We start from the raw sequence: 114,986 nt of genomic DNA, 5'->3' as shown, positions 1-114,986 counted from the left end.
AGGGGAGCGGGGCGTGCTTGTCACGGAGCAACGGCCCGGTGGAGACGAATATTTGTCGCAGAACTCAGATAGAAAAGACGAATCGTGAGTAAATCTCACTCACTGGCCATCGGTAGGGGTGGACTGGAAAAATTCGCCGCGAATGTCCCTTTCAACGCTTGTGACGAACACATAGTCTGGCTGGTAGAGCTCGACAAGTGCGACCAGAGTTTCGGGTGTGAGTGTCGGATAGTAGACATGCAAGGTGTCGGTAAAAGTGGCTGTCATGAGCGGCGCCATGGCAGAGCCAAACGAATCACGTAACCAGAGCACCTTCTTTCGGTTCAATGCATGTTTGGATTTCACCAACAGCGGGACTGCCGGGGACGCGATGCCGGTATTCTTACCCGAGAATACAATTGCCCCGGAGTTGAAGTCGTGATGCTCCACTGGCATTGCGTACTCTGCATGAAGATTCAGTGCGACCTCACGGTCGGTGATCAGGTCCTGAATCCGCAGAAAATGTGCGAGGTCGCCTCCGCCACGCATATGGCTTTCCATAATCATCGGGTCTCGTGCCTGAGGCCAGAGCAATGCAGCCTGACTGTTCGAGAGGCTTTTGCGCAACTCATCAAACGCAACCCATGCGCCGAGATTGTTCCAGTGCGTGTCCGTCGTGTAGTACAGCGGAGCGGAGTAATCTGATTTGGCCTGTATGAGTGCCCGGGTGGGGTCGACGTAGATATTCTCGCGGGCCCGAGTCACAAGTGAGTCGGTCAGTCTGGCAGTGGAGTGTGCTGACCAGTCGGGAAGATATTCCGGATAGACAGAGTCCTTATCCGGCCCTATCACAATACGAAATGCCGCAACGCCCATGTCGCTTAACCATTGATTCCAGGCCCTCGCGGATCCCGCGACCGTCTCAAGTGTTTGGGAATCCTCGGCGCTAATGGCCATGCGTTTCGAAGTGATTGAATGGGCGTAGTCATCCCCCAGAAATAACCAGCCTTGCTTGCCAATAACCACGCGCGTCGGATCAATCGAAACTCCGTACAGGTAAGTCAGTTGGCCAATCCCGGAGAAGATGAAATCCATGTTGTACAACACTTTTCGCTTCCACCATTTAACGTTGCTTTGTGTGGTGAATACACGATGCAGATTTACAGTGGGGACAATGGACATGCATAAAATTGAAATGATGAGTGCTGTGTATAGATTTTTCTTCATGAGTAACACCATCAAAAATTGAAATAAAGGAAAACCGTACTGCTGCTTTGGATGCTGGAGTGCAGAGCAACGCAAAACAGCGTTGACATTCCAATTATTTTTTTGATTCCGAAACTTGATTGCGTCGTTAATTCGAACGCGTTTTTCTGGCGAATGATCAGCAGCGCGAAGCCAATCATCACCGTCGGCGCAATGTTTGCGACAAGGCCCGCTGGAAGTATTTCAAGCAAATAATCGGTAAGTGTTCCTCCCCAAGCGAGCTTTGCTGTTGGAATTGTGCTCACCAAAGTGCCGGGGATTGAGTCCAGGTTCACCATGCCACGTAATATCACCATAGCGTCATCGACTGACGTGGCTCTGAAGAATACCCATGTAACATTGACGAACATGAAGGTGATAAACCATCCAACTACGTCCGGCAAAGTCATGCCGAACTGCGTCCATATCCGATGCAGGACGATAGCCGCGCCATGCAGGGCGCCCCAGATGATGAACATCCAACTGGCGCCATGCCAGAGGCCGCCGAGTATGAAGGTCAGCATCAAATTGAAGTACAAACGGTGGCGTGTGCATCGGTTGCCGCCCAGTGGAACGTATAAATAATCACGAAGATACCGGCTCAGGGTCATGTGCCAGCGACGCCAGAAATCCTGGATGTCCAGCGATTTGTAAGGTGAATTGAAGTTCACCGGCAGCCAGATGTTGAACAATAACGCTGCCCCGATGGCCATGTCGCAATAGCCGCTAAAGTCGAAGTACAGTTGAAAGGTGTATGACAGGCTGGTGGTCCATGCGCTGAAAAAGTCATGGTCGACCCCGCTGGTGAATCCCGCATCAGCCCAAATGGCGAAGGTGTCGGCGAGCAGGACTTTCTTGAACAGACCGATGCTGAATATGAACAACCCCATCAGTATGTTGCGGTAGCGAATGACCAGGGTCCACCGTGACTGAAACTGGCTCATCATTTCCTGGTGATGAAGGATCGGGCCGGCGATCAAGTGTGGGAAGAAAGTTACGAACAGAGCATAGTTTACGAAATTGTACTCTCTGGCCAGGTTTCGGTGGCAGTCCACCAGAAACGCGATTTGCGTAAACGTATAGAAGCTGATGCCCAGCGGCAGAACTATTTGGTGGAAGAATAGATCGGTGCCAAGAGTTGAATTGATATTGTCCACAAGGAAGTTTGTATATTTGAAATAGCCCAGAAGTATCAGGTTGAATCCGATGCCAATACAGAGAACTGTTTTTCTGGAGACTCTTGAAAAGATAGCCATGTTCGTGCAGGCGAGAGTCTTTCCAATGGCGAAGTTGAAAGTGATCGAGAGTGCAAGCAGCGGAATGTAAATTGCACTCCAGTATCCATAAAATATCAGGCTGGCGATGACGAGCCAGAACTTACCGGCGGTGACCAATCGTTGGCGATTCAGAAAGAAATACACGAGAAACACAATCGGTAAATAAATAAGGATGAATTTTGGGGAGCTGAAGGTCATAAGGTGCCTTGCTGCATTTGACGTCCTGGGGGCAGCGGATTGTATTCAGGCACAGGAAGATAGTTGTTTCGAAAACAGCGATAACGACGTTTCCTACAGAGATCTCGGAGATAGAGTTCAGATGCGCTTGGTGGGCGCCCGACCAGAGATGCAAAGACGCCACTTGTTTTTTCGACGATGAAAACGCGAGCTACTGCAGTCGCCTGCGCTCCATTGCGATCACCGACGTTTCGAATCCCAGGCTGGAGAAAAACGCTTCGGCGCCCTCACGCCCTGCACGTAGTACCCAAGTGATATCCGGTTTATCGCCCATCACATGTTCGACCATTGCAAGACCAATCCCGGCCCGCCGCTGCTGCCCGTCGACCACCACCATCGACAGGTAACCGTTGGATAAACCATCACTGATTCCGCGGGCGAAACCGACGATCCGCCCACCTTTCAGCGCAACAGCTGTGCGTTGGGAGTTTTGGATAAGTTGCGCGAAATGTTCTGCCGAGCCGGTGCGGTGCGCCCAGCCATGTTCAGCGAGAAACTGCCTGACCTGTTCCACTTCGCTGGGCAACAGGTCGCGTATTGAAAAGTCCTTGTTCATCCTTTGATCAAATCCTTGAAGTAGGTTTTCGAGCGTTCGAAAAGAGTAGACGGTCAGGACTTGCCCCACGTCTGCACTGCAAACTCGACGAACCGCCGCAATTTCGGCAAACGGTAGCGATCCTGAGCGTAGAGCAGGTGCATCGGCCGGCTCGGCGGTTGGTAGTCGGGGATTACCGTCACCAGTTTGCCGTCGCGCAGATCCTGTTCCACCAGCGCATCGGGCAGCATGACGATGCCCATGCCGGTGCGCGCGGCCTGATGCAACCCGGCGGAGCTGTTGAGTAGCATCGGCCCTTTGACATCGACCATCACTTCGCCGTCCGGCCCACTTAGGCGCCATTCTTTCTCGACCGACTGCCAGTCATCGCCGGCAGGGTAGGCGAAGGACAGGCAGTCATGCTGACGCAAGTCGTCGGGTGTGAGCGGCATACCGCGTCGCGCCACGTAATCCGGGGAGGCGCACACGGTCAGGGTGTAGTCGATGAGCGGCCGGGCGATCAGATTGGTCGCTTCGAAATTGCCCAGTCGAAATGCCACATCGAGGCCATTTTCCAGCAACTCCGGACGCCGGTTGGTCAGTGCTACATCGAGTTTGAGCTGCGGGTATTGCAGTGAGAATTCGCTGAGTGCCGGGGCCAGACGTTCGACGCCGAAGGTCAACGGCGCGGTGATACGCAGAGTGCCGCGCGGCTCATCGAGGGTCTGTTCGGCCAGACGTTCGGAGTCGGCCACCAAGCCCAAGACTTCCAGGCAACGCTGGTAGTAAACGCTGCCGAACTCGGTCAAACGTTGGCGGCGAGTTGTGCGCTGGAGCAGTTGCACGCCGAGTCGTTGTTCCAGTGACCGCAGGTGATTTCCTACCATGGTCGTGGACATTTCGCACTGCAACGCGGCCGCCGTCATGCTGCCAGCCTCCACGACTTTGACGTAAACGCTCATCGACTGGAACAGATCCATTATCAAGCTCTGCTTTTAAATGATTGAGGTTTTGCCGAGTTTATCCAGTTCAGGTGGATAACCATACTGCCAGCACACCGAACCTGTGCTGGAGTACACCGAGATGACCGCCGCCCTGATGAATACCTATCAACCACTGGCCCTGAGCTTCACCAAGGGCCTGGGCACACGACTGTGGGATCAGGCCGGTCGCGAGTTTCTGGATGCGGTGGCCGGTGTGGCGGTGACCAATGTCGGCCACTCACACCCGCGCATCGTCTCGGCCATCAGCGAGCAGGCCGGACTGTTGCTGCACACCTCCAATCTTTACTGCATCGACTGGCAGCAGCAACTGGCGCAGAAACTCACACAACTGTCGGGGATGCAGCGCGCGTTCTTCAACAACTCCGGCGCCGAGGCCAATGAAACCGCGCTGAAACTGGCACGCTTATACGGCTGGCGCAAAGGCATCGAACAGCCGCTGGTGGTGGTGATGGCCAACGCTTTTCATGGCCGCACCTTGGGCACCTTGTCCGCCAGTGATGGGCCGGCGGTGCGCCTGGGTTTCAACGAACTGCCGGGAGATTTCGTCAAAGTCCCGTTCGGCGATCTGGCCGCGCTGGAGCAGGTGCAGCAACGGCATGGCGCGCGCATCGTGGCGATTCTGGTCGAGCCGATTCAGGGTGAAAGCGGCGTGCAACTGCCGCCGCCGGGCTACCTCAAAGCCTTGCGGGACCTGTGTAGCCGTCACGCCTGGCTGCTGATGCTCGACGAAATCCAGACTGGCATTGGCCGCACCGGTCGGTGGTTCGCATTCCAGCACGAAGGTATCGTCCCGGATGTCATGACCCTCGCCAAAGGCCTGGGCAACGGCGTGCCGATCGGCGCTTGCTTGGCGCGGGGCAGAGCGGCGGACCTGTTCACGCCGGGCAGTCACGGCAGCACCTTCGGCGGCAATCCGCTGGCCTGCCGGGTAGGCTGCACCGTACTCGAGATCATCGAAGAACAAGGCTTGCTGGAAAATGCCCGGATTCAAGGTGAACGCCTGATCACTCGGCTGCGCGCAGAACTGACGGACAACCCGAACGTGCAGGCGATTCGTGGCCAAGGCCTGATGATCGGCATCGAGCTGAAACAACCGATCCGTGATCTGACCCTGATCACGGCGCGCGATCATGGGCTGCTGATCAACGTCACCCGCGGCAAAACCATCCGGCTGCTGCCGCCACTGACGATTGATGAGCGCGAGGTGGAGATGATTGTCAGAGGTGTGGCGCGGGCGCTGGATGGGGTGTGATCGTCCGCTCATTCTTCAGACACATGCCTGACGACGGTATTACCTGCACGCAATTGGGCAATTGATCTGATCAGTCGCTGCGCATTGGCTGGAGAGCGAAGCAGATATGCGGTCTCATCCAGTTCGTGGTTCTGATCAGCCCTCGGCATAGGGGGCGTGTCTTTTTCGACACGATCTACTGTTCCGGTCAAATGCATGTGGGCAAGGGTGCCAGTTACGGTTGGCTTGCTGGAGTCCATGAAAAGGCGATACCTAGCGTGATTGATGCGCAAACGGGTCATCTGCGCTGCACTGAGTATCGCCGAACTCTGTTCGAGACGTTTCTGAGACTTCTGTAATCCCGTTCCCAGGAAACTGACGTCCGAGGGGCCGCTTGCAAACATTCTGCAGGAGGCGTCCTACTTCGGATAATCCGACAAATCCGGCGCGAGCATCCGGGTCCTCGGGGCGCCGTTCGAGTTGTGCTGATAGATCTCGCGCGGCTGCCCTTGCTCATTGAAAAACACCTGGCCAATCCCCGCTGAGTTCCACAGTCGCTCACCCGCTTCAGCATGTTCCGGCACATACGGCACGATGCGCATGAGCCTGCGTTTGGTCAGCCAGTTGAGCGGTGAACGTGGCGAGTAGAGCCAGCGGTTGAGGCGGTCGAACCATTCGAGCAGGGTCTTGGGGAATTCGTTCTTGATGCCGCTGCTAGTGACTTGCCAGATGCGCGGGCCGGCCTTGCGGTGTCGGATAAGGACTTCGTAGACGAAGGAATAATGCACATCGCCGGACAGCACCACGTAATTCCCCGGTGTACGCGTGTGTCGGAAAATGTTCAGGATCACCTGCGCTGCGCCGCGATGGGCCATCCAGTTTTCCGCGTCGACCAGCAGTGGATAGCCACACCAACTGAATATCCGCTGCACGGTTTCGATCAGCTTCACGCCGAAGATCGGCGCCGGGGACACGATGATTGCTGACGGATGATCGAGCAGTTCCTGTTGCAGTTCGCTCAGGGCTTCCCAGTCCAGCAAGCCTGACGGCTGCTTGAGCGCCATCTCGCTGCGCCAGCGTCGGGTGCGCGTGTCGATCACCACCAGCGCCGGGCTGGTTGGCAACACGAAGTGCCAGTGCTGGAAGCGCAACAACTCGTCGATCAGAGCGTCCTGCACCGGGCTGTCGAGATAACGGTCGTCGCCGCTGGCGCTGAGGCTTCGGGTTTTCTCCAACAGAGCGTCGAAGGCATCAGGATTATTGCCCCAGCCCTGGCACAACATGTAGGCAATCAGCGCATTGCCGATGATGCGTTTGGAGAAGGGATGGCCGTAGGCCGTTTCCTCCCATTGCGCGGAAAGATTCCAGTCATCGGTAATGTCGTGGTCGTCGAAAATCATCAGGCTTGGCAGATGCGCCAAGGCGCGCGCGACGTTGCCCAAGCCTGCGGTGAAGGCATTGATCCGAGTCTGTTCGAGGGCATAACGCTTGGCGCGCTCGGGCGTCAGCACCGGCGGCTGCGGCTCGATCAGCGTCCACGGCGTCGGCGACCACACCAGCATGTACATCGCCATCACTTCGGCAAATGTCACCAGGTGATTGTCGGCACTGCTGCTGGTGAAAATCGGCTTTCGCGCACCGCCGAAAAATCGCTCGCGCAATGTCTCGTTGCTCTCAAGCGCCGGTAACAAATCCGCACGGTGGTAGTAGCTGGCCGGGTGTTCATAGAGTTTCGCGCTGTCACTGACAACCGCACCTTCGAGGTGCTCTTCGAACAGACCAAGGCGTTCGATCAGCGCATGAATCGCGCGCAGCATCGGCCCGGCGACATCGTCGGCGTAGACCTGATCGCCGCTCATCATCAACAGGGCGGGGCGTTGTTGCGGATCGGTTTCAGCCGACAACAGTTGATCGACGCACAGCAAACCATCGGCTGCCGGGTGATGCGGCTTACGGCAGGAGCCGTGCAGCAGCTGATCGATGCGCGAGCGAATCACGAAATTCGGGCAGATGGCATCGGCATAGAGCAGGTGCGCAGCCCAATCGGCGATCCCGGTTTTGCCTTCGATCAGCAAGTCATAGTCGATGCGCGTGTCGCAGGGCAGGGCGCTTTCGAGAACGACATCAATCAGATGCACGAACGCGCGGGCGCCTACAGGGATGACTGTGCATTTCGTCTCGTCGAGAGGAATATCTCCCACACCTTGCAGACGCAAAGTCAGCGACAGCGGGCGAGTGCCCACCAGCCACATCACGCAGCGCGCAGGTTCCAGCCGCCGCAACAGCGGGCCGGCCAAAACCGGTGGCAACGGGTTCAATTCATCAAGCGGTCGGGACATTCAGGGTCAAGGCTCTGGGCGCGCAGGCCGGCGATGATAGCGCAGCCGGCGCCCATTGCCCTTAAGCGAGGCTTAAGATTCGCTTTTCTTCAACTTCAGATCGAGCCGGTTGAAGGCCTCCAGCGAAAGTGGACAGCCAGATATCAAAATAGTAGCTTCGCGCCACTTTCTTCATCTGCGTAACGGACTACACATGCCTACCGTTTCTTCTGTCTCACGCCTGCTCGGCGCGTTCCTCCTCGCCATCGTAATGACCCCGGCGCTTGCCGACCGGGATGAAACCCCGGAGGTCGCCTGGAAGGGATACCTCTCCGATTGTGAGCGTTTTCAGCAAGTAGTGAACAACGTTCAAAACGGGACCATGACTGCCAGGGAAGCGATGGTCCGCGTCGATAACTTGAATCAAACTGTTTTCGCCCATCACGAGCAACTCGCCCAGGCAAGCCTTGCCTCTCCAGAGTATGCCCGTTGCAAAAACGTCATTGCCCAAGCGACCGAGATCTGGCACAACGAACATTACGTCCAGGACAAAGAGATTCTACAGCAAGCCTTCGCGTCACAGGCCGAGCATTTGGAGTCCCCGCAGTACAAGCGCGCCCGCGCTCTGGGCTTTAGCGACGTCGGCGAACTCGGCAAGCTCAAGGAACTCGCCCGGGATTCGGAAACGGATGGTGAAGCATATCTGAAGACGTTGATGATTACGGTCGACTGGGGCTGCGGCCGACATTTCCGCGCTGTGCGCTACGTCAAACCCTATGTGATCTACACCGCCCATCCCGATGAGGGCAGCTGCGCAATCTATAGAGAGGTCGCGGTGCTGGGTGGAGAACTGGTGGAGAGGGGCGAGACCATCGATCAGGAAGCGGTTTTTCAATACGTGGGATGGAAGAAGCTGGAAGGCCCAGGTGGGTTTCCCATCGACATTCGAGTGGTAAAAGTGCGGGAGTAATCCGGAGGGCAGTTTCTTCAGATCGCGTGTCTGATTACAGAATGTCCTTCAAATAACCTTTGAGCGCGAGGAGCGGCGCATCGAGCTGCTCCATCGTCTGCGCGTGGCTGAGCTCGGCGGTCAATCGTTGCAGCTCACGCCCCAGCGGCTTGTCCACACCCCCCAAGGCGCTCAGCGCCAGACTCAGGCATTCATTCAGCTTGAGCTGAATTGTCTCGACATCGCCACGGCGCACCAGCAACTCGAAAACGTCGCGGTCGTAATCACCCATCACCAGATCATCGCGCAGAATGGGGCTGACGCCTTCTTCCTCGTAAGCGAGTTTCAGGCAGAACAGGGCGACGGCTTCCAGTGACAATTGCATGGTGCAAATCCTTCGGGAGTTAGGGTTTGGAGCACGGGATCAAAAGATTCGGGCCGCGATTGTAGGAACGTGGCTGGGCTTTTTCCAACCCGATGTTTCAAAGCCCGTTTTTTGAGAAGTATCGACTCGGCGCATCGCCCAGCACACGCCTGAAAACACTGGTGAACGCGCTGGGGCTGCTGTAACCCAGATCGGTCGCGACGCGCGTGATTGACTCGCCGTTGCCCAGCCGTACGACGGCCATCAACAGGCACGCCTGCTGACGCCATTCGACGAAACTGATACCGGTTTGCTGGCGGAACAGCCGGGTGAATGTACGGCGGCTCATGCCGACCTGCTGGCTCATATGATCAATGCCGATTTCCAGCGACGGTTGTTCGAGCAATCTGCTGCGACAGGCCTGAATCAGCCGTGGCTCGCTCGGCAGCGGTGCATTCAGCGACAGCGGCGGCATGTCGGCGATTTCATGCAGCAACAAGCTCATCAGGTGACCGTCACGCTGCTGCTCGGCATACAGCGCCGGCACGTCAATCGCGCGGATCAGCAACTGCCGCAGCAATGTCGACACGCCAAACACCTGACAATGCGCCGGCAGACCAACCCGTTCTACGGCGCTGCTGCGGATGTAAGTGTTAAGCATCGTCACCGGCCCATTCATGCTCATCTCATGCGGCACGCCCGCCGGCACCCAGATCGCCCGCTGTGGTGGCACCACCCAATTGCCCTGATCGGTGAACACGGTAATCACCCCGCAAGCCGCATAGGCAAACTGCCCGCGTTGATGCGTATGCAGCACAAAGTGCTGACCGTCTCGATAGTCATTGGCCGTGACCACCGCATCGCGGGGGATATTTTCGTGAAGATCCAGTTCAGTTTCGCGCATGGCCCGAATTTAATGATGTGTGACCTGATAGTGCAAGCGAGCCAACGCACTGATTCCTCATAGTGACGCTTTGGTTGGCGCACACAGCCGCCGACCCTCACGTCTGGAATCCTCGCGCGATGCAAAAGAAACACTTGGCCCTGGCCATATTGGTGACAGCTGTCTGGGGGCTAAACTTTCCAATCACCAAACTGGGACTGGCCGCAGTTGATCCACTGTTGCTGACGGCGCTGCGCTTTACCTTGGCGGCATTACCTTGGGTGTTTTTTGTGCAGCGTCCAGCAATCGCCATCGGTTGGTTGGCTGCATATGGACTCATCTTCGGCGTCGCAATGTGGGCGCTGATCAACCTCGGCATCGAAATGGGCGTGCCGCCAGGAACCGCCGCGCTGTTAATCCAGTTCAGTGCTTTTTTCACTTTGGGTTGGGGCGTCTTGCTGTTTCGCGAGCGCCTGAGCCTGGGACAAATTGCCGGCGTAATACTTGCCGCCCTTGGCTTGATCAGCATCATCGTCGCCAGCCCCGGACACGCGGCAACGGTCGGCTACGGATTGTTGCTGGTGAGCGCATTCAGCTGGAGCGTCGGCAACGTCATCATCAAACAGTCGAAAGTGCGCGAGATGTTTGCCTTCGTAGTATGGGCCAGCCTGTTTCCACCGATCCCGTTGCTGATCCTCACTTGGCTCGCGCATGGAACAGCGCCGTTTACCAATCTGGTGACGCACTTCGAGTGGATGGCCGTGTTCTCGCTGTTGTTCCAGGTCTACGCGGCAACACTGTTCTGTTACTGGGGCTGGAACCTGTTGCTGCGCGAATACCCGGTGTCGAAAGTTGCGCCGCTTTCGTTGTTGATTCCGGTGTTTGGGATCGCGGGGTCGATGCTGATGCTTGGGCACAGGATTGAGTTTAGTGAAGGGTTTTCGATTGGGTTGATTCTGGCGGCGTTGGTGGTGGGGATGGTGAAGGGGCGGGGGGTATTGGGTAGGAGGGTGGCAGTCAGTTGATGCGCTACCCACTTTCCTCCAGACGAAAAAAAGGCCTTGCTAAGCAAGACCTTTTTTCATTGTGCTGGTGCCCGAGGGAGACTGTAGTGTTCCAGTAAACTCAAGGCCTCCAGAGAGGTTTGCTTTCTAGGGATACACGTAGGGATACATGCTCGCCATTACTGGGGGCAGTATGAAGAGTTTCAGCGATTCCATGCAATCCATTCAGTCACTCCTCCACTGAGACGCCTGGTATGTGCGGCTCGTTCAGCATTGGTAACGATCCTTTATAACTCGGTCGAAATAGCCCCCTTTTGACGGTGCGTTAATCAGCCCTTGATACACGTTCAATGGTACGCGGCAAAAGTCGTACGTTTTTCCTTGCTTGAAGGTGATCTTCATTCGGTTGGTCGCCGGGTCGTAACCTACAGCTGTGATCGCACTTGAGTTCACACGAACCATTTCCATTGGGACGTCCTTTCATGGGGGAGCTAACCGATATGTCAGCATCACTAAACATCGTAGCTCACGATATCCATTCAGCCTGTTCAAGCCGGGGTCGATTGGGGCTACCATTTTATCGATTCACAATTCATTAGACCGGAGTGGCAATGACGAGATCGGTAGAAACCAATCGGGATCCGATTCCGAAATCTACAACGATGATGCTTGACGCTGCCGTCAAATGGATTGGTTGGTTGGAAAATTACCCAGGCTGGAAAGAATGGAATCGAGAAAGATTTAGCCGCACGCTCTACGACGACAATCTGGTTCCAGATGCTGATGAGGCAGAGCAACGTGTGTTTGTGTTTTCTGACGACGTGGAACGTCAACACGCTGTGGTATTTTAGTACCTCAGCCTGCAACAGACTTCAGCGGCCCTCAGGGAGTGTGAATACTACTTTCGACGATTTCCCTTTCACGGCTTGCCTGTCACACATTCGGATCACATCACGAACATCTGCGAGATGTACTTCGGACGTTTCTACGAGTTCAGGGAGCGTTTGAAGAAGTATCTCAATGTGGTTGCGGTGGCTGCACCGACACACCGAATTGACGTGGGAGGGTTTATCAAGATTTTTGATAAAGAGTTCGATGGTGAGCTAAGAGCCCGTAACTCAGTGCACCACCACTCTCGTTTCGAGGATGCGGCTATCGAGCGTGTGTTTCTAACTCACGTCGTCTCGACCGGACTTTCTGGAAATGGGTGGAAGGCAGAGCGCCAGGCTGCCTACCGCAAAGTTACGCAAGAATGGGCTGCCAGGGTCAGAAAGCGAGCGTCCAAGCTGGAAGAGTTTATGGAGGCTGCTGCTCAGTTGACTTTGAGTAGCTGTGACTTTCTATCGGTTAGTCTCGCACCCAGCGATACGAACTCTTGATCTCGTGTAGCAAATCCGCAAAGTCGAAGTGAAAAGGCTGGCCAGCTAATCCCACAAACAAAACATTCCTGGAATTGGGTCGAAGGCGTTTGGGCCAGGAAAAATTTCTTGCTGACCTGCTTGCGCTTGCCGGCTTATTCAGCGTCGGCGAAGATCAGTTGTTTCATTCGGGTGGATAACAATATCGACCTATTTCAGCAGATTCGGTGTTTCACTTTCAAAGTTTACCTAACCAAGGAATGAGCCGAGAACTCAAGGATTCACATTGATGTCAATTTCCATCGCGAGTTTCTTCCAACCTTATACAAAGTTCCTCCATGGCGCGGCCTACAATTTGCACCAGATTTTAGAAGGCCTTGGCATCGTGTCATCGAGCTTCACCGAACGTGACGATGTCGGAAAAATCATTGGCGGCTACTGGTCGCCCGATGAAGCTATGGTGATCACGCTGGGTTTTCTGGTGATGCTGTCACTGCTGCTGATTCCCTTGCTGTCAGCAGCGGCTTACACGGTCGGCAAAAAACGGGGCGTGCTCATCTTCTTCGCACTCTTGTTCTTTCCGGGCGTGTTGAACAGCGTGGGCCTATTCCCCATCATCAATTACCTGCCCACCCGCTACACTATCCACGGGGTGGGGAATTTAGGTAGCGAGGTCGGGCTAATTCCCCTGTTGATGCTGTGCGCCATCACTGGATGGGCCATCATGGTTCTTGCCTATGACAACCTCAACCTCACCGAACGCTTCCGCCAGATCTACGATCACTTTTGGTTCCCGCTTGCCTTAGTCGCAGCGGTGTTTTTTGTGGCGGACAACGGCGCCAACGAAGACACCGCATTGCTGAAGGGGGCGACGGCGAACATCCAGGATGCCAGCGGTTACTTGTTGGGCCAAATCAGGCGCTACGACGACTACTGCAAGGCAAATGGCCTGGATGACCTGAGGTCGTGCCAGTGGAGTCGCTATTCGCAATGGACGTTCACGAATATTAAGGAAGGTGAAGCCGGCTACTTCATCGACTTCGCACCGGATGATTCCAAAGGGTTTTATTCCGCGAGTCGCAGGACCGTAAGCAATGAGGATGTGATTGCCATTCGCAGAGAGATCGCCGAATACAATCAAAGATTGTGCCCTGTGAAGTACTTTTCCAGTGATCTCTCGCAGTCATCGCCGCTCTCCAGCACCTGTGAGTATGTCCCTCACCACTATTGCTCGGCCAAACCTGATGGTCCGCCAAGTGTTGTGAACGACGGTATCGGCAGCCATACCGTGGCCTTGGCCAGCGAATGCATCATCCCCCGGCTCGCCGCTGCCAAGCCCTACTTGAAGCAGCTGTCAACGCTGGTCATCCAACATGACAAAGCCAAGAATCATCGTTGGTTGTATTTCCTCGCCGTCGCTGTAGCGATCGGAGCAAAAGTGGCTCTGGCCACCACAAAGCTATGCCTGATTGATGTGCGACCTGCGGACGACAGGCGTCGAGTCCTACGGGCTGTACGGTACCGTCTAGGCCAGTGCGTCCGTTTACTGAAGCGTTTGGTGGTCGGTTCCGGCCAATGGGCATGGTTCGCTGCTAAGAGCGTATCCAAGCTATCCAAGCGGGGGTAGCCCGGCCAGACTGACATTTTTGCGAGTAGAGGAAATGGGGACGGATTTATTATTGGCAACAGTCGGCATCAAAACATTTGATCAGTCTGAAGCACTGGCGGGAGAGCATGGAAGCACAGCCTGATAGCCGAGGTTGTGCATCACATCGCCAAGTTCGAACTGCTTTCCGAAAACTCACGAAGCTTCGCAAACACCCAAAACCCAACATACTCGGGCGGGCGTTTGTACAGACCCCGTTAGTAGCAATCCCAGTAACTGATCATGCGTGCTTGCGTCGTGCGAAAGTACGCCTGATTGTCGCGAATGAAACGACCGTAAAGCACGGGATCGAGCACCGGCAGATGCGCTTCAATGGTTTCGAGAATCTGGATGACGTACTCGCCCGTCAGCTGCAGCACAAACGGGACAACCCACGTTTCATGCACTGACAGAATCCGCTCCAGATGACGTTGGCGTACATGACCATCGTGGTGTCGTGTCAGAAGACACGAGTACAAGATGCTCTGGGTTTCCGTCAGGTGGAGGAAATGGGGACGGATTTATTTTTGGCCGCAGTCGGCATCAAAACACTTGATCAAGCTGAAGCACTGGCGAGAGAACATGGGAGTAGAGCCTGATAGCTGAGGTCGTGCATCACATCGTCAATCTCGACCTGCTTTCGAAAACTCTCGAAGCTTCGCAACCACCCTAAATCCAACATACTCAGACGGGTGTTTGTAAAGACGCCGGTAGTAGCAATCCCAGTAACTGATCATGCGTGCTTGCGTCGTGCAAAAGTACGCCGAATTGTCGCGAATGAAACGACCGTAAAGCACGGGATCGAGCGTCGGCAGTTGCGCTTCAATGGTTTCAAGAATCTGGATGACGTACTCGCCCGTCAGCTGCAGCACAAACGGGACAACCCACGTTTCATGCACTGACAGAATCCGCTCCAGATGACGTTGGCGCACATGACCGTCGTGGTGTCGTGTCAGAAGGCACGAGTAAAAAATTCTCTGGGTTTCAGTCAGGTGGGGAAAGGTATCCTCATAATCATGAGGATAGATCCGGTAGGGGATGGATAATTTCTCGTCATCGACTCGGACTTCTATGAATCGATGCGTTGCCACGTGCGTCTGGCCGAGCTGGCCCATAACCTGGTCGAGAGCTTTCGCTTCTTGTTCAAGGCATGACGGAAACACTTGGTGTTCACGCGGGGTCATCACTCACTGAATCCTTTCAATTCCTTCGGCACCACGGACAGGTCGGAGGGCCCTACCCACTTTCCTCCAGACGAAAAAAAAGGCCTTGCTAAGCAAGACCTTTCTTAATTTTGGTGCCCCGAGGGAGACTCGAACTCCCACTCCTTTCGAAAACGGATTTTGAATCCGCCGCGTCTACCAATTCCGCCATCAGGGCTCAATGGCGGCGAAGTATAGAGATGAGATTACCGTCGGTCAATCAGGTACATAGAGAATTTTCACTATTTCGGCTAGACTTCCGGCCCCTGCTAGACGAACCCCATCATGCGCGTTGCTGACTTTACTTTCGAACTCCCTGATTCGCTGATCGCCCGCCACCCTTTGGCCGAGCGTCGCGGTAGTCGCCTGTTGACCCTCGATGGGGTCAGCGGCGCCCTGGCACACCGTCAATTCACTGATCTGCTGGAGCATTTGCGTCCGGGCGATCTGATGGTGTTCAACAATACCCGGGTGATTCCGGCGCGCCTGTTCGGGCAGAAGGAGTCCGGCGGCAAGCTGGAAATCCTCATCGAACGCGTGCTCGATACCCATCGCGTGTTGGCGCATGTGCGTTCCAGCAAGTCGCCGAAGCCGGGTTCGAAGATTCTCATCGATGGCGGTGGTGAAGCAGAAATGCTTGCCCGCCACGATGCGTTGTTCGAGTTGGGCTTCAGTGAAGAAGTGCTGCCGCTGCTCGACCGCGTCGGGCACATGCCGTTGCCTCCTTATATAGACCGCCCGGACGAAGGCTCGGATCGCGAGCGCTATCAGACGGTTTACGCCGAGAAACTCGGTGCGGTGGCGGCGCCGACGGCGGGGCTGCATTTCGATCAGGTGCTGATGGAAGCGATTGCCGCCAAAGGCGTCGAGACCGCGTTCGTCACGCTGCACGTTGGCGCCGGTACGTTCCAGCCTGTGCGCGTCGAAAAACTTGAAGATCACCACATGCACACCGAGTGGCTGGAAGTCGGCCAGGACGTGGTTGATGCAGTCGCCGCGTGCCGTGCGCGCGGCGGTCGGGTGATTGCCGTGGGCACCACCAGCGTGCGCTCGCTGGAAAGTGCCGCGCGCGATGGTGTGCTCAAGCCGTTCAGTGGCGACACCGATATCTTTATCTTCCCGGGCCGCCCGTTTCATGTGGTCGATGCCTTGGTGACCAATTTCCATTTGCCCGAATCCACGCTGTTGATGCTGGTTTCGGCGTTCGCCGGTTATCCCGAAACCATGGCCGCCTACAAGGCCGCCGTCGAAAACGGATACCGCTTTTTCAGCTACGGTGATGCGATGTTCATCACCCGCAATCCCGCGCCGACTGCCCCTAGTGAATCGGACCCAGAGGAAACAGTATGAGTCGCACCTGTCGTATGTCGTTCGAGCTGCTTGCCACCGATGGCAAGGCTCGCCGTGGTCGCCTGACCTTTCCGCGTGGCACCGTCGAGACCCCGGCTTTCATGCCGGTGGGTACTTACGGCACGGTCAAGGGCATGTTGCCGCGCGACATCGTCGCCACCGGCGCAGAAATGATTCTGGGCAACACCTTCCACCTGTGGCTGCGCCCTGGCACTGAAGTGATCAAGGGTCACGGCGACCTGCATGATTTCATGCAGTGGAAAGGCCCGATCCTGACCGACTCCGGCGGCTTCCAGGTGTTCAGCCTTGGCGCGATGCGCAAGATCAAGGAGGAGGGCGTGACCTTCGCTTCTCCGGTCGACGGCTCGAAAGTCTTCATGGGCCCGGAAGAATCGATGCAGGTTCAGCGCGATCTGGGTTCGGACGTCGTGATGATCTTCGACGAATGCACGCCGTACCCGGCTGACGAAGACGTCGCTCGTGTGTCGATGGAGCTGTCGTTGCGCTGGGCCCAGCGTTCGAAGAATGCCCACGGCGAGAATACCGCTGCACTGTTCGGTATCGTGCAGGGCGGCATGCACCAGGATCTGCGCAAGCGCTCGCTGGAAGGCCTCGACAAGATCGGCTTTGATGGCTTGGCCATTGGCGGTCTATCGGTGGGCGAACCGAAACACGAAATGATCAAGGTGCTGGATTATCTGCCGGGCCTGATGCCGGCTGACAAACCTCGTTACCTTATGGGCGTTGGCAAACCGGAAGATCTGGTTGAGGGTGTGCGCCGCGGTGTGGACATGTTCGATTGCGTGATGCCAACCCGTAATGCCCGCAATGGGCATCTGTTCATTGATACCGGCGTGCTGAAGATCCGTAACGCGTTCCATCGCCATGATGATTCGCCACTGGATCCGACCTGCGATTGCTATACCTGCCAGAACTTCTCGCGCGCTTATCTGCATCATCTGGACAAGTGCGGCGAAATGCTCGGCAGCATGCTCAATACCATCCACAATTTGCGCCATTATCAGGTGCTCATGGCTGGTTTGCGCGAGGCTATTCAACAGGGTACATTGGCCGCCTTTGTCGATGCCTTCTACGCCAAACGCGGGCTCCCCGTTCCGCCTTTGGACTGAGTTTTCTGACCCCAAGATTCAACATTTGCAACTGGAGTGCTAAATGAGCTTTTTTATCTCTAACGCCATGGCTGACGCTGCTGCACCGGCAGCTGCCGGCCCAATGGGCGGCGGTTTCGAGTGGATTTTCCTGGTCGGCTTCCTGGTCATCTTCTACCTGATGATCTGGCGTCCACAGGCCAAGCGCGCCAAAGAGCAGAAGAACCTGCTGAGCAGCCTTGCGAAGGGCGACGAAGTGGTCACCACCGGCGGCATCGCCGGCAAGATCACCAAAGTGGCCGATGACTTCGTGGTTCTGGAAGTTTCCGACACCGTGGAAATGAAGTTCCAGAAAGGCGCCATCGCTGCCACGCTGCCAAAAGGCACGCTGAAAGCGATCTAAAGGTTTCAACTTCTACTCAATCGACGGGGCGCGCAAGGCGCCCCGCGTTCATAACGGGCGGCGTGATGCTGAACAAATACCCTCTGTGGAAATACATTCTGATCCTGGCGGTGCTGGCGGTCGGTCTGATTTATTCCGCTCCCAATCTGTATCCTGATGACCCGGCCATTCAGATCAGCGGCGCCAGCACGGCTCTGCAAGTCAATCAGGCCGATCTGGATCGCGTCAGTACTGCGCTGAAAGAATCCGGGATCAACGTCAAGGCTTCGAGTCTAGCGGCCAACGGCAAGGGCGGTCTGATCCGTCTGACCAAGGCTGAAGATCAGCTGCCGGCCAAAGACGTTGTACGCAAGGCGCTGGGTGATGACTACGTCGTCGCACTGAACCTGGCTCAGACCACCCCGCAATGGCTGCGCAGCCTCGGCGCGCACCCGATGAAACTGGGTCTGGACTTGTCCGGTGGTGTGCACTTCCTGCTCGAAGTGGACATGGACAAAGCGCTTGATGCACGCCTGAAAGTCTACGAAGGCGACGTCAAGAGCCTGCTGCGCAAAGAGAAACTGCGTTATCGCAGCCTGCCGCAACTGGGCGGTGCCATTCAGTTGGGCTTCAGCGATGAAGATTCCCGCGAACAGGCCCGTGCACTGATCCGCAAGAGCTTCAACGATTTCGACATTGTTCCGGCCGATCTCAACGGTCAACCGGTGCTGCGTCTGGCGATGACCCCGGCCAAGCTGGCGGAAATCCGTGAATACTCCATCAAGCAGAACTTGACCACGGTACGTAACCGCGTCAACGAGCTGGGTGTTGCCGAACCGATCGTCCAGCGTCAGGGTGCCAACCGTATCGTGGTTGAGCTGCCGGGCGTGCAGGACACTGCCGAAGCCAAGCGTATTCTAGGCAAGACGGCCAACCTTGAGTTCCGTCTGGCCGCTGAGCCTGGCGCTTCGAAAGCCACTTCCGAAAGCTTCGAGTTCCGTGAGGGCAACCGTCCTCCGGCACAAATCGAACGTGGTCTGATCATCACCGGTGACCAGGTTACCGACGCCAAGGCCGGTTTCGGCGAGCAGGGCACGCCTGAAGTGAACATCCGTCTGGATGGCCACGGTGGCGAACTGATGAGCCGCGCGACCCGCAGCAACGTCGGTCGCAGCATGGCGGTGATCTTCATCGAGCAGCGTCCGGTGACCACTTACACCAAGCAAATGGTCAACGGCGTCGAGAAAGATGTCGCGGTGCAAACCTTCAAAGAAGAGAAGCGCATCATCAGTCTCGCGACCATCCAGTCGCCGCTGGGTGCTCAGTTCCGCATCACCGGCCTGAACGGTCAGGGCGAATCGTCCGAACTGGCGCTGTTGCTGCGTGCCGGTGGTCTGGCCGCACCGATGTACTTCGCTGAAGAGCGCACCATTGGCCCGAGCCTGGGTGCCGACAACATCACCAAAGGTATCGATGCATCGCTGTGGGGCATGCTGTTTGTCTCGCTGTTCATCATCGCCATCTACCGCTTCTTCGGTGTCATTGCCACGGTCGCGTTGTCGGTGAACATGGTGCTGCTGCTGGCGCTGATGTCGCTGCTGGGTGCAACCCTGACCTTGCCGGGTATCGCCGGTATCGTGCTGACCATGGGTATGGCGGTCGACGCCAACGTGCTGATCTTCTCGCGGATTCGTGAAGAGATCGCCGCCGGCATGACCGTGCAGCGTGCAATCAACGAAGGCTTCGGCCGGGCATTCACCGCGATTCTCGACGCCAACCTGACTACGTTGCTGGTCGGCGGGATTCTCTTTGCGATGGGCACCGGCCCGGTCAAAGGTTTCGCAGTGACCATGTCCCTCGGGATCTTTACCTCGATGTTCACGGCCATCATGGTGACCCGCGCAATGGTCAACCTGATCTTCGGCGGACGTGACTTCAAGAAGTTGTGGATTTAAGGGGCTGCCATGTTACGTACAATCAACTTCATGGGCGTTCGCAACTTCGCGTTCGGCGTCACAGTATTCCTCACCGTGCTGGCCTTGTTCAGTGTCGCCACCAAGGGCATGAACTGGGGTCTGGACTTCACCGGCGGTACGCTCATCGAGCTGACCTACGAGCGTCCGGCCGATGTCACCAAGGTGCGTGAGCAACTGGCAAGTTCGGGTTACAACGAAGCCATCGTGCAGAGCTTCGGTGCGACTACCGATCTGCTGGTGCGTATGCCGGGTGAAGATCCGCAGTTGGGTCATCAGGTGGCGGAAGCGCTGCTGAAAGTCGGCGGCGACAACCCGGCGATGGTCAAGCGTGTCGAGTTCGTCGGGCCGCAGGTCGGTGAAGAACTGCGCGACCAGGGCGGCCTCGGCATGCTGCTGGCGCTCGGTGGCATCCTGATCTACCTGGCTTTCCGCTTTCAGTGGAAATTCGCGGTCGGCGCCATTGTTTCGCTGATCCACGACGTGATCGTGACCATCGGTATCCTGTCGTTCTTCCAGATCACCTTCGACCTGACGGTACTGGCGGCGGTACTGGCGATCATCGGTTACTCGCTGAACGACACCATCGTGGTATTCGACCGGGTGCGTGAGAACTTCCGCGTGCTGCGCAAGGCTACGTTGATCGAGAACATCAATATCTCGACCACCCAGACCCTGTTGCGCACCATGGCGACTTCGATCTCCACCTTGCTGGCGATCGCGGCGCTGCTGTTCTTCGGCGGCGACAACCTGTTCGGCTTCTCCATCGCGCTGTTCATCGGTGTGCTGGCGGGTACTTACTCGTCGATCTACATCGCCAACGTGGTGCTGATCTGGCTGAACCTGACGACCGAAGACCTGATTCCACCGGCTAACACCGAGAAGGAAGTCGACGACCTTCCATAACGGTCGTCGTTTTCCCGGCTATCAGCTAAAAAAGGCGCGAGTTGAACTCGCGCCTTTTTTTATGCTCCAAGGCTGGGAGAAGCGCGGGCGCGTCCCGCATGTGATGGTCAGGAGGTTCATGTGAACAAGTCGTTGCTGGTTGGTGCGGTATTGGGTGCTGTCGGTGTGACTGCCGGGGGTGCTGTTGCCACCTACAGCCTGGTTAAAAGCGGCCCTGAGTATGCGCAAGTGTTGGCCGTTGAGCCGGTGAAGACACAAATCAAGACGCCACGTGAAGTGTGCAAGGATGTAGCAGTGACCCGGCAGGCGCCGGTCAAGGATCAACACCAGATTCTCGGTACCGCAATCGGTGCGGTAGCCGGTGGTTTGCTGGGTAACCAGATTGGCGGCGGCACCGGCAAGAAAATTGCCACGGTGGCCGGTGCGGTCGGTGGCGGTTATGCCGGCAACAAGGTGCAGGAAGGCATGCAGAATCGTGATACCTACACCACCACGCAAACCCGCTGCAATACAGTAAATGACATCAGCGACAAGGTCGTTGGCTACGACGTTCGGTATTCGCTGGATGGCAAGGAAGGCAAAGTGCGCATGGATCGTGATCCGGGCAACCAGATTCCGGTCGACAAGGAAGGCAAACTGGTTCTGTCGCAGAACGAGCCAGCCCAGTGATCTGCTGATCGCTTAAAGAGAAGCACCCTTCGGGGTGCTTTTTTTGTGCCCGAAATATTTTCAGTTGACCGATCTTCTGCTGATTTACCTACCTCGTCTGATTCGCCTGATTTCCGTGTAGGAGCTGCCGCAGGCTGCGATCTTTTGATCTTGATTCTGGCGTCTTAAGATCAAAAGATCGCAGCCTGCGGCAGCTCCTACAGGGGGTGATATTCAAAGGAGCAGGCATAAAAAAAGCACCCCGAAGGGTGCCTTTTGTGTTTCGCGGGAAGCTTAGCGCTTCAGCGAAGGCGGCAGGTGCGGCTGGATCGCCGTCAGAACTGCTTTGAAGCATTTGGTGTTGCCGGCAACGATGTGGCCTTTTTCCAGGAAGTCGTGACCGCCAGTGAAGTCGCTCACCAGGCCGCCGGCCTCTTGAATCAGCAGGGCGCCAGCAGCCATGTCCCATTCGGACAGACCCGATTCCCAGAACGCGTCGAAACGACCGGCAGCCACGTAGGCCAGGTCCAGGCTCGCTGCGCCAGCGCGACGGATGCCGGCAGTCTGACCAACCAGGGCGCGGAACATGCCCAGATAGTTTTCGAGGTTGTCCATCTGGTCATCACGGAACGGGAAGCCAGTACCCAGCAGAGCGCCGTCGAGGCTGGTGCGACCGCTGACGCGCAGACGACGACCGTTCAGTTGAGCGCCGCGACCACGGCTGGCGGTGAATTCTTCCTGGCGAACCGGGTCCAGAACAACAGCGTGTTCCAGGCGACCGCGGTATTTGCAGGCGATGCTGACAGCGAAGTGAGGAATGCCGCGCAGAAAGTTGGTGGTGCCGTCCAGCGGATCGATGATCCACAGGTACTCTTCGCCTTCGATGCCGGTACCGGCGTGCATGCCGGTCTCTTCGCCGCGGATCGAGTGATTCGGGTAAGCCTTGCGCAGCGCGTCAATGATTTTCTGCTCAGCGGCGCGATCCACCTCGGATACGTAATCCTTGGCGTCTTTTTCGTCGACCTTGATGGTATCCAGGCGCTCGATGGAGCGGAAGATCAGTTCACTGGCGCTGCGGGCGGCGCGCAGCGCGATATTCAGCATGGGCTGCATGGATGTGTCACCTAAGGTTGTTAAAGAAAGCCGCGCATTCTATCAGAACTTTTCTTCAGGTGAAGGTTGCTGTTCGCTTTCATAGCTTAACGGTAGGCTGTTCTGTAAGATTTGCTCCCTTTTCCCCAGTCCGAGAGCGCCCGCCGTGCTGCAAAATATTCGTGTCGTCCTGGTCAATACCAGCCATCCCGGCAATATCGGCGGGGCCGCGCGCGCCATGAAGAATATGGGGTTGTCGCGACTGGTACTGGTCGAGCCACGCCTGTTTCCGCACCACGAAGCCGATGCCCGCGCCTCCGGTGCCGGTGACATTCTGGAAAACGCGCAAGTCGTCGCCACCCTCGAAGATGCGCTGGTCGGCTGCAATCTGGTGCTCGGCACCAGTGCCCGTGATCGCCGTATCCCCTGGCCGCTGCTGGATCCGCGCGAGTGCGGGACCAAAGTGGTCGAGGAGGCGGGGCAGGGCGCGGAAATCGCTTTGGTCTTTGGTCGCGAAGATTCCGGCCTGACCAATGACGAGCTGCAGCGATGTCACTTTCACGTACACATTCCCTCCGATCCGGAGTTCAGTTCGCTGAACCTTGGGGCGGCGGTGCAGGTGTTGAGCTATGAAGTGCGCATGGCCTGGCTGGCCGCTCAGGGTCAGCCGAGCAAGGTCGAAAAGGAAGAAGTCGCCTCGGTGAAAAGCGCCGAGCTGGCGACGATGGACGAATTGGAGCGATTCTATGAGCACCTTGAGCAGACGCTCGTGGCCATCGAATTCCTCGACCCTGAAAAACCGCGGCACTTGATGGCGCGCCTGCGCCGGTTGTACGGACGCAGCTCGGTCAGCCGGGCGGAAATGAATATATTGCGTGGCATCCTCACGGAAACCCAGAAAGCGGCCCGTGGTGAGCTTCTTAAGCGGAAGGATTAATGATGTTCGAGCGTTTGCGTGAAGATATCCAGAGCGTATTCCACCGGGACCCGGCGGCGCGTAACGCTTTTGAAGTGCTGACTTGCTACCCCGGCATGCATGCCATCTGGATTCATCGATTGGCCGGTATGCTGTGGCGCAACGAGCTGAAATGGCTGGCGCGACTGGTGTCGAACTTCGGTCGCTGGTTGACCGGGATCGAGATTCATCCGGGAGCGAAGGTCGGTCGGCGTTTCTTTATTGATCACGGCATGGGCATCGTGATCGGTGAAACTGCTGAGATCGGCGATGACGTGACGATTTATCAGGGTGTGACCCTTGGTGGCACTAGCTGGAACAAGGGCAAGCGTCATCCGACTCTCGGCGATGGCGTTGTCGTTGGTGCGGGCGCGAAGGTGCTTGGTCCGTTCACCGTCGGTGCTGGTGCGAAGGTCGGTTCCAATGCGGTGGTGACCAAGGAAGTGCCTCCGGGCGCAACCGTGGTCGGCATTCCGGGGCGGATCATCATCAAGTCCGACGAAGAACAGGACGCCAAGCGCAAGGCAATGGCCGAGAAGATCGGTTTTGACGCCTATGGCGTCAGCGAAGACATGCCTGACCCGGTGGCGCGCGCTATCGGCCAGTTGCTTGATCACCTGCAAGCGGTGGACGGGCGTCTAGAGGGTATGTGCGGCGCGTTGAAAGATCTGGGCAGCAATTACTGTGCGAAAGATCTGCCCGAGCTGCGCGAAGAAGATTTCGCCTGCGTCAAAGGCAAGGACGAAACCAAGACCCACGGATGACCCCCTGTAGGAGCTGCGGCACGCTGCGATCTTTTTATAAGATCAAAAGATCGCAGCCTTCGGCAGCTCCTACACAGGCTCCGGCAAGCGGTGTGCCATTACGCCGCAGACCCTGCTATGATTCGCGCGCTCTTTTGCGGGTAAACCTGACTAAAGTACTAGGTCTTAAAGTTGACTTAAATACTCGGGAATTGCATACTCGCACCCATTCCGAACTCCGTGGTAATTGTCCATGCGACTGACTACAAAAGGCCGATACGCCGTGACAGCCATGCTTGACCTGGCGTTGCACGCGCAGCACGGGCCGGTGTCCCTGGCCGATATCTCCGAGCGCCAAGGCATCTCCCTGTCCTATCTCGAACAGCTTTTCGCCAAGCTGCGCCGCAGTAACCTGGTTTCCAGTGTTCGCGGCCCGGGCGGTGGTTACCAGTTGTCCCGCGACATGCAGGGCATTCAGGTAGCTCAGGTGATCGATGCGGTAAACGAATCGGTCGATGCCACCAAGTGCGGGGGGCAGGGTGATTGCCATTCCGGCGACACTTGCCTGACCCATCATCTGTGGTGCGATCTGAGCCTGCAGATTCACGAGTTTCTCAGCGGTATCAGCTTGGCCGACCTCGTAACTCGCCGTGAGGTACAGGAAGTGGCCCAGCGTCAGGATCAGCGCCATTGCAATGGCAAGGCGCCGCGCCTGGACAAGATTGAAGCGTCCGCCGTCGAATGACAGCCAAAGAGCTAGCGGCACGCCAGCCAGCCTGATTTAGGAGATAGTCCATGAAATTGCCGATTTACCTTGATTACTCAGCGACGACCCCGGTCGATCCGCGCGTTGCGCAAAAAATGAGTGAATGCCTGCTGGTCGACGGAAACTTCGGTAACCCGGCGTCCCGTTCCCACGTGTTCGGCTGGAAAGCTGAAGAGTCCGTTGAAAACGCCCGTCGTCAGGTGGCCGATCTGGTCAACGCCGACCCGCGTGAAATCGTCTGGACCTCCGGTGCTACCGAGTCCAACAACCTGGCAATCAAGGGTGCGGCACATTTCTACGCCTCCAAGGGCAAGCACCTGATCACCACCAAGATTGAGCACAAGGCTGTCCTCGACACCATGCGCCAACTGGAGCGTGAAGGTTTCGAAGTGACTTACCTTGAGCCGCAAACCGATGGCCTGGTTACCCCGGCGATGATCGAAGCGGCACTGCGTGACGACACCATCCTGGTTTCGGCCATGCACGTGAACAACGAAATCGGCACCGTCAACGACATCGCCGCCATCGGCGAGATGCTGCGCGCCAAAGGCATTCTGTTCCATGTCGACGCTGCTCAGTCCACCGGCAAGGTCGACATCGACCTGTCGAAGCTGAAAGTCGACCTGATGTCGTTCTCTGCCCACAAAACTTACGGCCCTAAAGGCATCGGCGCGCTGTACGTCAGCCGCAAGCCGCGTGTGCGCATCGAAGCGACCATGCACGGCGGCGGTCACGAGCGTGGCATGCGTTCCGGCACCCTGGCGACTCACCAGATCGTCGGCATGGGCGAAGCCTTCCGTGTAGCCAAGGAAGACATGGCTGCCGAAAACGTTCGCATCAAAGCCCTGAGTGACCGCTTCTACAAACAGGTCGAGCATCTGGAAGAGCTGTACGTCAACGGCAGCATGACCGCTCGCGTTCCGCACAACCTGAACCTGAGCTTCAACTACGTTGAAGGCGAGTCGCTGATCATGGCGCTCAAGGATCTGGCGGTATCGTCCGGTTCGGCCTGCACCTCAGCTTCGCTCGAGCCTTCGTACGTACTGCGCGCCCTCGGCCGCAACGACGAACTGGCACACAGCTCGATCCGCTTCACCTTCGGCCGTTTCACCACCGAAGAAGAAATCGACTACGCCGCGCAGAAAGTCTGCGAGGCCGTTACCAAGCTGCGCGCTCTGTCGCCGCTGTGGGACATGTACAAAGACGGTGTCGACATTTCGAAAATCGAGTGGGCGGCACACTGATTTCAAGTCGCCGCGAACCAGCCCTGCGGACTTCGGTTGCGGGGCCCAAAGAGCGACTCTCTGATGAGTGAGGAATAAGCATCATGGCTTACAGCGAAAAGGTCATCGACCACTACGAAAACCCGCGTAACGTCGGCAAGATGGACGCCGAAGACCCGGATGTCGGCACTGGCATGGTCGGCGCACCAGCGTGCGGCGACGTGATGCGTCTGCAAATCAAGGTCAACGACCAGGGCGTTATCGAAGACGCCAAGTTCAAGACCTACGGTTGCGGTTCGGCCATTGCTTCCAGCTCCCTCGCCACCGAGTGGATGAAGGGCAAGACCCTGGACGAAGCCGAAACCATCAAGAACACTCAGCTGGCCGAAGAACTGGCCCTGCCGCCAGTGAAAATTCACTGCTCGGTTCTCGCTGAAGACGCTATCAAAGCGGCCGTTCGCGATTACAAGCAGAAGAAAGGCTTGATCTGAATTCCAGGATTTGGCGACGAGTAAGGAGTCACCGATGGCTATCAGCATGACAGAAGCGGCTGCTCGACACGTGCGACGCTCCCTTGACGGGCGCGGCAAAGGTGAAGGGATTCGTCTGGGGGTTCGTACCACAGGCTGTTCCGGCCTTGCCTACGTGCTGGAGTTTGTCGACGAGGTGGTCGAAGAGGATCAGGTGTTCGAAAGTCACGGCGAGAAAGTGATCATCGACCCGAAAAGCCTCACCTACCTGGACGGCACCGAGCTCGATTTCGTCAAGGAAGGGTTGAACGAAGGCTTCAAGTTCAACAATCCCAACGTACGCGGTGAATGTGGCTGCGGCGAAAGCTTCAACATCTGAGGCTTGTCGTGGGTATTCCTTGTCATTTCGCTTTATTCGAGCTGCAACCGAGTTTCCGTCTGGATCTCGAGCAGTTGGCCACGCGCTATCGTGAGTTGGCGCGCGGTGTTCATCCTGACCGTTTTGCCGACGCTTCCGAGCGTGAGCAGCGGTTGGCGCTCGAGCAGTCTGCACGACTGAACGAGGCCTATCAGACGCTCAAGAGTTCGCCCCAGCGCGCGCGTTACCTGCTCGCCATGGGCGGTCGTGAGTTGCCGCTGGAGGTCACGGTGCATGATCCGGAGTTTTTGCTGCAACAGATGGAGTTGCGCGAAGAACTCGAAGATCTGCAGGACAGCGCCGATCTGGACGGTGTCGCGGCGTTCAAGCGTCGTCTGAAAACCGCTCAGGATCAGTTGAGCGACAGTTTCGCAGCCTGTTGGGATGATGCGGCGCAACGCGAACAGGCCGAACGCCTGATGCGGCGCATGCAGTTCCTCGACAAGCTGTCCTACGAAGTGCGCCAGTTAGAAGAGCGCCTCGACGATTAACCCAGTGCCGCTCCGGTCGCACGCCTGATATACAGATAAGTCCTGATCACGATGGCCCTACTGCAGATCGCCGAACCCGGCCAAAGTCCTCAACCGCACCAGCGTCGTCTGGCTGTGGGGATCGACTTGGGCACTACCAATTCGCTGGTCGCTGCGTTGCGCAGTGGTCTTTCCGAGCCGCTGGCCGACGCTGACGGGCAGGTCATCCTGCCGTCCGCTGTGCGTTATCACGCCGATCGCGTCGAAGTCGGCGAGTCGGCCAAACTGGCCGCATCCTCCGATCCTTTGAATACCGTGCTGTCGGTCAAGCGCTTGATGGGTCGTGGTCTGTCCGACGTCAAGCAATTGGGCGATCAGCTGCCGTATCGCTTCATTGGCGGCGAGTCGCACATGCCGTTCATCGAAACGGTTCAGGGGCCGAAAAGCCCGGTCGAAGTTTCCGCCGACATCCTCAAAGTGCTGCGTCAGCGCGCTGAAGAAGCGCTCGGCGGCGAACTGGTTGGTGCGGTGATTACCGTTCCAGCCTACTTTGATGATGCTCAGCGCCAGGCGACCAAGGATGCGGCGAAGCTCGCCGGTCTTAACGTACTGCGCTTGCTCAACGAGCCGACTGCTGCGGCGGTTGCCTACGGTCTGGATCAACACGCCGAAGGCCTGGTCGCCATTTATGACTTGGGTGGCGGTACCTTTGATATTTCGATTCTGCGCCTGACCGGCGGCGTCTTCGAAGTGCTGGCCACCGGCGGCGACACCGCGCTGGGCGGCGATGACTTCGACCACGCAATTGCTGGCTGGATCATCGAGAGCGCCGGTTTGTCCGCCGACCTCGATCCGGGCGCGCAGCGCAGCCTGCTGCAAACCGCTTGCGCGGCCAAAGAAGCGCTGACCGATACCAATAGTGTTGAAGTCGCCTACGGTGACTGGAAAGCTGCTCTGACACGCGAAGCCTTCGATGCGCTGATCGAGCCTATGGTCGCTCGCAGCCTGAAAGCCTGCCGTCGCGCCGTGCGTGATTCCGGTATTGAGCTGGAAGACGTGCATGCCGTGGTCATGGTTGGCGGTTCTACTCGCGTGCCGCGTGTTCGCGAAGCAGTCGCCCAAGCCTTCGGCCGTGAGCCGCTGACTGAGATCGACCCGGATCAAGTGGTGGCCATCGGTGCCGCGATCCAGGCTGATACGTTGGCTGGCAACAAGCGCGATGGCGGCGAACTGCTGCTGCTCGACGTGATTCCGTTGTCCCTGGGGCTGGAAACCATGGGCGGTCTGATGGAGAAGGTGATTCCGCGCAACACCACCATCCCCGTCGCTCGTGCTCAGGATTTCACTACTTATAAAGATGGCCAGTCGGCCATGGCGATCCATGTGTTGCAGGGCGAGCGCGAGCTGATCAGCGATTGCCGCTCGCTGGCACGCTTCGAATTGCGCGGCATTCCGGCGATGGTTGCCGGTGCGGCGAAGATTCGCGTGACCTTCCAGGTCGATGCCGACGGTCTGCTCAGCGTATCTGCGCGTGAACTCGGTTCGGGCGTGGAGGCAAGCATTCAGGTCAAGCCGTCTTACGGTCTGACCGACGGCGAAATCGCCAAGATGCTCAAGGATTCGTTCCAGCACGCCAATGACGACAAAGTCGCCCGCGTCCTGCGTGAGCAGCAGGTCGACGCTCAGCGTCTGATCGAAGCCGTGCAGGCTGCACTTGAGGTTGATGGCGAGCGCTTGCTCGACGCCGAAGAGCGCATGGTCATCGACATGCAGGTGCAGGAACTGACCGAACTGATGAAAGGCACCGATGGTTACGCCATCGAGCAGCAGACCAAGCGTCTGTCGCAAGTGACCGATGCTTTTGCTGCCCGCCGCATGGATTTGACGGTGAAAGCCGCTCTGTCGGGGCGCAACCTAGATGAAATCGAGGATATCTGATGCCGCAGGTCATTTTTCTGCCCCACGAGAAGTTCTGCCCTGAAGGCATGGTTGTAGACGCTGCGCCCGGCACGTCGATCCTCGAACTGGCTCACGAACACCATATCGAGATGGAAAGCGCCTGCGGCGGCGTCTGCGCTTGCACTACTTGTCACTGCATCATCCGCGAGGGTTTTGACTCGATGGAGGAGGCTGACGAGCTGGAAGAAGACTTCCTCGATCGCGCCTGGGGTCTGGAAGCGCAATCGCGTCTGGCCTGTCAGGCTATCGTTGGTGAAGAAGACATCACCGTCGAGATTCCGAAGTACTCGCTCAACCACGCCGCCGAAGCGCCGCACTGATTGGTACTACTGTCATGAGTTATGGTTGGAATGATGTTCAACGCATTGCAGAAGAATTGGCCGAAACCAAGCCGGATGTGAATCCACTTTCTGTCAATTTCGTCGACTTGCAGCGATGGATCATGGAACTTCCCGATTTCGACAACACCTCGGGCCGTTGTGGCGAGAAGGTGTTGGAAGCGGTTCAGACGCTCTGGATCGAAGAAGCAGACTGATCGTCCTCGCAGGTTAGGCAATACCCAAGAACCCGCGTATAATTCGCGGGTTTAATTTTTCACAAATTACCGTTTCTGGAGTTACACCATGGCTGTTCAACGTACTTTCTCCATCATCAAGCCTGACGCTGTTGCAAAAAACGTCATCGGCGAGATCACCACTCGTTTCGAAAAAGCAGGCCTGCGCGTTGTAGCTTCGAAACTGAAGCAACTGTCCAAAGCTGAAGCTGAAGGCTTCTACGCTGAGCACAGCGCTCGTGGTTTCTTCGGCGACCTGGTTGCTTTCATGATCTCCGGCCCTGTTGTTGTTCAGGTTCTGGAAGGCGAAAACGCTATCGCTCTGAACCGTGAGCTGATGGGCGCTACCAACCCTAAAGAAGCTGCTGCCGGCACCATCCGTGCTGACTTCGCTGATTCCATCGACGCCAACGCTGTGCACGGTTCGGACTCCGAAGCCGCTGCTGCGCGTGAAATCTCGTACTTCTTCGCAGCTACTGAAGTAACCACTCGCTAAGCATTGGCTTAAGAGTGAAGGTGAATCCATGACTACATCGACTGTAAAAACCAACCTGCTGGGTCTCACTCAACAGGAAATGGAAAAATTCTTCGACTCAATCGGGGAGAAGCGTTTCCGTGCCGGTCAGGTAATGAAATGGATTCACCACTTTGGCGTCGATGATTTCGACGCCATGACGAACGTCAGCAAGGCCTTGCGCGACAAGCTCAAGACCATTGCTGAGGTCCGTGGTCCGGAAGTTGTCAGCGAGGACATCTCCACCGACGGCACCCGTAAGTGGGTGGTGCGTGTGGCGTCCGGCAGCTGCGTCGAGACCGTGTACATTCCCCAAGGCAAACGCGGCACTCTGTGCGTTTCGTCCCAGGCAGGCTGTGCCCTGGATTGCAGTTTCTGCTCCACCGGCAAGCAAGGCTTCAATAGCAACCTCACCGCCGCCGAAGTCATCGGTCAGGTGTGGATTGCCAACAAATCTTTCGGCAGCGTCCCGGCAACCGTCGACCGTGCCATCACCAACGTGGTGATGATGGGCATGGGTGAGCCGCTGCTGAACTTCGATAACGTCGTGGCCGCCATGCATCTGATGATGGATGACCTCGGTTACGGGATCTCCAAGCGCCGCGTGACCCTGTCCACTTCGGGCGTGGTGCCGATGATCGATGAGCTGTCCAAGCACATCGACGTGTCCCTGGCGTTGTCGCTGCACGCACCAAATGACGCATTGCGTAACCAATTGGTGCCGATCAACAAGAAATATCCGCTTAAGATGCTGCTCGAGTCGTGCCAGCGCTACATGTCGTCTCTGGGCGAAAAACGCGTGCTGACCGTCGAGTACACCTTGCTCAAAGACATCAACGACAAAGTCGAACATGCCGTTGAGATGATCGAGTTGCTCAAGAACACTCCGTGCAAGATCAACCTGATTCCGTTCAACCCGTTCCCGCATTCCGGGTACGAGCGGCCGAGCAACAATGCCATCCGCCGGTTCCAGGATCAGCTGCATCAGGCAGGCTACAACGTCACTGTGCGCACCACTCGTGGTGAAGACATCGACGCTGCTTGCGGACAATTGGTAGGGCAGGTGCTGGATCGCACCCGCCGCAGCGAACGTTACATTGCCGTGCGTGAATTGAACGCTGATGGCGATCTGGCGCAGAACGCCGCGAATACAAACTAAGAGAGGATCTCTATGTCCCTGCGCTTTGCGCTGCTGTTGCTGTTGGCCAGCCTGAGTGCTGGCTGTGTCCTGTCGGGCGATTACAACCCGATGAAGACCAGCAAGGGCCGCGATGAAGCGCGGGCTGCCTACGTGCAGTTGGGTCTGGGGTATTTGCAGCAGGGCATGACCGAGCGCGCGAAAGTGCCGCTGAAGAAAGCCCTCGATCTGGACAGCTCGGATCCTGATGCGAATGCCGCGCTTGGCCTGGTATTCCAGGCCGAGATGGAGCCTGCACTGGCCGATGAGCATTTCCGCAAGGCCTTGTCTTCGCGTCCCGCCGATGCCCGCACCCTCAACAATTACGGCAGTTTTCTCTACGAAGAACAGCGTTACAAGGAAGCCTACGAGCGTTTTGAACAGGCTGCCGCCGATACCCTGTATCCTGAGCGCTCGCGTGTGTTCGAGAACCTCGGTATGACGGCGGCAAAGCTCGGTCAGCGCGATTTGGCGCAGCAGCAACTGGAAAAGGCGTTGCGCTTGAATCGTCAACAACCACGCGCATTGCTGGAAATGGCTGAGTTGTCATTCGAAGACAGGCATTATGTGCCCGCGCGTGACTATTACGACCGTTTCAGCCTGCTTGCCGAGCAAAATGCACGTAGTCTGTTGCTCGCCGTTCGGTTGGCGAAAGTATTTGAAGATCGCGACAAGGCCGCCAGTGCGGGCCTGCAATTAAAACGACTCTATCCCGGTACGCCGGAATATCAGCAATACCTGTCGGAGCAATGATGAAAGCGGCGCATCCCGAAGTTGTAGCAGCGAATCGCGTTAACCCCGGTGAGACCTTGCGCCAGGCCCGCGAAAGCAATGGCTGGTCGCTGGCCGAAGTGGCCCTCAAGCTCAACCTCACCGTGACCTCCCTGAGCAATCTTGAAGCCGGCGCGTTCGACAAGCTGCCGGGGCATACCTTTGCTCGCGGCTATATTCGCGCCTATGCCAAGTTGCTCGGCATGGACCAGACCGCTTTGGTCCAGCAATTCGACCAGTCCACCGGCACCGATTCCCAGGGCAGCAATGTGCACGCCCTCGGTCGTATCGAAGAGCCCGTGCGCGTTTCCCATACTATTTTGCGTATCGTCAGCCTGCTGTTGCTGATCGCGGTCATCGGCGGCGGTTTCGTCTGGTGGCAGGATCAGACTTCGCAGCGCACCAAGGATTTGACCACGCTGGCGCCTGAACACGTCGAAGTCGAAGGCGCTGACGGCACCACGCAGATTCATCCGCTGGACGAGCCGGAAGACCAGGCTGTCGAGCAAGCGCAGGCCGAGGGCTCGACCGCTCTGGCACTGCCGCAATCGGAAACGGCTGCTGACGAATCGACCACCGCTGAAGCGCCTGTACCAACGACCACGCCGACAGCTCCGGTTGTGGCGCCTGTCGCACCGGTGCACACGCCAGCGCCGGTTGTTGCAACGCCAGCTCCAGCTGTTCCAGCTACACCAGCGCCAACCGTCACTGCTCCAGTTGCTGCGGCTCCTGCTGCTGCGCCGACCGCTGCGGTCGCCGGCCAAGGTCAGGTGCAAGTGCAGTTCGTTGCCGATTGCTGGACTCAGGTCAGCGATGGCAGTGGCAAGGTTCTGTTCAGTGGTCTGAAGCGCAAGGGCGACAGTCTCGCCGTTGCCGGCAAGCCACCGTTTGCCGTACGTCTGGGTTATGCCCGTGGCGCGCAGATCAGCTACAACGGCCAGCCGGTCGACATCGCTCCGTTCACCAGTGGCGAGACCGCTCGCCTGAAGTTGGGTCAATAAGTCATGCACGGCGAATCTCCAATCAAACGTCGCGTTTCGCGCAAGATCTGGGTCGGTAACGTACCGGTCGGCGGCGATGCGCCTATCGCTGTGCAGAGCATGACCAACAGCGACACCAATGACGTCGCCGCTACCGTTGCGCAGATCAATCGTCTGGAAGCTGCCGGCGTCGACATCGTGCGTATTTCGGTGCCGGACATGGACGCTGCCGAAGCGTTCGGCAAGATCAAACAACTGGTCAAGGTGCCGCTGGTTGCCGATATCCACTTCGACTACAAGATCGCTTTGCGCGTAGCCGAACTGGGTGTCGATTGCCTGCGTATCAACCCCGGCAACATTGGTCGCGAAGACCGTGTGCGCGCCGTGGTCGATGCCGCCCGTGATCGCGGGATTCCAATCCGCATCGGCGTCAACGCCGGTTCGCTGGAAAAAGACCTGCAAAAGAAATACGGCGAGCCGACCCCGGCCGCGCTGGTTGAATCGGCCCTGCGCCACGTCGAGCACCTGGAACGCCTGAATTTTCAGGACTTCAAGGTCAGCGTGAAGGCCTCCGACGTGTTCATGGCCGTCGAAGCCTACCGTTTGCTGGCCAAGGAAATCGTCCAGCCGCTGCACCTGGGTATCACTGAAGCCGGTGGATTGCGTTCAGGCACAGTGAAATCTGCCGTGGGCCTCGGTATGCTGCTCGCCGAAGGGATTGGCGATACTATCCGCATCTCGCTGGCGGCCGATCCGGTCGAGGAAGTGAAGGTCGGTTACGACATTCTCAAGTCTTTGCATCTGCGTTCCCGTGGCATCAACTTCATCGCCTGCCCGAGCTGCTCGCGGCAGAACTTCGATGTGGTGAAAACCATGAACGAGCTGGAAGGGCGCCTTGAAGACCTGCTGGTCCCGCTGGATGTCGCGGTGATCGGTTGTGTGGTCAACGGCCCCGGCGAAGCCAAGGAAGCGCATATCGGCTTGACTGGCGGTACCCCGAACCTGATTTACATCGACGGCAAGCCGGCGCAGAAACTGACGAATGACAATCTGGTAGATGAGCTTGAACGCTTGATCCGCCAGAAAGCGGCCGAGAAGGTCGAAGCTGACGCAGCGGTTATCGCGCGCGGCTGAGCCAACTGCAGAGCCGAACGAATTTAAGGATTTATAGTGAGCAAGTCTCTACAAGCCATTCGTGGCATGAACGACATCCTGCCCGAACAGACCCCGTTGTGGCGTTACTTCGAAGGCACCGTCTCGCGTCTGCTGGATAACTACGGTTACAAGCAGATTCGCATGCCGATCGTCGAGTTCACCGAGCTGTTCAAGCGCTCGATCGGTGAAGTGACCGACATCGTCGAAAAAGAGATGTACACCTTCGACGACCGCAACGGCGACTCCCTGACCCTGCGTCCGGAAGGCACCGCTGCGTGCGTGCGCGCGGTTCTCGAACACGGCATTACCGGCGGCGGCCAGGTGCAGAAGCTCTGGTACATCGGCCCGATGTTCCGTCACGAACGTCCGCAGAAAGGTCGTTATCGTCAGTTTCACCAGATCGGTCTGGAAGTCTTCAACCTTGACGGCCCGGATATCGACGCCGAACTGATCGTGATGACCTGGCGCCTGTGGGGCGAGCTGGGCATCCGCGATGCGGTCAAGCTCGAGCTGAACAGCCTCGGAACCAGTGAATCCCGTGCCCGTTATCGCGATGCGCTGGTCGAGTATCTCTCGGCGCACCACGACAAACTGGATGAAGACAGCCAGCGTCGTCTCAAATCCAACCCGCTGCGCGTGCTCGACACCAAAAACGTCGACACCCAAGCGGTGCTGGTTGATGCGCCGAAAATGGCCGACTACCTGGATGACGAATCCCGTGCCCATTTTGAAGGCTTGAAAGCGCGTCTGGATGCCATCGGCATTCCTTACGTACTCAACCCGAAACTGGTACGCGGTCTCGATTACTACAGCAAAACCGTATTCGAATGGGTCACCGACAAGCTCGGCGCCCAGGGCACTGTGTGCGCCGGCGGCCGTTACGACGGTCTGGTCGAGCAAATGGGCGGCAAGCCAACCCCGGGCGTCGGTTTCGCCATGGGCATCGAGCGTCTGGTGCTGCTGCTGGAAACTCTCGAGCAGATCCCGGAAGAGATCGCCCGTCAGGTCGACGTCTACCTCTGCGCCTTCGGGGAAGAAGCAGAGCTGGCCGGTCTGGCCTTGGCTGAACGTGTACGCGATCAATTGCCCCACCTGCGCCTGCAAGTCAATGCCGGCGCTGGCAGCTTCAAAAGCCAATTCAAGAAAGCCGACAAGAGCGGTGCGCTGTACGCACTGATCCTCGGTGACGACGAGATGGCCCAGCAAGTGGTAGGTTTCAAACCCCTGCGTGGCCAGGGCGAACAACAAAGCATTGCCTGGGATGCGCTTGCCGCTCACCTGGCCACCTGCGTCGTGCAGGGTTGAAGCTGTCAAACAGCCGATTTAGCGATTAAGGAGTATTGGGGTGTCGAGTACCGAAGACGAACAGTTGGCGGATTTGAAGGACTGGTGGACACGCAACGGCAAACCTCTGGTCACTGGCGGCCTGTTGGCGCTGGTCATCGTGTTCGGCTGGCAGGCTTATCACAAATATCAGGGCAACCAGTCGCAAGGCGCCTCGGTGCTCTATCAGCAACTGCTGGAAACCACGCTGACCCCGGATGGCAAGCCTGACGCCGCGCGCGTTGCGGATCTGGCCGGCAAGCTCAACAGCGAATACGCCGGCAGCGCTTACGCGCAGTACGGTAGCCTGTTCGTGGCGAAAGTAGCGGTCGACAGCGGCAAGCTGGACGACGCAGCCACCGAGCTCAAGGCCATCGTCGCCAAACCGGCCAACCCGGCGCTGGGCGAAATCGCCCGTCAGCGTCTGGCGCAGGTGCTGGGTGCACAGAACAAGGCTGATGAAGGTCTGAAACTGCTTGAAGGCGATGCCGACAAGTCGTTCCTGGCCACTCGTGAAGAACTCAAGGGCGACCTGCTGGTGCAGTTGGGTCGTACCGACGAAGCGAACACGGCGTATCAAAAAGCCAAGGCGGCACTGTCGGATGAAGCGGCGGTCGGTGGCCTTCAAATCAAGCTGGACGATCTGGCCAAAGGGGATGCGTGACGTGATCCGTTGGAAGCATGCAGCATTGCTGGCTCTGGCCATTCTGGCCGCGGGTTGCAGCAGCAACAGCAAAAAAGAATTGCCACCGGCTGAACTGACCGACTTTAAAGAAGAAGTGGTTCTGCACAAGCAGTGGAGTCGTTCGATCGGTGACGGTCAGGGCGAGACTTACAACATGCTGGTGCCGGCGATTGACGGTGACACCATCTACGCCGCCGATGTAACCGGCGTGGTGATGGGCCTGGATCGTGGCAACGGCGATGTTAAGTGGAAGCAGGATCTTGATTTGCCTGTCTCCGGCGCCGTTGGCGTGGGTTACGGTCTGGTCATGGTCGGCACGCTGCGCGGTGATGTGATCGCCCTCGACGCCATCAACGGTGAAGAAAAGTGGCGCGCTCGCGTCAACAGTGAAGTCCTCGCGCCACCGGCCAACAACGGTGACGTAGTGGTCGTGCAGACTCAGGACGATCGTCTGATCGGTCTGGATGCCTCCACCGGTAATCAGCGTTGGGTGTATGACAGCACTCCGGCCGTTCTGACCTTGCGCGGCACCAGCGCACCGATCGTCACCAACCGCCTCGCGGTGGCTGGCCTGTCGACCGGTAAAGTGGTCGCCCTCGATATTTCCAACGGCGTGCCGGTGTGGGAACAACGGGTCGCGATTCCACAAGGTCGTTCGGAGCTGGAGCGCGTGGTCGATATCGACGGCGGTCTGCTGCTGTCCGGCGGTACCCTGTACGTTGCCAGCTACCAGGGTCGCGTTGCGGCACTGGATCTGGAAAGCGGCCGTCAACTCTGGCAGCGCGATGCGTCGAGCTACGCCGGTGTTGCCCAAGGTTTCGGCAACGTCTACGTGAGCCTGTCTTCGGGCACTGTTGAAGGCGTCGACGAGCGTTCTACCACTGCACTGTGGAGCAACGATTCGCTGGCCCGTCGTCAACTGTCGGCTCCGGAAGTGTTCTCCAGCTATGTTGCAGTCGGTGACCTGGAAGGTTATCTGCATCTGCTGAGCCAGGTTGACGGTCGTTTCGTCGGCCGTGAGCGCATCGACAGCGACGGCCTGCGTGCCCGTCCGCTGGTGGTGGGTGACACGATTTATGTTTATGGCAACAGTGGCAAACTGGAAGCCCTGACCATCAAGTAACAACTATGCTTGGGGTTAACACCCCAGGCGGCCTTGCTCTGCAAGGCGTGCAGCGCCCTCAGGCGTTGCCCCGAGCACCAGCCGCTGCCTCGCAGCGGCTTTTGTATTTTCTGAAATAACGAAGTGGAGAGCCGCATGGTTCCCGTAATCGCCCTGGTGGGCCGACCGAACGTCGGCAAGTCCACCTTGTTCAACCGCCTGACCAGGACTCGCGACGCCATCGTCGGCGACTTGTCCGGTCTGACCCGTGATCGCCAGTACGGTGAGGCCAAGTGGCAAGGGCGTTCCTACATTCTGGTCGACACCGGTGGTATTTCCGGTGACGAGCACGGTATGGACGAAAAAATGGCCGAGCAGTCGCTGCTGGCCATTGAAGAAGCGGATGTTGTTCTGTTCCTGGTAGATGCCAAGGCCGGCTTCACCGCCGCCGACCAGATGATCGCCGAACACTTGCGCAAACGTAACAAGCGTTCCTACGTGGTTGCCAACAAGGTCGACAACATCGACCCGGAAATGGCCCGCGCTGAATTTGCTCCGTTGGGCATGGGCCACGCGATTCCGATCGCCGGTGCTCACGGCCGTGGCATCACCCAGATGCTGGAAATCGCCCTGGGCGACTTCCCGAGAGACGAAGAAGAGCCGGAAGACGGCGAAGAAGAGATCGTTGCTGAAGGCGAGGAAGCCAAGCGCATTCCTGGCCCGAGCGAAAAAGACGGGATCAAGATCGCCATCATCGGCCGGCCGAACGTCGGCAAGTCGACGCTGGTCAACCGCATGCTCGGCGAAGACCGGGTAATCGTCTACGACCAACCCGGCACGACGCGCGACAGTATCTACATCCCGTTCGAGCGTAACGAAGAAAAGTACACGCTGATCGACACGGCTGGTGTGCGCAAGCGCGGCAAGATCCACGAAGAAGTTGAAAAGTTCTCCGTGGTGAAAACCCTGCAAGCGATCAAAGACGCCAACGTGGTGATCTTCGTGATGGACGCGCGCGAAGGCGTGGTCGATCACGACCTCAACCTGCTGGGCTTTGCCCTTGAAGCAGGTCGTGCACTGGTGATCGCGATCAACAAGTGGGACGGCATGACGCCGAGCGAGCGCGATTTCGTCAAGATCGAGCTGCAGCGTCGTCTGTTCTTCGTCGAGTTCGCCGACATCCACTTCATCTCGGCACTGCACGGTACCGGCGTGGGCAACCTCTACGCTTCGGTGCAGAACTCGTTCAAGTCGGCGGTCACCCGCTGGCCGACCAACCGTCTGACCCAGATTCTGGAAGACGCGGTTGGCGAGCACGCACCGCCGATGGTCAACAATCGCCGGATCAAGCTGCGCTATGCACACTTGGGTGGTGCCAACCCGCCGATCATCGTGATCCACGGTAACCAGATCGAGAAAGTGCCGAAATCGTATGTGCGCTATCTGGAGAACACTTACCGTCGTGTGCTGAAGCTGGTCGGTACGCCGATCCGCATCGAGTTCAAGGGCGGCGAAAACCCGTTCGAAGGCAACAAGAACTCGCTGACCGACCGTCAGGTCAACCGCAAGCGTCGGATGATGTCGCACCACAAGAAAGCCGACAAAAAACGCCGCGACAAGAAGTGATCGAGCGCGGCGAAAACCGCTGATCAATCGATAAGAAGGGCGCCATTCGGCGCCTTTTCTTATGCGCTGCTCAGTTCAGAAGGCGGGCCAGATAAGCGGTGCGTGTCCCGACCAGACTTTCGTTTGTCGCCAGCACGACAATCCTCCCTCCTGAGTCCACCACTATATCTGTGGGGTTTCCGTCTTCACCTTGGAAATGCAAAGCAACCCAGCCCTGCTGATCTCCGCCAAAGGTCGGGTCAGGAATTCCGCGTTCGTCGAAGCGAGCAACCACAGTTGTTACACCAAAAGCAGTTTTCTGCTCGCCCAGTGCGAGAATTTTATTTTCGTGCTAGGCAGTTTTGATCCATCGGGTACTCACTCCAGCAGGTGTGATGCTCGGCGCGTGCAGCGGATTTCCGTACGGATCGAGTTGCAGGATGAGTGCTTCGTCTGACGTGGTGGAACCGCAACAAATAATCCGATCTGAACAGACCTGTAGAAAATCGAAGTTCCATGCGGTACTTCGTAACTCTCCTTTGTTGGCAAAGCTATTGTCATCTCTACCATTTGGATCAAGGCGCCGAATTATGCCCGTCTTGATGTTGCGAACATCTGTGGTGGAGCCGCAGACCAGAATTGCATCTTTTTCGTCCGTCGCGACGGCGTTCAACAACGTGACCTCCCCGCCCCGTTGTTCCGCGTCGACATAGCCCAGGCCGTCGTTAAATTCGTTGGCAGGCGTTCCGTTCGGGTTGGTTTTCACGATTAATGTCGTGGTCCGATCAGGGGCTGTGTGCGTATTTATTGTCACCAATGCATCGTCGGCTTGCCTGCAACCGTCGATGACCGTACCGCCTATACCTCCGTACTCGGGGATTAACGACGTGTGGACAACATGTGTTCCCAGGGTGCCGTACGAGAGGTCGAGCTGACCTGTAGCGGAAAACAATGCGGTGCCGGGTAAATGTGCACCTGTTCCATTGGTGAATTGACCCAGTAGGAGGATGTTGGAATTATCGAGGGTAAATACCTTTAGCCCAAGAGACGAAAGGCTTGCGTCAGAGGTAAATCGACCTTCCGCGACACCATTCGAAGCGAATTCTTTCACACGCTCTCCCTGCTGATCCAGTTTGATCAATACGAAGTTCGTGTATGTACCGGATGGTCCTTGATTGCCGCCGGCAACGAACAGTCCTTCACCTGAAGCGCTCAAACTGTGGCACTTATAGAAGTCTCCGTGTGGCTCCAGTGGTTTTATGCCGTCATTGCCAAACTCCGGATCGAGGTCGCCTGCGCGCAAGTGTGTCATGGTCTTACTCTCTGATTTTCGTTCGCTTAGTGAAAACCCCGGTGACCAAATCGACAACTGTCAGAACTTACAGGTGATCGGGGGGTAGGCATGCCGTTGGTCTGAAATCATGGGTTAACCCTGAGATTAAAGTGAGTGGCTTGAAGCGTTCGGCTTGCGCGGATCACTTTTTTTATGACCGCCGGATGGGCTATCCTCGGGCTCTCCCGCGCCGTCGTCAGAGCCGGGTGCAGAGCAGGGAACCCCGATGATCACCAGTAAGCTGCCGAATGTCGGCATCACCATCTTCACCCAGATGTCCCAGCTCGCGGCGCAGACCGGCGCGATCAATCTGTCCCAGGGATTCCCCGATTTCGATGGTCCGCAATCGTTGCGCGATGCGGTTGGTCGGCACATTGCCAGCGGCCATAACCAGTATTCGCCGATGACTGGCTTGCCTGCGCTGCGTCAGCAGATCGCGGCGAAGATTGCCCGCAGCTATGGCGTCAACGTCGATGCCGAGCATGAAGTGACGGTTACCCCCGGCGCGACTCAGGCGATCTTCTGTGCGATTCAGGCCGTGATCAACAGCGGCGACGAAGTGATCATCTTCGACCCGTGTTACGACAGTTACGAACCGGCGGTCGAACTGGCCGGTGGACGCTGTGTGCATCTGCAACTCGGGTTGAAAGACTTCTCCATCGACTTCGACAAACTCAGCGCCGCACTCACTCCGCGCACACGGATGATCGTCCTCAACACCCCGCACAACCCGAGCGGCGCATTGATCAGTCGCGCGGAGCTGGATCAACTGGCCGTGTTGATCCGTGATCGCGACATCTACGTGCTCAGCGATGAAGTCTATGAACACTTGGTGTTCGACGGCGTGCCGCATGTCAGCGTGCTTGCTCACGAGGAGCTGTATCAACGCGCATTCGTGGTCAGCTCGTTCGGCAAGACCTATCACGTCACAGGCTGGAAAACCGGCTACGTCGTCGCGCCCCCGGCCCTCACCGAGGAACTGCGCAAGGTGCATCAATACGTGAGCTTCTGCGGCGTGACCCCGCTGCAATATGCGTTGGCCGATTACATGGCCGAGCACCCTGAACACGTCGAAGAGCTGCCAGGTTTCTATCAGGCCAAGCGCGATCTGTTCTGCGATCTGCTGACGCCGTCGCGTTTCACTTTCAGTCGCGTGGCCGGCACCTATTTTCAGTTGGTCGATTACTCGCAAATTCGCCCGGATCTGAACGATGTTGAAATGGCCACCTGGATGACCCTCGAGCACGGCGTGGCGAGTATTCCGGTGTCGGTGTTCTACCAGACCCCGCCTGAAGGCCAGCGCTTGATTCGGCTGTGCTTTGCCAAACGCGAGGAGACGTTGCGTGAAGCGGCGGCCAAACTATGCGCGATCTGAGTGCTCTGCCGGATCTCAATCTGGCGCTGATCCAGACCACCCTGGCTTGGCACGATCGCCAGGCCAACCTCGAGCATTTCGAGCTGTTGCTGGAGCAGGCGCGTGGATCGGATCTGATCATCCTGCCGGAAATGTTCACCACCGGATTCTCCATGGAGTCCGAGACCCTCGCCGAAGCGGTCAACGGCCCGACCAGCAAGTGGCTGCGCGCTCAAGCAGCGAAGCTTGATGCGGTCATCACCGGCAGCGTGATCATTCAGGCGGCTGACGGCAGTCATCGCAATCGCTTGCTGTGGGCGCGACCGGACGGCGAGGTGCTGCACTACGACAAGCGTCACCTGTTCCGCATGGCCGGCGAGCACAATCACTACACCCCCGGCGAGCGTCAGGTGCAGTTCGAACTCAAGGGCTGGCGTGTACGTCCGCTGATCTGCTACGACCTGCGGTTTCCGGTGTGGAGCCGCGACGCGCAGGATACTGATCTGTTGCTGTACACCGCCAACTGGCCGGGCGCGCGGCGACTGCACTGGAATCGTCTGCTGCCGGCACGGGCCATCGAAAATCTCTGCTATGTGGCGGCGGTCAATCGCGTCGGCACCGATGGCAAGGGCTTCGCTTACACCGGTGACAGTCAGGTGCTGGATTTCCAGGGCGAGACATTGCTCGCGGCGGGGGAGGCGGACGGGGTGTTCAAAGTGGTTCTGGAAGCAGCGTCACTGGCGGCGTACCGCGAGCGCTTCCCGGCCAATCTGGATGCCGACACTTTCGAATTCATCTGAGTTTCTGCGGCGGCTGCGCGGGCCCCATCGCGGGCAAGCCCGCTCCCACAGGGATTTTTGGTGCACCTGCAATTGCATGTGCACCTTGACCACTGTGGGAGCGGGCTTGCCCGCGATGGGGCCATCAAACTCAGCATAAAACCATCAGGAAAAAAAAGGCCCCGAAGTTCACACTCCGGGGCCTTTTGCGTTTCAGCAAAGCGTTACGCCGCTTTCGCTTCCGGCTGGCTCAGCGAGCGGTTCAGCGCGCTGAACAGGGCCTTGAAGCTGGCGGTGGTGATGTTTTCATCAATGCCCACGCCGTGTACCGCACGTTCACCGTTCACACGCAATTCGATGTAGGCCGCCGCTTTGGCGTTGGTGCCCGCGCCGATCGCGTGTTCGTTGTAGTCCATGATTTCCACCGGAATCGGCAGGCCGGCCACCAGTGCTTCCAGCGCACCGTTGCCCTTGCCGCGCCAGTGCAGATTGGTTTCGCCCTGACCCTGGCTCGCCACTTCGACTTCGACGTTGCTGTTGCCGTTCTCTTCCCGCAGGCGGTGGCTGACCAGCGCGTATGGGGTGTTGGCTTGCAAATATTCACGCTGCAACAACGCGTAGATCTGCGGTGCGGTCATCTCCAGGCCAACGCGGTCGGTTTCGGCCTGCACCACCTGGCTAAACTCGATCTGCATCCGGCGCGGCAGGCTGATGCCGTATTCCTGCTCCAGCAAGTAGGCGATGCCGCCCTTACCCGACTGGCTATTGACGCGGATCACCGCCTCGTAGCTGCGGCCGATGTCGGCCGGGTCGATCGGCAAGTACGGCACTTCCCACAACGTGTCCGGTTTCTGCTGCGAGAAGCCTTTGCGGATTGCATCCTGGTGCGAACCGGAGAACGCGGTGTGCACCAGGTCGCCAACGTATGGGTGACGCGGGTGCACCTGAATCTGGTTGCACTCTTCGACGACTTTGCGCACGCCGTCGATGTCGGAGAAGTCCAGCTGAGGGTCAAGGCCCTGGGTGTACATGTTCAATGCCACGGTGACCAGATCGACGTTACCGGTACGCTCGCCGTTGCCGAACAGGCAACCTTCGACACGGTCAGCGCCAGCCATCAGACCCAACTCGGTGGCGGCCACGCCAGTGCCACGGTCGTTGTGGGTGTGCAGGCTGATGATCACGCTGTCACGACGGTTGATGTTGCGACCGAACCACTCGATCTGGTCGGCATAGATGTTCGGGGTCGCGCACTCAACGGTCGCTGGCAAGTTGAGGATCATCTTGTGCTGAGGCGACGGGTTCCAGACCTCGATCACCGCGTCACAGACTTCCTTGGCGAATTCCAGCTCGGTGGCGCTGAAGGTTTCCGGCGAATATTCGAAGGTCCACTCGGTATTCGGCTGCATGGCTGCGTATTTGACGAACAGCTTGGCCGCGTTGACGGCGATCGCCTTGATCCCGTCCTTGTCTTGGTTGAAGACGATGCGGCGGAACGACGGCGAGGTCGCGTTGTACAAGTGCACGATGGCTTTCTTGGCGCCGCGCAAGGATTCGAAGGTGCGCTCGATCAAGTCTTCACGACCCTGGGTCAACACCTGAATGGTGGTGTCGTCCGGGATGTGGCCGTCTTCAATCAGGGTACGCACGAAGTCGAAATCGGTCTGCGAAGCGGCCGGGAACGACGCCTCGATTTCCTTTACGCCGACCTGCACCAGGGTTTTCCAGAAGCGCAGCTTCTTCACCGCGTCCATCGGCTCGATCAGCGACTGATTGCCGTCGCGCAAGTCAGAGCTGCACCAGATCGGCGCGGAGACGATGGTCTTCGAAGGCCAGGTGCGGTCCGGCAGGTTGATCACGGGAAACGCGCGGTATTTCGAAGACGGATCTTTGAGCATGCTCATCGGGAAATTCCTTATTGTCTGGGCCGAAAAGAGGCGGCCTGCCGGTGTAACCAATGTTTGGGAAAAACGTGTCGGGCGAGGCGCAGCGATTCAGCCCGGCAGTCGTGCGCTGACGAGGCACAGGCTGCGGTGCTGGCGAAGCTGAATGAGGGTGTGAGAGGTTTTCATGCCTTCAACCCTAACCGCGAGGGGAAAGGATGGCAAGCAGTCGAAAAAAATTGAGAGGAATACCTGAAAAGCGGTTTTTTGCGCGATTTTATTGTGCTTAATGCGGCGGATCTTGTTGATTTTTGCGTGAGGTTAGATTGGGGCGCAATTGAAATTTGGAGTATGTCTGCGGATTTTTGCTGGCAGTAAGTCAGCCATCGCGGGCTTGCCAGCGATGGCGCCATCCGCCCCAGCGATAAATCAGGGTGGGAATGCACCAATGAAAATCGCCGGATCAACCCGCGCATCATTCAGGCTGATGTTCCAGTGCATGTGCGGCCCCGTCGCGCGCCCGGTCGCCCCCACCTTGCCAACTACCGCACCACGCGCCAGTTGCTGGCCGTCCTTCACGTCGATCTTCGACATGTGACAGAACATGCTGATAAAACCCTGACCGTGATCGACAAACACCGTGTTGCCATTGAAGAAGTAGTTGCCGATCAAAATCACCTTACCCGCCGCCGGGGTCTTGATCGGCGTGCCGGCCGGCACTGCGAAGTCCAGACCTGAGTGCGGATTGCGTTCTTCGCCATTGAAGAAACGGCGCACACCGAACTTGCTCGACAGCGGGCCGTTGACCGGTTTGTCCAGCAACAGATTGCTTGGCGTGTTCGGGCTGAAGCTGCGATAAGCCTTGATCTGCTCCGCCAGTTCACCTTCGATGCGCTTCAGATTGGCCGGGTTCGGATTGACCTGCTGGGTGTTCTTCAGCGTGATGTGCTGTTCCGGGTATTTCTTGTTACCCAGGGTGAAGCTCAGATTGCGCCCCGCACTGGCGATTTGCTGGGTGCCGGGTTTGACCGTCAGCGGCACCCCGACAATCGCCAGCCAGTTGTTCTGTTCCCTGACCACCAGCACCGGTTTGCCTTGATAGGTGGCTTTCGGCGCTTGCGCGGCGGCGCCCAGATCGACGACAGCCACTCCGCCCGGCACCGGTTTGTTCAGCAACCGAGTGATGTAACTGTCGGCGTGGGCGTTGAAGGTCAGGCACAGCAACAGCAGCGGAGCGAGAAAACGCGGCATGGATCAGTCCAGTAAAGAGAGGGTGACAGGCGTCAGGTGATTGTCTTCGACCCGCACTTGCAGTTCGCCTTCGCCGAGTCTGGCTTTCAGGCGCTGACCGGTGTGGGTCTGCGCGGCGTTGCGAATTGCGTTGCCGCGCTCATCGAGCAGAATGCTGTAACCCCGACCGAGAGTCGCCAGCGGGCTGACCACATGCAGCGTCTGCATCTGACTCTGCAATTGCAGACGACGACTTTTCAGGCCTTCGCGAATGGCCCGTGGCAAACGCTCAGCCAGGCTGTCCAGACGCTGGCGCAACATCGCCAGTTGGCGTCCCGGATGTTGCCCGGCGAGGCGGGTTTCCAAGCGGATCAAGCGTTCGCGGCGGGTATTGAGTTGGCGCTCGAAAGCCCGGCGCATACGCATGTCCAGATCATCCAGGCGCTGTGCCTGTTGGCGCAGACGTTCGCCGGGATGGCGCAAACGGCGGGCCATGCTTTCCAGACGCATGCGATCGCGCACCAAGCGGTCACGCATGCGCATCACCAGACGCCGATGCAGGCTTTCGACCTGGCGGATCAAGTGGCTGGAATCGGGTGCGAGCAGTTCGGCAGCGGCCGATGGCGTCGGTGCGCGCACGTCGGCCACGAAATCGCTGATCGAAACATCGGTTTCATGCCCGACCGCGCTGACAATCGGCGTCACGCATGCATCAACTGCGCGAGCCACGGCTTCTTCGTTGAAGCACCAGAGGTCTTCCAGCGAACCGCCGCCACGCGCCAGAATCAGTGCGTCGAAACCGCGTGCATCGGCCAGTTTCAGTGCGCGGACGATCTGCGCGGTGGCTTCGCGGCCCTGCACGGCGGTCGGGATCAACGTCAGTTGCACTTGCGGCGCACGCCGACGGAACACGCTGATGATGTCGCGAATCACCGCGCCGGTTGGCGAGCTGATAATCCCGATGCGTTGCGGATGCGCCGGCAGCGGCACTTTGCGCTCAGCACTGAACAATCCTTCGGCACTGAGCTTTTCCTTCAAAGCATCGAAGGCCAGTCGCAACGCGCCGTCGCCGGCCGGCTCCACGGTGTCGAGGATCAGCTGATAGTCGCCGCGTCCTTCGAACAGCGAGACCTTGCCCCGCACTTTTACCGCCAAGCCATCGCGCAATGCCTGACGCACCCGCGCAGCGTTCTGCCGGAACAGCGCGCAACGCACCTGCGCGCCACTGTCCTTGAGCGTGAAATAGATGTGGCCGGACGCCGGGCGGGCGAGGTTGGAGATTTCGCCTTCGACCCAGATATTGCTGAACACGTCTTCGAGCAACACCCGCGCGCGGCCGTTGAGCTGGCTGACGGTCAGGACTTCACGGTCCAGTCCAAGTCTTGCAAAGGGATCTTTAATCATGGGCCGCAGTTTAATGGCATTCTCTCGATCAATGCACGGCGGCTCCTACAGGGATGAGTACAAATGTTGATTGATTTGTTCGGTCAATGGAATTTTGGCACGTTGGACTGGCTGGTCATCGGGGCAGGCATAGCCTTGGCCTACATCGTGTTTGGCATCGCCGGGTTCGGCACAGCGCTGATCGCGGGGCCGATTCTGATCCTGTTCATGCCGCTGTCGAAGATCGTGCCGTTGCTGGTTTTGCTGGACTTTGTCGCGGCGTTCGGCAATCTGCTGCCTTCGCGACGCGATGTGGCGAAACCCGAGTTGCTGCGGCTGCTGCCGTGCATGGCGGTGGGCTGCACGCTGGGGGTGATTTTTCTGCTCAATCTCAAATCGGATTTGCTGTTGCTTCTGATGGGGCTGTTTATCAGCGCGTATGCGGTTTACAGCTTGTGGGTCAAAGCGCGGCCTGCGCAGTTGTCCGCTGCGTGGGCAGTGCCGATGGGCACGGTCGGTGGACTGTTTGGAGCGTTGTTCGGCAGTGGCGGCTTTCTATATGCGATCTACCTCAACAGTCGTCTGCCGAAAGAGGCCGCTCGGGCGACGCAAAGTGCGCTGATCAGTTGCAGCACGGTGGTGCGTTTGAGCCTGTTTGCCGTCGCGGGTGTGTATGCCGAGCTACCCTTGTTAGTGCTCGCGCTGTGTTTGCTGCCGGCCATGGCATTCGGGTTGTGGATTGGGCGAAGGCTGACCATGCGTCTGTCGCGCGAAGCCTTTGTACGGCTGGTGACCTGGCTGGTGCTGGCCAGCGGGCTTGCGTTGATCGGCCGCTATTTGAGTGCTTGACCGGATTTCGTCAGGGATTATGCTGCCGGCCTTTAGGGCCTCTTCGCTGGCAAGTCGAGTCGTCGCCCCGCAGCTCCCACAGGGTTCGCGCAGATCCTGTGGGAGCTGGCTTGCCAGCGAAGACGTCAGAAGCCACACCGCAGGACTGTCCATGAACTCGCAAAGCATCATCGTCCCGAAAATATCCAACCTGCCGGTGCACGAACCCCGAGCGCGAGCGATCGTGCGCTGGCTGGTGCGCAAGAACATCATCAAGGAAGAGTTGAGCACCTGCGGACGCACCGGCAACCGCATGGCCTACGCTATCGCCGACGGTGCACGCGCGGTAGTACTGCATCCCCAGGCGCTGCCGTTCGGCGAACCGATCAATGGACTGGAGATCGTCACCAAGCGCTGCATCTTCACCCCGGCCAAGGGTTTCCTCGGCGAAGCCGGTTGCGCCGAATGCCGTCAGGAAATCGGAGAGGCGCTGTTCGAGAGCCTCGAAGAGTGGATGCCGGCGCGTACCGACAACTTCACCTGCCCGGAATGCGGGCATGAAGACGACATCAACGGCTTTCTGTTCTTGCAGGAATGCGGATTTTCCAACCTCGGTTTCATCTTCAACAACTGGCTGGAGGCGGGGTTCAAGCAAAGCTTTATCGACGAATTCGCCGATTGGCTGGATCAACCTGTCAGCTGGGTCAAAGTCGAGCTGTAGGTGCGGATTTTCCCGTACATCAGCAACATTGATATAAGACAAGTTTTACATTGAGCATGCAGGGGTGTCTGAGTATAATGGCGCGCTTCCATTTTCCCGCTCGGGAGCCCCCGCGATGCTGCGTATCAGCCAAGAAGCTCTGACCTTCGACGACATTCTTTTAGTGCCTGGTTATTCCGAGGTGCTTCCTAACGAAGTCAGTCTCAAGACCCGTCTTACCCGTGGCATCGAACTGAACATTCCTCTGGTTTCTGCCGCCATGGACACCGTTACTGAAGCCCGTCTGGCAATTGCCATGGCTCAGGAAGGTGGCATCGGCATTATCCACAAGAACATGACCATCGAGCAGCAAGCTGCCGAAGTGCGCAAGGTCAAGAAGTTCGAAGCCGGTGTGGTCAAGGATCCGATTACCATCGAGGCAGATGCCACGGTGCGTGACCTGTTCGAACTGACCCGCATGCACAACATTTCCGGCGTTCCGGTACTGCACGATGGCGACCTGGTCGGCATCGTCACTTCCCGTGACGTACGTTTCGAAAGCCGTCTGGAAGCGACTGTCCGTGAAGTGATGACGCCCAAAGAGCGTCTGGTCACGATCAAGGAAGGCGCGAGCAAGGACGAAGCACGCGAACTGCTGCACAAGCACCGCATCGAGCGCGTGCTGATCGTCGATGACAAATTCGCCCTTAAAGGCATGATGACCGTCAACGACATCGAAAAAGCCAAGGCTTACCCGCTGGCCAGCAAGGACGATCAAGGTCGTCTGCGCGTTGGCGCTGCGGTTGGCACCGGTAAAGACACCGGTGACCGCGTCGCTGCTCTGGTCAATGCCGGTGTGGACGTGGTGGTGGTCGACACCGCGCACGGTCACTCCAAAGGCGTGATCGACCGCGTGCGCTGGGTCAAACAGAATTTCCCTGAAGTGCAAGTGATCGGCGGCAACATCGCCACCGGCGCAGCTGCCAAGGCTCTGGCCGAAGCGGGCGCCGACGCAGTCAAGGTCGGTATCGGCCCTGGCTCGATCTGCACCACGCGTATCGTCGCCGGTGTCGGCGTCCCGCAAATCAGTGCCATCGCCAACGTCGCCGCTGCCCTTGAAGGCACTGGCGTGCCGTTGATCGCCGACGGCGGCATCCGTTTCTCCGGTGACCTGTCCAAGGCCATCGTTGCCGGTGCTTCCTGCGTGATGATGGGCTCGATGTTCGCCGGTACTGAAGAAGCGCCGGGCGAGATCGAACTGTTCCAGGGTCGTTCGTACAAGGCTTATCGCGGCATGGGTTCGCTGGGCGCCATGTCCCAGGCTCAAGGCTCTTCCGACCGTTACTTCCAGGACTCCTCGGCTGGTGCCGAGAAACTCGTTCCGGAAGGCATCGAAGGCCGTGTGCCGTACAAAGGCACCCTGAGCGCGATCATCCACCAACTGATGGGCGGCCTGCGTTCCTCGATGGGTTACACCGGCAGTGCCGACATCGAAGAAATGCGCACCAAGCCTGAGTTCGTGCGGATCACCGGCGCCGGTATGGCCGAATCCCACGTTCACGACGTGCAGATCACCAAAGAAGCGCCAAACTACCGCGTAGGTTGAGCCTTCCAGCAAATCGTTAAGCAACCGGGGCTGTGTTATTCAGCCCCGAGTTGTTTCTGAATCACGACTGTTACTGATTGACTAGACGAGACTGAATCATGGCCCTCGATATTCACGCTCACCGCATCCTGATCCTCGACTTCGGTTCGCAATACACCCAACTGATCGCCCGCCGCGTGCGTGAGATCGGTGTGTACTGCGAACTGCATCCGTTCGACATGGACGAGGATGCCATTCGCGAATTCGCACCAAAAGGCGTGATCCTCGCCGGCGGCCCCGAGTCCGTACACGAAGCCAACAGCCCGCGTTGCCCGCAAGCGGTGTTCGACCTCGGCGTCCCGGTTTTCGGTATCTGCTACGGCATGCAGACCATGGCCGAGCAACTGGGCGGCAAGGTTGAAGGTTCCGAGCTGCGTGAGTTCGGTTATGCCCGCGTTGACGTGGTCGGCAAGAGCCGTCTGCTCGACGGCATCGAAGACCACATCGACGCCGACGGCCTGTTCGGCCTCGACGTGTGGATGAGCCACGGTGACAAAGTCACCAAGATGCCGGAAGACTTCCACATCCTCGCCAGCACCCCGAGCTGCCCGATTGCCGGTATGTTCAACGACGAACGCGGCTACTACGGCGTGCAGTTCCACCCGGAAGTGACCCACACCAAACAGGGCGGTCGCATCCTGTCGCGCTTCATCCTCGACATCTGCGGCTGCGAAGCCCTGTGGACGCCGTCGAAGATTGCCGAAGACGCTATCGCTCAGGTTCGTGCACAGGTCGGTACCGACAACGTGTTGCTGGGTCTGTCCGGCGGTGTCGATTCCTCGGTGGTTGCCGCGCTGCTGCACAAAGCGATTGGCGATCAGCTGACCTGCGTGTTCGTTGACAACGGCCTGCTGCGTCTGCACGAAGGCGAGCAAGTGATGGCCATGTTCGCCGAGAACATGGGCGTCAAGGTGATCCGCGCCAACGCTGAAGAGCAGTTCCTGAACAATCTGGCCGGCGAGTCCGACCCAGAGAAGAAGCGCAAGATCATCGGTCGTACCTTCATCGACGTATTCGATGCCCAGTCGAACAAACTGGACAACATCAAGTACCTCGCACAGGGCACCATCTACCCGGACGTGATCGAGTCGGCTGGCGCCAAAAGCGGCAAGGCGCACGTGATCAAGTCGCACCACAACGTGGGCGGCCTGCCGGAAGAGATGAACCTGAAACTGGTCGAGCCACTGCGCGAACTGTTCAAGGACGAAGTGCGTCGTCTGGGCCTGGAACTCGGCCTGCCGTACGACATGGTCTACCGTCACCCGTTCCCGGGCCCGGGCCTGGGTGTGCGCATCCTCGGTGAAGTGAAGAAGGAATACGCCGACCTGCTGCGTCGTGCCGACCACATCTTCATCGAAGAGCTGCGCAAGGCCGACTGGTACCACAAAGTCAGCCAGGCGTTCGTGGTGTTCCAGCCAGTTAAATCGGTTGGTGTTGTAGGCGATGGCCGTCGTTACGCCTGGGTCGTGGCCCTGCGTGCCGTGGAAACCATCGACTTCATGACCGCGCGTTGGGCCCACCTGCCTTACGAACTGCTGGAAACTGTCAGCGGCCGCATCATCAATGAAATCGAAGGCATTTCGCGCGTTACGTATGACGTGTCGAGTAAGCCGCCGGCGACGATTGAGTGGGAATAAGCTGAATAACAAGGGCGCCGCGAGGCGCCCTTGTTGCATCTGCGGGAAGCGTTTCAAAGTTGCAAGTTGAAGTCACGCGTACGGCGCGCCGACTGGAAGTTGGTGTGGGTATGGGTGATGATGTCACTCTAATGTCAAATTCGTCGGATCGCTAGATCCGGATTTCTACTACATGGACGTGTACAGGCTTGAAACGAGCCTGCGAAAGGGATTTATGGTTTCCATCTACGTGAAAGGTGTCGATAAGACCCGCCAGATCAGCGACTGGACAATGAAGAGTGATGGTCGCGGTGGAGTATCGCTGACTTGCCACTTTCCTTCAGGAAAGAATTTTTCCAGTCCCATCGAAGACTGCGAAGTTGTTCCTACCCGAGAGGTGGAACATCAGCTTCTGCGCAAGAAGGGTAGCTCGACGGCCAGCTCCATAGCGAAAGCCGAAATCTACGGCGAGAAATATGCCGTGATTCAATATCCCGACAATCCCAAAAAGTATGTGTCGCGAATGGACACTATCGAACTTGTCGCGCCGACCACGATGAAAGATGAGTCAACGTTCGACTATTTCTTTTCTGTAGCTACCAGACGCGTCGAGAAGGCTGCGAAGCAGGCGGACAAAGATATCGCTGAAAATGTGCTGCGCCAGTTGAAGGCCATTCCTTCATCCGCCGGCACGGCATTGCAGGCTTATTGCAATGGGCAGAATCAAAGGCTGGAGCAATCAGGGCCTTTCATCTTTCCTTTTGGTATCAATGAAAGTCAGCTAAAAGCAGTCGAACAGGCCTTTACCTCGCAGATCAGTCTGATCGAAGGGCCTCCGGGCACCGGTAAGACTCAGACCATTCTGAACATCATCGCCAATATTCTGCTACGTGGAGAAACCGTGGCGGTGGTGTCGAACAACAACGCGGCCGTGGCGAATGTCTGTGAAAAGCTGGGCAAGTCAGGGCTGGACTACCTCGTCGCTTTGCTGGGCAGCACAGAAAACCGCAGGGCGTTCTTTGCCAACCCTTGCCCTCGGCCCTCGACTGCTCCCGAAGCGGCGCCTTCGATAGAGCACATCCAAGGCGTGTTGCAACAGCTGACGCGTTTTCTGAATACCCGTAACGCGGTGGCGCAGTTGCAGATTGAAATCGCTGAGCTGGAGTTAGAGCGAAGCTATTTGCGGCAGTGGCAGCAGGACAACGGCGTGCAGGCTCTCGGCGGATTGGACCGATATAAGCTCTCTGCGCAAAAGGCTACGGATCTCATGGCTTACCTGACGCATCTTGGAGGCGACCGCGTCAGGGTCAAGGACAGGATCGAAATGCTGTTCAACTTCAAGATTCTGCGCATGAAGCCTTTCGATGACTGGGTAAAGCGCAAATCGATCTTTTACGGCCTGCAACTCCATTACTACGACATGGCGTTGCAGGAAAAAAAAGCGCTGCTGTCCACCCATCAGCAAGCGTTGAAAGCGGGCGATTACCAAGTGCTGCTGGAAGAGCTGACCAGCGGTTCGATGAAGTATCTCAAGCAGTATCTTCATCAGCATGTACCGGATTCTGCACCCTTCGATGCCAACACTTACAAGCGCAACTTCGATGGATTCGTGAAGCGCTATCCAATCATTTCCAGCGGTACGCATTCGATCGTCAACTCGCTTCCAGGCGGAGCATTGCTGGACTACGTCATCATCGACGAGGCCTCGCAACAGGACATCGTTCCCGGAATACTGGCGTTGAGTTGCGCGAGGAATCTCATTATCGTCGGTGATAGAAAGCAGCTGGCACATATTCCCACAGAGCTGGCGGTGGCCGCACCCAAAGATCATTACGACTGCGAGAAGTACAGCCTGCTCGATTCGTGCGTCAGTGTTTTCAATGAATCAATACCGATGACTCTTTTGAAAGAGCACTATCGGTGTCACCCAAAAATCATTCAGTTCTGCAATCAGCAGTTTTATGACAATCAGCTGGTTCCTATGACCCAGGACTCCGGGGAAAAGTCTTTGTCACTGTTGGTTACCGCAAAAGGAAACCACACGCGCGACAACACCAACCAACGGGAACTGGATTCGCTGCTGGCCGTGCTTGAAGAGCAGGGCGAGAGTGCTTGGCACGGGGAGGATGGCAGAGGGTTTATCGCACCTTTCCGAGATCAGGCCACCCTCTCGGGCACATTACTGCCGGGTGACTTCGTCAACGACACGGTGCATAAGTTTCAGGGCCGCGAGTGCGACGAGATTGTCTTTTCTACCGTACTGGACAAGAAACGCATCGCTCAGGACCGTCTGGATTTTGTGGACGATCCGCGCATGGTCAATGTGGCGGTGTCGCGAGCAAAAAACCGTTTCACGCTGGTCACCGGGGAGGACGTGTTCACGACAAACAACGGAGATATCGCGGCGTTGGTGCGTTACATGGAGTACTACGCCGAAGAGGGGCAGCTCCTCCGCGCACCCGTGATATCGGCTTTCGACCTGCTTTACGCGCAGTATGATAAATCGCTGGAACGGCTCAACGCCAAGCTGCGGCGTGAAGATTCCGAATACAAATCCGAACAGATCGTTGCGCAAATACTGCGTGAGGCGCTGGATCAGAACACGTGTCAGGGGATTATGTTTCATGGGCAGGTCAAACTGATCCAGTTGGTCTCGACAGCCAATCAGAGTTTGACGCCACGAGAACTGGAGTTCATGAACAACCAGGCCAGTTGCGATTTCGTACTCTATTACAAAGTCGGGAAAAAGCCGTTGGGGGTAATAGAGGTCGATGGTGGGGAGCATGACAAGCCGCAGCAGGCTGATCGGGACGCGTTGAAAGACAGCATATTGCGCAAGGCAGATATTCCCCTTTTGCGCTTGCGCACCGTCGAGAGCCGCATCGAACAGCGGGTCGCCGAATTTGTGGCGCAGTGGGCAAGTAGCGCCGCAAAGTAAGCCAGGTCCACAACTTGGGCGAGAAGGGTGCCGCGAGGCGCCCTTTGTCGCGCACTGCGGGGCAAGGCTGTGACAACACTTCACTTAATCTTTCTCAGTTGCAGGTGTATCTTATTCGCCTTTTGCGGGCCTTGGCCCGCCGCAAATACGTGAGGTAGTTGAGTTCATGTCCTTTACCCGTCGCCAAATCCTCGGTGGCCTGGCCGGTCTTGTTGTCGTTGGCGTGGGGGCGGGGGGCGCGTCGCGTTATTGGTTGGGCAAGATGGCCGATGCCGACGCGGGGCATGACTATGAGCTGATCGCCGCGCCGCTGGACGTTGAGCTGGTGCCGGGGCACAAGACTGAGGCCTGGGCGTTCGGGCCGTCGGCGCCGGGTACCGAGTTGCGTGTGCGTCAGGGCGAGTGGTTGCGGGTGCGCTTTATCAATCATCTGCCGGTCGCGACCACGATTCACTGGCACGGCATTCGCCTGCCGCTGGAGATGGACGGCGTGCCATACGTTTCGCAGTTGCCGGTGTTGCCGGGCGAATACTTCGACTACAAATTCCGTGTGCCGGACGCTGGCAGCTATTGGTATCACCCGCACGTCAGTAGCAGCGAAGAGCTCGGTCGCGGGCTGGTGGGGCCGCTGATTGTCGAGGAGCGCGAGCCGACCGGGTTCAAGTATGAAAAGACTTTGAGCCTGAAGAACTGGCACATCGATGAGCAAGGCAACTTCGTCGAATTCAGCATTCCGCGTGAAGCGGCGCGTGGCGGTACGGCGGGGCGGTTGTCGACTATTAATGGTGTACCGCTGCCGGTGATTGATCTGCCGGCCGGGCAGATCACGCGGGTACGTTTGCTCAATCTTGATAACACCCTGACTTATCGCATTAACATTCCCGGTGTCGAAGCGCAGATCTATGCGCTGGATGGCAACCCGGTCGAACCGCGCCCATTGGGCAAGGAATACTGGCTCGGCCCCGGCATGCGTATCTGTCTGGCGATCAAAGTGCCTGCGGCTGGTGAAGAACTGTCGCTGCGCAACGGCCCGGTACGACTGGGCACGCTGCGTTCGGTGGCGAACAGTGATGCGCCGACCGAATGGCCAAAGGCGCTGCCGGCCAACCCGGTAGCCGAGCCGGATCTGGCCAACGCCGAGAAACTCAACTTCAATTTCGAATGGGTCGGCTCGGTGTCGGTTAACGTCGACAACGGCAGGCCGCCAAGCCTGTGGCAGATCAACGGCAAGGCTTGGGATATCACTGACAAAACCTGCGCCGACCGGCCGATTGCCAGCCTGAAACTCGGTCAGAGCTATATTTTCGAATTGAAGAACATGACCCAGTATCAGCACCCGATCCACTTGCACGGCATGAGTTTCAAGGTGATTGCGTCGAACCGGCACAAGGTCATTCCGTACTTCACCGACACTTATCTGTTGGGCAAGAACGAGCGTGCGCAAGTGGCGCTGGTGGCGGATAACCCGGGTGTCTGGATGTTCCACTGCCATGTGATCGACCACATGGAAACCGGCCTGATGGCCGCCATCGAGGTGAAGTGATGCGCCAGATTCGCCCCGCCGCGATCATCGACCGCAGCCGTGACCGCGACTTCATGCGCGAAGCGTTGGTGTTGGCGGCGCAAGGCGCGGCGCTCGGCGAAGTGCCGGTGGGCGCGGTGTTGGTGCAGGACGGCGAGATCATCGGGCGCGGCTTCAACTGCCCGATCAGTGGCAGCGACCCGAGCGCGCACGCGGAAATGGTCGCGATCCGCGCGGCGGCCCAGGCGGTGAGCAACTATCGTCTGCCGGGCAGCACGCTCTACGTCACGCTGGAGCCGTGCAGCATGTGCGCGGGGTTGATTGTGCATTCACGGATTGCACGGGTGGTGTATGGCGCGCTGGAACCCAAGGCCGGGATTGTGCAGAGCCAGGGGCAGTTTTTTACCCAGGGCTTTTTGAATCATCGGGTGTTGTATGAAGGCGGGGTGTTGGCGGAGGAGTGTGGGGCGGTGCTCAGCGAGTTCTTTCGGGCACGCCGAGCAAAGAGCCCCTCACCCTAACCCTCTCCCAGGGGAGAGGGGACCGACCGAGGTGAATGTTGACGTTACGCCGACCTGAAATTTTTGAGCCGAACTCAAGTTCTGAAAAGCTTGAAGATCGGCTCCCTCTCCCTCGGGAGAGGGTTGGGGTGAGGGGTGGGCTCACCGCGGAATTTTGGGAGATCGGGTTATTTCTTGGCAACAATCACCGCACGCATCGGCGCCGGCAGCCCTTCGACGGTTTTGCTGTGATCTTCAGGATCAAGGAAATCGCTCAGCGACTGATACTTCATCCACTCCGTCCCGCGTTGTTCCTCGACCGTGGTCGTACTCACGTCAACACAGCGAATATCGGTAAACCCGGCGCGGCGCAGCCATAATTCCAGCGCCGGCACCGACGGCAGGAACCACACGTTACGCATCTGCGCATAGCGATCTTCCGGCACCAGCACCTGATGCTTGTCGCCTTCGACCACCAGGGTTTCCAGTACCAGTTCGCCGCCCTTGACCAGGCAATCCTTCAGTGCAAGCAAGTGCTCGATCGGCGAACGACGGTGATAGAACACGCCCATGGAAAACACCGTGTCGAAGCCTTCCATGTTCGGCGGCAGGTCTTCGAACGGGAACGGCAAGTGCCAGGCATTCGGCTCTGACAGATAACGCTGCACGGCCTGGAACTGGCAGAAGAACAGCCAGTTCGGATCGACGCCGATTACGCTGTCGGCACCCGCGCCGAGCATGCGCCACATGTAATAGCCGTTGCCGCAGCCGACATCCAGAATGCGTTTGCCTTTCAGATCCAGATGCGGCGCGACCCGTGACCACTTCCAGTCCGAGCGCCATTCGGTGTCGACGTGCACGCCGAACAGGTCGAACGGGCCTTTGCGCCATGGCGACAGGCCCATCAATGCAGTGCGCATTTGCGCGCGGGTTTCATCGTCGCAATCGGTGTCGAGCTTCAAGCCGTTGAGCAAGTCCACTTCGTTCGGCTGGATCTTCGGCAAGGCGTCCAGCGCACTTTGCCAGCGCTCGAGATCGCCGTGGCCTTTCTCCATTTTCTTGTCGAGTTGCGCTTGCAGGGTGTTGGCCCATTCGGCCAGCGGCGTGCCGGCCAAACGGCGGGCGAGGGGGGACAGATCAATCATGGCAAGGCAATCAACGAGGCAAAGTTAAGACACTGGAACCACGGCACGACTTTCGAGAACCCGGCGGCCAACAGGCGTTCGCGGTGTTCTTCGAGGCTGTCGGGCTTCATGACGTTTTCGATGGCGCTGCGCTTCTGGGCGATTTCCAGATCGCTGTAGCCGTTGGCGCGCTTGAACGCGACGTGCAGATCAGTGAGCAGCGCGTGTTCTTCAGCATCGTTGAAACGCAGCTTCTCCGACAGAATCAATGCGCCGCCGGGCAGCAAAGACTGGCGAATACGCGCGAGCAACGCGGTGCGCTGATCGGGGGCGATGAATTGCAGGGTGAAATTCAGCGCGACGACCGAGGCGGGCTGGAAGTCGAGCGCAAGAATGTCGCCTTCGATCACTTCGACCGGCAGCAATTCCTGGAACATCGAGTCCTGACCGTTGAGGTACTCGCGGCAGCGCTCGACCATCGCCGCCGAGTTATCCACAGCGATAACCCGGCAACCTTCGGTGCGTACATGTCGGCGCAGCGCTTGAGTCACCGCGCCGAGCGACGAACCGAGGTCGTAGAGCACGCTGTTCGGCTGAGCAAATTGTGCCGCGAGCACGCCGAGGTTTTCGACGATGGTCGGATAACCCGGTACCGAGCGCTTGATCATGTCCGGAAACACTCGCACCACGTCCTCGTTGAAGGCGAAGTCAGGCACCTGGGCCAAAGGCTGGGCGAAAATGCGATCGGGTTCTTTGCTCACGGCGGTTCCGGCGGTGGAAATGGAAAGGCCGGCATTTTAGCCAAAGTGGCGCGCGGATGCTTGGGTTGTCTGATAAACCGCCGGTCCGGTGCTTGTTGAAGGCTGAAATGGACATTGTGGCGAGGGGGCTTGCCCCCGTTCGGCGGCGCAGCCGTCGTAGATCGGTAGATGCGGTCTAACTGGAAAGAATGCGTCGATCGAGATTGGGACTGCTCCGCAGCCCAACGGGGGCAAGCCCCCTCGCCACAGGGTTCAGTGTTGTTTCTGGAAGAACGCGGAGGCGGTGATGCCCCACTGGCCCAGCCAATAGCTGAGGATGATGACGTACGGCGCTGCGTTGAACGGGGCGGCGAAGCGGTCGATGCCGATAACGCTGTCGGAAAACACGAAAGCCAGCGCACCGCCGGCCGCGAGCAATGCCGAACGCTTCGGCACATCAGTGCCGAGACGCGCGAGGGCACGCCAGAGCATGGCGCTGATTGCTGTGCCGTAGATGATCACTGGCACCAGCAACGGCCCGAGCCCGTGGGAAATCAGAATCCCCAGCAGCACGGCGCCTACACCGAGGGCGAGAATCAGCGGCAACAGTGCCAGACGTTTGCAGTCGCTGAGGTAAGCCTTTAGATATGCCAGATGCGCGACCAGAAACGCGCCCAAGCCAAACACAAACAAATCCCCCGGCCACGCCAGCAGCACATCACCGAGTAGCGAAAAAATCAGACCGAGGCTGATCCAGCGGCGGTAATCGCTTGGTGGTGCATCGTGCAGCCAACCGAGCAACGCCAGCACCGGCAACGGTTTGACCAACAGACACAGCAGCGCCGCGTGGGTACTCAAGCCGTAAAGAAAAGTCACCGCGCCCATCAGCGCCAGGATCAGCCAGCCCACGCTCAGTTCACCGAGATTGCGCAGTCAAAGGTTTCCACCGGCAGCACTTCCGGTGCCCATGGCTGTTGCGAGGTCAGGCGCAGACGCCCCGTGCCGGCGGTAAACGCCTGGAAGCGCCAAGTGGACACACCGGCCGCGCCGACCACGCCAGCGTCTTCCGGGTTGGTGTAAACCTCGGGGCTGAGCGCGCGCAACACGCCGCCGGCCGAATCCTGAATGGCCCAGCGATAACCAGTGGTGGGATTGCTTGGCAGGGTGATGATCAGGTTTTGCCCGTTGGTGAGTTTCACCGGGCATTCGCTTTGTTTTTCCACGGTCACGTTGGTTTTCGGTTGCGTGGCGCAGGCGGCCAGCAGGGCGAGGGACAGCGGGACAAACAGGCGAGTGGGGGACATAAGGTCAGCGGCTCCGGCGTTCACGACGAACGGCGAGCATAACTGAAGATGAGACGAAGTGTGACAGCGTGAGCGGTCAAAGGAACCTCTAATGAACTAAAAGGCAAAAAAGTCTGTGGTTCAACTAACTTGGAATTTTTTGAGCCCCACGTAGCGAAGGACTCAAAAATCGTTGGGTACCTCACACCTTTCTTCTTTAATCAGAGAGTTTCATTCTCCACCATCTCAAAGTTACCTTTGATATGGAATTCTTGGGTTGTACTGCGAAGTATGGTGTCGAATGTTGCCGTGTATTTATTGGTCTCTCTGTCAAAAATAACTTGAAATACTCCTGAATAAAGATTTGCTGTTATGTTGTTGGGGAATAGCTTGTCTTGGTAAATCATGTGTCTGACATATTTGCTTGATTGATTGTGTTCGCCGTTTGGAGTATCTAAAGCGAATTTTATATGGAAGGATCTATGTTCGTTGGTATTAGGGTCATCTTGCGAAGCCGTAAAGTTCATGCTGTCTTCGTCAAAATAAGCGTGGGTTCGATGAGGTATATAATCGACTCCGTCAATCTTGGCTGCAAATTCTTGTTTTGCCGTCTCGGCCATATTCATTTTTATACTCCCTGACTTACGATTAGGATATTGCCACATTCGACAAGTATCTCATTCATTGTCTTAAGAATGATCATTGGAAGATACTGTCAGAGTTGACAGTTTTTTAGATCTGTTTCGTAGGGAGGGGCGGAGTTTTTGTTATATAAGGATTGACGCCGTCGAATCGACTTCGACAGCGTCTTTTTTTCGATTAAAAAAGCACCTTCGCCACATCCGAAAACTTCTTGGCAAAGTGCACGGTAATACCTTCCTTCAGATACTCCGGCAATTCCTCGAAGTTACCCCGGTTCGGCTCCGGCAGAATCAGTTCGAATATCTTCTGCCGCCGCGCCGCAATCACCTTCTCGCGCACCCCGCCAATCGGCAGTACATGCCCGGTCAGCGTCAGTTCGCCAGTCATTGCCACACCTTTTTTTGGCGCCTGATTACGCGCAAGTGAAAGCAGGGCGCTGGCCATGGTCACGCCGGCGCTCGGGCCGTCTTTCGGGGTTGCGCCTTCCGGCACGTGCAGGTGGACGAAAGCTTCGTCGAAGAATTTCGGATCGCCACCAAACGACTTCAGATGCGAGCTGACGTAGCTGTAGGCGATCTCCGCCGACTCTTTCATAACATCACCGAGTTGTCCGGTGAGTTTGAAACCACGGTTCAGCGTGTGAATGCGCGTTGCTTCGATCGGCAAGGTCGCGCCGCCCATGCTGGTCCAGGCCAGACCGGTGATGACACCGGTGCCGGACAGCACTTGCTCGTTGCGGAATACCGGATGACCGAGGGACGCTTCGAGGTCTTTCGGCGCGATCTTGATCACCGCTTTCGGCTCGTCGATCAATTTCACTACGGCTTTACGCACCAGTTTGCCCAGCTGTTTTTCCAGCTGACGCACCCCCGCTTCACGCGCATAACCGTCGATCAAGGCTTTCAACGCGCTGTCGCTGATGCTCAGGCTGCCTTTCGATACGCCGGCCTTTTCCAGCTGTTTTGGCCACAGGTGACGCTTGGCGATGGCGACTTTTTCTTCGGTGATGTAACCCGACAGTCGAATCACTTCCATCCGGTCGAGCAACGGGCCGGGGATCGAATCGAGGGTGTTGGCGGTGCAGACGAACAGGACTTTCGACAAGTCCATGCGCAAGTCGAGGTAGTGGTCGAGGAATTCGACGTTCTGTTCCGGGTCCAGCGTTTCGAGCAGCGCCGAGGCCGGGTCACCCTGGTAGCTCTGGCCCATCTTGTCGATCTCGTCGAGCATGATCACCGGGTTCATCACTTCGACGTCTTTCAACGCCTGCACCAGTTTGCCCGGCTGCGCGCCGATGTAGGCGCGGCGATGGCCCTTGATCTCGGCTTCGTCGCGCATGCCGCCGAGGCTGAAGCGGTAGAACGGTCGGCCGAGAGATTCTGCAATCGATTTGCCGACGCTGGTTTTACCCACACCCGGCGGGCCGACCAGCAGCACGATGGAGCCGCTGATCTCGCCTTTATAAGCGCCGACCGCGAGGAATTCGAGGATGCGGTCCTTGATGTCGTCGAGACCGGCGTGGTGTTTGTCGAGCACCTTGCGCGCATGCTTGAGGTCGAGTTTGTCCTCGCCGTACACGCCCCACGGCACCGAGGTGGCCCAGTCGAGGTAGTTGCGCGTGACCGCGTATTCCGGTGATCCGGTTTCGAGGATCGACAGCTTGTGCGTTTCTTCGTCGAGGCGTTTCTTTACCTGCGCCGGCAGGACTTTGCCTTCAAGGCGCTGCTGGAACTGTTCGATGTCGGCGCTGCGGTCGTCCTTGGTCAGGCCGAGTTCTTGCTGAATGACTTTGAGCTGTTCCTTCAGGAAGAACTCACGCTGATGCTCGCCGATCTTGCGGTTCACTTCGGCGGAAATTTCTTTCTGCAGACGCGCGACTTCGACTTCCTTGCGCAGCATCGGCAGGACTTTTTCCATGCGCTTGAGCATCGGCACGCAGTTGAGCACGTCTTGCAGCTCGGGGCCGGTGGCGGAGGTCAGGGCGGCGGCGAAGTCGGTCAGCGGCGACGGATCGTTCGGGCTGAAGCGGTTGAGGTAGTTCTTCAGTTCTTCGCTGTACAGCGGGTTGAGCGGCAGCAGTTCCTTGATCGCGTTGATCAGCGCCATGCCGTAGGCCTTGACCTCATCGGTCGGCTCGGTCGGCTGGTGCGGGTATTCGACTTCCACCAGATACGGCGGACGATGGTGCTTGAGCCAGGTCTTGATGCGCACACGGCTCAGGCCCTGGGCGACGAATTGCAGTTTGCCGTTTTCGCGGCTGGCGTGGTGCACCTTGACCAGCGTGCCGTACTCGGGCAATGCGCCGGTGTCGAAGTGGCGCGGGTCTTCCTGGGGCGTGTCCATGAAGAACAGGGCCAGGGAGTGGTGTTCGGATTTGCTCACCAGTTCGAGGGTTTCGGCCCACGGTTCTTCATTGACGATGACCGGCAGGACTTGGGCCGGGAAGAACGGGCGGTTGTGGATCGGGATGACGTAGACCTTGTCCGGCAGGTTCTGGCCGGGGAGGGCCAGGCCTTTGCCGGTGGGGTGGTGTTCGATGTGGTCGTCTGTGGTTTCGGTGTAGTCGGCGGGGTTATCGGGGAATTCTTGCTGGTCGCTCATGGGGCACCTGCGCAATTGGATATGGGTGTTAGATGGGGCAGGCTTTGCGTGGTTTCAATGGCAGCGGATATTTCAGAGTGTGTGTTCAGGTTTGGGACAGGGTTTTTTGGGGTTTTGGGGGCATATCCGTTGCTGCGGTTGTGGCTGCTTAGGGTTCCGCCCTGACGGCGGGTCACTTTTGGCAAAACGCCCCAAAAGTAACCAAAAGGTCTTTACCCTGACGTTCGGCCCTCGCTGTGGCTCGGGTTCCTTCGCTCCGGGGTTCATCCGGGGCATCGCCTCCGGTTTGCTGCGCTGCACCTCCTCTCGATGTTCCCCCCGGATGAACCCCTCCACTCAGCCTGCCGACGGGACCTCTGGATCAAGATCAAGAGCTGCAGCCGAGCTAATGCTCATCCTGTTGAGTGGGGCGGCTTTGCCGCTGGTGGGCTGGTTGATGGATGTTGTAGGTTGTGGGGATTGGCTTTGGGGTTTGTGTTGGATTCGCCCCTCACCCCAGCCCTCTCCCGAGGGAGAGGGAGCCGATTTGGGTGCTTTTCAAACCTGAGTTCACCTCGGTGTTCCACGTCGGCGTACCTTGTCCAAACACCTCGGTCGGTCCCCTCTCCTCTGGGAGAGGGCTAGGGTGAGGGGCTGCTCTGGAGCCTGATTGAGTTCCAGCAACAGCCCAAAACCATTTCAGCTATGCGCCGCAGGCCGACCGACCTCGACATTATCCAACACCCGATTCACCGCCAGTTCCGCCAGCATGATCACTTGCTGTATCCCAAGAATCCGATGCCGCTGCGGCGAGTCAACGTAGGCCGCAACATCGCTGGCCATGACACTCGCCGTAGCCAACGATTCACACGCATGCGCCAACAGACTCTCGTCGTCCATACCTTGGGCGATCTGAAACATCTGGCTCGGTTGTCGGCCGGGGCATTTTTCGGGATGGGGTTGAAGTGGTGGTCGAGGGCGCGTTCGGCGACGTCGTGGAATTTCTTTGAATCGGCGGATTCGTAGGGCGAGGTGTCGTCGGTTTCGGGTGGGTTGGGTGTTGGCTTTTTCATGGTGGAACTCCATTCGGGATGTGGAGTTCGCCGCTCACTGCGACCAAGCAGTAGGGTGGCGAACCGTACGCAGGTTGGTCGACCAGGGAATGGATACCCGGCAGGGCCGTTAGCCCTCCCACGCACAGCTCGCCATAAGCAAGCTTATAAAGTGCGCCATTCTAAACCCGGACGACCAAGCCCGTTCGCTGAATTTGCAGCGACGCCCCAAAGCCTACCCAGCCCATTTCGGAGCGACAACCGACGCAAGTTGTCGGAAACATTCCCACCAAACGCCCAAATCTGTAGGCCGTAAACAGCCCGTGTAAAAAACCATCGAGCACAAAAAAAGGCGACACCCTCGCGGGCGTCGCCTTTCCTTTTACCACCGCTAAAGCTTATTCCGGCAGTTTGTACGCAATCACATAGTCACCCATTTTGGTGCCCAGCGAGCCGTGACCGCCGACAACGAGCAGCACGTATTGCTTGCCGTCCTTGCCGGTGTAGGTCATCGGGGTCGCCTGGCCGCCAGCCGGCAGGCGAGCTTTCCACAGCTCTGCGCCGTTGTTGACGTCGTAGGCACGCAGGTATTGGTCAAGCGTGCCGCTGAGGAAGCCGACGCCGCCGGCAGTCACGATCGAGCCGCCCATGCTTGGCACGCCAAGGTTCATGCCGATCGGGATTGGCGAGCTGTCGCGGGTGGTGCCGTTTTTACGTTTCCACACGACTTTCCCGGTGGTCAGGTCGATACCGGCCACGTAGCCCCAGGCCGGGGCCTGGCACGGTACGCCGATTGGCGACATGAACGGGTGCATGATCACCGCGTAAGGCGCCCCGGTGTTGGGTTGCACGCCAGCGGTTTCGCTTTCGCGTTTGCTGCCGGCGGCGACTTTTTCGCGCGGCACCATTTTCGAGACGAAGGCCATGTAGTTCGGGCTGGTGAACAGCATCTGGCGAACCGGATCGACCGACACGCCGCCCCAGTTGAAGACGCCGACGTTACCCGGATAGATCAGGCTGCCCTGTTCCGACGGAGGGGTGTACTGACCTTCGTAGCGCAGCTCCTTGAACTGGATGCGGCACATCATCTGGTCGAACGGGCTCGCGCCCCACATGGCTTTTTCGGTCAGTTCCGGGGCCAGCAGGTTGAGGTCCGAACGGGCCTGGGTCGGTGCGGTGCGGTCGCCTTTCACGGCGCCTTGCGGAACCGGGATTTCCTTGATCGGAATGATCGGCGTGCCGTCACGACGGTCCAGCACATACAGGCTGCCCTGTTTGGTCGGAGCGATCAGCGCAGGTTTGATGCCGTCGGCGGTTTTCATGTCCAGCAGGGTAGGCTGGCTGCCGACGTCCATGTCCCACAGGTCGTGGTGGGTGAACTGGTAGTTCCAGCGCACTTTACCGGTAGCGAGGTCCAGCGCGACCAGGCCGGCGCTGAATTTCTCGGCGCCCGGGGTGCGGTCAGCGCCCCATTGGTCTGGCGTCTGGTTGCCCAGTGGCAGATAAACCATGCCGAGTTTTTCATCGACACTGGCCAGCGACCACATGTTCGCCGAGTTGCGGCTGTAGGTCTGGCCCGGGGCCAACGGTTCGGTGGCGTCCGGGTTGTTGCTGTCCCAGTTCCATACCAGATGACCGTCGCGCACGTCGTAGGCGCGGATCACGCCGGACGGCTCGTTAGTCGATTCGTTATCGGTAACGTGGCCGCCCATGATCACCAGATCACGAGTGATCGCGGCTGGCGAGGTGGAGTAGTAGCCACCCGGGGTGAACGGGCCGATGCCTTGGGTCAGGTCAACCACACCGTTGGTGCCGAAGCCTTCGCAGATTTTGCCGGTGTCGGCGTTCAGGGCGATCAGGCGTGCATCGGCGGTCGGCAGGTACAGACGACGCGGGCAAGCTTGAGCGACGCCTTTGCCAGCCTCGGAGATCACGGCGGACGCTGCGTTTTCAGTTTTCGCGTAAGCGGCTTCGTCGTAGTACGACACGCCACGGCAGGTCATGTGAGCGAAGCCTTTGAAGCCGACCGGGCTCTTGATCTGTGGGTCGAAGCGCCACAGTTCTTTGCCGGTGTCCGGATCCAGCGCCAGCACTTTGCTGTGAGCCGTGCAGGCGTAGAGCATGCCGTTGGCTTTGAGCGGGGTGTTTTCGTTGGTCAGCTCGACCGGATCATCGGCCGTCGGCAGGTCGCCAGTCTGGATGCGCCAGGCTTCTTGCAGCTTGCCGACGTTGGCCGGGGTGATCTGCTTCAGTGGCGAGTAGCGGTCACCGAATTCGGTACGGCCATAGGCCTGCCAGTCGCCGTCGGGCATTTGCGGCGCGGCGCTGGTGGTGTCGGCAGTGTCGCGACCCAGCTCGCCAAAGGTTTCACCCGGATGGGTGAACTGGCTTGCCAGTGCAGTGGCGCCGGCCAGAACCACAGCCACGCTCAAAGCGCCGGTGCCCATTGGCGCAGGGCCATTGATCAGCAGCGGACGGCGGAACCACGGCAGCAGCATCACCACGCCGAGGGCGAACCACAGGGCCAGACGCGGCACCAGTTGCCACCAATCCAGACCCACTTCCCACAAGGCCCACACGGTGCTGGCGAACAGCACCACGGCGTACAGGCCCAGCGCGGCACGACGGCGCATCAGTAACAGAATGCCGGTCAGCGCAATGCCGATACCGGCCAGCAGGTAATACAGCGAGCCGCCGAGCATGCTCAGCTTGATCCCCCCGGCCAGCATGGCCAGGCCCATTAGCAGAAGCAGAATGCCGAGCAGGTTCGGCAGAAGACGGCTTCGACTCGAAGCACCTTCAGTGCTCATAGTGTGGTTCTCCGTGACGTTTCAAGTAGTCCCGCGCTGTAGTCACTGTAGATGACGATCCGGCGCGGGCATGGTTCAGATAAAACTTGTGTAGCTAACGAAATCTTTAGAACGAAGACTGGATCTTGATCCCGCCGATCAGCGCGTCATCGACTTTGTCCACGCCACCCGGATGGCGGATGTATTGCAGGTTCGGGCGCACCGTCAGCCAATTGGTGACGTGCACGCCGTAATAGAGTTCGGCGCTGTATTCGGTGTCTTGCGGCGGCAGGAACGAGGGATCGTCGTAGTCGTAAACAGCGCGGGCCTGATTGGTCGCTTCGGCGTTTTTGCGGAAGGCCGGGTTGACGTGCACGCGGGCCAGGGCGAAGCCGATGTCGTCTTTGGTGCGGGCATCGAACGGGCCTTTGTAGGTGATACCGGCCTGCACGTAGTTGTCGATGGCGTTGGTCTTCTTGTCGTGCATCGTGCCGTTGGCGAACACGCTCAAACCACGCGAGTTATCGCTGGCAACGCTGGTGATCTGCTGCTGCACGCCGAGCCACACGCCGTGCTTGCTCGAAGCGCTGCGGTAGGCTTCGCCGCTCAGGGCCGCCGGCTGACCGTTGCGGTCTTTATAGGCGTCGCTTGCCTTGGCATTGCTGTAGTAGTAGCCGGCGCGGTATTCGCCCGGCAGGCCGTTGAGTTTCGGCGTCCACACCAGCTCGATCGGCAGAATTGCGCCCTGGGTGCCGCTGCCGCTGAGCTTGAAGCCGTTGCCGCGATCGAGGTTCGACGGGTTCTGCTCATACGCGCCGACCTGTGCGTACAGCTCCGGCGTCAGGTGATATTTGACGCGCATTGCCCATTGGCTGACCGGCCAGTTGTACCAGATGCCGCCGACCCAGTTGCCGACCTGCGAGCCGCAGAATGCAAGGTTCTGGAAATCGCACGGGAAGGTATTGAAGTCTTCGCCTTCGCCAAAACGGCCGACTTTGATGTCGAGCTTCTGGTCGAGGAATTTCTGCTGATACCACATCTGCGTCAGGCGCGTGGTCTGGCCACGGCCCCAGACTTCCTGGGCCGAGGTGAAGCCACCGACGCGCGGGTCATTGATGCGGTCGTTGCTGATGTTGTTGCCGCTGCGTTTGGTCACGGTCAGTTGAAACTCTGCATCGCTCCAGCCGAGGAGTTTTTGCAGGTCCAGATGCGTGCCCAGACCCCATTGATCGCTGTAACGCGCCGTGCGGTCGTGGTCATAGCCGCCGTGCAGATTGCTGCCCATTTCGCCGGTGTAATCGAGCTTGAAGTCGATGCCTTTTGCCGAGAGTTCGCTGCGCGTGCCATTCCAGTCACCGAGCATCCACGGTGATTCACTGTCGAAGGCCGGTGCGGCTTGCGCGCAGGTGGCGAGGCCAAGGGCGGTGCAGCCGCCGATCACGCGCAAGGTTGAGATAGCGCTGTCTCGGAAAAGCGGAAAATCGGGCATAAATAGGTCTTTCTTGATCTTTTTTTGGGGATGGGCTGGCCGCTACGATTTGTCGCAGGCAATGAAGCGATTCAGCAGAAGGCCGGCAGGATAATGATCTGTAACAAAAAGACAAAGCGCTTTTGCAGACATGCAGCCTTTCGGATTCTGTAACAGTGCGGCAATACAGCGCATTGCGGGTCCCGCGCAAGGCTGCGATCTTCGTCGGTTGACCTACATTTAACGCTAGGCCTTCCACCTGCCGATGCCCTCGGCTAAGGTGCGCGGCTTCTGCAGTTTCAATTCGCCCAAAGGCCTGGCATGAACGACCACAACCCCGATCCGCTGCACGGCGTAACCCTCGAACAGATCCTCAATGCACTCGTGACTCACTACGAATGGTCGGGGCTGGCCGAGCGTGTCGACATCCGTTGCTTCAAGAGCGATCCGAGCATCAAGTCGAGCCTGACCTTTTTGCGCAAGACCCCGTGGGCGCGGGAGAAGGTCGAGCGTCTGTACGTGAAGCTGATGCGCACCAAGCGCCCGCTCTGAGATGACCGCCGTATTGCGGCGACGTCTGATTACCTCGGCCGCCACGCTTGGTTGGGCGGGGCTGAGCATTCAGCTGTATCTGATTTTCTTCGCTCGATTGAGTGTCGACGCCAGTCTGTTGGGCGGGCTGGTGAGTTTTTTCAGCTACTTCACGGTGTTGACCAACACGCTGGTGGCGGTGGTGCTGACTTGTGCAGTGACGGATCGTGATTCGGCTGCGCGGCGCTGGTTTTTGCAGCCATGGGTGAGTAGCGGGATTGCCGTGAGCATCACCGTGGTCGGCCTTGCGTACAGCCTTTTGCTGCGACATTTGTGGCACCCGGAAGGCTGGCAGTTTATCGCCGACGAATTACTTCACGATGTGATGCCGCTGCTGTTTCTGGTGTATTGGTGGTTTTGCGTACCGAAAGGCACGTTGCGCTTGAAGCACCTGCCGCTGTGGCTGATTTATCCGCTGGTGTACTTCGCGTATGCGCTGCTGCGCGGGCATTTGCTCGGGGCGTATGCGTATCCGTTCATTGATGTGGCGGTGTTGGGTTATCCACAGGTGTTTATCAATGCCGGGGGGATATTGGTGGGGTTTGTGCTGATTGCACTGATCGTCATCGGCCTCGACCGCTGGCGCACCCCCCGAGATTGAATGGATCGGCCCTTGTGGCGAGGGGATTTATCCCCGTTGGGTGGCGAAGCCGCCCCAACACCTGGGCACTCGGTATGTCAGATAGATCGCAGGGGGCCGCTTCGCAGCCCAACGGGGATAAATCCCCTCGCCACAGGGGGAATTACTCTTCTTCGGAACTGCCTTCAGCGCGCCAGTAGCCTGCGGCTTTGACCAATTGCTCATCCAGCCCATGCTCATCCAGCAGCACCCGGCGGATCTGCCGCGAGACCTTGCTCTCGGTCGCCACCCACGCATACAGATTGCCCTTGGGCACTTGCAACTGCTTCACAGTGGCCAGCAGATTGTCCTTGCCGCCATCGCGCAGCACCCAGATCACATTGACCTGCGCCGCACTCTCCAGCACTTGCTGCTCACCGCCGTTCGCCACTTCGATTACCACCAGCGCCTTGCGATTGGACGCCAGACCTTCGAGACGGCGCGCGATGGCGGGCAGGGCGGTTTCGTCGCCGATCAGCAGATAGCTGTCGAAGATATCCGGCACGATCATCGAGCCGCGCGGCCCGCCGATGTGCAGAAATTGTCCGGGTCTGGCTTGCTCGGCCCAGGTCGAAGCAGGGCCATCGCCGTGCAGAACGAAATCGATATCCAGCTCAAGTGTGTCGAGGTCATAGCGGCGCGGGGTGTAGTCGCGCATCTCGGGCATTGGCGCGTCAGTCTTGCCAGCGCCGAGCACCAGATTCTCCAGCGCAGCGGATTGCTCGGCGTTCTGCGGAAACAGCAGTTTGACGTGATCGTCAGTGCCGAGGCTGATGAATCCGGCCAACTCAGGCCCGCCCAAAGTGATGCGGCGCATGCGCGGCGTCAGATCAACCACGCGCAACACTTCGAGCCGGCGGCGTTTGATTTCGTGCATCACACGGTGAATGGTTTGGGTATCGACTGCGGTCATTCGGCTTGCTCCGGGGCAGGTTGTACGGCGGGGCCGTCGACGATGGCTTTGGCGGTGTCGTTGAGCAGATCACGCACACGCAGGATTTCTTCGGCGCTCCAGCGTCCGTGGTGCATTTGCAGGGCGTGGCGCAAGTTGTGCACCGCTTCGTGGATTTCCGGCGGCCGGTCGTGGCCGCGCAATGAGCGCTTGCTCACATCGATGCGCATGCGTACGCCGTCGAGGGCCACGGCTTGTTCGCTGAGGGACTGGCGACCGGCGTCAGTCACGGCATAGCGTTTTTTGCCGCCCTCGGCGTCGCCCGAGATCATTTCGCTTTCTTCCAGAAAGGTCAGGGTCGGGTAAATCACGCCGGGGCTGGGGCTGTAGGCGCCGTCGAACATGCCTTCGATCTGGCGGATCAGGTCGTAGCCGTGGCACGGCTGTTCGGCGATCAGCGCCAGCAGCAGCAATTTCAGATCACCGGGGGCGAATACCCGTGGACCGCGACCGCCGCGCTCGCGGCCCGGGCGCTTTTCAAAGCCATCACGGCCATCGCCGTGTTCTCTGTGGGGGGAATGATGGTCTCTCATTTTCTGTCTTCTCTCGTCGTGTTTAGATACAACTTAAGATATATCTTTTGCGTTGTGCAAGGCGTTTTTGCCGGACAGCCGACGAGCGGCCGCCGAGCTCCGGCCCACGGCAATCCTCGCGGCATAAGTTTTATTTGATGGATTTAAAATAACCGGAAAGTTAAAGCTATGACTCTATTAATATTGAGTTTATATTCTAAAAAGTAATGAAAGTGCCGGTTGGCAAAGTTCGGATTGGTGTAATGTTTTTTAGCGAAAACTGTGCGTAGTCCAAGTATTACAGTCGTATTTTGATATTCTCGGTTTTCAGTGTTTTTTCTTTCCAGTCGCGAGGCTGTTGAACTACAACTTCGTGGGAAGTTGCCTGCTTACATTCCGAAGAGAACAGTCGATCATGCCCCGGCGTTGAACTTGCGAGTATCTCGGCCGGTATCGGCAAGCGTTACTTGAACTTCAATGTTTCGATCCCAAAAAAAGCACACAGGTACTGACCGATGTTCAAGAAAACTGCAATCCCTGCGTCCCTGGCTGTTCTGGCTCTGAGTTCGTCCATGGTCTTCGCTGCCGGTGAAGCCCGTCACTCCATCAGCCTCGTCGCGCACGTACCTACCGACGGTTTCTACGTAGTGCCGACCGACCCGGATCTGGTCAACAAGGACCAGGACATGAGCTTTCAGCCGACCACTGGCAAGCTGCGCGAAGTCAACGGCTTCTTCGATGTGCGCAATAACAATGGTTCGGTTCACGCCAGCCTGGAAAGCCTGCCGAAACTGATCGCGGGTTCTGAATCCATCGACCTGCAAGTTTCGTTCAACAACAAGGTACTGGACCTGACACCGAAACTGGTGGTGGATGAGGCCGACTCCGATGTGAACTACCGCGCACCTTTAAACATCAAGGCGCTGGGCAGTTCTTTTAAACCGGGCGATTACACCGGTTCGGTGGCAATGATCTTTGATGCCGTGACGCCTTGATCGATTGAGCAGGCGTTAAACGTCAACTTAAACAAGTGGCGTTCCCCGGCGGAACATATCTTCCCCGTCTGTTCCGCCGGATTTCAACGTGTTTGTAAATCAGAGTAAGAGTTCATGTTCCCGATGACATCCATCGCGGCTGCGCTTGCGCTGTTGTTTTGTGCCAGCGCAGCGGCAGCTTCCGAACCCGCCGGCACCACACCGCGCAGTCTGTTGGCGCAGGCCAAAGGTTTGCCGGCGGATTTCGAGGAGCACTTCTTCGACGTGCCGCTGGCCGTGCGGGTCGAACTCGACCAGCAAATGCTGGGTGAAGCCATGGTGGTGTTGTCGCGTGACGACCGCGTCACCCTGCTCGAATTTACCGATACCAGTGAAAACCGCTTCACCCCCGCCGAGCGTGAAAAATGGGCGGCCTATCTCAAGCCCGGCGTGCCGCTCGGAGCGTGCAGCGGTGCATGCCCGGATCAGGTATTGGCGGTGCATTACAACCTGCAAAACTCACTGCTTTCGATTCTGACCGAGAACGCCGAACGCGACCTCGAAATCAAGCGTTACCACGACCAGCCGATTGGCGGCAGCAGCGGCCTGATGGTGCGCAATCAACTCAATCTGAATGGCGGTCAGGATCAGGATCTGGGCGGGCGCTTCGGTCTGGAAGCCAGCGGCAGCCTCGGCAACTGGAGCCAGACCTTCAACATGCAGATGGCCCGTCTCGGCGGCCCGGACGACAAGCTCTACCACGCCATCCATGAGCTTTATACCCAGCGCGAACTGCAAGGCAATTTCTTGCGTCTGGGCTATTTCACGCCCAATTCCGAAGGGCTGACGCGCCAGCCGCGCACGTTCGGCACCAGCCCCGACACCGCCGTCGGCGTGATGTACGGCAGCTCCGACAGTCTGGCGATCAACAACGCGATGCCCAGCGTTTATCCAATCTATGTCACGTCCAACCGCCAGGGCTCGGTGGAGATCTGGCGCGATGGGCTGTTGATCAATACCCAGTCAGTACCCGCCGGTTTGCAGACCCTCGACACCCGCCCGTTGCCCGGCGGCATCTATGAAGTCGAAGTGCGTTTGATCGAGGATGGGCAGATCACCTCGTCGACCCAGGAGCTGGTGTACAAGCCCAACAACTGGCGCAACCTCGACGAACGCTGGCGCTACAACCTGTTCGCCGGCGAAGAACAGAAACTGCTGAGCAACTGGGATCAACAGGCCAGCGGCAGCGCCACCGCTGGTGCGTCACTGAATTACCTGATGCACCCGCGAGTCATCCTCGGATTATCGGCGCGGCAGATTCGCGAAAAACTGCAATACGGCACGTCCATCGACTGGACGCTGGCCAACCAAATCAGCCTGTATGCCAACGTCTATAAAACCGAGGACCACGGCACCGGCCTGGATTTGCAGAGCCTGTACAACTACGGTTCCGGCAGTCTGGTGATCAGCCACAACCGCAGCTGGCTCGACACCACCGACCAATATGAAACCCTGCCCGACGGCACACGGATCCGTCAGCGCAATGTGTTCATCGGCGAAACCAGCAATTCATCGCTGGCGCTCAATCACCGGATCAACAGCAAGAATTCGCTCAACGCTCGCGTCTCGCACAGCGAGGGCAATGTTGAAGGTATGGGCGTCGATCTGGGCTGGACCCAACGCACGCAATTATTCGGCAGCGACGCCAACTGGCGTCTGTCGCTGTTCGACCGGCCGGGCAGTTACAGCAGTGGCGATGCACGCAATCGCGGGGTCGATCTGAGCATCAACCTCGCGTTGGGCGCACCCGGTCAGCAACTCACCGGCAGCATCGGCTCGCGTACCGACCGCGATGGCGGGCGTGACAACAATGCTTCGCTCGGCTGGCGCAAGGATTTCAAGGATCACGTCCTGCAAAACGTCTCGGTGACGGCGCTCACCGACACTTATGGCCTGGGCATGTCCAGCCTGGCGAACTTTCGCACCGACGCGATCAATGGCGACGGCTTCGTCCAGCGTTCGTCCTATAACGGCAATCTCACCGGCGGCCTCAACCTCGACAGCACGCTGGTGGTTGGCGGCCAGCAGATGCTCATGACCAGCCAGTACGAGATGCGCGGCGCCGGGATGATCGTCGATGTCGAGTCGGATATCGACGGCATCGCCCTGCGCGCCGACGACTTCAGTGGTGGCACCGCCGCGTTGAAACCGGGGCGCAATTTCATCCCGATCACCGCGTATCAGAACAGCTCGGTGAGCTTCGATTTCGAGGGCAATCATGTGCCGGCAGCCACCATCGAACCGGCGCGCACGCGCTATCACCTGAACAAGGGCGGCGTCGATTATCGCAAGATCCGCGTGATGAAAACCCTGACCGTGCTTGGTCGGCTGGTCAACGAGCAGGGCCAGCCGCTCAAAGGCCACCACGTAATCAATCACGCCAGTCGCGGGGTGACCGAGGTCGACGGCTTCTTCTCGATGGAAATGAACGCCGGCTCGCCGACCCTTGAGGTGCGCCAGGATAACCGTTTGCTGTGCCAGTTCCGCCTCGACGCGAATCAGCACCGCAGCGAAAACAACGTGTTGATGATCGGGGATCTGCGCTGCACGCCGGACACCCTGGCGGATGCGACCTTTACCGATCTGAAGGCGGGTTGAGCATGAAGAAGTTGAGCTTTTGTCTGGGCTTGTTTGCGCTACTGAGCATGCCGGCGGCGCAGGCTTTCAATCAGGAGATCCGCGCTCTGTTTCAGCCGGATCCCTCGCAACCGAACAAGAACGTATTCGTCAACCAGACGCCCAATAGCGGCTATTGCACGATCAATCCGGCTGAGTGCACCAGCCTCGGGATGTTCAGCATTCAATTACCGATCCGCTTTCACTCCAGCCGCGAGATCGTCCCGGGTACGTCTGATGACACTGTGGCGTTGAAGGTGCCGGCGAATTGGCGGCGATTGACCGTGATCAATCAAGACACCCGTGAAGAAGAGACCGTAGAGGTACGCATTACGGGTATCGGTTCCAAATATGATCTCGGCCAGTCGGCCGCCAGTCTCGTGGGAGGGGCGTCGGTACCTGTTGAAGCGCATCGAAAACTCTGGACCAGCAACACTTGGGTGTATGCGCCCGAGCCCTGCCGGTACAGCGGTGTCGCGTATGTCGAGCCGAATACCTATCGGTTTTTCTGGAAGGCGCCCATCGAAACCTGGTGTTCCAAAGTGACGGCCTACCGGATCCCGAGGATGTCGTTCGACACCATCGACTTCGCCTATGAGTTACGCACCCCGAATCCGCTGAGCATGTCCTCCGGGCTGTACACCGGCTCGATCTCTTACACCATCGGCCCCAATGGCGATTTTCAGATGGGCTCGATGATGGTGCCGGATGACGGCAACCTGACCCTGGACTTTGTGCTCGACGTGCAGCACACCCTGAAAGTCGACCTGCCAGCCGGTGGCGACAAAGTCGCGATGGAACCCGTGGGCGGCTGGCAACGCTGGATCGACGGTGGGCGCATGCCTACCGAGATCTACCGCGACCAGTTGTTCTACCTGTCGGCGTCTTCGCGCTTCAAGGTGATGATGAGTTGCAGCTCGCAGGGCGGCTCTGAATGCGATATCGGCAACAACCAGGTGGGTTATTCCAAGTTCGAAGTCAGGCTGACCCTGCCCAAAGGCATCGTCGGCCCCGGTAACGGCGACGGCTGGACCGGCACGCTGACGCACAACACCTGGCTTGGGCCTTTCGAACCCTCACGTTACGTCGACCGCAAACCCGGCAACTTGCGTTTTCAGATGCCCTCGCGGTGGATTGAGTCGCTGCTCAAACCCGGCATGAACGGCACGCTGTGGGGCAACGTCACGATCATTTTCGATTCGGAAGTCTGAATCTCCGGGCTGGATCATTGTTTCTTTTTCACGAGGTTGAAGACCATGACACGTGCGTGTTTGCTGGTGCTGTCCGGAGTGTTTTGCATGGCGGCCAATGCCGGGCCGCAGATCAATGTCGGCACGGTGTACGACTATCTCGACGGTGACAAGAGCACCTATCTCAAACGCGTCTTCAACAGCGGCGACAGCACCGCGTTCGTCAAGATCAACGTGCTGGAGATCGTCTACGACGCCGACGGCAAAGCCCAGGAAATCCCGGTGCAAAACGCTGCCGACGGTGCTTCGCGCAATGGCGTCATGGCCAGTCCGGCACGGCTGATCGTGCCGGCGCAGGGCATGCAGGGCACGCGCTTGCTGTACATGGGCGAGCGTGACCGCGAACGCTATTTTCGGGTGCGCTTCGTGCCGGTAGTGCCGGAGAAGGAAGACGAATTCGTGGTCTCTCAGGAGGACCGTGAGGAGTACAAGAAATCGCTGTCGGCCGGGGTCAACGTGATGACCGGCTTCGGCACCATATTTTTTGTACGGCCCAGGGATGCGCGTTTCGACACGGCCATCAGCGACACGCAAGAGCGCTACGAAATCCGCAACAACGGCAACACGGTGCTGGTGATCGACGAGTTCAAGAGCTGTTCATTGACCAAAGAAACCGACTGTGGCGCAACCACCAAGCACCACGTCATGGCCGGTAAAACCTTCGCCTTCGATAAAGAGGCGGGCCGTGAGTATCGCTTCAAGCTGATTGAAGGCGACAGTAAAAAAGACCTCAAGGTGGCGCGCCGCTAAGGCCGCTGCCCATGACGCGCCAGGTATCGATGATGAACAAGCAATGCGCAGTCGCCGCACTGATGGCTTTCACCGCTCTGACCGGGGAGCCGAGTTGGGCAGCCCGCGAGGAACTCGATTTCGAGGTCACGCTGACCATTCCCAGCCGGCCGTTTTACGTGATTCCGGCAGAGGCCGACTGGATCCATCGCCCACAGCGCCTCGACTGGGATTACCCGTCGGGAACCATGGGCGGGCTGCGCAAATACTTCGACGTACGCCACGACTCCAGTGCGATCGAAGCGCGTCTGGATCACACCGCAATGTTGTCCAACGGCAAGCCGGGCGAGGAGATCTTGCTGCACGTCAAATTCAACGGTGTGGTGTTGGGGCAGGACACTGTTCCGCGCGAAGTGGTGTCGCGGGAAGACGCCGCCGCAGGCACCCGGGTGTTGTTGGAGATCAACCCGATCAAACCGCTGGGCGGCTACAAGGCCGGGGATTACGACGGCAACGTATTGCTGTTGTTCAACGCCAAGGCGCCGGGCCAGTGATTCAAAATCCGCCCTGAAAGTATCTTCAGGGCGGGGGGCACGGCTTGAACGAGACGTCAGATGCCGGCGCGAGCCAGCTGTCTGCGCAGCTCTTTCTCCCTGTAACCCAGTTCACGCAGCAAGCGCTCGTAGGTTTGTACACTCATCTCCTCACCGGTGAAAACCTCTGTCTCGGCAATAGGATAGCGTTGCGCCAACTCACTCAGCCTCTGCTTGCGCAGGTAGCGTTGAGTGGGCGGCAGCGCAGCCGATTGTGCCCATTTGGCCTGCGCCGATTTGAGCTCCTCGAGCAGATCGAGCTTGTCCATGTACAGGCGTTTGTTGGCTTCCATCTCGCCTGGCCAGTTGTTGCACAGGTACTGTTCCCAGAACGGCTGTTCGATCATTTGATTGACCAGACCGTCGCCGGCCTCAGCCTCGAGCACGGTCTGGATGGCGTTGTCGATCGTCTGGTCGCTGACGCCGGCGGTGGGGCGAAACTTCATGTCTTCCGACTGCCACGGCAATTCCAGAGGCTTTGCCAGGCCTGTTTCGTAGGCCAGATGCACCTCGACTTCATCCGGATCACCGCTGCGCGCCTTGATATCCGAGCGCGCGATTTCGCTGACCTGGCCGAGGCGGGCAGAACCCTTGGCGAGGGTCACCAGCTTGCGCTCCAGCTCCGCGCGATCGGTCGAGTACAGGCGCGCCTCGGAGGCCAGCACCCTGACGCCCATGTTGTTGAACAGCTGCGCGCCGGCGTCTTCGCAGCCTTCAGGGTTGGTCGACATCAGCAACAGTTCTTCGCGCAGAGATGTATCGATGTCCATGGCGCCGATCATGCGCCAGACCCGGTCCGTCAGTTGATCATTGGCTTTGCCTCCTTCTTCGTAGTCGACGGAACGGGTCAGCCCCTCCAGCACCTGGAAGAAACCTTCCGAGCCTGGCTCCTGCGCCAAATCGTGCCATGCCTCTGGCCGATAAGCGCCGATCCCGACGGTTTCGTGGCTGAGCGTGGTGTCGACGAACAGTGGCCAGCGCTCGAGTAAATTACCGGCGGCTGGCGAGTAGGACAGGCGCGGGGGCATGCCCACCGAAACGCGGTATTGCTCGTAAGTAGTGCGAACGCTGTCCGTGAGCATTTCTGCATGTACGCGGGTGCGGGCAATCAGCCACGCGTCGTCGGAACCCAAAGGCACGTCGGGGATGTGCCTGATCGGGTTCGACCCGAGGTCAAGAAAGAACCCTCGGGGACGGGCCTTGTTGAACAGTCCCGCAGGCCAGCTATCAATGCCGGTGTCGATCAGACTCAGCACTTTGAGCCGCGGCATGCGCTCGATGTTCGGCGCAACACCCAGGGGGTTATTGTCCAGTCGCAGGGTTTCCATGTGCGTCATGTCGCGTAGTTGCTCGATGGCCGTCGGCGTCAGTCGAATCTGGTTTTCGTTGAGCCGCAGGGTTTCCAGCAGGCGCATTTTGCCGACGTTTTCCGGCAGTTCGGTCAGCCCGCAGCCGCGGGCACTGAACTGACGCAGATGCGCAAAGTCGCTGAGCAGACCGTCTGCTGCCGGGAAGAACCAGGCTCGGTCGAGGTTCAAGGTCGTGACTTGATCAATCCACGGTTTGAGTCCGTCTGGTATCTGCCGCCACCAGTGTTCAAGATCGGGGCGCAGGAGCTCGGTGGAAAGATCGAGGGTATAGCCTTGTTGTGCACTGATGCTGCGTTCGCCGAACACTTCACTGGTTCTTTCGAAACACGCCAGCAACCGGTCGGCAACGAAGCGCCCACCGTTATGTTGATAGTCCCACCAGGCGCGGGCGCGGTGCGGATCGGGATACTCGGCATCCCAGCCGCTCAGATAGCTCTGGCGCCAGTCTGCGAGTTTTTGCTTGAGCGTCATCAGCTCTTGCTCAAGGCGCTGGATTTGTACATGGGCATCGCCGTTGCCTGCCAATGACCGACCGAATGCCGAGACCTCGGCCTTGTTCAAATGCGGATAAAGATTCCTGACTTTGTCTTCGACGGTGAGGGCGTTCCGGGAAAACGCCGGGCCGCGCATCAGCAACTCGGTTTGCCGCGGTACCACCGGACGAATGGGCGGGCGGGCGAGCAATGTCCTGCGCTCGGCCGGTGTCCCGGTCTTGACGATCACCCATTGCCTGAAGAACTGCCCCTGACCGGGGCGGTAGCCCAGTGCGACGCGCTTGCCTTGCGGCAACGCGAGCAAAACTGCTTCATACAAATCACCGGCCGCATGCAGTTGATTGTCTTGACGGTCATGCACCGCATAGCGGCCGCGCTCGTCTCTGACCAGCACCCGGATCGTCGCGGCGTCTTCACTGCCCGCGCTGCAACGCAATGTTCCGTCATAAAACAGGTCGCGCACTTCAATGCGCAAATCGGCGAAAGCGTCGGCGTGCAAGCGTAGTGCGTTGAGGATCATTCGTTCGGAGTCAGGCACCCGCAACGCCGGCTCATACAATCCTTCACTGGCACGCGCGGTGCTGACTTCAAACGCGCTTTCGCGCGCCTGATCTCTTATGCGCAGCGGTATGCGCTGTTGCTCGAGGATGATTTTCTGTTCGGCGGGCGATGCGGTAGTCAGCAAGGTTTCGGCGACTGGCGCGGGCAACTGCGGGAACTGCTGTTGCAGCAATTGCACGCGCGCGTCAGCGGTGTGATCCCTGAGTCGGTTCTGGTAGGCGAAGATCTCCGGCGTGCGCGTTTCGACGGCGAGCGCCAGTTGGTTGCGCAAGGCCTGGGCGCGCTGCTCTGGCGGATACTCGCTGCCGAGCAACCCGTGCATCTCGCCATCGTCGAGAAACTCGACCATTCGCTGCGGCAGTTTGCCGGCCAGAATGTCTGCCAGACTGATGCTCAGCGTCTGCGCATCGCTGGCTTGCGGATTACCGTATTTGCGAAAGACCCCGCTCAATCGGGCATCCTCGAACACCTTGAGCGCCTTGTCGGCGGGCCAGCCGGGCATGTCCGGCACCATGCGTTCGAACCAGTACGCTGTCGGCTCCAGCGGCTGGCCGTTACGAATCAGTTGGCTGAGGTTGCGCGTCTCATCCCAGGTCTTGAAGCGCGCCAGAGTGTCGGCCAGCAAGGGCGGCGGCGCAGCGTTTTCGAGGTACATCCTGCGCAGACAATCGTGAGGTGTCCCGCTGATGCTTCGCAGATCCTCCAATTGGTTGTCGGTATAAGCATCCACCGTGTGACCGAGGCGGCGCATCAGCACCGGGCCGTCCCAATCCTGTGGTTTCTCCCCCTCATGTACCCACGCGCCACGCTCGTTGTGGCGCAGTTGCGGTGTATACGCCTGCGGGCGGGAAGGGTGCTGAATACGATGGCGGCCGCTGTCGCGGTCGTATTTCACCTCGTAATGCTTGCCCTCCAGTGGCAGCACGGTTTTGCCAGCGTACTGATGCAGACCCTTGGCGTCGGGCTTTGATGTGTCAGGTAGCGCCAGATCCGCTTGTGCATAAGGCGTGATATCCGGGTGCCACAACCGGGTTTTGTTATCGAGCGACGGCACCGGTTGCAGGCCTTCGACAAACGCCGAGATTTTCAGGCGAAACGCGTTGCCGATCGCGGCGCCGGCACCGAATGCCGCCAGCTGAATCACGTCAGTCACCACCCCGACCACGTGCTCCGCCAGTTCCGTCCAACGCTCTTGCGCGAGATCAACTGCGCCCTCGACCACCTCTTCGGTCAGCTGAAACGCGGTGTAGACCAGCATCAACTCACCCAGCCCCGGCACGAACGGGGTCAGTACCAGCAGCGCCGCATTGAAAATATCCTCGGCGATCTTCAGGAAATTTTCCCACCACGCCCAACGCGCTTTGCTGTCGGCATCCGCCGTCGACACGGCGATGCCGCGGGCGTCATTGAGAATCTTGTTGAGCCGCTGCTGGTACAGATACGTCCACAGCGGCGTAGTGATCGCCGGGGCGCTGAATTGCAGTTGCGGTTTCTCCACCGGCGTTTCGCGCCATGACGGGCGCGAGTCCGCCGGCTCCTTTGGATACCATTTGACGTAGGTCAGGCGCTGTTCAAGCCCGGCAAAAAAGTGTCCGCGCTGTTCATGGTCGACGAATTGGCTGAAGAACTGCCGGTAGTTGATGCCGGTCGATGGCAGGGTTTTGTTGGCGCGCAATTGGCGACTCAACTCCTTCATGAAATCCAGGGTGGACGGGTATTCCTTGAGCGGATGTTCGGGGTCGTGCGGCACATAGGCGATCATGTTCGCCGAGCGTTGTGGCTGCGCCGGATCCGGGCGAATGATCAGGATGCCGGTGAAGGTCAGGTCCATCATGCCCAGGTCGCAGACCAGCATTGGCTGGCCATCCAGCATCAGGTTCTGCCGCCCCAGAAGCAGCTCGCGAATCAGCGCGTAGGCACTGTGGCCGATGTCTTTTTTGATCTGCGCCATGTGTGCAGCCGCTTTCAGCGCGGCCTGCTGGCTCTGCTGCACGCGAGTGCGCAAATAGTTTTCTGCCACCGGCTCGCGATCGAGCAACAGCGTCTCGAGATGGGCCTTGTACTGTGCGCCAATGTCGAGTTCCCGGCACAAGGTCTGGAACTGGCTTACGCTGATCTTTTTATTGATCGGCGAAACATCGAACAAGTCTCGGGCGGGATCGGTTTTGCTGATGAAAGTTGAATAAGCTTGATAAGTTTCGTCGCTAGCGAAGTTGTGCAGCGCAGCATCGATCAGCGACACGGTTCTGGCTTTGGAACCCTTGTTTATATCGATGGCGTACCACGGGGTTTTCGCGGAAGAGTACAGCCGTGCATAAGTGTTCTTTACGTCAACGTCGATATTGAACCGTTCAAGCAGTCTGGCTTTCAACAATGGCTCGGCGAAGGCGTACACGTCCTTGAGACGCCCGAGCAAACGGTCGATCCTGTTCTGCGCGGCCCAGGCTTTACGATTGTCGGCGGACAGCCGTTGCAGCTCACGGGGCGGCGCCTGCGTCATCCATATTTGCCGGTCAGGACGCATGTTTTTCAACGCGTGCACACGATGCAACTGCATGTCGCTGAACACTGGATCAATATGCGATTTAATTAAGTCGTAATGTTGCCCTTTATATATAGATGTTGCGCTCATTGTTGTGGCCTTGAATAAGTCAGGAATTATCAGCCTAACGTTCAATGCGCAGAATGATTAGTTTAAAAGCCTGCTGTTCAAGCGCCGGGTTAACGGAGGATTCATTGAATATTGAAATGTTGAAAATACATAGTTACTACCCTCGATTGTTCATTGTTGGTCCGGCCTTGCTGAGCTCGCGGTCGCAACTGAGGGGGCTTGCGCAGGATTGCATTGCGAATCGCTGCCGGGTTGCAGATACGGCATCAGAATCGGCGCCATGCCCTTGAGTACCTGCACTGGCAGTGCCGAGGTGAACTTGAAGTTCTCCGCCGAGCGCCCCGGCACGAACGCGGTGAGCGTGCCGAAATGGTGATCGCCGATGTAGAACACAAACGTTGCCGTGCGGTTGATCGACTTCGAACTGAGGATCCGCCCGCCGGAGCCGATTGCCTCTATGCGGTTATCGCCGGTGCCGGTTTTTCCGCCCATGATCAGCGGGCTGCCATCGGCCAGTTTGAAACTGCCGGAAACACGTTTGGCGGTGCCTGAGTCGACCACTTGCGACAGCGCCTCACGCATGGCCGTGGCCACTTCCGATGGCATTACCCGTTTGCCCACATGCGGATCGTTGACCAACTGCGTTTCATACGGTGTATCGGCGGCAAAGTGCAGGCTGTCGATGCGCAGGGTCGGCATGCGCACGCCGTCGTTGAGAATGGTGCCGATCAACTCGGCAAGTGCAGCGGGGCGATCGCCGGAGCTGCCAATGGCGGTGGCGAGTGACGGCACCAGGTGATCGAAGGGGTAGCCGACTTGCTGCCAGCGCTGATGAATGTCGAGGAACGCCTGGATTTCAAGCATGGTGCGAATGCGGCTGTCGCGCGCGCCTTTGTGCTTGCTCTTGAACAGCCAGCTGTAGACTTCCTGACGCTCGAACTGGCTGGCCTTGACGATGTCCTTGAAAGTCGCGTCGGGGTGATTGAGCAGGTAGCCGATCAGCCACAGGTCCAGCGGATGCACCTTGGCGATGAAACCCTGATCAGGCAAATCGAAACTGCCGGGGCCGTAGGCGAGATAAAGCCGTTCAAGGCGTTCGTCGGTGAGTTTCTCCGTCAGCTTGGCGCCCTTGAGATGCGAGCGCACGAAGGTGTTGAAGTCTTGCTGGCTGGCATCCGGCAATAGATAACGGTGCACCGCCGCCATGCGGATCGGCGTCGGACGCATGCTGTCGAGGAAGGTTTCCAGGCGCGCCCGGGTATCTTTGTTGCGGTATTTTTTCCAGAACTTGAGCAGGAACGATGTGCCCTCGCGGTCGGCGAACGAGGCGAGGTATTCCTGACGCCGTGGGTCGCGATCGTCCTTGAGCAACTCGGCGCTGTTGTTGGGGCCGGAGTAGGTGGTGTAGCGCACCAGATCGCGCATCAGGCGAATGAACGGCAGATTGATCGACTCGCGCAACGCGTCGCGCAGGGTCGGGATACGTCCGTTGTCCTCTTTGCGAAAGTTGTTGAAGGTGTGCAGGCCACCGCCGGTAAAAAACGCCTCGCCGGGGCTGGCCGAATATTTACGGTCCAGCGCCGCACCAAGCAGTGTCGACAGGTTGCGATCCTTGTTTTGCACCAGGTAATCGATCACCCACCGGCTCAGGCGATCCTGATCCGGCACCTCGACTTTCTTCAATTCCGGCACGCTCATGCCGGCGTACTTTTCGTGCAACTCGGCGATGATCTGCAGGTAAGTGGTCATCACGCGCATTTTTGCGGTGGAGCCGAGTTCGAGTTTGCTGCCCTCGTTGATGTCGAATGGCTGGTCGGTGCTGTCGGTCTGCACCCGCACCCGCGAGCCGTCCGGGGTCAGTTCGAACAGGGTGAAGCTGTAGCGCACCTGAGTGGTGCTGGTGGGGGTCAGCAGGCGTTCGCCCATCAGGCCGACTTCGGCGGCGTAGGTCGGGTCTGCGAGTTTTTTCAGATAGGCCGTGGCCTGGGTTTGCAGTTCACCTTGCAGGGTGCTGGTGGCCGACAGGTCGAGACGGTCGAGGTCGTACAGCGGACGGTTGAGCATCGACGCCAGGCGGCTGCGCGCGGCACTGATGCCCTTGTTGGTTTCGATCGGCTGAATGGTCGGTTGCGTCTGCCAGTCGCGGTAGCTGATCTTGCTCGCGAGTGCGGCATCGGCCAGCGCCGCGTCGATCACGCCGTTCTGTTTGAGCACGCGCAGATGGCTGTCGGTGAGGTTGACCAGTTCTTCGCGGCCCTTGCTCAGGTAATGCGAAGGGCGACGCTGAGCGATCATCAGCGAAAGCATTTCGCGCAGTGCCAGACCCTTTGCCGCCATGGTCTGCGGATCGGTCGCGGTACTGGCGAGCGTGGCGTTGGCCGTATTGAAGTCCGCGCCATACCAGACCCGCAAGCCTTCAGCCATGCCGTGTACTTCGCCGTGCCCCGGCACCGCCGAGAGCGGCACGCTGTTGAGGTAATCGCGAATGATGTTCTGCCGCGCCGGCAACGTTTCCGGCCCGCCCTGATAGGCGCGCACGCTGGCGGAAATCATCTGGCGGATCTTCTCGGCGCCGGACACGGTCAGGCCGTCTGGCGAGTGCCGGTATTTTTCCAGTTGTGTTGCCAAGGTGCTGCCGCCAGCTGATTGGCCCGGCAGGCGCAGCACCTTCGCAACCTGCGACCACGCGGCCATGCCGAAGCGTGGCCAGTCCACCGCCGGGTTGGCCAGGGGTTGCTTGGGGTCGAGCAGAAAACGGTTTTCGATGAACAGCAGGCTGCTGACCACCACCGGCGGTATCGCGGCGAAACTCGAATAGAGTTGTTGCGGATATTTGTACTGATACAACGGCGCCGCGCGGCAGTCGGTGATCGACAGCCCGGCCTGGATTTTCTCCGTATAGGGCACGAATAGCCCCTTGTCGGTATAGCTGAGCAGGGCCGGGGAGAAGCGCGTTTGTTCGGTGATCACATAGTTGCGCTTGATCAGCCGCGGCAGGAACTCATCCAGCGAGCTATAACCCAGGCGCAAGTCGAACGGCCCGTTGCCCGGATAGCGAATCGCCTCGCTGGGGCCGGGTTGCAGCTCGTATTTGAGCTTGGCAGCGTACTGGCTGGCCTCGCGCGACTGAAAACGCGAAGTGCGCATTTCCTTGGCCGCGGCCAATCCCAGCACAATCGCGATAATCAGAAACAGAACCCAGAAAGCCTTCCACCCGTGCCGTTTACGGCGGGGTTTTTCAGGTATAGGCGCTTCATCCACACGTTCAGTCGGAACCACTTTTTCACTCGAATCGGTTTGCCATAACGCGCCCATAGTCGACTGATCCATTCACGCAGATTGATCGGACTTGTCTGAAGCTTAGACGGTGGTTGGCGATGGTGAAAAAATTGTGAGGCAGTGTTATTCCTCCTGGATGGGAACACCCTGTGGCGAGGGAGCTTGCTCCCGCTCGGCTGCGAAGCAGTCGCAAAAATGCACATGCAGTGTTTCAGACAAACCATATACCAGCCTACGGCCTGCTGCGCAGTCCAGCGGGAGCAAGCTCCCTCGCCACAGGTTGGATCACAGCCAGCAGGCATCCCAGAGCGGGTAGTCGCCGATCTTTTCTACTAACCCGGCGCGCAGTGGGTTGGCAACGATGTAACGGGCGAACGGCTTCAAGTCTTCGCCGTCGCGGATAGCCCGGTCATGGTAGCCGGTTTGCCAGAACGCACCTTTTCGGTTCAACGTTCGGTTGATAGCGAGTGTGCTGCGAGATTTCACTGCCTGCATCAGCTGATCCAGACGCATTGTTTCCAATTGAACCAGCCAATGGAAATGATCAGGCATCACAACCCAGGCGATCGAGTTGACCCAGCCCTGTTCATGGGCTCGTCTGAGTTCTGCTACTAGTAATCGCCCCAATCGCCAATCACTGAAGATCCTGCGACGCTCATAAACCACGGCGGTGATCAAATAGGCGCGACCCGATTCGGAGTAGCGTCCTTGGCGAAGTCGATGTGAATGTAGATGTTTGCGCATTCCGTTGCGTCCCGTTGGATTCATCACTCATACGCTAGCTGCTGAGCTTCCGAGTTGAACCTGAGAAAGCTGTCGGATTTTTCCGAGAATCTTGCCGGACACAGCTTTTGTGGCGAGGGAGCTTGCTCCCGCTGGACTGCGCAGCAGGCTCAAATCCGGTAGTCATGTTTTTCTGAAATTCCGCATGCGCAGGTTTTGCGACTGCTTCGCAGTCGGGCGGGAGCAAGCTCCCTCGCCACAGGAATCTCCTCCTCACGTGGGCCAAGACATTTGGAATAGAGCCATCCCAAGATCAATACCACCAAGGCATAGGCATGACGCTGCACCATTGCTGTGCAATACTCGCCGGCCGTTTCGATAGCGAAAAATCCTACACTTGCAGGATGGTTTCTCTCGAAAACAGCGTGAATCACAATATTTGCCGCTGAATCAAGGCGTTTATAGAGTGAATTACCCTGTCCGAAGCTTTTTATACTGCACGCCCCGCTGATCTTGCAGGTTTTGTTCTGCAAGACGCGTTTGCCCACGAAGCAGGCGCGGTTTCGGGAGGTGTCGGCCAATCAACCGACGCCTCGACACTCAGTGGTCAATCCAATAACAAGATGAGGTTGCACCCTATGCCCGTAGGCAATCACCTGCCGCATGGCGAGACCGCTGAAGGCGGCCCGCTCAAACGCGAACTCGGCGAACGGCATATTCGCCTGATGGCGCTCGGCGCCTGTATTGGTGTCGGTCTGTTTCTCGGTTCGGCCAAGGCCATCGAAATGGCCGGCCCGGCGATCATGCTGTCGTACATCATCGGCGGTCTGGCGATCCTGGTGATCATGCGCGCCCTCGGCGAAATGGCCGTGCACAATCCGGTCGCCGGCTCGTTCAGTCGTTATGCACAAGACTATCTCGGCCCGTTGGCAGGCTTCCTCACCGGCTGGAATTACTGGTTCCTGTGGCTGGTGACCTGCGTCGCGGAAATCACTGCCGTCGCGGTGTACATGGGCGTCTGGTTCCCCGATGTGCCGCGCTGGATCTGGGCGCTGGCGGCGCTGATCAGCATGGGCTCGATCAACCTGATCGCGGTCAAGGCCTTCGGTGAATTCGAGTTCTGGTTCGCGCTGATCAAGATCGTCACGATCATTGCGATGGTCATCGGCGGCATCGGCATCATCGCTTTTGGTTTCGGCAATGACGGCGTGGCGCTGGGGATTTCCAACCTGTGGGCGCACGGCGGCTTCATGCCCAATGGCGTGCAGGGCGTTTTGATGTCACTGCAAATGGTCATGTTCGCCTACCTCGGCGTCGAGATGATCGGCCTGACTGCCGGTGAAGCGAAAAACCCGCAGAAGACCATCCCGAATGCGATCGGCTCGGTGTTCTGGCGGATTCTGCTGTTCTACGTCGGCGCGCTGTTCGTGATTCTGTCGATCTACCCGTGGAATGAAATCGGCACGCAAGGCAGTCCATTCGTGATGACCTTCGAACGGCTGGGCATCAAAACCGCTGCTGGCATCATCAACTTTGTGGTGATCACCGCTGCGCTGTCGTCGTGCAACGGCGGCATCTTCAGCACCGGGCGCATGCTCTACAGCCTGGCGCAGAACGGTCAGGCCCCGGCCGGTTTCGCCAAGACCTCGAGCAACGGGGTGCCGCGTCGCGCATTGCTGTTGTCGATCGGTGCGTTGTTGCTGGGCGTGCTGCTGAATTATCTGGTGCCGGAAAAAGTCTTCGTCTGGGTCACCGCCATCGCGACTTTCGGCGCGATCTGGACCTGGGTGATGATCCTGCTGGCGCAGCTCAAATTCCGTAAAGGTCTGAGTGCCAGCGAGCGAGCCAATCTGAAATACAAGATGTGGCTGTACCCGATCAGCTCGTATCTGGCGCTGGCGTTTCTGGTACTGGTGGTCGGCCTGATGGCGTACTTCCCGGACACCCGTGTCGCGCTGTACGTCGGCCCGGCATTCCTGGTGCTGCTGACGGTGGTGTTCTACGTGTTCAAGCTGCAACCGACCAATATGCCGCAAGGTGCGGTGCGTTCGGTTTCGTAAATCCAAAGCGCAGAAACATCAAAGCCCCGGTCGACTGACCGGGGCTTTTTATTGGGTAGGGTTTTAGCGTAGCCATTCGTCGGATGCCACCGTGCACCTGTAATTTCTGACAGTAGACCGGCCTTGCATCATGAACTAGCTTGCGTTTTCGCCAGTGAGAAATGGAAGGAGGCGCAATGAAAGGATTCTCTGCAATTCTCGTGATCGGGCTGGCGGATGCGTTGATTCACTGGCAAATCTTTTTCGTACTCTGCGCCGCCGTCGGACTCGATCAGGCCGCTAGCAATTTCGCGGCATTCTGCGTGGCCGCAGCGTTCTCATTTTACGTGAACGCGCTTTACACCTTCGAGAACCAGACCTCGGTGTTCGCTTACCTAGGGTTCATCGGCGTGATGGGGGCGGCGAGTTTCGCTGTGGGCCATATTGCTGACATCTACCAGTTGCCCGGACTGGTGACTGTCACCACGTTTTCATTGCTGAATCTGCTGCTCGGCTATAGCTTTTTCCGCTTTGTATTGTTTCGCCGACACAGCGATTGAAGCGCCGGCCTCTGTTGCCGGCCAGCGCCTCGAACAAGCTAAGCGGCCGCCACATCCTGCGGCTCAAAACTGTCCGCCCGCGCCATCTGCCACATCCGCGAATAGAACTCGCCATTCACTTCCCCGGTAAGCAGTTCTCCCGGTTTCAGGAACACATGCAACTGCGAGAACAGTTTGATCTCGGTGGCCGACATGCGTCGCACCAGATGCTTGGCCGACAGTTGCGACGGATGATCGAGGCCGGCGGCGGCGAGCATTTCTGCCAGCGCCTTGAGCGTGTTGCGATGGAAGTTGTAAACCCGCTGTGCCTTGTCCGGCACCACCAGCGCGCGTTGGCGCAGGGCATCCTGAGTGGCGACGCCGGTCGGGCATTTGTTGGTGTGGCAGCTTTGCGACTGGATGCAGCCGATGGCGAACATGAAACCGCGCGCCGAGTTGGCCCAGTCGGCGCCGATGGCCAGCACGCTGGCGATGTCGAAGGCGCTGACAATTTTGCCGCTGGCGCCGAGTTTGATCTTGTCGCGCAGGTTCAGGCCGACCAGCGTGTTGTGCACGAATAACAGGCCTTCACGCATTGGCACGCCGATATGGTCGGTGAACTCGACCGGTGCGGCGCCGGTGCCACCTTCCTTGCCGTCGACGACGATGAAGTCCGGCAGAATTCCGGTTTCCAACATCGCTTTGGCAATGCCCATGAATTCCCACGGATGACCGAGACAGAACTTGAAGCCCACCGGTTTGCCGCCGGACAGTTCCCGTAATTGCTGGATGAATTGCATCAGTTCAATCGGCGTCGAGAACGCGCTGTGGCGCGACGGCGAAATGCAGTCTTCGCCCATCATGATGCCGCGGGTGTCGGCGATCTCTCGGGTGACTTTATGCTTGGGCAGAATCCCGCCGTGACCGGGTTTGGCGCCCTGACTCATCTTGATTTCGATCATGCGCACTTGCGGATTCTGCGCCTGGGTGGCGAAGCGTTCCGGGTCGAAACGGCCGTCGCTGGTGCGGCAGCCGAAATAACCGCTGCCCAATTCCCAGGTCAGATCGCCGCCGTTTTCGCGGTGATACGGGCTGATGCTGCCTTCGCCGGTGTCATGCGCGAAGTTGCCGAGCTTCGCGCCTTGGTTCAACGCACGAATCGCGTTGGCACTGAGCGAGCCGAAGCTCATCGCCGAGATGTTGAACACCGACGCCGAGTACGGCTGGGTGCACTGCGGGCCACCGACGGTTACGCGAAGACTGCCCGGATCGCTCAACGGCGCCGGGCGCATCGAGTGGCCGATAAATTCGAAACCGGATTGATATACATCGATCAGCGTGCCGAACGGCTTGTCGGCGGATTCATTCTTCGCTCGCGAGTACACCAGCGAACGCTGGGCGCGGGAGAAGGGCAGGGCATCGCTGTCGGATTCCAGCAAGTACTGGCGGATCTCCGGGCGAATGCCTTCGACCAGATAACGGATGTTGCCGAGGATCGGATAATTGCGGCGCACCGCGTGCGGACTTTGCAGCAGATCGAAAACCCCGAGCAGGCTCAGCACGCCGGTCACGGCGGTGATCGGCCAAAGCCAGTCGTGGTGCAGAAAAGGCAGGCTGGCGAGGGTGAAAATCACGCAGCCGGCAAAGAAGGCGTAGCGGCTCAGAAGGGACAGGCTCATACGGTTTCCTTGGTTCGGACTTTGTAGGGCAGGCAGGGATTCTGCGCCTCCAGGGAAACCGTGAACAGGGAGACTTTCTGCCTACATCGCCGTCAGGTTACAGACTGGCGCACCGGTAACAGCACGCGGAACGTGGTGCCGGCGCCGAGTTCGCTGCGCACCGAAATATCCCCGCCGTGTTTTTTCACGATCCCGTAGGACAGCGACAGACCCAGCCCTGTCCCTTGCCCCACCGGTTTGGTGGTGAAGAACGGGTCGAAGATTTTCTGCAAGGTCTCGGGTGCAATGCCCGAGCCGTTGTCAGCCACTTCGATCCACACGTTTTGCCCTTGCAGCCCGGTGCGCAGGGTGATGACGCCGCGTTCAGGCCCCATCGCCTGCGCCGCATTGACCAGCAGATTCATCACCACCTGATTGATCTGCGACGGCAGGCATTCGATGTCCGGCAGATTCTGATATTCCTTGACCAGATCGGCCTTGTACTTGAGTTCGCTGGCGACGATGTTCAGGGTCGATTCGATGCCTTGTTGCAGATTGGCCGACTGCCATTGCTGCTGGGTGTCGACCCGGGAGAAATCTTTCAGGTCCTTGACGATCTGGCTGACGCGACCGATGCCCTCCTTGGACTCTCTGATCAGCACCGGAATATCCTCGAGCAAGAAGCGGAGATCGAGCTGTTCGCGCAGTTGCTGCAACTGCGCCGCGGGTTCGGCGGCGAGGGTTTGTCCGGCGGTCTGGTAGGCGTCGAGCATGCTCAGCAACTGCTGAAAGTACCCGTCCAGCGACCCGAGGTTGGAGGAAATGAAGCCGATCGGATTATTGATTTCATGCGCGACCCCGGCCGCCAGTTGTCCGAGCGAAGCAAGTTTTTCCGACTGCACCAACTGGCTTTCGAGTTGTTTGCGCTCGTCGATCTCGCGCTGCAAGGCTGCGCTGGCCTGCTTGAACTGGGCGGTGCGCTGATCCACCATTTGCTCCAGATTGTGCATCTGCAACGACGCGCGTTCGGTCATCTGCCACTTGGTCAGCAGGGTGTTGGCCATTTGCTGGACTTCGATATTGTCGAAGGGTTTTTTCAGGATCAGCAAACGGTCGTGAGCATGCAGGCGATCGAGCAATTCGTCCCAGGAATAGTCGGAATACGCCGTGCACACGACCACCTGTAATTGCGGATCCTGCAACCACAGTTGCTCGATGGTTTGCGCGCCGTCCCAGCCGTCGGGCATGCGCATGTCGACAAACGCCAGGGCATAGGGACATTGCTCCTGCAAGGCGAGGTTGAGTTTGGCCAGGCCTTCCTCGCCACCATAAGCCGAGTCCAGCTCGAAACTCGGGCGTTGGGGCTTGGCTGGAGCACCGAACAATGCCGTTTCCATCTCGTCCAGTTCAGCCGAATGCGCCAGGGTCGGGGTGAGAATCTTGCGAAAGTCTTCGTGAATCGACGGCATGTCGTCGATCAGCAAAATGCGCCGGTTGGACAGTTCGCTCATGCGTTCTCCGTGACGGCGATCAGCGGAAGTTGCAAGGTGAACAGGGCGCCCAGTCCCGGTCCGTCGCTGTGGGCGGTGAGGTGGCCGTTCATTTCGATCGCCGCCAGCGCGCAGCTGTGCAGACCAAACCCGTGGCCTTCCTTGCGGGTGGTAAAACCGTGAGCAAAGATGCGTGTCATGTTTTCCGCGGCGATGCCTTCACCGTCGTCGCGGACGCTGATTTGCAAAAAGCTCTCATCAACGATTTCCACCCCAAGCGTCATTGTCCGAGGGCGGTTGCTGAGGTCAGTCATGGCGTATTTGGCGTTGCTGATGAGGTTGATCAGAATCAGCAGCAAGCGGTGTTTGTCGCCCATGACCTGGGGCACTTCACTGTATTGCCTGACCACGGTGACGTGATGGCGAGTCAGCGCACCGGCATTCATGCGCAGAGCGTCTTCCAGCAGCTCGTCGATATACAGCGGTTCCGTCATGCTGTTGGCCCCCGCGTAGGATTGCTGGGTGGCGACGATGTCCTTGATGTGGTCGACGCTCTTGTTCATCTGGCCCAGTTCGTCGGCCATTTCCTGCTGTTCCTGGTCAATCGCACTGACCAGTTGATTGAGATAGCCGGGCAGCAATTTGCCCTTGTCGTCTTCGCTGAGGAAATGCCCGAGGTCGTCGGGGTGTTCGTTGATCAACTGCATGGCCTTGCCCAGGCCAAGGGCCTTGCTGCTGCGCAGTTTGCGCCCGATCAGTTCGCAGGAAATGTTCACGCTGTTGAGCACGTTGCCGACGTTGTGCAGCACGTTGGTCGCGATTTCTGCCATGCCGGCCTGCCTTGCGGCATCGAGCAGTTCGCTCTGGGCGTTCTTGAGTTCCCGGGTGCGTTCTTCGACCCGTTGCTCCAGCGCATCGTTGGCGTTTTGCAGGGCGTTGTTGACCCGGTGGATCTCGGCGAAGCTGCGGATCAGCCGGACGGCCAGCCACAGCAGCGACAGCATGAGCAGCACGGAAAACAACAGCATGTAGAAGTGGTACTCGCGGTCGATTTTTTCGACCCGTTGCTGATCCAGGTTGAGCATGCGGGTGATGTCGTCCAGACGTTCGGCCACGGGCACGACTTCGATGCTTTCCAGCAGATCGTTGACGACTGGCTGCTCGCGTAAAATCAGCGCGATGTGATTGCTGAGAATCTTCACCGGGGCATGGAATTCTCCCGGCAAGCGTTGCGCGTTCACCGCCAGTTTATTCAGTCCCAGCACGATGTCGGCGCCCTTGTCGGCGGAGGTGACCTGGGCAAACTCCAGGGCACTGAGCAGCAGGTCGTAGGTGTCGGTGGCGATGTTTTGCACTTGCAGCTTGTCGAGGTCGGACAAGTCCGCCAGTTGCGCCTGAATGTCATCTTCGGCAGTTGGCAGGAACGCCAGCGAGTTACGCAACAAGGCGTTGTGCGACTTGAACTGTTCCACCAGACGAGTCTTTTCCTGCATCGCTGTGAGAAAGCCTTCGTGTGCATCGTTCCATTGCCTGGAATCCTTGCGCCCATGCCCCGACTCCATTGCGGCGAAGCGCTCCCATAGCTGATGCATCTCGGTCACCGGAGACACCAGCGGGTCGTAGTTGTGGGAAATCGCCACGCGGGCCTTGAGTATTTCGTTTTCCCACAGGGCGTCCTGTTGGGTGATCTGGCGGATCAAGTCGCGCGAATCGGTGTAGGTGGTGGTCTGTTCGGAGCTGGACTTGAGGTAGAGGAACAGCAGCGTCGAGGCCAGCAGAATGGCGACCACCGTGATCAGCAGCAGGCTGGTTCTGCGTGAGATTTTCTTCATGGCTTGCCCTCCCATTGGCCGGTCAGGGTCTTGAGAAACTGGATGATCAGGGTTTTGTCTTCGGTGCTCGGCATGCGCCCCAACTGGTACTGGAACATCACGTCCACGGCCCGTTCGAGGTCGGGGGCTGAACCGTCATGGAAGTACGGCGCGGTCAGGGCGACATTGCGCAGGCTCGGAACCTTGAATACCGCGCGATCGGCTTCGTCGCCGGTGACATTGAATCGGCCCAGATCAGCCGACGTCGGGTTGCCGCGATCAGCGATGTAATCACCGAACACGCCAAATTTCTGGAACATGTTGCCGCCAATGTTCACGCCCTGATGGCAGGCAATACAGCCGTAGTCCTTGAAGCGTTGATAGCCGTACTTTTCTTCAAGGGTGAGGATGTCGGTTTTGCCCAACAGGTATTGATCGAAGCGCGATCCTGGGGATAACAAGGTGCGTTGGTAGGTGGCGAGTGCATTCTGGATATTGGCTTTGGTCACGGCGTCCGGGTAAGTGCTGTCGAAAGCCTTGCGGTAGCCGGGATCGTCGCTGATGCGTTGCACGACGGTTTTCCAGTCACTGCCCATTTCGTGGGGGCTGGTGATCACATTGTCGGCTTGCGCTTCCAGGGTCTCGACCCGTCCGTCCCAGAATTGCCGGAAATTGAGGCTGGCGTTGAGCACCGTTGGCGTGTTGACCGCCACCGGTTTGCCATCGAAACCCAGCGACAGGGCGCGGCTGTCGGCACCGCCCTTGTCCAGTTGGTGGCAACTGGCGCAGGACAACGTGTTGTTCGCCGAAAGCCTGGGATCATTGAACAACTGGCGACCGAGCGCGGCGCGTTCACGGTTGGGTGGCGCCATCTCCGGCAAGGGCTTGAGTGGTTGATTCAATGGCTCGCCGGCAGCGTTGACGCATGTCCCACCCAACATCACCGCCAGCGTGTAACGGAACAGGGTCATGAGGGATTGTCTCCCGTGCCTGTTGCCGGGCTGTCGCAGGGCGTCGATGAGTCTGGCAGCCCCGCGCTCAACAGTCGGGCAAACGCCGGCGCCGGTACGGCTTCGCTGAAGTAGTAACCCTGAGCTTCTTCGCAATGGTGATCCTTGAGAAATTTCAGTTGCGCGGCTGTTTCGACCCCTTCGGCGATGACGTTCAGACTCAGGCTCTTGCCCAGGCTGATGATCGCGCCGACCAGCGCGGCATCGCTGCTGTCAGTACTCAGGCCACGAATGAATGACTGGTCGATTTTCAGCACATCGATCGGAAAGCGTCGCAGGTAACTCAGGCTTGAATATCCGGTACCGAAGTCATCGATGGCCAGCCTGACCCCCAGCGCTTTCAACCGTTGCAACGCGCTCATGGTCGCGTCGACGTTTTGCATCAGTACGCTTTCGGTGATTTCCAGCTCCAGCAGGCACGGATCCAGCCCTGTCTGAGCAAGCACCTGTTCGATGTTCTCCACGAAGTGGCGCTGGCGAAAGTCGATGGCCGAGGTGTTGACCGACATGCGGATCGACGGCAACCCCGCCGCCTGCCATTGCCGCGTCTGGCGGCAGGCTTCGGCCAACACCCATTTGCTCAGCGGGACGATCAGCCCGCTGTCTTCGGCAACTGGAATGAACTCGGACGGGTAGACCCAGCCATGCCCGGGTTTTTGCCAGCGCACCAGCGCCTCCGCGCCGACAATCCGCCCACTTTCCAGAGCGATTTTCGGCTGGTAGTGCAGGACAAATTCGTTGCGTTGCAGCGCCTGGCGAATACCTGATTCGATACTCTGCTGTTGGCGTGCGCGCTCGTTCATGGCCTCGATGAAAAAACCGAAGTTGTCCGGCCCGCTGTCCTTGACGTTGCGCATGGCCGTTTCAGCCTTTTTGATCAGGTCGATGGCCTCGAGCCCGTCGTCCGGGTAAATGCTCACGCCCATGCTGGCAGTGACGCTGACGTCATGCCCCGCGATCATCTGGGGCGCACGGATGGCGCCCAGCAGTTTTTCGGCGATGCTGCGGGTCTGCTGGGGATGGTTGATATCAGTGAGGATCACCACAAACTCGTCCGAGCCGTAGCGAAAGACCGAGTCCGATCCGCGCACGTTTCCAAGCAACTGCTGGCCCACCCGTCTGAGCATTTCGTCGCCGGCCGGATGCCCAAGCGCGTTGTTGATGCGTTTGAAGCGGTCCATACCGAGGAACAGCACCACCAGTTTTTTGTCATGGCGGCGGCAGGCCGCAATCGACTGACTCAAGCGGTCACCGAGCAAGGTGCTGTTGGGCAAACCTGTGAGGGTGTCGTACTGCAACAGATGCGACACTTTGAGCAATTCGTGGACGCGTGCCTCGATGGTTTGTTCGAGGCTGAGCATCTTCAGTGCGGCGTCCTGAGCCAGTTGCCACTTCCAGGTCAGGGCGTTGGCCATCTGGCGGATTTCCAGGGTATCGAAGGGTTTTTTCAGGATCAGCAACTGATCGCCGAACTCCAGCCGTTCGGCCATCGCCTCCCAGCTGTAGTCGGAGAAAGCAGTGCATAACGCGATTTGCAGGTTCGGATCGACTTTCCACAGTTGCTCGATGGTTTCCAGGCCATCCCAGCCTGGCGGCATGCGCATGTCGGTGAAGGCGAGGGCGTAGGGACGCCCCTCATCCAGCGCTTGCTGCACCAGCTTCAGCGCTTCCTGGCCCTGATAGGCCGAGTCGACTTGGAACGCCACATGCGGGGCCTGACGGGTGCCGAACAACGTCTGTTCCAGGCTGTTCAAATCTGCCGCGCCGCTGATGTCGGGGGTGAGTATCTTGCGAAAGTCATCGTGGATCGCCGGGGTATCGTCGACGATCAGAATCCGCCGGTTGGTCTGGGCGAAGGGCGTTTTCATCCCTCAATCTCCCTCGTGCCCGCTGACTCGCTGCTGGCGGCGGTGAGCATCCGGACCGCGTGCTCGGGGCTGAGGGCCTCGTTGAAATACAGACCCTGTGCCGCAGCCAGCGGAGCATCGGATTTTGGCTCGTGTGGCTGCCCCGGCTGCTGGCCGCCTTCGGCAATGATGCCGATGCCCAGATCCCTTGCGAAATTAATGATCGCCTTCAGCGTGTTGGCCCCGGCCGTATCTTGAGCCGCGCTGTCGAGAAACGACTGGGCGAGTTTCAGGTGGTTGACCCGGTAAGTTTTCAGGTAGTCGAACGATGAATATTCGGTGCCGAAATCGTCGATGGCGATTTTCACCCCCAGCTCGCTCAATCTCGGCAGCACGTCGTTATGGGTCCACTTGGTCTGGGCCAGCGTCGCTTCGGTGACGTCAAAACGCAGATCCCAGGGCGCAAGCTCGTAGCGCGCGGCGGTGCGCAAAACGTCGTAGATAAACTCGGGGCCACTCTTGAGCTGGGCCAGCGACAGCTTGATCGCCATCACCGGTGGCGCCACACCGGCGTTGCGCCACTCGCTCATTTGCCGGCAGGCGTGATCCAGCACCCAGCGGCCGAGGGGAATGATGGCGCCGGTTATTTCCGCGGCCGGGACAAACGCGCCCGCCTGCAGCAGGCCGCGCTGGGGGTGATTCCAGCAGACCTGCGCCTCCATGCCTAAAATCCTGCCGCTGTGCATGTCCAATTCCGGCGCGTATTTCAACTCCAGCTCATCGCAGTCCAGTGCAGTCATTAACTCATTGACGATGGCCATGCGCTCGGCCACTTCCTGGGTGATCGCCTCGGAGTGGAAGTGATACTGATTGCGCCCTGTGTCCTTGGCCCGGTACAGCGCCATGTCGGCCTGGCCCAGCAGGCTGTCGGCGTCGAGGCTGGCGTCGCTGTAGGTGCTGATGCCGATGCTGGCTGAAATGTGCACCGCGTTGCCCGCCAAGTGATACGGCGCCATCAGCGCATCGAGGATATTGGTGGCCATGGCGGCGGAACGGGTCGGGTCACTGACGTCCAGTTGCAGGATCGCAAACTCATCGCCGCCCAGCCGCGCCGTGACGTCGCTTTCACGCACACTCGCTTTGATCCGCCGCGCCACTTCCTGCAAGAGCAGATCGCCGATCGGGTGACCGAGGCTGTCATTGATGCGCTTGAAGTGGTCCAGGTCCAGGTAAAACACCGCGAATGGCGCTGCGCCGCGACGGGCGCCGGCAAACGCCTGATGCAGACGCTCGATCAGCGTGGCGCGATTGGCCAGCCCGGTGAGGCCGTCCGTGCGCGCCAGCAAGGCGAGCTTCTCTTCGGCCACGCGGCGCTCGGTGATGTCGAGGATGATCCCTTCGACTTCCAGCAATCGGCCGTCGTGATCGCGGACCGGGACGTAACGGTTTTCCACCCAGCGCCAGTTGCCATCCCCGGTACGCAGGCGAAATTCGATCGAGGCACCGAGTGCGTGGCGATCCAGTACCCGGGCCATGGCGGCATCTACCCCGGCCTGATCATCCGGGTGAATCAAGTCCTGCGCCCAGTTTGCCGATCTGACCAGATCGGCTGCCATATGGCCGTAGCGTGTGATGTTGTGCGAGATGTACATCAGCTTGAACGAGGGATCGCCGCGTAACCGGTAAAGAATGGTCGGGCTGTTCTGCACGATGATATTGGCGTCTGACAGCTCTCGCGTGCGCTCCTGAACGGCTTGTTCGAGCTGGGTCATCTTCAGCGCGGCGTCTTCGGTCATCTGCCACTTGACCGTGAGCGCGCTGGCCATCTGGCGGATCTCGATCGCATCGAAGGGTTTTTTCAGAATCAGCAGACCATCGGTCAGTCCCAGCCGCTGGTCGATGTCTTCCCACGAGTGATCGCTGTAGGCCGTGCACAACGCCACTTGCAGCTTGGGATCGACCTGCCACAGCCGCTCAATGGTCTCCAGTCCATCCCAGCCCGGCGGCATGCGCATGTCGATGAACGCCATGGCATAGGGGCGTCCGGCGGCGATGGCAGCGTGCAGTTTGGCCAGCGCTTCGCTGCCTTGAAATGCCGAATCCAGTTCAAAGTGCAGTTTAGGAGCGGTGGCCGGGGTGCCGAACAGCAGGTTTTCGGTTTCCCCGAGGCTGTCGGCGTCTGCATTGCCCGGACTGAGGATTTTCGAAAAATCGGAATGAATCGACGCGGTATCGTCGACGATGAGTATGCGGCGGTTGATCGGTCCGGCTTGCGCACTCATGGCGCAATGCCAGATCCAGACACGCTCTTACTCGGGAGCATCCTTTTTCCCCTCCTTGCATGCCTGCACGCAGGCCGTTTGTCTCGTTCGACCCCTGGAGCATAGTTGCCCGCAGGACTCTTCGCTTGGCGGTGTGTAACCGATGTATCGCGTGTCCCCCGCGAAAATCATCTAGCCTTGCCCTCAAGCGCCGGCAAACGAGGAGGTCTGTCGGCGCGCCTGTCAGGTTCACTGTTTCGCTTGAGGTCACCCCATGGAAGAACAATCTGCGACTTCAGCGCACCGGCCGCAGGTGTTGCTGGTGGATGACGAGGAGTCGATCCTCAACAGCCTGCGGCGTCTGCTGCGCGGTCAGCCCTACGACGTGGTGCTGGCTACCAGCGGCGCACAGGCGCTGGAAATACTGGAGCAGCAGCCAGTCGATCTGGTCATGAGCGACGCGCGCATGCCCAATATGGACGGCGCCACGTTGCTGGCGCGCGTGCATGAACTCTATCCGTCGACCACGCGGATCATGCTCACCGGCTATGCCGACCCTGCGGCGATCATCAAAGCCATCAACGAAGGGCGGATCGATCGCTACATCAGCAAACCGTGGAACGACGAAGAAATGCTGCTGACCTTGCGTCAGGCGCTGGAGCATCAACATTCCGAGCGTGAACGCCAGCGTCTGGAGCGCTTGGCCCAAGTGCAGAACGATCAGCTCAAACTGCTCAACAGCACCCTGGAAAAACACGTCGCCGCGCGTACCGCCGAGTTGCAGCAGACCGCCGACATGCTCGATCTGGCCTACGAGGAACTCAAACACAGTTACGTGACCGGCACCGAAGTGTTCTCGTTGCTGGCCAATCTGCGCCTGCCGCCGGCCAAGCAGACCAATCGGCAAATCATCGAACTGGTGCGCGGCTACTGCAAGATGCACGGGCTGGATGAAGCCAGCAGCCGCGACCTGGCCATGGCCGCCGCGCTGTACAACATCGGCAAGCTGAGCTGGACCGACAACATGATGAGCGCGCCCTCGGATTTACTGCACAGCACCGAGCGCGAGCGCTATCGCGGTTATCCGAAACAGAGCGAATCGCTGCTGATGACCCTCGATCCGATGAAGGATGCCGCGCGCTTGATCCTGCATCATCAGGAACGCTGGGACGGCAGCGGTTTTCCCGATCGGCTCAAGGGCGAGGCGATTCCGTTTGGTTCGCGGCTGTTGAAGTTGGCGGTGGATTTTGTCGAGTTGCAGCGCGGGCTGATTCTCGAGCGGCAAATGAACAGCGACGAGGCGTTGTTATACCTGCGCCAATACGCCGGCCGACTGTACGATCCGGAGTTGATCGAAGATTTCATCCAGGTGTGCGCGGCGTGCCTCAGCGACGTGGTGCTGGCCGACCCGAACGTCAAGGTGTTGGGCACTCGCGAGCTGGCGGCGGGGATGATCCTCGCGCGCAATCTGAATGCCGACAACGGCATGTTGCTGCTCAATGCCGGTAAGGTGTTGAGCGCATTGCTGGTGGACAAACTGATTAGTTTCGAGGCCATGGAGGGAGCCAAATACAAAGTGTTTGTGAAGGAGCCGGAAGAGCTTGAAGGCACGGGTTGATGACGTTGGCGTGGCCGGCATGGGATCCTTGCGGTTTCTCCCAAGGCCCGTGACTGACCCATGACTTCTGCATCCGCCGTTCCATCGCGCATCATTCACATCGCCGCTGCACTGTTGATCCGCCCTGACGGCCAGACCCTGCTGGTGCGCAAGCGCGGCACTCGCGCATTCATGCAGCCGGGCGGCAAGATCGAGGCTGATGAATTGCCGGTGCATGCACTGGCCCGTGAGCTGGAAGAAGAGTTGGGGCTGGTGATCGATCCGACGCAAGCGATATTCCTCGGCCAGTTCTCGGCGCCCGCCGCCAACGAGCCGGGATTCGTCGTACAGGCGGAAATTTTCCAGCTGAGCATCGACGCACAAGTCTCCCCGGCGGCCGAGATCGAAGAAGTGCTGTGGATTGATCCGGCCACCGACGGCGATGTCATCCTCGCCCCATTGACACGCGACCTGATCCTGCCGTTTTATCGAGCCTCGCTGGCCGTCAGCGCCTGATCATTCATGCACAGGACTTCGCCATGATCCCGCTTCAAGACCTGTTGATTTTCGCCGCCGCCGCGTTGTTGATGGTGCTGACGCCGGGGCCGAACATGATCTACCTGATCTCGCGTTCGATCTGTCAGGGACGCAAGGCCGGGGTGACCTCGTTGCTCGGCGTGGTCGCGGGATTTTTTGTGCATCTGTTCGCGGCGGCGGCAGGTTTGACCGCAGTGTTTCTCGCGGTGCCGATGGCTTATGAAGTGTTGAAGTGGGCCGGTGCGCTGTACCTGTTATGGCTGGCATGGCAAGCGGTCAAACCCGGTGCGCGCTCGCCGTTCGAAGCGCAGCAATTGCCGGCGGATTCTTCGCGCAAGTTGATCACCATGGGTTTTCTCACCAGTGCGTTGAACCCGAAAATTGCGGTGTTCTATCTCTCGGTATTTCCGCAATTCATCTCGCCTGAACACGGCTCGGTATTCACCCAAAGCATCATCCTTGGCCTGACGCAGATCAGCGTCAGCTTCTGCGTCAACTTGCTGATCGCGCTGTTCGCGGCGGGCATCGCGTCGTGGTTCGTCAGCAATCCGACGTGGCTGGCGGTACAGCGTTATTTCATGGGTTTCGTGCTCGGTGCCCTGGCATTGCGGCTGATGCTTGAGCAACGGCGAGCGGCTTGACGATGTGGATCGAACGGCTCGACGCCAGTCATGCGCTGGCTTACCGCGAGTTGATGCTTGAGGCCTACGACCTGCATCCGCAGGCGTTCACTTCCAGCGTGCGTGAACGGGCGGTGATGCCATTGAGTTGGTGGGAGGCGCGGCTTACCAGCAAGCTTGACGCGGTGTTTGGCGCGTTCGAAGAAGGCCGGTTGGCCGGCATTGTCGGCCTGGCATTCGAGCCTCGGGAGAAGGCTCGGCACAAGGCGACGTTGTTCGGCATGTACGTTTCGGCCGAGTTTCGCCAGCACGGCCTGGGCCAGCAATTGGTGCAGGCCGCGCTGGACGAAGCGCAGAACCATCCGGCGCTGAAAGTCATTCAACTGACCGTCACCGCTGGCAACCAAGCGGCGTTCAACCTGTATCAGCGCTGCGGCTTTATCCAGTTTGGACTGGAGCCGTTGGCGGTTCGGGTGGGTGAGGATTATTTCGACAAGATCCACATGTGGCGTCAGATCCAGGATCAAAAGATCGCAGCCTGCGGCAGCTCCTACATTTTGGAATGCATTCCCCTGTAGGAGCTGCCGAAGGCTCGGGCCGCGATCGGACGATCTTTTGATGTAAAGGTTCAACGAACCGCGCTTACGCCATCCAGCGTCGAGAACGATGTGTCCTTGGCCGTCAGCAGGAAGTCACGCATGTACGGCGCATCAAGCATGTCGGCGCGAATCCCTGCATACAGCGTGGCAAACAAGCCTTTTTCCCCCAACCGCTTGCCCTTCACATAACCGCGCGAGCTGTATTCATGCAGCGCCCAGTGCGGCATCCCGCACACGCCACGCCCGCTGGCCACAAGCTGCATCATCATCACCGTCAGCTCCGACGTGCGTACCTGCGCCGGTTCTATGTCGGCCGGTTCGAGGAAGCGCGTGAAGATGTCCAGTCGGTCGCGTTCCACCGGGTAGGTGATCAGCGTTTCCGTGAGCAAATCTTCCGGGACGATATACGGCTTGCTCGCCAGCGCATGCTGGTTGGCCACCGCGAGCATCGCTTCGTAGGTGAACAACGGCACATAGGTGATGCCGGCGATTTCCAGCGGATCGGACGTCACCACCAGATCCAGATCACCGCGCGCCAGCGCCGGAAGCGGCGCAAATGAAAAGCCCGAAGCCAGGTCGAGTTCGACTTCCGGCCACGCATCGCGGAACTGGTCGATGGTCGGCATCAGCCACTGGAAGCAGCTGTGGCATTCGATGGCCATGTGCAGGCGTCCGGCGGTGCCACCGGCCAGCCGCGCGATGTCGCGCTCGGCCCCGCGCAGCAGCGGCAGGGTCGCGTCGGCCAGTTGCAGCAGGCGCAGGCCGGCGCTGGTGAAGCGCACCGGTTTGGTCTTGCGCACAAACAATTGCATGCCCATGCGCTCCTCCAGTTCCTTGAACTGGTGCGACAGCGCCGATTGCGTCAGGTGCAATCGGTCAGCGGCATCGACCAGGCTGTCGGCTTCGCGCAAGGCGTGCAGGGTTTTCAGGTGACGGATTTCAAGCACCGGCTGGCTCCATGAGGAAAACTTGTGATCAACACGAAAAGGTTGAGTTTGTCTCATGTTGGGTGAGCTGTCGACAATGGCGCCATCTTTTACGCAATGGAGCACATTCGACATGGCCGTGGCACACACCCTGGGTTTCCCGCGCATCGGCGCCGACCGCGAACTGAAAAAAGCCCTCGAAGCCTACTGGAAGGGTGATCTCGATCAGGCGGCTCTGAATCAGGTCGGTCGTGATCTGCGCGCCAGGCATTGGCAGTTGCAGAAAGACGCCGGTATCGACCTGCTGCCGGTCGGCGACTTCGCCTGGTACGACCAGGTGCTGACTCACTCGCTGACCTTCAGCGTGATTCCCGACCGCTTCGACGGCGTGCGTGACGAACGCGGCCAACCATCGCTCGACACGCTGTTCGCCATGGCCCGTGGCGCAACCGCCAACTGCTGCGGCGCTGACCACGGCCAGACCCAATATGCGCAAGAGCTGACCAAGTGGTTCGATACCAACTACCACTACCTCGTGCCGGAATTCAGCGCCGATCAGCAGTTCAAGCTGAGCTGGGAACAACTGTTCGATGAAGTCGACGAAGCCAAAGCGCTGGGGCACAACGTCAAACCGGTGATCATCGGGCCGCTGACTTATCTGTGGCTGGGCAAGGCCAAAGGCAACGACTTCGACAAGCTCGATCTGCTTGAGCGTCTGCTGCCGGTCTACAACGAAATCCTCGTGCGCCTCGCCGAACAAGGCGTGGAATGGGTGCAGATCGACGAGCCAATCCTCACCCTCGACTTGCCGCAAGCGTGGAAAAGTGCCTTCGAACGCGCTTACCACATCCTGCAATATTCGCCGCTGAAAAAACTCGTGGCGACCTACTTCAGCGGTCTGCAAGACAACCTCGGTCTGGCCGTCGGCTTGCCGGTGCAAGGTCTGCACATCGACGCAGTACGTGCGCCTGAAGAGCTCGGCCAAGTGCTTGATCGCCTGCCGACCTACAAGATTCTCTCGGTCGGACTGGTCAACGGTCGCAACGTCTGGCGTTGCGAACTGGAGCAGGCGCTGGCGCAACTGCAGCCGGCGCAAGAGCGTTTTGGCGACAACCTGTGGGTCAGCAGTTCCTGTTCGTTGTTGCACAGCCCGGTGGATGTCGAGCGCGAAGACCAACTCGATCCGGAACTCAAGAGCTGGCTGGCCTTCGCCGTGCAGAAATGCAGCGAAATCTCCGTGCTGCGTGATGCCCTGAACGATCCGCAAGCGCCGAAAGTCCAGCGCGCACTGACCGAGAGCCGCGCCATTCAACACAGCCGCGCACGCTCGCCGCGCATTCATAAACCCGCAGTGCAGGCGCGGATCAAAGCGATCAACGCCACGCACAGCCAACGCCAGTCGCCGTTCGCCAAACGCATCGCCCAGCAACAGGCGCGTCTGCAATTGCCGACGTTCCCCACCACTACCATCGGCTCGTTTCCGCAGACCGCTTCAATCCGGCTCGCGCGTCAGGCGTTCAAGCAGGGCAAGCTGTCGGCCAACGATTACACCGACGCCATGCACAGCGAAATCCGCCATGCGGTTGAAGTACAGGAACGTATCGGGCTGGACGTGCTGGTACACGGTGAAGCCGAGCGCAACGACATGGTCGAGTACTTCGCCGAGCAACTCGACGGTTACCTGTTCACGCGTTTCGGCTGGGTGCAAAGCTACGGTTCGCGCTGCGTGAAACCGGCAGTGATTTACGGCGACCTGAGTCGACCAAAAGCCATGACCGTCGACTGGATCACCTACGCGCAGAGCCTGACCAGCAAGGTCATGAAAGGCATGCTCACCGGCCCCGTGACCATGCTCATGTGGTCGTTCCCGCGCGAAGACGTGTCGCGCAAAACCCAGGCGCAACAACTGGCGCTGGCCCTGCGTGATGAAGTACTGGATCTGGAAAACGCCGGAATCAAGATCGTGCAGATCGACGAAGCGGCGTTCCGCGAAGGTCTGCCGCTGCGCCGCGCGCAATGGCAGGAATATCTGGACTGGGCGGTTGAAGCGTTCCGCCTGACGGCCTCCGGCGTCAAGGACCAAACGCAGATCCACACCCACATGTGCTACAGCGAATTCAACGACGTGATCAAAGCTATCGCCGACATGGACGCCGACGTCATCACCATCGAAACCTCACGCTCGGACATGGAACTGCTCGAAGCTTTCGAGGCATTCGACTACCCGAACGATATCGGCCCCGGCGTGTACGACGTCCACTCGCCACGGGTGCCGGACACGGCCGAAATGGTCAAATTGATGAGCAAAGCGGTGCAGCGGATTCCGGCGGAACGGTTGTGGGTCAATCCGGATTGCGGCTTGAAAACCCGTGCCTGGCCCGAGACGGAAGCGGCGTTGATCAACATGGTTGCCGCCGCCCGGCAGCTACGTAACCAACTGGCGTAGCACTTGAAGGGAGCGGATCAATCCGCTCCCTTCAACGCATCAGCGCTCTTCAAAAAACGCTAATACCGCCGAGCTTTTACCAATGTCGGCATACGGCAGATCAGGATTGTCCGCGTGGGTCAGAGCGCGGTGTTCCGGCAACTTCAAATGGGCTTTCTCGAAATCGCCGAAGCGTGGTGCGGCTTTGGAATAGTGAAAGTGCGCGTACCACAGCAGCTGCGCTGGTTCTTGGGTGAGGTTCCAGATTTCGTATTCCTGCAAATAATCGAATCGGCCATCAGCACGTTTGCCGAGGGCTTTGAGCGGCGCGCGTTTGCGGATTTCCACAGCTTGCTGACCGATCAGATCGAGCAACATGCCGTCGGTGGGGGTGTGCGTTCGCAGCGTCTGGCGGGTGCGCAGTTGGCGGCCGGTCTTCCTCAGTTCTGCGGCTTTTTCGCGAAGTAACTTAATGATCGGATCGTGGCTCGCAAGCGCTTCGATATCCCGGGCGCGACGGGTCAGATCATCAGCCTCGACGCTCAGCATGTGCTCGAGATCAACTGGCAGCATGTGCTGCTCGGCGTACGCGTGTACGTCCGCCAGATATTTGCTTTGGGCGCCGAGGCGCTTGCGCGCATCGGTGACCAGTCTGGCCAGATCTTTGGGCGCAGATTCAGGAGGCGTTGAATCACGCAGGCGAAATTTTCCATTGTCGGCCTGCTCCCAGATCTCGCCGCTGCGGCCTTCTTCACTCAGGGCGAACTGGCGCTTGCGGGTTCGCGGCTCCCACTGTTCGACGCCGAGCAGCATCTGGCCGTCTTCGGTCTGGAAGACTTTTTTATTCGACTGCCCGGCCGTTCTCGGCGCAGCTGGCAGGTCAAGCGTGGCGCGCGCCTTGTCGGCCATGCGCTCGATGCCGGCCATCAGGGGGGCGACGACATCGGCGTGGAAATAGTCAGGATGGCTGGTGGTCCACGCTTTCATTTTCTGCTGAAAAGCCGCGTAGGTTGCCAGGCACTCGCGCAACATCTGATTGCGTTGCACACGGCTGATATCGGCTTGCGCCAGGCTGTGTTGCACGTACAGCGCGCGGTGTATGTCGGCACGCGGCAGATAGGCCTGTTGCTGCAAATAGATCCACGACAGCTCCCGGGCGTGGGCGTAGTTTCTGACGATTTGCATTCTGTGGCTGGTTTTCAGGTACAGCAGATTGCTTTCGGTCAGGCGCTGGTTGAAGGTGGCGACGTCTGCGGCCAGGCGCAACTCCGGCCTTTGCGTCAGCGTGGTGATGCGCTCGTACCAGTGATTGAGTTCGCGCATGAGCAATTCGATGTGCTCCAGCTCGCGCAGTGATTCAACACGCAGTGTGCGGATAGCTTGCAGGTCGTTGAGGTGCTGGGTGATTGCTTCTGGCGGCAACTGATCGAGGGCTGCTCGCATGGCATCGATCTGGTTTTGCAGGCGTGTCGCGCGGTCGCTCGAATAGTAGATGCGGTGCCGGTAGCGGTCGGCGATGATCCGCGCACTGTCACTGAGAAACCTGATCGTCTCGCGGCGTTTGTTACCGTGGGTCAGGGGGTGCAAGTCTGTCAGTGCCTGAAAGCGGCGGCGGACCAGGCCGATATCGCCGATGCAGGCGACGTCGGCCAGCTCGCGCAGCAGTGGATCGTCCGTATTGTTGATGTAGCGGCTGATCTGTCCGTCATGGCGGGTGATCTGCAGCCTGATCTGTTCCATCAGGCTATCGGCGGTGTTCGTCAACTGCACATGCCGGCGCAGGGCGCGATCAGTCCACCAGTGCGGCAGGCGCGCGCGGATCGCTTCCGGCCACAGCGGTTGCAGGGTATTGGCCAAATGCCCGAGCACACCACCACCGCCCAGTCCGCCACCTTCAAATGCGCTGCCGTAGACGCCGAACCAGGTGTCCCAATTGCCTGCTTCATCCAGCGCGATCGGCTGTTTATAAGTTTTCCCCGCCGTACCGGTAAGGCGCCAGTTGCGCGAATCCTTGCTCCACTCCACTTGGAAAAACCGTCCCTGGCGAACAATGAAGTCACCGTCGGCATGCCGATATACGTTGCGGTAAATCCCGTGTGTAGAAGGTTGCAATCCGGACAACGACAGCGGGCGCTGGTACTCGTATCCGCTGAAGCGCGCGACTGCCTGTGCCGCCTGACGTCGCGACGCGGCCTGCAGGGCGGACGCGCTGGCGCTCAGTGCGCCCAGTTGGCGGGTGCGGGTCAATGCGCGTGCCGCCGGAGCGACGGAGGAGGCCGCCGCGTGACCCGGAATCAGATCCATCGCGGCATCGATCACTGACAGCAACGCCGAGACCAGTTCGTCCAGCCCGTCGCCGACCTTGCCGCGCAGAAACGCCGCGACTGCCTGATTCGCCGCGGTCCAGGCATCGTAGAGCGCAATCGCCGTGCCCATGAATGGCACAAAGCCCAAGGCCATCTTGATGTAGTTGAAGGCACGCGGGCCTTGCAGTGCATAGCGTTCAACGTACAGCGCATCGTTGGAACGCGAGCTGCCACGATGCGCTTCGATCAGTCGCCCGAGGTGCGCATCGAGCAGCTGTGCGGCGAGCGAAGTGCTCACCGGCCAGCGCTCGCCGACGCCGATCATGCCGTCGAAATCGCGCTGCACGGCGTGGTTGAGTCGATGCTCGTGCGCGCGCACGTTGCCATGCACGGTGCGGCGGGCCAGGTAGTGAATCATTGTGTATTGCCGACACAGGTTGAACAGCCCCCGGCGCGCGTCTTCGAGACTGCTGAAGCGACGCAGAAAACGCTCGTCCGGACTGTCCGGCAGATAGAGCAAGGTCACGCCGCTCAATTGTTCTTCAATGAACGTCACTCCGGACAACGTGGATGGGCCCTCGGCGTGGGTGTCCTTGCCGCCGGCGCTCAGGTAAGCCGGCAGGATCACGATGCGTTTGCCCGGCGGATTCCACGCCTGGGCGGTAACGGCATCCATCGCGATGTGCAGCGTTTGCAGGTCGCTGTCGTCGAACTCGCCTTGCAGTCGCGCGCGTTGACCCTGCAATTGCAGCGTCAGACGCCAGGGTTCGAGCAGGCATTCGCGGCGATGTTGCTGGATGAAAGCGGCTTCGTCGGGCGCGCCTTTGAAGGTGTCGAGAATCAGCTTTTCATAAGCTTTGGGCAGATCCAGTTCCGGCAGGATCTTGCGCAGATAGATCAGGTTGATGCCGTTGAGCAGCTTGTAGCGATCGCCCGAATCCGTTGCGGCCACCTCCAGCCGCATGAACACCAGGCGCTGTGACAAGCCATCCTGCTGCACCGCATGCTGGTTATCGATATTCAATTGCGCCAGCGCTTCCAGCGTCATTTTGCTGCGCGCGGTACTCGGCACCATGACCGTGGTTCTTCGGGTTCCGCTCGGGCCTGCGCTGTAGCGCGTCTGCTGGGTGACCGAGTCGGGCAGGGTCAGCGCCAGCGTGACATCTTCCTTCAACGCAAAGTCCTTGCGCAGCCGAGCGTGCAGGTGTTGGCGGGTGAAGTCATCGCGCGGGATCAGCTTGATCTCCATCAGCTCGTGGCTGCGCTTCATGGCCGCAACAAAGGCTTCGATCAGGGACTTGAGCCGGCTGCGCTCTGTGCTGTTGAGGCGGGTCAGCCAGTCCGGCAGTTGATTACTCAGAGTGGTGCTGCGCTCCTGCTCGTGCAGATGCTTGACCACCAGGCTCCTGGCCGCATTCACCGGGACCTGCAAGTCGGCGAGCGCGCTTTTGCGCAGGCGCTCCAGGGACTCGGCCTGATCGGTTGCGCTTTGGCGTTGGCGGATGGTTTCGGCCGAAGTTTTGAAGTCGGCCGTCAGCCGGGTCAGTGAGTGACGCAGTGGGTCGCCGGTGATCTTTTCCAGTTGCAGGTCGATGGCGCGATCGTGGTGGTCGATCTTGAAAACCTGACTGGCAAGCACGCGGCGGTTGGCAAAACGTTGCAGACCGCCACCGCAGCCGGGCCAGTACAGCAGCACACTGTGAGGGGCATCGGCATCGATCAATGTTTGCGCATGGGTGATCAGAAACGGGCCGCTGAGCGTTTGGCTGGTGTCGCCGGCTGGCCCGGTCATGCGCAGAGTCAGGCTTGCTGCGACGCGATCCGTACCGGGCGGATCCGGGCTTTCGAGCAGCGCTTTGAGCAAGGCTGCTTCTTCATCGCTGATTTGCCCAAGCATTCGTTGCAGTCCGGTCTCCGCGTGCAAACCTGCCGTGTGCGCCTGATGCAACGCCGTGAAATCCCGATCACAGGTCGTGTCGTCCTGAGCGAGCAGGTTATGCGCGGCGGTATTGGCTGCCTGTTCCGCGCCCTCCAGCTCGCTGTGCAAAGCCGTGAATGCAGCAATTGTGCGCCCCGGTGCACTTAGCCAGGCCTCTAGCACTTCGCGCTGGCGGCGCACGGCAGCCTGGCGCCACGACCACGGAATGTCGGCGTACAGACTGTCGAACAGCAGCGGCTGATCATCTTCCGCTGTGCTATTTGCTGCTCCGAGCTCGAGCCCCGGCGCGGTAGAGAACACGGCAAGGCCCAATTGGCGGTCGACCTGATCGGCAACGCTGAGCGCCAGCATGCCGTGCTCGGCCAATGTACGCCGCGCCGCTGAGCCATTACGCAAAGCGCCAACCTGGGCCATCTGCTGTTGCCACAGCCATTCGTTGAACGGCGTGTTCAACGCGCCATCAGTCGCGCCATATTCGACTTGCAGATTGACCTCGGGCACACCGAGCGGTATCAGCGGCTGGCTGGTCAGCCAGGCTTGCAGATCGCTGCGTCGGGCAAAGGCGTGCATCGCATCAGGTCGACTCGGCAGATACAGCAATTGCGCGCCAGCATCGTCACCGCGGCTGATGACCCACGCGGCGGCGAGCCTCGCCCGAGCGCCGTTGTTCAGCAGCAGATTTGGCAGTTCGAACTTCAACGTTTCAGCGGCGGTTTGCGCAGCGGGCACAGGATCGAGTAATGACCACAGCGGTTGCAGTTGCCCGGCCGTAAGCTGGCGGCGGGCGAAAGCCATTTGCGCGACTGCCTCGATATGCTCGCGATACAACTGCGCAGCGTGTTCACGTCGCGACAGCGGCGTGCCCGGCGAGCGGGCATCCCAGTAAGCGTTCCAGCGCTGTTCGAGCGCCTGCGCCGGTGCAAGGGTTTTCAGTCGATCGAGCAGTTGCAACGGCCTGAGTTGGCGCAACGCGTGGCTCGGGTGAATTCCCGTGACCTGGCACTGGCGGTCCAGCCATTCTTCCAGCACCGGCTGCTGAAAAACCAGCGCGCAGGCATCGGCGAGACTGACGAAGCGCTGCGCATGGCCGCTGACGGGATGAAACAGCAACCCGGCCTGCTGCCCGTCCAGATCCAACTGCTCACGGAGCAATCGATTGAGAGTCTGGCGCACGCTCGGCGCGCCAGCGCAGAGCTGGCGCAAACCTTCGCTGCTGGCACGCCGGTTGGTCGCGGCGACGTGCAGCAGATGTTCGTCCACCGGTGCTGCAAAGGCTGCCGCACCGGGCAAACCTGACAACAGGTCGCGCGCAGGCGGGGGGAAATCGAAAAGCAAGGATTCGGTCATGGCGGCAAGGCTCGATGAGGAGAGCGGCGGGCCCGCTCAATGCATCGGCCATTCAAGGGAAGTTGCCGGGGGGGAGGGTGTTAGATAGTTATCGTGCGTGCGACCGTTCGGCACTCTTCATCAAACTGTCACGTAACTGTGGCAGCGCGCTTGAACAAACTTCATCAGACTCGCGCTCTACTGGGGTTCTGCGTTTCGGTGTTTTTCATGGGTAAGCGTTTTCTTGCAATCGCAGCTGTATGGGCTGCGATTTTTTTCGGTTTGCCGGCGTCTGCCGCGTCGCGTTGCGATGTGAATGTTCCGACTGAACGGGTTGATCTGGCGCAGGTAAGCCTGGCGTACCAGAGCATTGGTCGCGCGTCCGATCCGGCGTTGTTGCTGGTGATGGGGCTGGGCGGGCAGTTGATTCACTGGCCGGATGAAGTCGTGGTCGCGTTGTGTCAGCAAGGGTTTCGGGTGATTCGCTATGACAATCGCGATGTCGGTCTGTCGACGTGGCGTCAGGCGCCGGTCGAGGCCAATCTGACGTTTGAAGTGCTGCGCTACAAACTCGGTCTGCCGGTGGCGGCGCCATACAGCCTGACCGACATGGCCGACGATGCGCTGGGCTTGATGGACGCGTTGCACGTCGAGCAATTCCATGTGCTCGGCGCGAGCATGGGCGGGATGATCGCCCAGCATATGGCAGCGATGGCGCCGCAACGGGTCGAGAGTCTGACGCTGATCATGACCAGCTCCGGTGCCGAAGGCCTGCCCGCGCCGAACGCGGCACTGGTGCAGTTGCTGGCGCGACGCGGTGCGCCGAATCGTGAAGCGGCACTGGAGCAGCAGGCTGATCTGCTGGCGGCGCTCGGCAGCCCGACGATCAGCGATGATCGGCAGGCGTTGTTGCATCAGGCTGCGCAATCCTACGACCGTGCGTTCAACCCCGAGGGCGTCAAACGGCAGATCATGGCGATCCTCGCCGAGCCGAGCCGTGTGGCGCTGCTCAACCAATTGCGGGTGCCGACGCTGGTGGTGCACGGCACGGCGGATCCGTTGCTGCCGGTGATGCATGGGGTGCATTTGGCGGCGCATATTCGTGGCAGTCAGTTGCGGTTGATTCCGGGCTTGGCGCATCGATTTCAGGAGGCGTTCAAGGAGCCGTTGCTGGGGGCGGTGTTGCCGTATTTGCGTGAGCATCGGGAGGATACTTCGCATTGGGCGCAGATTGAGCCGGTGGCTGAGGGGAATTTGTTGTGAGCTGGAAGAGGCCAGAAGAGCCCCTCACCCTAACCCTCTCCCGGAGGGAGAGGGAACCGACCGAAGTGTATTGCGCTCTACATCGACCTGAAAAAACCAGTCGATTATGGATTCAAAGCAAAAGCGCAGGTCGACGTATTCCTGAAGCATCCCCCAATCGGCCCCCTCTCCCTCCGGGAGAGGGCTGGGGTGAGGGTTGTTTTTGATCTACATCGGGCTCAGGCGTGCAAGCGCACCCAAACCGTCACCAACACTGTCGCCGCCATCAACCACGCCACCGCCGCGACCGCCAGCGATGCCTCCAGCCGCATCCGGTCAACCATCACGTACAAGGTTGCCAGATACACGAAATACGGGATGATCGACCACATGCCAAACACGATGGTGGTTTTCAGATCGTCAATCGAACGGCCCTTGCCGACGATGTAGTGAGCGATCAGCGCGAAGGTCGGAAACAGCGGCACCAGCCCTGCGATGTAGTAATTTTTGGTCTTCGCCAGCGCGGCAAGGATCACCACCACCGCCGCACCGAGCAAGGCTTTGAAAATCAGATCCACGTGGTTCTCGCTTAATGGCTGAGGCCGTATTTTTTCACTTTATCGAACAGCGTGGTCTTGGCCATGCCCAGTTCGAGGCTGGCCTGGGTCAGGTTGCCGCCGCTGCGTTGCAGGGCATCGCTGAGCAGGTTGCGTTCGAAGGCTTCCACCGCCTCGGCAAACGCCAGGCCTTGGCCGCCGCTGCTGGCGCCGGATTTCTTGAACGCCGGCAAACCGAGGGCGAAGCGTTCGGCGACGTTGCGCAGCTCGCGCACGTTGCCTGGCCAGTCGTGGCTCATCAGGTTCGACAGGGTCTGATTGTCCAGCTCCGGCAGGGCGCGGTCGAAGCGCAGGGCCGATTGCTGGGTGAAGTGTTCGAACAGTTGCAGGATGTCTTCGCGGCGTTCGCGCAATGGCGGCAATTCCAGCGTCACCACATTGAGGCGGTAGTACAAATCGCTGCGGAATTCGCCGATTTTGCTCGACGCGTCGAGATCGGACTTGGTCGCCGCAATCACCCGGCAATCGACCGCCACGCTCTGGTTCGAACCGAGACGTTCGAGGGTGCGCTCCTGCAACACGCGCAGCAGTTTGATCTGCAACGGCAGCGGCATGCTTTCCACTTCATCGAGGAACAACGTGCCGCCGTCGGCGTGTTCGATCTTGCCGATCCGCCGTTTGCCGGCGCCGGTGAAGGCATTGGCCTCGTGGCCGAAGATTTCACTTTCAAACAGGTTTTCCGGCAGGCCACCGCAGTTCAGCGCGACGAACTGTTGGGTGTGGCGACGACTGAAATCGTGCAGGCAGCGCGCGACCAGTTCCTTGCCGGTGCCGGTTTCGCCTTCGATCAATACGTTGGCTGAAGTGTCGGCGACGTTGGCGATCAGTTCGCGCAGATTCTGCATGGCCGGCGAACGGCCGATGATGCGTCCTTCGAGGGAGTCGCGTTCGGCCAATTGCCGGCGCAACGAAGAGACTTCGCGGGCGAGGCTGCGTTGCTCCAAAGCGCGGCGGGCGACGTCCACCAGGCGTTCCGGGGAGAACGGTTTTTCCATGAAGTCGTAGGCGCCTTTCTGCATCGCGCCGACTGCCATCGAGATGTCGCCATGCCCGGTGATCAGCACCACCGGCAGGCTGCGATCGCGCGACTTGAGCCGGGTCAGCAGTTCCAGACCGTCGATGCCGGGCAGGCGAATGTCGCTGATGACGATCCCGGCGAAGTTGTCGCCAACGCGCTCCAGCGCTTCTTCGGCACTGCCGACGCCGATGCACGGAATGTCTTCCAGGGTCAGCGCCTGTTGGCAGCCGAGCAGCACATGGGGGTCGTCTTCGACGATCAATACACTGAGGTCTTGGTTCATATTGGCTCGGCAG

The 114,986-nt window shown here is 58.8% G+C and carries 95 protein-coding genes, 1 tRNA gene and 1 pseudogene (1 of these 97 cut by a window edge); 55 read left to right on the top strand and 42 right to left on the bottom strand.

Translation table 11 applies throughout. The features are described from left to right. Positions 1–99 precede the first annotated feature (99 nt). The 4 genes from ACOI8A_RS08305 to ACOI8A_RS08290 all read right to left on the bottom strand — a co-directional run bounded on the left by ACOI8A_RS08305 (position 100) and on the right by ACOI8A_RS08290 (position 4,253). Positions 100–1,206, bottom strand: a complete 1,107-nt coding sequence (locus tag ACOI8A_RS08305) for an alginate O-acetyltransferase AlgX-related protein (RefSeq protein WP_420650879.1) — start codon at positions 1,204–1,206, stop codon at positions 100–102. 11 nt (positions 1,207–1,217) lie between these two features. Beyond that, positions 1,218–2,699, bottom strand: a complete 1,482-nt coding sequence (locus ACOI8A_RS08300; RefSeq protein ID WP_420650880.1) for an MBOAT family O-acyltransferase — start codon at positions 2,697–2,699, stop codon at positions 1,218–1,220. Positions 2,700–2,889: 190 nt separating this feature from the next. Further along, positions 2,890–3,294, bottom strand: coding sequence for a GNAT family N-acetyltransferase (locus ACOI8A_RS08295; RefSeq protein ID WP_420650881.1), 405 nt, complete (start codon positions 3,292–3,294; stop codon positions 2,890–2,892). Between the two features lie 53 nt (positions 3,295–3,347). Then, positions 3,348–4,253, bottom strand: coding sequence for a LysR family transcriptional regulator (locus ACOI8A_RS08290; RefSeq protein WP_420650882.1), 906 nt, complete (start codon positions 4,251–4,253; stop codon positions 3,348–3,350). A gap of 103 nt (positions 4,254–4,356) precedes the next feature. On the opposite strand from ACOI8A_RS08290, the gene ACOI8A_RS08285 reads away from it, so the two are divergent. Then, positions 4,357–5,529, top strand: a complete 1,173-nt coding sequence (locus ACOI8A_RS08285) for an aspartate aminotransferase family protein (protein WP_420650883.1) — start codon at positions 4,357–4,359, stop codon at positions 5,527–5,529. Between the two features lie 398 nt (positions 5,530–5,927). On the opposite strand, the gene ACOI8A_RS08280 is transcribed toward ACOI8A_RS08285, so the two are convergent. Further along, entirely contained in the window at positions 5,928–7,847 is a 1,920-nt protein-coding gene (locus tag ACOI8A_RS08280) for an alkaline phosphatase D family protein (RefSeq protein WP_420650884.1), read from the bottom strand. A gap of 193 nt (positions 7,848–8,040) precedes the next feature. Here ACOI8A_RS08280 and ACOI8A_RS08275 point away from each other — a divergent pair, with 193 nt between their 5' ends. After that, positions 8,041–8,796 carry a hypothetical protein gene (locus tag ACOI8A_RS08275; protein WP_420650885.1) on the top strand — a complete coding sequence of 252 codons (756 nt, stop codon included), beginning with the start codon at positions 8,041–8,043 and terminating at the stop codon, positions 8,794–8,796. A gap of 34 nt (positions 8,797–8,830) precedes the next feature. Here the strand turns inward: ACOI8A_RS08275 and ACOI8A_RS08270 are convergent, their stop codons facing one another. Next, entirely contained in the window at positions 8,831–9,160 is a 330-nt protein-coding gene (locus tag ACOI8A_RS08270) for a hypothetical protein (RefSeq protein WP_420650886.1), read from the bottom strand. A 97-nt stretch (positions 9,161–9,257) separates the two neighbouring features. Beyond that, entirely contained in the window at positions 9,258–10,043 is a 786-nt protein-coding gene (locus ACOI8A_RS08265; RefSeq protein ID WP_420650887.1) for an AraC family transcriptional regulator, read from the bottom strand. Between the two features lie 119 nt (positions 10,044–10,162). Between ACOI8A_RS08265 and ACOI8A_RS08260 the strand changes: the two genes are divergently transcribed. After that, complete coding sequence (locus ACOI8A_RS08260; RefSeq protein WP_420650892.1) at positions 10,163–11,047, top strand: EamA family transporter; 885 nt, start codon at positions 10,163–10,165, stop codon at positions 11,045–11,047. 246 nt (positions 11,048–11,293) lie between these two features. On the opposite strand, the gene ACOI8A_RS08255 is transcribed toward ACOI8A_RS08260, so the two are convergent. After that, positions 11,294–11,494, bottom strand: a complete 201-nt coding sequence (locus ACOI8A_RS08255; protein WP_025211987.1) for a KTSC domain-containing protein — start codon at positions 11,492–11,494, stop codon at positions 11,294–11,296. Between the two features lie 143 nt (positions 11,495–11,637). On the opposite strand from ACOI8A_RS08255, the gene ACOI8A_RS08250 reads away from it, so the two are divergent. The 3 genes from ACOI8A_RS08250 (at position 11,638) to ACOI8A_RS08240 (ending at position 14,011) form a co-directional block, all read left to right on the top strand. Next, positions 11,638–11,877 (top strand): hypothetical protein, encoded by a 240-nt coding sequence (locus tag ACOI8A_RS08250; RefSeq protein WP_420650888.1) that lies wholly within the window; start codon positions 11,638–11,640, stop codon positions 11,875–11,877. A gap of 117 nt (positions 11,878–11,994) precedes the next feature. Next, complete coding sequence (locus tag ACOI8A_RS08245; protein WP_420651216.1) at positions 11,995–12,405, top strand: hypothetical protein; 411 nt, start codon at positions 11,995–11,997, stop codon at positions 12,403–12,405. Positions 12,406–12,673: 268 nt separating this feature from the next. Then, entirely contained in the window at positions 12,674–14,011 is a 1,338-nt protein-coding gene (locus ACOI8A_RS08240) for a hypothetical protein (RefSeq protein ID WP_420650554.1), read from the top strand. A gap of 236 nt (positions 14,012–14,247) precedes the next feature. On the opposite strand, the gene ACOI8A_RS08235 is transcribed toward ACOI8A_RS08240, so the two are convergent. The 3 genes from ACOI8A_RS08235 to ACOI8A_RS08225 form a co-directional block, all read right to left on the bottom strand. Then, positions 14,248–14,436: a hypothetical protein gene (locus tag ACOI8A_RS08235; RefSeq protein ID WP_420650555.1), complete on the bottom strand. Its 189-nt coding sequence runs from the start codon at positions 14,434–14,436 to the stop codon at positions 14,248–14,250. Positions 14,437–14,652: 216 nt separating this feature from the next. Further along, complete coding sequence (locus tag ACOI8A_RS08230; protein ID WP_420650556.1) at positions 14,653–15,213, bottom strand: hypothetical protein; 561 nt, start codon at positions 15,211–15,213, stop codon at positions 14,653–14,655. Positions 15,214–15,324: 111 nt separating this feature from the next. Further along, positions 15,325–15,409: transfer RNA gene (locus ACOI8A_RS08225), tRNA-Leu, on the bottom strand. Between the two features lie 107 nt (positions 15,410–15,516). On the opposite strand from ACOI8A_RS08225, the gene queA reads away from it, so the two are divergent. The 6 genes from queA (at position 15,517) to ACOI8A_RS08195 (ending at position 21,620) form a co-directional block, all read left to right on the top strand. Next, a complete protein-coding gene (gene queA, locus ACOI8A_RS08220) occupies positions 15,517–16,581 on the top strand; it encodes a tRNA preQ1(34) S-adenosylmethionine ribosyltransferase-isomerase QueA (RefSeq protein ID WP_420650557.1) in 1,065 nt (354 codons plus the stop codon). A gap of 14 nt (positions 16,582–16,595) precedes the next feature. After that, a complete protein-coding gene (gene tgt / locus ACOI8A_RS08215; RefSeq protein WP_420650625.1) occupies positions 16,596–17,711 on the top strand; it encodes a tRNA guanosine(34) transglycosylase Tgt in 1,116 nt (371 codons plus the stop codon). A gap of 43 nt (positions 17,712–17,754) precedes the next feature. After that, positions 17,755–18,093: a preprotein translocase subunit YajC gene (gene yajC / locus ACOI8A_RS08210; RefSeq protein WP_003227923.1), complete on the top strand. Its 339-nt coding sequence runs from the start codon at positions 17,755–17,757 to the stop codon at positions 18,091–18,093. Between the two features lie 65 nt (positions 18,094–18,158). Further along, positions 18,159–20,027 (top strand): protein translocase subunit SecD, encoded by a 1,869-nt coding sequence (gene secD, locus ACOI8A_RS08205; RefSeq protein WP_420650558.1) that lies wholly within the window; start codon positions 18,159–18,161, stop codon positions 20,025–20,027. A 9-nt stretch (positions 20,028–20,036) separates the two neighbouring features. Further along, positions 20,037–20,951, top strand: coding sequence for a protein translocase subunit SecF (gene secF, locus ACOI8A_RS08200; RefSeq protein WP_420650559.1), 915 nt, complete (start codon positions 20,037–20,039; stop codon positions 20,949–20,951). A gap of 120 nt (positions 20,952–21,071) precedes the next feature. After that, entirely contained in the window at positions 21,072–21,620 is a 549-nt protein-coding gene (locus ACOI8A_RS08195) for a glycine zipper 2TM domain-containing protein (protein WP_420650560.1), read from the top strand. 273 nt (positions 21,621–21,893) lie between these two features. Here the strand turns inward: ACOI8A_RS08195 and suhB are convergent, their stop codons facing one another. Further along, a complete protein-coding gene (gene suhB / locus ACOI8A_RS08190) occupies positions 21,894–22,712 on the bottom strand; it encodes an inositol-phosphate phosphatase (RefSeq protein ID WP_420650561.1) in 819 nt (272 codons plus the stop codon). Between the two features lie 145 nt (positions 22,713–22,857). Between suhB and trmJ the strand changes: the two genes are divergently transcribed. The 19 genes from trmJ (at position 22,858) to der (ending at position 39,581) form a co-directional block, all read left to right on the top strand. After that, positions 22,858–23,628 carry a tRNA (cytosine(32)/uridine(32)-2'-O)-methyltransferase TrmJ gene (gene trmJ / locus ACOI8A_RS08185; protein ID WP_277759169.1) on the top strand — a complete coding sequence of 257 codons (771 nt, stop codon included), beginning with the start codon at positions 22,858–22,860 and terminating at the stop codon, positions 23,626–23,628. A gap of 2 nt (positions 23,629–23,630) precedes the next feature. After that, on the top strand, positions 23,631–24,410 hold the full coding sequence (gene cysE / locus ACOI8A_RS08180) for a serine O-acetyltransferase (protein WP_420650562.1): 780 nt from the start codon (positions 23,631–23,633) through the stop codon (positions 24,408–24,410). 232 nt (positions 24,411–24,642) lie between these two features. Further along, on the top strand, positions 24,643–25,134 hold the full coding sequence (gene iscR, locus ACOI8A_RS08175; protein WP_420650563.1) for a Fe-S cluster assembly transcriptional regulator IscR: 492 nt from the start codon (positions 24,643–24,645) through the stop codon (positions 25,132–25,134). A gap of 50 nt (positions 25,135–25,184) precedes the next feature. After that, complete coding sequence (locus ACOI8A_RS08170; RefSeq protein WP_420650564.1) at positions 25,185–26,399, top strand: IscS subfamily cysteine desulfurase; 1,215 nt, start codon at positions 25,185–25,187, stop codon at positions 26,397–26,399. A gap of 83 nt (positions 26,400–26,482) precedes the next feature. Continuing rightward, complete coding sequence (gene iscU, locus ACOI8A_RS08165; protein WP_064589074.1) at positions 26,483–26,869, top strand: Fe-S cluster assembly scaffold IscU; 387 nt, start codon at positions 26,483–26,485, stop codon at positions 26,867–26,869. 34 nt (positions 26,870–26,903) lie between these two features. Then, complete coding sequence (gene iscA / locus ACOI8A_RS08160) at positions 26,904–27,227, top strand: iron-sulfur cluster assembly protein IscA (protein WP_048722793.1); 324 nt, start codon at positions 26,904–26,906, stop codon at positions 27,225–27,227. A gap of 8 nt (positions 27,228–27,235) precedes the next feature. After that, positions 27,236–27,757 carry a co-chaperone HscB gene (hscB, locus tag ACOI8A_RS08155; RefSeq protein ID WP_420650565.1) on the top strand — a complete coding sequence of 174 codons (522 nt, stop codon included), beginning with the start codon at positions 27,236–27,238 and terminating at the stop codon, positions 27,755–27,757. A gap of 51 nt (positions 27,758–27,808) precedes the next feature. After that, on the top strand, positions 27,809–29,674 hold the full coding sequence (gene hscA, locus ACOI8A_RS08150) for a Fe-S protein assembly chaperone HscA (protein ID WP_420651215.1): 1,866 nt from the start codon (positions 27,809–27,811) through the stop codon (positions 29,672–29,674). Next, the gene (fdx, locus tag ACOI8A_RS08145) at positions 29,674–30,015 is read left to right on the top strand and encodes an ISC system 2Fe-2S type ferredoxin (protein WP_064392064.1); all 342 of its coding nucleotides are present in this window, start codon (positions 29,674–29,676) and stop codon (positions 30,013–30,015) included. The genes hscA and fdx overlap by 1 nt, the downstream gene beginning before the upstream one ends. Positions 30,016–30,029: 14 nt before the next feature. Further along, a complete protein-coding gene (gene iscX / locus ACOI8A_RS08140) occupies positions 30,030–30,230 on the top strand; it encodes a Fe-S cluster assembly protein IscX (RefSeq protein WP_420650567.1) in 201 nt (66 codons plus the stop codon). 88 nt (positions 30,231–30,318) lie between these two features. Next, entirely contained in the window at positions 30,319–30,744 is a 426-nt protein-coding gene (gene ndk / locus ACOI8A_RS08135; protein ID WP_007916882.1) for a nucleoside-diphosphate kinase, read from the top strand. A gap of 28 nt (positions 30,745–30,772) precedes the next feature. Next, positions 30,773–31,921 carry a 23S rRNA (adenine(2503)-C(2))-methyltransferase RlmN gene (gene rlmN, locus ACOI8A_RS08130; protein WP_420650568.1) on the top strand — a complete coding sequence of 383 codons (1,149 nt, stop codon included), beginning with the start codon at positions 30,773–30,775 and terminating at the stop codon, positions 31,919–31,921. 12 nt (positions 31,922–31,933) lie between these two features. Continuing rightward, positions 31,934–32,692, top strand: a complete 759-nt coding sequence (gene pilW / locus ACOI8A_RS08125; RefSeq protein ID WP_420650569.1) for a type IV pilus biogenesis/stability protein PilW — start codon at positions 31,934–31,936, stop codon at positions 32,690–32,692. Continuing rightward, on the top strand, positions 32,692–33,711 hold the full coding sequence (locus ACOI8A_RS08120; protein ID WP_420650570.1) for a RodZ domain-containing protein: 1,020 nt from the start codon (positions 32,692–32,694) through the stop codon (positions 33,709–33,711). The genes pilW and ACOI8A_RS08120 overlap by 1 nt, the downstream gene beginning before the upstream one ends. A 3-nt stretch (positions 33,712–33,714) precedes the next feature. After that, positions 33,715–34,824, top strand: coding sequence for a flavodoxin-dependent (E)-4-hydroxy-3-methylbut-2-enyl-diphosphate synthase (ispG, locus tag ACOI8A_RS08115; protein ID WP_420650571.1), 1,110 nt, complete (start codon positions 33,715–33,717; stop codon positions 34,822–34,824). A 36-nt stretch (positions 34,825–34,860) separates the two neighbouring features. Then, the gene (hisS, locus tag ACOI8A_RS08110) at positions 34,861–36,150 is read left to right on the top strand and encodes a histidine--tRNA ligase (protein WP_420650572.1); all 1,290 of its coding nucleotides are present in this window, start codon (positions 34,861–34,863) and stop codon (positions 36,148–36,150) included. A gap of 40 nt (positions 36,151–36,190) precedes the next feature. Then, on the top strand, positions 36,191–36,832 hold the full coding sequence (locus ACOI8A_RS08105) for a tetratricopeptide repeat protein (protein WP_420650573.1): 642 nt from the start codon (positions 36,191–36,193) through the stop codon (positions 36,830–36,832). Further along, on the top strand, positions 36,825–37,976 hold the full coding sequence (gene bamB, locus ACOI8A_RS08100; protein WP_420650574.1) for an outer membrane protein assembly factor BamB: 1,152 nt from the start codon (positions 36,825–36,827) through the stop codon (positions 37,974–37,976). Before ACOI8A_RS08105 ends, bamB begins: the two co-directional genes overlap by 8 nt. A gap of 135 nt (positions 37,977–38,111) precedes the next feature. Continuing rightward, positions 38,112–39,581: a ribosome biogenesis GTPase Der gene (gene der / locus ACOI8A_RS08095; protein WP_420650575.1), complete on the top strand. Its 1,470-nt coding sequence runs from the start codon at positions 38,112–38,114 to the stop codon at positions 39,579–39,581. Positions 39,582–39,912: 331 nt separating this feature from the next. Here der and ACOI8A_RS08090 read toward each other — a convergent pair whose 3' ends face one another. Further along, positions 39,913–40,872 carry a hypothetical protein gene (locus tag ACOI8A_RS08090; protein ID WP_420651214.1) on the bottom strand — a complete coding sequence of 320 codons (960 nt, stop codon included), beginning with the start codon at positions 40,870–40,872 and terminating at the stop codon, positions 39,913–39,915. Between the two features lie 247 nt (positions 40,873–41,119). Between ACOI8A_RS08090 and ACOI8A_RS08085 the strand changes: the two genes are divergently transcribed. Both ACOI8A_RS08085 and ACOI8A_RS08080 read left to right on the top strand, forming a co-directional pair. Beyond that, positions 41,120–42,268 carry a pyridoxal phosphate-dependent aminotransferase gene (locus ACOI8A_RS08085; RefSeq protein ID WP_420650577.1) on the top strand — a complete coding sequence of 383 codons (1,149 nt, stop codon included), beginning with the start codon at positions 41,120–41,122 and terminating at the stop codon, positions 42,266–42,268. Beyond that, positions 42,256–43,047, top strand: a complete 792-nt coding sequence (locus tag ACOI8A_RS08080) for an amidohydrolase (RefSeq protein ID WP_420650578.1) — start codon at positions 42,256–42,258, stop codon at positions 43,045–43,047. Before ACOI8A_RS08085 ends, ACOI8A_RS08080 begins: the two co-directional genes overlap by 13 nt. Positions 43,048–43,250: 203 nt before the next feature. Here ACOI8A_RS08080 and leuA read toward each other — a convergent pair whose 3' ends face one another. The 3 genes from leuA to xseA all read right to left on the bottom strand — a co-directional run bounded on the left by leuA (position 43,251) and on the right by xseA (position 47,543). Then, on the bottom strand, positions 43,251–44,930 hold the full coding sequence (gene leuA / locus ACOI8A_RS08075) for a 2-isopropylmalate synthase (protein WP_420650579.1): 1,680 nt from the start codon (positions 44,928–44,930) through the stop codon (positions 43,251–43,253). A 408-nt stretch (positions 44,931–45,338) separates the two neighbouring features. Then, positions 45,339–46,160 (bottom strand): peptidoglycan DD-metalloendopeptidase family protein, encoded by an 822-nt coding sequence (locus ACOI8A_RS08070; RefSeq protein ID WP_420650580.1) that lies wholly within the window; start codon positions 46,158–46,160, stop codon positions 45,339–45,341. A 3-nt stretch (positions 46,161–46,163) separates the two neighbouring features. Next, positions 46,164–47,543, bottom strand: a complete 1,380-nt coding sequence (gene xseA / locus ACOI8A_RS08065; RefSeq protein ID WP_420651213.1) for an exodeoxyribonuclease VII large subunit — start codon at positions 47,541–47,543, stop codon at positions 46,164–46,166. A 63-nt stretch (positions 47,544–47,606) separates the two neighbouring features. Between xseA and ACOI8A_RS08060 the strand changes: the two genes are divergently transcribed. The 7 genes from ACOI8A_RS08060 to tadA all read left to right on the top strand — a co-directional run bounded on the left by ACOI8A_RS08060 (position 47,607) and on the right by tadA (position 57,292). Further along, entirely contained in the window at positions 47,607–48,371 is a 765-nt protein-coding gene (locus ACOI8A_RS08060) for a sulfite exporter TauE/SafE family protein (RefSeq protein ID WP_420650582.1), read from the top strand. Positions 48,372–48,522: 151 nt separating this feature from the next. Beyond that, complete coding sequence (locus tag ACOI8A_RS08055) at positions 48,523–49,071, top strand: sugar ABC transporter ATPase (RefSeq protein ID WP_420650583.1); 549 nt, start codon at positions 48,523–48,525, stop codon at positions 49,069–49,071. 115 nt (positions 49,072–49,186) lie between these two features. Next, positions 49,187–50,656: an IMP dehydrogenase gene (gene guaB / locus ACOI8A_RS08050; protein WP_420650584.1), complete on the top strand. Its 1,470-nt coding sequence runs from the start codon at positions 49,187–49,189 to the stop codon at positions 50,654–50,656. A gap of 98 nt (positions 50,657–50,754) precedes the next feature. Further along, a complete protein-coding gene (guaA, locus tag ACOI8A_RS08045) occupies positions 50,755–52,332 on the top strand; it encodes a glutamine-hydrolyzing GMP synthase (protein ID WP_420650585.1) in 1,578 nt (525 codons plus the stop codon). Positions 52,333–52,546: 214 nt separating this feature from the next. Further along, entirely contained in the window at positions 52,547–55,249 is a 2,703-nt protein-coding gene (locus ACOI8A_RS08040) for an AAA domain-containing protein (RefSeq protein WP_420650626.1), read from the top strand. A 166-nt stretch (positions 55,250–55,415) separates the two neighbouring features. Next, a complete protein-coding gene (locus ACOI8A_RS08035; protein WP_420650586.1) occupies positions 55,416–56,792 on the top strand; it encodes a multicopper oxidase family protein in 1,377 nt (458 codons plus the stop codon). Continuing rightward, positions 56,792–57,292 carry a tRNA adenosine(34) deaminase TadA gene (gene tadA / locus ACOI8A_RS08030; protein ID WP_420650587.1) on the top strand — a complete coding sequence of 167 codons (501 nt, stop codon included), beginning with the start codon at positions 56,792–56,794 and terminating at the stop codon, positions 57,290–57,292. The genes ACOI8A_RS08035 and tadA overlap by 1 nt, the downstream gene beginning before the upstream one ends. A gap of 167 nt (positions 57,293–57,459) precedes the next feature. Here tadA and cmoB read toward each other — a convergent pair whose 3' ends face one another. The 9 genes and pseudogenes from cmoB to ACOI8A_RS07985 form a co-directional block, all read right to left on the bottom strand. Beyond that, on the bottom strand, positions 57,460–58,416 hold the full coding sequence (cmoB, locus tag ACOI8A_RS08025) for a tRNA 5-methoxyuridine(34)/uridine 5-oxyacetic acid(34) synthase CmoB (protein WP_420650588.1): 957 nt from the start codon (positions 58,414–58,416) through the stop codon (positions 57,460–57,462). Then, complete coding sequence (gene cmoA, locus ACOI8A_RS08020; protein WP_420650589.1) at positions 58,413–59,156, bottom strand: carboxy-S-adenosyl-L-methionine synthase CmoA; 744 nt, start codon at positions 59,154–59,156, stop codon at positions 58,413–58,415. Before cmoA ends, cmoB begins: the two co-directional genes overlap by 4 nt. Positions 59,157–59,408: 252 nt before the next feature. Continuing rightward, entirely contained in the window at positions 59,409–60,044 is a 636-nt protein-coding gene (locus tag ACOI8A_RS08015) for a lysoplasmalogenase (protein ID WP_420650590.1), read from the bottom strand. Positions 60,045–60,046: 2 nt separating this feature from the next. Further along, a complete protein-coding gene (locus ACOI8A_RS08010; RefSeq protein WP_420650591.1) occupies positions 60,047–60,439 on the bottom strand; it encodes a protease inhibitor I42 family protein in 393 nt (130 codons plus the stop codon). 200 nt (positions 60,440–60,639) lie between these two features. Then, positions 60,640–61,044, bottom strand: coding sequence for a hypothetical protein (locus ACOI8A_RS08005; RefSeq protein ID WP_420650592.1), 405 nt, complete (start codon positions 61,042–61,044; stop codon positions 60,640–60,642). Between the two features lie 193 nt (positions 61,045–61,237). Continuing rightward, positions 61,238–63,661: an endopeptidase La gene (gene lon / locus ACOI8A_RS08000; RefSeq protein WP_420650593.1), complete on the bottom strand. Its 2,424-nt coding sequence runs from the start codon at positions 63,659–63,661 to the stop codon at positions 61,238–61,240. 678 nt (positions 63,662–64,339) lie between these two features. Continuing rightward, positions 64,340–64,713 (bottom strand): annotated as a pseudogene (locus ACOI8A_RS07995) (DUF6124 family protein). A 377-nt stretch (positions 64,714–65,090) separates the two neighbouring features. Then, a complete protein-coding gene (locus tag ACOI8A_RS07990; RefSeq protein WP_420650594.1) occupies positions 65,091–67,502 on the bottom strand; it encodes a glucose/quinate/shikimate family membrane-bound PQQ-dependent dehydrogenase in 2,412 nt (803 codons plus the stop codon). 106 nt (positions 67,503–67,608) lie between these two features. Continuing rightward, positions 67,609–68,970 carry a carbohydrate porin gene (locus ACOI8A_RS07985; RefSeq protein WP_420650595.1) on the bottom strand — a complete coding sequence of 454 codons (1,362 nt, stop codon included), beginning with the start codon at positions 68,968–68,970 and terminating at the stop codon, positions 67,609–67,611. 300 nt (positions 68,971–69,270) lie between these two features. On the opposite strand from ACOI8A_RS07985, the gene ACOI8A_RS07980 reads away from it, so the two are divergent. Together ACOI8A_RS07980 and ACOI8A_RS07975 are read left to right on the top strand one after the other, a co-directional pair. Then, positions 69,271–69,501 carry a VF530 family DNA-binding protein gene (locus tag ACOI8A_RS07980; RefSeq protein WP_420650596.1) on the top strand — a complete coding sequence of 77 codons (231 nt, stop codon included), beginning with the start codon at positions 69,271–69,273 and terminating at the stop codon, positions 69,499–69,501. Position 69,502: 1 nt separating this feature from the next. Further along, positions 69,503–70,141, top strand: a complete 639-nt coding sequence (locus tag ACOI8A_RS07975) for a Pr6Pr family membrane protein (protein ID WP_420650597.1) — start codon at positions 69,503–69,505, stop codon at positions 70,139–70,141. A 142-nt stretch (positions 70,142–70,283) separates the two neighbouring features. On the opposite strand, the gene ACOI8A_RS07970 is transcribed toward ACOI8A_RS07975, so the two are convergent. Next, the gene (locus ACOI8A_RS07970) at positions 70,284–71,072 is read right to left on the bottom strand and encodes a siderophore-interacting protein (protein ID WP_420650598.1); all 789 of its coding nucleotides are present in this window, start codon (positions 71,070–71,072) and stop codon (positions 70,284–70,286) included. Further along, on the bottom strand, positions 71,069–71,644 hold the full coding sequence (locus ACOI8A_RS07965; protein ID WP_420650599.1) for a PadR family transcriptional regulator: 576 nt from the start codon (positions 71,642–71,644) through the stop codon (positions 71,069–71,071). The genes ACOI8A_RS07970 and ACOI8A_RS07965 overlap by 4 nt, the downstream gene beginning before the upstream one ends. A gap of 494 nt (positions 71,645–72,138) precedes the next feature. Between ACOI8A_RS07965 and ACOI8A_RS07960 the strand changes: the two genes are divergently transcribed. The 5 genes from ACOI8A_RS07960 (at position 72,139) to ACOI8A_RS07940 (ending at position 77,806) form a co-directional block, all read left to right on the top strand. Continuing rightward, positions 72,139–72,618 (top strand): CS1 type fimbrial major subunit, encoded by a 480-nt coding sequence (locus ACOI8A_RS07960; RefSeq protein ID WP_420650600.1) that lies wholly within the window; start codon positions 72,139–72,141, stop codon positions 72,616–72,618. A gap of 114 nt (positions 72,619–72,732) precedes the next feature. After that, on the top strand, positions 72,733–75,255 hold the full coding sequence (locus ACOI8A_RS07955; RefSeq protein WP_420650601.1) for a CS1-pili formation C-terminal domain-containing protein: 2,523 nt from the start codon (positions 72,733–72,735) through the stop codon (positions 75,253–75,255). A gap of 2 nt (positions 75,256–75,257) precedes the next feature. Continuing rightward, positions 75,258–76,484 (top strand): hypothetical protein, encoded by a 1,227-nt coding sequence (locus tag ACOI8A_RS07950; protein WP_420650602.1) that lies wholly within the window; start codon positions 75,258–75,260, stop codon positions 76,482–76,484. A 45-nt stretch (positions 76,485–76,529) separates the two neighbouring features. Further along, entirely contained in the window at positions 76,530–77,273 is a 744-nt protein-coding gene (locus tag ACOI8A_RS07945) for a molecular chaperone (protein ID WP_420650603.1), read from the top strand. Positions 77,274–77,284: 11 nt separating this feature from the next. Continuing rightward, a complete protein-coding gene (locus tag ACOI8A_RS07940; RefSeq protein WP_420651212.1) occupies positions 77,285–77,806 on the top strand; it encodes a fimbrial assembly protein in 522 nt (173 codons plus the stop codon). A 56-nt stretch (positions 77,807–77,862) separates the two neighbouring features. Here ACOI8A_RS07940 and ACOI8A_RS07935 read toward each other — a convergent pair whose 3' ends face one another. The 4 genes from ACOI8A_RS07935 to ACOI8A_RS07920 form a co-directional block, all read right to left on the bottom strand. After that, positions 77,863–82,827 (bottom strand): NEL-type E3 ubiquitin ligase domain-containing protein, encoded by a 4,965-nt coding sequence (locus tag ACOI8A_RS07935; protein ID WP_420650605.1) that lies wholly within the window; start codon positions 82,825–82,827, stop codon positions 77,863–77,865. Positions 82,828–83,052: 225 nt separating this feature from the next. Continuing rightward, positions 83,053–86,196, bottom strand: a complete 3,144-nt coding sequence (locus ACOI8A_RS07930; RefSeq protein ID WP_420650606.1) for a transglycosylase domain-containing protein — start codon at positions 86,194–86,196, stop codon at positions 83,053–83,055. A 249-nt stretch (positions 86,197–86,445) separates the two neighbouring features. Continuing rightward, positions 86,446–86,904 carry an REP-associated tyrosine transposase gene (locus tag ACOI8A_RS07925; protein ID WP_420650607.1) on the bottom strand — a complete coding sequence of 153 codons (459 nt, stop codon included), beginning with the start codon at positions 86,902–86,904 and terminating at the stop codon, positions 86,446–86,448. Positions 86,905–87,053: 149 nt separating this feature from the next. Then, positions 87,054–87,464, bottom strand: coding sequence for a hypothetical protein (locus ACOI8A_RS07920; RefSeq protein WP_420650608.1), 411 nt, complete (start codon positions 87,462–87,464; stop codon positions 87,054–87,056). Positions 87,465–87,521: 57 nt separating this feature from the next. Between ACOI8A_RS07920 and ACOI8A_RS07915 the strand changes: the two genes are divergently transcribed. Together ACOI8A_RS07915 and ACOI8A_RS07910 are read left to right on the top strand one after the other, a co-directional pair. Further along, complete coding sequence (locus tag ACOI8A_RS07915) at positions 87,522–88,943, top strand: amino acid permease (RefSeq protein WP_420650609.1); 1,422 nt, start codon at positions 87,522–87,524, stop codon at positions 88,941–88,943. 176 nt (positions 88,944–89,119) lie between these two features. Next, positions 89,120–89,482 carry a GtrA family protein gene (locus tag ACOI8A_RS07910; protein ID WP_420650610.1) on the top strand — a complete coding sequence of 121 codons (363 nt, stop codon included), beginning with the start codon at positions 89,120–89,122 and terminating at the stop codon, positions 89,480–89,482. Between the two features lie 38 nt (positions 89,483–89,520). Here the strand turns inward: ACOI8A_RS07910 and ACOI8A_RS07905 are convergent, their stop codons facing one another. From ACOI8A_RS07905 to ACOI8A_RS07880, 6 genes are all read right to left on the bottom strand, one after another. Further along, complete coding sequence (locus ACOI8A_RS07905; RefSeq protein ID WP_420651211.1) at positions 89,521–91,140, bottom strand: FMN-binding glutamate synthase family protein; 1,620 nt, start codon at positions 91,138–91,140, stop codon at positions 89,521–89,523. Positions 91,141–91,232: 92 nt separating this feature from the next. Continuing rightward, entirely contained in the window at positions 91,233–92,630 is a 1,398-nt protein-coding gene (locus tag ACOI8A_RS07900) for an ATP-binding protein (RefSeq protein ID WP_420646184.1), read from the bottom strand. Beyond that, positions 92,627–94,441, bottom strand: coding sequence for a DAHL domain-containing protein (locus ACOI8A_RS07895; protein ID WP_420646185.1), 1,815 nt, complete (start codon positions 94,439–94,441; stop codon positions 92,627–92,629). The genes ACOI8A_RS07900 and ACOI8A_RS07895 overlap by 4 nt, the downstream gene beginning before the upstream one ends. Beyond that, the gene (locus ACOI8A_RS07890; RefSeq protein WP_420646186.1) at positions 94,438–95,391 is read right to left on the bottom strand and encodes a cytochrome-c peroxidase; all 954 of its coding nucleotides are present in this window, start codon (positions 95,389–95,391) and stop codon (positions 94,438–94,440) included. The genes ACOI8A_RS07895 and ACOI8A_RS07890 overlap by 4 nt, the downstream gene beginning before the upstream one ends. Beyond that, complete coding sequence (locus ACOI8A_RS07885) at positions 95,388–97,298, bottom strand: putative bifunctional diguanylate cyclase/phosphodiesterase (protein ID WP_420646187.1); 1,911 nt, start codon at positions 97,296–97,298, stop codon at positions 95,388–95,390. The genes ACOI8A_RS07890 and ACOI8A_RS07885 overlap by 4 nt, the downstream gene beginning before the upstream one ends. Then, on the bottom strand, positions 97,295–99,559 hold the full coding sequence (locus ACOI8A_RS07880; protein WP_420651210.1) for an EAL domain-containing protein: 2,265 nt from the start codon (positions 99,557–99,559) through the stop codon (positions 97,295–97,297). The genes ACOI8A_RS07885 and ACOI8A_RS07880 overlap by 4 nt, the downstream gene beginning before the upstream one ends. 253 nt (positions 99,560–99,812) lie before the next feature. On the opposite strand from ACOI8A_RS07880, the gene ACOI8A_RS07875 reads away from it, so the two are divergent. Genes ACOI8A_RS07875 through ACOI8A_RS07860 form a run of 4 tightly spaced genes read left to right on the top strand, consistent with a single transcriptional unit; the run spans position 99,813 to position 102,870 of the window. After that, positions 99,813–101,156, top strand: coding sequence for an HD domain-containing phosphohydrolase (locus ACOI8A_RS07875; protein WP_420646189.1), 1,344 nt, complete (start codon positions 99,813–99,815; stop codon positions 101,154–101,156). Positions 101,157–101,216: 60 nt separating this feature from the next. After that, positions 101,217–101,651, top strand: coding sequence for an NUDIX hydrolase (locus ACOI8A_RS07870; protein WP_420646190.1), 435 nt, complete (start codon positions 101,217–101,219; stop codon positions 101,649–101,651). Positions 101,652–101,674: 23 nt separating this feature from the next. Continuing rightward, entirely contained in the window at positions 101,675–102,313 is a 639-nt protein-coding gene (locus tag ACOI8A_RS07865) for a LysE family translocator (protein WP_420646191.1), read from the top strand. Between the two features lie 2 nt (positions 102,314–102,315). Beyond that, complete coding sequence (locus ACOI8A_RS07860; protein WP_420646672.1) at positions 102,316–102,870, top strand: GNAT family N-acetyltransferase; 555 nt, start codon at positions 102,316–102,318, stop codon at positions 102,868–102,870. Between the two features lie 50 nt (positions 102,871–102,920). Here the strand turns inward: ACOI8A_RS07860 and metR are convergent, their stop codons facing one another. After that, entirely contained in the window at positions 102,921–103,838 is a 918-nt protein-coding gene (metR, locus tag ACOI8A_RS07855) for a transcriptional regulator MetR (protein WP_420646192.1), read from the bottom strand. 112 nt (positions 103,839–103,950) lie between these two features. Here metR and metE point away from each other — a divergent pair, with 112 nt between their 5' ends. Further along, on the top strand, positions 103,951–106,263 hold the full coding sequence (metE, locus tag ACOI8A_RS07850; protein ID WP_420646193.1) for a 5-methyltetrahydropteroyltriglutamate--homocysteine S-methyltransferase: 2,313 nt from the start codon (positions 103,951–103,953) through the stop codon (positions 106,261–106,263). Between the two features lie 39 nt (positions 106,264–106,302). Here the strand turns inward: metE and ACOI8A_RS07845 are convergent, their stop codons facing one another. Then, a complete protein-coding gene (locus ACOI8A_RS07845; protein ID WP_420646194.1) occupies positions 106,303–111,834 on the bottom strand; it encodes a dermonecrotic toxin domain-containing protein in 5,532 nt (1,843 codons plus the stop codon). Positions 111,835–112,041: 207 nt separating this feature from the next. Between ACOI8A_RS07845 and ACOI8A_RS07840 the strand changes: the two genes are divergently transcribed. Then, positions 112,042–113,076 carry an alpha/beta fold hydrolase gene (locus tag ACOI8A_RS07840; protein WP_420646673.1) on the top strand — a complete coding sequence of 345 codons (1,035 nt, stop codon included), beginning with the start codon at positions 112,042–112,044 and terminating at the stop codon, positions 113,074–113,076. 218 nt (positions 113,077–113,294) lie between these two features. Here the strand turns inward: ACOI8A_RS07840 and ACOI8A_RS07835 are convergent, their stop codons facing one another. The 3 genes in view from ACOI8A_RS07835 to ACOI8A_RS07825 are tightly spaced (at most 20 nt apart) and all read right to left on the bottom strand, a layout consistent with a single transcriptional unit that may run on beyond the window. Further along, on the bottom strand, positions 113,295–113,624 hold the full coding sequence (locus ACOI8A_RS07835) for a GlpM family protein (RefSeq protein ID WP_420646674.1): 330 nt from the start codon (positions 113,622–113,624) through the stop codon (positions 113,295–113,297). 20 nt (positions 113,625–113,644) lie between these two features. Continuing rightward, complete coding sequence (locus tag ACOI8A_RS07830; RefSeq protein WP_420646195.1) at positions 113,645–114,973, bottom strand: sigma-54-dependent transcriptional regulator; 1,329 nt, start codon at positions 114,971–114,973, stop codon at positions 113,645–113,647. After that, positions 114,970–114,986, bottom strand: the end of a protein-coding gene (locus tag ACOI8A_RS07825; protein WP_420646196.1) for a sensor histidine kinase. The gene runs 1,897 nt beyond the window's last position; the window shows 17 of its 1,914 coding nt (coding positions 1,898–1,914); its start codon lies off the right edge, out of view; its stop codon occupies positions 114,970–114,972. Before ACOI8A_RS07825 ends, ACOI8A_RS07830 begins: the two co-directional genes overlap by 4 nt.

Origin of the sequence: Pseudomonas sp. P4795, assembly GCF_048822895.1 — a bacterium.
GTDB lineage: Bacteria > Pseudomonadota > Gammaproteobacteria > Pseudomonadales > Pseudomonadaceae > Aquipseudomonas.
Note: the sequence above shows the minus strand (reverse complement) of the source record. Positions and strands in the feature narration are given on the sequence as shown.

What these genes read in the sequence shown, in the direction of transcription:
- ACOI8A_RS08305 (WP_420650879.1), bottom strand. Translation starts at nt 1,206, where the DNA reads ATGAAGAAAAATCTATACACAGCACTCATCATTTCAATTTTATGCATG.
- ACOI8A_RS08300 (WP_420650880.1), bottom strand. Translation starts at nt 2,699, where the DNA reads ATGACCTTCAGCTCCCCAAAATTCATCCTTATTTATTTACCGATTGTG.
- ACOI8A_RS08295 (WP_420650881.1), bottom strand. Translation starts at nt 3,294, where the DNA reads ATGAACAAGGACTTTTCAATACGCGACCTGTTGCCCAGCGAAGTGGAA.
- ACOI8A_RS08290 (WP_420650882.1), bottom strand. Translation starts at nt 4,253, where the DNA reads ATGGATCTGTTCCAGTCGATGAGCGTTTACGTCAAAGTCGTGGAGGCT.
- ACOI8A_RS08285 (WP_420650883.1), top strand. Translation starts at nt 4,357, where the DNA reads ATGACCGCCGCCCTGATGAATACCTATCAACCACTGGCCCTGAGCTTC.
- ACOI8A_RS08280 (WP_420650884.1), bottom strand. Translation starts at nt 7,847, where the DNA reads ATGTCCCGACCGCTTGATGAATTGAACCCGTTGCCACCGGTTTTGGCC.
- ACOI8A_RS08275 (WP_420650885.1), top strand. Translation starts at nt 8,041, where the DNA reads ATGCCTACCGTTTCTTCTGTCTCACGCCTGCTCGGCGCGTTCCTCCTC.
- ACOI8A_RS08270 (WP_420650886.1), bottom strand. Translation starts at nt 9,160, where the DNA reads ATGCAATTGTCACTGGAAGCCGTCGCCCTGTTCTGCCTGAAACTCGCT.
- ACOI8A_RS08265 (WP_420650887.1), bottom strand. Translation starts at nt 10,043, where the DNA reads ATGCGCGAAACTGAACTGGATCTTCACGAAAATATCCCCCGCGATGCG.
- ACOI8A_RS08260 (WP_420650892.1), top strand. Translation starts at nt 10,163, where the DNA reads ATGCAAAAGAAACACTTGGCCCTGGCCATATTGGTGACAGCTGTCTGG.
- ACOI8A_RS08255 (WP_025211987.1), bottom strand. Translation starts at nt 11,494, where the DNA reads ATGGAAATGGTTCGTGTGAACTCAAGTGCGATCACAGCTGTAGGTTAC.
- ACOI8A_RS08250 (WP_420650888.1), top strand. Translation starts at nt 11,638, where the DNA reads ATGACGAGATCGGTAGAAACCAATCGGGATCCGATTCCGAAATCTACA.
- ACOI8A_RS08245 (WP_420651216.1), top strand. Translation starts at nt 11,995, where the DNA reads ATGTACTTCGGACGTTTCTACGAGTTCAGGGAGCGTTTGAAGAAGTAT.
- ACOI8A_RS08240 (WP_420650554.1), top strand. Translation starts at nt 12,674, where the DNA reads ATGTCAATTTCCATCGCGAGTTTCTTCCAACCTTATACAAAGTTCCTC.
- ACOI8A_RS08230 (WP_420650556.1), bottom strand. Translation starts at nt 15,213, where the DNA reads ATGACCCCGCGTGAACACCAAGTGTTTCCGTCATGCCTTGAACAAGAA.
- queA (WP_420650557.1), top strand. Translation starts at nt 15,517, where the DNA reads ATGCGCGTTGCTGACTTTACTTTCGAACTCCCTGATTCGCTGATCGCC.
- tgt (WP_420650625.1), top strand. Translation starts at nt 16,596, where the DNA reads ATGTCGTTCGAGCTGCTTGCCACCGATGGCAAGGCTCGCCGTGGTCGC.
- yajC (WP_003227923.1), top strand. Translation starts at nt 17,755, where the DNA reads ATGAGCTTTTTTATCTCTAACGCCATGGCTGACGCTGCTGCACCGGCA.
- secD (WP_420650558.1), top strand. Translation starts at nt 18,159, where the DNA reads ATGCTGAACAAATACCCTCTGTGGAAATACATTCTGATCCTGGCGGTG.
- secF (WP_420650559.1), top strand. Translation starts at nt 20,037, where the DNA reads ATGTTACGTACAATCAACTTCATGGGCGTTCGCAACTTCGCGTTCGGC.
- suhB (WP_420650561.1), bottom strand. Translation starts at nt 22,712, where the DNA reads ATGCAGCCCATGCTGAATATCGCGCTGCGCGCCGCCCGCAGCGCCAGT.
- cysE (WP_420650562.1), top strand. Translation starts at nt 23,631, where the DNA reads ATGTTCGAGCGTTTGCGTGAAGATATCCAGAGCGTATTCCACCGGGAC.
- iscR (WP_420650563.1), top strand. Translation starts at nt 24,643, where the DNA reads ATGCGACTGACTACAAAAGGCCGATACGCCGTGACAGCCATGCTTGAC.
- ACOI8A_RS08170 (WP_420650564.1), top strand. Translation starts at nt 25,185, where the DNA reads ATGAAATTGCCGATTTACCTTGATTACTCAGCGACGACCCCGGTCGAT.
- iscU (WP_064589074.1), top strand. Translation starts at nt 26,483, where the DNA reads ATGGCTTACAGCGAAAAGGTCATCGACCACTACGAAAACCCGCGTAAC.
- iscA (WP_048722793.1), top strand. Translation starts at nt 26,904, where the DNA reads ATGGCTATCAGCATGACAGAAGCGGCTGCTCGACACGTGCGACGCTCC.
- hscA (WP_420651215.1), top strand. Translation starts at nt 27,809, where the DNA reads ATGGCCCTACTGCAGATCGCCGAACCCGGCCAAAGTCCTCAACCGCAC.
- fdx (WP_064392064.1), top strand. Translation starts at nt 29,674, where the DNA reads ATGCCGCAGGTCATTTTTCTGCCCCACGAGAAGTTCTGCCCTGAAGGC.
- iscX (WP_420650567.1), top strand. Translation starts at nt 30,030, where the DNA reads ATGAGTTATGGTTGGAATGATGTTCAACGCATTGCAGAAGAATTGGCC.
- ndk (WP_007916882.1), top strand. Translation starts at nt 30,319, where the DNA reads ATGGCTGTTCAACGTACTTTCTCCATCATCAAGCCTGACGCTGTTGCA.
- rlmN (WP_420650568.1), top strand. Translation starts at nt 30,773, where the DNA reads ATGACTACATCGACTGTAAAAACCAACCTGCTGGGTCTCACTCAACAG.
- pilW (WP_420650569.1), top strand. Translation starts at nt 31,934, where the DNA reads ATGTCCCTGCGCTTTGCGCTGCTGTTGCTGTTGGCCAGCCTGAGTGCT.
- ACOI8A_RS08120 (WP_420650570.1), top strand. Translation starts at nt 32,692, where the DNA reads ATGAAAGCGGCGCATCCCGAAGTTGTAGCAGCGAATCGCGTTAACCCC.
- ispG (WP_420650571.1), top strand. Translation starts at nt 33,715, where the DNA reads ATGCACGGCGAATCTCCAATCAAACGTCGCGTTTCGCGCAAGATCTGG.
- bamB (WP_420650574.1), top strand. Translation starts at nt 36,825, where the DNA reads ATGCGTGACGTGATCCGTTGGAAGCATGCAGCATTGCTGGCTCTGGCC.
- der (WP_420650575.1), top strand. Translation starts at nt 38,112, where the DNA reads ATGGTTCCCGTAATCGCCCTGGTGGGCCGACCGAACGTCGGCAAGTCC.
- ACOI8A_RS08090 (WP_420651214.1), bottom strand. Translation starts at nt 40,872, where the DNA reads ATGACACACTTGCGCGCAGGCGACCTCGATCCGGAGTTTGGCAATGAC.
- ACOI8A_RS08085 (WP_420650577.1), top strand. Translation starts at nt 41,120, where the DNA reads ATGATCACCAGTAAGCTGCCGAATGTCGGCATCACCATCTTCACCCAG.
- ACOI8A_RS08080 (WP_420650578.1), top strand. Translation starts at nt 42,256, where the DNA reads ATGCGCGATCTGAGTGCTCTGCCGGATCTCAATCTGGCGCTGATCCAG.
- leuA (WP_420650579.1), bottom strand. Translation starts at nt 44,930, where the DNA reads ATGAGCATGCTCAAAGATCCGTCTTCGAAATACCGCGCGTTTCCCGTG.
- ACOI8A_RS08070 (WP_420650580.1), bottom strand. Translation starts at nt 46,160, where the DNA reads ATGCCGCGTTTTCTCGCTCCGCTGCTGTTGCTGTGCCTGACCTTCAAC.
- xseA (WP_420651213.1), bottom strand. Translation starts at nt 47,543, where the DNA reads ATGATTAAAGATCCCTTTGCAAGACTTGGACTGGACCGTGAAGTCCTG.
- ACOI8A_RS08060 (WP_420650582.1), top strand. Translation starts at nt 47,607, where the DNA reads ATGTTGATTGATTTGTTCGGTCAATGGAATTTTGGCACGTTGGACTGG.
- ACOI8A_RS08055 (WP_420650583.1), top strand. Translation starts at nt 48,523, where the DNA reads ATGAACTCGCAAAGCATCATCGTCCCGAAAATATCCAACCTGCCGGTG.
- guaB (WP_420650584.1), top strand. Translation starts at nt 49,187, where the DNA reads ATGCTGCGTATCAGCCAAGAAGCTCTGACCTTCGACGACATTCTTTTA.
- guaA (WP_420650585.1), top strand. Translation starts at nt 50,755, where the DNA reads ATGGCCCTCGATATTCACGCTCACCGCATCCTGATCCTCGACTTCGGT.
- ACOI8A_RS08040 (WP_420650626.1), top strand. Translation starts at nt 52,547, where the DNA reads ATGGTTTCCATCTACGTGAAAGGTGTCGATAAGACCCGCCAGATCAGC.
- ACOI8A_RS08035 (WP_420650586.1), top strand. Translation starts at nt 55,416, where the DNA reads ATGTCCTTTACCCGTCGCCAAATCCTCGGTGGCCTGGCCGGTCTTGTT.
- tadA (WP_420650587.1), top strand. Translation starts at nt 56,792, where the DNA reads ATGCGCCAGATTCGCCCCGCCGCGATCATCGACCGCAGCCGTGACCGC.
- cmoB (WP_420650588.1), bottom strand. Translation starts at nt 58,416, where the DNA reads ATGATTGATCTGTCCCCCCTCGCCCGCCGTTTGGCCGGCACGCCGCTG.
- ACOI8A_RS08010 (WP_420650591.1), bottom strand. Translation starts at nt 60,439, where the DNA reads ATGTCCCCCACTCGCCTGTTTGTCCCGCTGTCCCTCGCCCTGCTGGCC.
- ACOI8A_RS08005 (WP_420650592.1), bottom strand. Translation starts at nt 61,044, where the DNA reads ATGAATATGGCCGAGACGGCAAAACAAGAATTTGCAGCCAAGATTGAC.
- lon (WP_420650593.1), bottom strand. Translation starts at nt 63,661, where the DNA reads ATGAGCGACCAGCAAGAATTCCCCGATAACCCCGCCGACTACACCGAA.
- ACOI8A_RS07990 (WP_420650594.1), bottom strand. Translation starts at nt 67,502, where the DNA reads ATGAGCACTGAAGGTGCTTCGAGTCGAAGCCGTCTTCTGCCGAACCTG.
- ACOI8A_RS07985 (WP_420650595.1), bottom strand. Translation starts at nt 68,970, where the DNA reads ATGCCCGATTTTCCGCTTTTCCGAGACAGCGCTATCTCAACCTTGCGC.
- ACOI8A_RS07980 (WP_420650596.1), top strand. Translation starts at nt 69,271, where the DNA reads ATGAACGACCACAACCCCGATCCGCTGCACGGCGTAACCCTCGAACAG.
- ACOI8A_RS07975 (WP_420650597.1), top strand. Translation starts at nt 69,503, where the DNA reads ATGACCGCCGTATTGCGGCGACGTCTGATTACCTCGGCCGCCACGCTT.
- ACOI8A_RS07970 (WP_420650598.1), bottom strand. Translation starts at nt 71,072, where the DNA reads ATGACCGCAGTCGATACCCAAACCATTCACCGTGTGATGCACGAAATC.
- ACOI8A_RS07965 (WP_420650599.1), bottom strand. Translation starts at nt 71,644, where the DNA reads ATGAGAGACCATCATTCCCCCCACAGAGAACACGGCGATGGCCGTGAT.
- ACOI8A_RS07960 (WP_420650600.1), top strand. Translation starts at nt 72,139, where the DNA reads ATGTTCAAGAAAACTGCAATCCCTGCGTCCCTGGCTGTTCTGGCTCTG.
- ACOI8A_RS07955 (WP_420650601.1), top strand. Translation starts at nt 72,733, where the DNA reads ATGTTCCCGATGACATCCATCGCGGCTGCGCTTGCGCTGTTGTTTTGT.
- ACOI8A_RS07950 (WP_420650602.1), top strand. Translation starts at nt 75,258, where the DNA reads ATGAAGAAGTTGAGCTTTTGTCTGGGCTTGTTTGCGCTACTGAGCATG.
- ACOI8A_RS07945 (WP_420650603.1), top strand. Translation starts at nt 76,530, where the DNA reads ATGACACGTGCGTGTTTGCTGGTGCTGTCCGGAGTGTTTTGCATGGCG.
- ACOI8A_RS07940 (WP_420651212.1), top strand. Translation starts at nt 77,285, where the DNA reads ATGACGCGCCAGGTATCGATGATGAACAAGCAATGCGCAGTCGCCGCA.
- ACOI8A_RS07935 (WP_420650605.1), bottom strand. Translation starts at nt 82,827, where the DNA reads ATGCAGTTGCATCGTGTGCACGCGTTGAAAAACATGCGTCCTGACCGG.
- ACOI8A_RS07930 (WP_420650606.1), bottom strand. Translation starts at nt 86,196, where the DNA reads ATGGGCGCGTTATGGCAAACCGATTCGAGTGAAAAAGTGGTTCCGACT.
- ACOI8A_RS07925 (WP_420650607.1), bottom strand. Translation starts at nt 86,904, where the DNA reads ATGCGCAAACATCTACATTCACATCGACTTCGCCAAGGACGCTACTCC.
- ACOI8A_RS07915 (WP_420650609.1), top strand. Translation starts at nt 87,522, where the DNA reads ATGCCCGTAGGCAATCACCTGCCGCATGGCGAGACCGCTGAAGGCGGC.
- ACOI8A_RS07910 (WP_420650610.1), top strand. Translation starts at nt 89,120, where the DNA reads ATGAAAGGATTCTCTGCAATTCTCGTGATCGGGCTGGCGGATGCGTTG.
- ACOI8A_RS07905 (WP_420651211.1), bottom strand. Translation starts at nt 91,140, where the DNA reads ATGAGCCTGTCCCTTCTGAGCCGCTACGCCTTCTTTGCCGGCTGCGTG.
- ACOI8A_RS07900 (WP_420646184.1), bottom strand. Translation starts at nt 92,630, where the DNA reads ATGAGCGAACTGTCCAACCGGCGCATTTTGCTGATCGACGACATGCCG.
- ACOI8A_RS07895 (WP_420646185.1), bottom strand. Translation starts at nt 94,441, where the DNA reads ATGAAGAAAATCTCACGCAGAACCAGCCTGCTGCTGATCACGGTGGTC.
- ACOI8A_RS07890 (WP_420646186.1), bottom strand. Translation starts at nt 95,391, where the DNA reads ATGACCCTGTTCCGTTACACGCTGGCGGTGATGTTGGGTGGGACATGC.
- ACOI8A_RS07885 (WP_420646187.1), bottom strand. Translation starts at nt 97,298, where the DNA reads ATGAAAACGCCCTTCGCCCAGACCAACCGGCGGATTCTGATCGTCGAC.
- ACOI8A_RS07880 (WP_420651210.1), bottom strand. Translation starts at nt 99,559, where the DNA reads ATGAGTGCGCAAGCCGGACCGATCAACCGCCGCATACTCATCGTCGAC.
- ACOI8A_RS07875 (WP_420646189.1), top strand. Translation starts at nt 99,813, where the DNA reads ATGGAAGAACAATCTGCGACTTCAGCGCACCGGCCGCAGGTGTTGCTG.
- ACOI8A_RS07870 (WP_420646190.1), top strand. Translation starts at nt 101,217, where the DNA reads ATGACTTCTGCATCCGCCGTTCCATCGCGCATCATTCACATCGCCGCT.
- ACOI8A_RS07865 (WP_420646191.1), top strand. Translation starts at nt 101,675, where the DNA reads ATGATCCCGCTTCAAGACCTGTTGATTTTCGCCGCCGCCGCGTTGTTG.
- ACOI8A_RS07860 (WP_420646672.1), top strand. Translation starts at nt 102,316, where the DNA reads ATGTGGATCGAACGGCTCGACGCCAGTCATGCGCTGGCTTACCGCGAG.
- metE (WP_420646193.1), top strand. Translation starts at nt 103,951, where the DNA reads ATGGCCGTGGCACACACCCTGGGTTTCCCGCGCATCGGCGCCGACCGC.
- ACOI8A_RS07845 (WP_420646194.1), bottom strand. Translation starts at nt 111,834, where the DNA reads ATGACCGAATCCTTGCTTTTCGATTTCCCCCCGCCTGCGCGCGACCTG.
- ACOI8A_RS07840 (WP_420646673.1), top strand. Translation starts at nt 112,042, where the DNA reads ATGGGTAAGCGTTTTCTTGCAATCGCAGCTGTATGGGCTGCGATTTTT.
- ACOI8A_RS07830 (WP_420646195.1), bottom strand. Translation starts at nt 114,973, where the DNA reads ATGAACCAAGACCTCAGTGTATTGATCGTCGAAGACGACCCCCATGTG.